General features: G+C 71.0%; 73 protein-coding genes and 1 pseudogene. 32 read left to right on the forward strand and 42 right to left on the reverse strand.

The window, feature by feature from the left end; all coding sequences use genetic code 11:
* Positions 1-164 precede the first annotated feature (164 nt).
* Entirely contained in the window at positions 165-443 is a 279-nt protein-coding gene (locus tag FXO23_RS36570; RefSeq protein WP_158890900.1) for a DUF2277 domain-containing protein, read from the reverse strand.
* A gap of 169 nt (positions 444-612) precedes the next feature.
* On the opposite strand from FXO23_RS36570, the gene FXO23_RS36575 reads away from it, so the two are divergent.
* From FXO23_RS36575 to FXO23_RS36585, 3 genes are read left to right on the forward strand one after another with little or no spacing between them, the layout of a single operon-like run.
* Positions 613-1,173, forward strand: a complete 561-nt coding sequence (locus tag FXO23_RS36575; protein WP_158890902.1) for a PadR family transcriptional regulator — start codon at positions 613-615, stop codon at positions 1,171-1,173.
* The gene (locus FXO23_RS36580; RefSeq protein WP_158890904.1) at positions 1,170-3,197 is read left to right on the forward strand and encodes an NADPH-dependent 2,4-dienoyl-CoA reductase; all 2,028 of its coding nucleotides are present in this window, start codon (positions 1,170-1,172) and stop codon (positions 3,195-3,197) included. Before FXO23_RS36575 ends, FXO23_RS36580 begins: the two co-directional genes overlap by 4 nt.
* Positions 3,198-3,206: 9 nt before the next feature.
* The gene (locus tag FXO23_RS36585; protein WP_158890906.1) at positions 3,207-3,635 is read left to right on the forward strand and encodes a nuclear transport factor 2 family protein; all 429 of its coding nucleotides are present in this window, start codon (positions 3,207-3,209) and stop codon (positions 3,633-3,635) included.
* On the opposite strand, the gene FXO23_RS36590 is transcribed toward FXO23_RS36585, so the two are convergent.
* Positions 3,632-4,603 (reverse strand): aldo/keto reductase, encoded by a 972-nt coding sequence (locus FXO23_RS36590; RefSeq protein ID WP_158890908.1) that lies wholly within the window; start codon positions 4,601-4,603, stop codon positions 3,632-3,634. The two genes, FXO23_RS36585 and FXO23_RS36590, sit on opposite strands and share 4 nt — an antisense overlap.
* Positions 4,604-4,719: 116 nt before the next feature.
* Here FXO23_RS36590 and FXO23_RS52370 point away from each other — a divergent pair, with 116 nt between their 5' ends.
* Positions 4,720-4,848, forward strand: coding sequence for a hypothetical protein (locus FXO23_RS52370; protein WP_281356683.1), 129 nt, complete (start codon positions 4,720-4,722; stop codon positions 4,846-4,848).
* On the opposite strand, the gene FXO23_RS36595 is transcribed toward FXO23_RS52370, so the two are convergent.
* The 3 genes from FXO23_RS36595 to FXO23_RS36605 form a co-directional block, all read right to left on the reverse strand.
* Complete coding sequence (locus tag FXO23_RS36595; protein ID WP_158890910.1) at positions 4,849-5,445, reverse strand: hypothetical protein; 597 nt, start codon at positions 5,443-5,445, stop codon at positions 4,849-4,851.
* A 233-nt stretch (positions 5,446-5,678) separates the two neighbouring features.
* A complete protein-coding gene (locus FXO23_RS36600; RefSeq protein ID WP_158890912.1) occupies positions 5,679-6,032 on the reverse strand; it encodes an arsenate reductase family protein in 354 nt (117 codons plus the stop codon).
* A 31-nt stretch (positions 6,033-6,063) separates the two neighbouring features.
* Entirely contained in the window at positions 6,064-8,109 is a 2,046-nt protein-coding gene (locus FXO23_RS36605) for an oxygenase MpaB family protein (protein ID WP_246258237.1), read from the reverse strand.
* Positions 8,110-8,257: 148 nt separating this feature from the next.
* Here FXO23_RS36605 and FXO23_RS52755 point away from each other — a divergent pair.
* The 4 genes and pseudogenes from FXO23_RS52755 to FXO23_RS36625 form a co-directional block, all read left to right on the forward strand.
* Positions 8,258-8,557 (forward strand): annotated as a pseudogene (locus FXO23_RS52755) (PucR family transcriptional regulator ligand-binding domain-containing protein); the annotation flags it as partial.
* A gap of 122 nt (positions 8,558-8,679) precedes the next feature.
* Positions 8,680-9,780 carry a C45 family autoproteolytic acyltransferase/hydrolase gene (locus tag FXO23_RS36615; RefSeq protein WP_158890916.1) on the forward strand — a complete coding sequence of 367 codons (1,101 nt, stop codon included), beginning with the start codon at positions 8,680-8,682 and terminating at the stop codon, positions 9,778-9,780.
* Complete coding sequence (locus FXO23_RS36620) at positions 9,777-9,995, forward strand: hypothetical protein (RefSeq protein ID WP_158890918.1); 219 nt, start codon at positions 9,777-9,779, stop codon at positions 9,993-9,995. Before FXO23_RS36615 ends, FXO23_RS36620 begins: the two co-directional genes overlap by 4 nt.
* 187 nt (positions 9,996-10,182) lie before the next feature.
* Positions 10,183-10,737 carry a GNAT family N-acetyltransferase gene (locus tag FXO23_RS36625; protein ID WP_158890920.1) on the forward strand — a complete coding sequence of 185 codons (555 nt, stop codon included), beginning with the start codon at positions 10,183-10,185 and terminating at the stop codon, positions 10,735-10,737.
* Between the two features lies 1 nt (position 10,738).
* Here the strand turns inward: FXO23_RS36625 and FXO23_RS36630 are convergent, their stop codons facing one another.
* The 14 genes from FXO23_RS36630 to FXO23_RS36690 all read right to left on the reverse strand — a co-directional run bounded on the left by FXO23_RS36630 (position 10,739) and on the right by FXO23_RS36690 (position 31,090).
* Entirely contained in the window at positions 10,739-12,250 is a 1,512-nt protein-coding gene (locus FXO23_RS36630; protein WP_158890922.1) for an FAD-dependent oxidoreductase, read from the reverse strand.
* Positions 12,243-13,607: a GH1 family beta-glucosidase gene (locus FXO23_RS36635; protein ID WP_246258238.1), complete on the reverse strand. Its 1,365-nt coding sequence runs from the start codon at positions 13,605-13,607 to the stop codon at positions 12,243-12,245. Before FXO23_RS36635 ends, FXO23_RS36630 begins: the two co-directional genes overlap by 8 nt.
* Positions 13,604-15,535 (reverse strand): YyaL domain-containing protein, encoded by a 1,932-nt coding sequence (locus FXO23_RS51905; RefSeq protein WP_246258239.1) that lies wholly within the window; start codon positions 15,533-15,535, stop codon positions 13,604-13,606. Before FXO23_RS51905 ends, FXO23_RS36635 begins: the two co-directional genes overlap by 4 nt.
* Positions 15,532-17,991 (reverse strand): alpha-mannosidase, encoded by a 2,460-nt coding sequence (locus FXO23_RS36640; RefSeq protein WP_158890926.1) that lies wholly within the window; start codon positions 17,989-17,991, stop codon positions 15,532-15,534. Before FXO23_RS36640 ends, FXO23_RS51905 begins: the two co-directional genes overlap by 4 nt.
* A 2-nt stretch (positions 17,992-17,993) precedes the next feature.
* Positions 17,994-18,815 carry a carbohydrate ABC transporter permease gene (locus tag FXO23_RS36645; protein ID WP_158890928.1) on the reverse strand — a complete coding sequence of 274 codons (822 nt, stop codon included), beginning with the start codon at positions 18,813-18,815 and terminating at the stop codon, positions 17,994-17,996.
* Between the two features lie 4 nt (positions 18,816-18,819).
* Entirely contained in the window at positions 18,820-19,743 is a 924-nt protein-coding gene (locus FXO23_RS36650; RefSeq protein WP_246258240.1) for a carbohydrate ABC transporter permease, read from the reverse strand.
* A 4-nt stretch (positions 19,744-19,747) separates the two neighbouring features.
* Positions 19,748-21,082, reverse strand: coding sequence for an ABC transporter substrate-binding protein (locus FXO23_RS36655; protein ID WP_158890930.1), 1,335 nt, complete (start codon positions 21,080-21,082; stop codon positions 19,748-19,750).
* A gap of 136 nt (positions 21,083-21,218) precedes the next feature.
* Positions 21,219-22,259: a LacI family DNA-binding transcriptional regulator gene (locus FXO23_RS36660; protein WP_158890932.1), complete on the reverse strand. Its 1,041-nt coding sequence runs from the start codon at positions 22,257-22,259 to the stop codon at positions 21,219-21,221.
* 78 nt (positions 22,260-22,337) lie between these two features.
* Positions 22,338-24,020 (reverse strand): alpha-galactosidase, encoded by a 1,683-nt coding sequence (locus tag FXO23_RS36665; RefSeq protein WP_158890934.1) that lies wholly within the window; start codon positions 24,018-24,020, stop codon positions 22,338-22,340.
* On the reverse strand, positions 24,017-25,861 hold the full coding sequence (locus FXO23_RS36670) for an MBL fold metallo-hydrolase (protein ID WP_158890936.1): 1,845 nt from the start codon (positions 25,859-25,861) through the stop codon (positions 24,017-24,019). Before FXO23_RS36670 ends, FXO23_RS36665 begins: the two co-directional genes overlap by 4 nt.
* 2 nt (positions 25,862-25,863) lie before the next feature.
* A complete protein-coding gene (locus FXO23_RS36675; protein WP_158890938.1) occupies positions 25,864-27,672 on the reverse strand; it encodes a glycoside hydrolase family 84 protein in 1,809 nt (602 codons plus the stop codon).
* Between the two features lie 59 nt (positions 27,673-27,731).
* Positions 27,732-28,967: an MFS transporter gene (locus tag FXO23_RS36680; RefSeq protein WP_158891029.1), complete on the reverse strand. Its 1,236-nt coding sequence runs from the start codon at positions 28,965-28,967 to the stop codon at positions 27,732-27,734.
* Between the two features lie 209 nt (positions 28,968-29,176).
* Positions 29,177-29,989, reverse strand: a complete 813-nt coding sequence (locus tag FXO23_RS36685) for a S1 family peptidase (RefSeq protein ID WP_158890940.1) — start codon at positions 29,987-29,989, stop codon at positions 29,177-29,179.
* Positions 29,990-30,184: 195 nt separating this feature from the next.
* The gene (locus FXO23_RS36690) at positions 30,185-31,090 is read right to left on the reverse strand and encodes a universal stress protein (protein WP_158890942.1); all 906 of its coding nucleotides are present in this window, start codon (positions 31,088-31,090) and stop codon (positions 30,185-30,187) included.
* A gap of 101 nt (positions 31,091-31,191) precedes the next feature.
* Here FXO23_RS36690 and FXO23_RS36695 point away from each other — a divergent pair, with 101 nt between their 5' ends.
* Positions 31,192-31,929 (forward strand): CPBP family intramembrane glutamic endopeptidase, encoded by a 738-nt coding sequence (locus FXO23_RS36695; RefSeq protein ID WP_158890944.1) that lies wholly within the window; start codon positions 31,192-31,194, stop codon positions 31,927-31,929.
* Here the strand turns inward: FXO23_RS36695 and FXO23_RS36700 are convergent.
* The 3 genes from FXO23_RS36700 to FXO23_RS36710 form a co-directional block, all read right to left on the reverse strand.
* Positions 31,926-33,122 (reverse strand): glycoside hydrolase family 88 protein, encoded by a 1,197-nt coding sequence (locus FXO23_RS36700; RefSeq protein ID WP_158890946.1) that lies wholly within the window; start codon positions 33,120-33,122, stop codon positions 31,926-31,928. The two genes, FXO23_RS36695 and FXO23_RS36700, sit on opposite strands and share 4 nt — an antisense overlap.
* A 77-nt stretch (positions 33,123-33,199) precedes the next feature.
* Complete coding sequence (locus tag FXO23_RS36705) at positions 33,200-33,790, reverse strand: DinB family protein (protein ID WP_158890948.1); 591 nt, start codon at positions 33,788-33,790, stop codon at positions 33,200-33,202.
* A 36-nt stretch (positions 33,791-33,826) separates the two neighbouring features.
* Positions 33,827-34,390, reverse strand: coding sequence for a hypothetical protein (locus FXO23_RS36710; RefSeq protein ID WP_158890950.1), 564 nt, complete (start codon positions 34,388-34,390; stop codon positions 33,827-33,829).
* A gap of 150 nt (positions 34,391-34,540) precedes the next feature.
* On the opposite strand from FXO23_RS36710, the gene FXO23_RS36715 reads away from it, so the two are divergent.
* Both FXO23_RS36715 and FXO23_RS36720 read left to right on the forward strand, forming a co-directional pair.
* Complete coding sequence (locus FXO23_RS36715; protein WP_158890952.1) at positions 34,541-35,272, forward strand: trypsin-like serine peptidase; 732 nt, start codon at positions 34,541-34,543, stop codon at positions 35,270-35,272.
* A 91-nt stretch (positions 35,273-35,363) separates the two neighbouring features.
* Positions 35,364-36,218, forward strand: coding sequence for an SAM-dependent methyltransferase (locus FXO23_RS36720; protein ID WP_158890954.1), 855 nt, complete (start codon positions 35,364-35,366; stop codon positions 36,216-36,218).
* Between the two features lie 7 nt (positions 36,219-36,225).
* Here FXO23_RS36720 and FXO23_RS36725 read toward each other — a convergent pair whose 3' ends face one another.
* Genes FXO23_RS36725 through FXO23_RS36735 form a run of 3 tightly spaced genes read right to left on the reverse strand, consistent with a single transcriptional unit; the run spans position 36,226 to position 38,125 of the window.
* Positions 36,226-37,326, reverse strand: coding sequence for a calcium:cation antiporter (locus FXO23_RS36725; RefSeq protein ID WP_158890956.1), 1,101 nt, complete (start codon positions 37,324-37,326; stop codon positions 36,226-36,228).
* Positions 37,327-37,380: 54 nt separating this feature from the next.
* Complete coding sequence (locus tag FXO23_RS36730) at positions 37,381-37,860, reverse strand: DUF2127 domain-containing protein (protein WP_158890958.1); 480 nt, start codon at positions 37,858-37,860, stop codon at positions 37,381-37,383.
* Positions 37,861-37,918: 58 nt separating this feature from the next.
* Positions 37,919-38,125: an RGCVC family protein gene (locus tag FXO23_RS36735; protein WP_158890960.1), complete on the reverse strand. Its 207-nt coding sequence runs from the start codon at positions 38,123-38,125 to the stop codon at positions 37,919-37,921.
* 123 nt (positions 38,126-38,248) lie between these two features.
* Between FXO23_RS36735 and FXO23_RS36740 the strand changes: the two genes are divergently transcribed.
* A complete protein-coding gene (locus FXO23_RS36740) occupies positions 38,249-38,662 on the forward strand; it encodes a DUF6292 family protein (protein ID WP_158890962.1) in 414 nt (137 codons plus the stop codon).
* Between the two features lie 5 nt (positions 38,663-38,667).
* Here the strand turns inward: FXO23_RS36740 and FXO23_RS36745 are convergent, their stop codons facing one another.
* A complete protein-coding gene (locus FXO23_RS36745; protein ID WP_158890964.1) occupies positions 38,668-40,092 on the reverse strand; it encodes an alpha-L-fucosidase in 1,425 nt (474 codons plus the stop codon).
* 144 nt (positions 40,093-40,236) lie between these two features.
* Here FXO23_RS36745 and FXO23_RS36750 point away from each other — a divergent pair, with 144 nt between their 5' ends.
* The 8 genes from FXO23_RS36750 to FXO23_RS36780 all read left to right on the forward strand — a co-directional run bounded on the left by FXO23_RS36750 (position 40,237) and on the right by FXO23_RS36780 (position 50,964).
* Positions 40,237-41,649 (forward strand): hypothetical protein, encoded by a 1,413-nt coding sequence (locus FXO23_RS36750; protein WP_218952262.1) that lies wholly within the window; start codon positions 40,237-40,239, stop codon positions 41,647-41,649.
* A 38-nt stretch (positions 41,650-41,687) separates the two neighbouring features.
* Complete coding sequence (locus FXO23_RS51160) at positions 41,688-41,984, forward strand: hypothetical protein (protein WP_218952263.1); 297 nt, start codon at positions 41,688-41,690, stop codon at positions 41,982-41,984.
* Positions 41,985-42,210: 226 nt separating this feature from the next.
* Positions 42,211-43,053: an ESX secretion-associated protein EspG gene (locus FXO23_RS36755; protein WP_158890966.1), complete on the forward strand. Its 843-nt coding sequence runs from the start codon at positions 42,211-42,213 to the stop codon at positions 43,051-43,053.
* A gap of 14 nt (positions 43,054-43,067) precedes the next feature.
* Positions 43,068-43,478 (forward strand): hypothetical protein, encoded by a 411-nt coding sequence (locus FXO23_RS36760; protein ID WP_158890968.1) that lies wholly within the window; start codon positions 43,068-43,070, stop codon positions 43,476-43,478.
* A gap of 31 nt (positions 43,479-43,509) precedes the next feature.
* Positions 43,510-45,357, forward strand: a complete 1,848-nt coding sequence (locus FXO23_RS36765; protein WP_158890970.1) for a hypothetical protein — start codon at positions 43,510-43,512, stop codon at positions 45,355-45,357.
* 11 nt (positions 45,358-45,368) lie between these two features.
* On the forward strand, positions 45,369-45,686 hold the full coding sequence (locus FXO23_RS36770) for a type VII secretion target (RefSeq protein ID WP_158890972.1): 318 nt from the start codon (positions 45,369-45,371) through the stop codon (positions 45,684-45,686).
* A complete protein-coding gene (locus FXO23_RS36775) occupies positions 45,683-46,195 on the forward strand; it encodes a YbaB/EbfC family nucleoid-associated protein (RefSeq protein WP_158890974.1) in 513 nt (170 codons plus the stop codon). The genes FXO23_RS36770 and FXO23_RS36775 overlap by 4 nt, the downstream gene beginning before the upstream one ends.
* Positions 46,189-50,964 carry a DUF6531 domain-containing protein gene (locus FXO23_RS36780; protein WP_158890975.1) on the forward strand — a complete coding sequence of 1,592 codons (4,776 nt, stop codon included), beginning with the start codon at positions 46,189-46,191 and terminating at the stop codon, positions 50,962-50,964. The genes FXO23_RS36775 and FXO23_RS36780 overlap by 7 nt, the downstream gene beginning before the upstream one ends.
* A 20-nt stretch (positions 50,965-50,984) precedes the next feature.
* Here FXO23_RS36780 and FXO23_RS36785 read toward each other — a convergent pair whose 3' ends face one another.
* Both FXO23_RS36785 and FXO23_RS36790 read right to left on the reverse strand, forming a co-directional pair.
* A complete protein-coding gene (locus tag FXO23_RS36785; protein ID WP_246258241.1) occupies positions 50,985-51,518 on the reverse strand; it encodes a DUF1062 domain-containing protein in 534 nt (177 codons plus the stop codon).
* Between the two features lie 214 nt (positions 51,519-51,732).
* On the reverse strand, positions 51,733-54,465 hold the full coding sequence (locus FXO23_RS36790; RefSeq protein WP_158890979.1) for a glycoside hydrolase family 2 protein: 2,733 nt from the start codon (positions 54,463-54,465) through the stop codon (positions 51,733-51,735).
* Positions 54,466-54,581: 116 nt separating this feature from the next.
* On the opposite strand from FXO23_RS36790, the gene FXO23_RS36795 reads away from it, so the two are divergent.
* Both FXO23_RS36795 and FXO23_RS36800 read left to right on the forward strand, forming a co-directional pair.
* Positions 54,582-55,358 carry a class I SAM-dependent methyltransferase gene (locus tag FXO23_RS36795; RefSeq protein ID WP_158890981.1) on the forward strand — a complete coding sequence of 259 codons (777 nt, stop codon included), beginning with the start codon at positions 54,582-54,584 and terminating at the stop codon, positions 55,356-55,358.
* Between the two features lie 92 nt (positions 55,359-55,450).
* On the forward strand, positions 55,451-56,638 hold the full coding sequence (locus tag FXO23_RS36800; RefSeq protein WP_425484940.1) for a glycoside hydrolase family 64 protein: 1,188 nt from the start codon (positions 55,451-55,453) through the stop codon (positions 56,636-56,638).
* Here the strand turns inward: FXO23_RS36800 and FXO23_RS36805 are convergent.
* On the reverse strand, positions 56,635-57,756 hold the full coding sequence (locus FXO23_RS36805) for a DICT sensory domain-containing protein (RefSeq protein WP_158890983.1): 1,122 nt from the start codon (positions 57,754-57,756) through the stop codon (positions 56,635-56,637). The genes FXO23_RS36800 and FXO23_RS36805 overlap by 4 nt on opposite strands.
* 325 nt (positions 57,757-58,081) lie before the next feature.
* Between FXO23_RS36805 and FXO23_RS36810 the strand changes: the two genes are divergently transcribed.
* Together FXO23_RS36810 and FXO23_RS36815 are read left to right on the forward strand one after the other, a co-directional pair.
* On the forward strand, positions 58,082-58,921 hold the full coding sequence (locus FXO23_RS36810) for an SAM-dependent methyltransferase (RefSeq protein ID WP_158890985.1): 840 nt from the start codon (positions 58,082-58,084) through the stop codon (positions 58,919-58,921).
* A gap of 109 nt (positions 58,922-59,030) precedes the next feature.
* The gene (locus FXO23_RS36815; protein ID WP_158890987.1) at positions 59,031-59,657 is read left to right on the forward strand and encodes an HNH endonuclease family protein; all 627 of its coding nucleotides are present in this window, start codon (positions 59,031-59,033) and stop codon (positions 59,655-59,657) included.
* A gap of 209 nt (positions 59,658-59,866) precedes the next feature.
* Here the strand turns inward: FXO23_RS36815 and FXO23_RS36820 are convergent, their stop codons facing one another.
* The 13 genes from FXO23_RS36820 to FXO23_RS36880 form a co-directional block, all read right to left on the reverse strand.
* Positions 59,867-60,895 (reverse strand): LuxR C-terminal-related transcriptional regulator, encoded by a 1,029-nt coding sequence (locus FXO23_RS36820; RefSeq protein WP_158890989.1) that lies wholly within the window; start codon positions 60,893-60,895, stop codon positions 59,867-59,869.
* An 80-nt stretch (positions 60,896-60,975) separates the two neighbouring features.
* Positions 60,976-61,947: an aldo/keto reductase gene (locus tag FXO23_RS36825; RefSeq protein WP_158890991.1), complete on the reverse strand. Its 972-nt coding sequence runs from the start codon at positions 61,945-61,947 to the stop codon at positions 60,976-60,978.
* Between the two features lie 11 nt (positions 61,948-61,958).
* Positions 61,959-62,918, reverse strand: a complete 960-nt coding sequence (locus FXO23_RS36830; RefSeq protein WP_158890993.1) for an alpha/beta hydrolase — start codon at positions 62,916-62,918, stop codon at positions 61,959-61,961.
* Positions 62,919-62,929: 11 nt separating this feature from the next.
* Positions 62,930-65,098, reverse strand: coding sequence for a N,N-dimethylformamidase beta subunit family domain-containing protein (locus tag FXO23_RS36835; protein WP_158890995.1), 2,169 nt, complete (start codon positions 65,096-65,098; stop codon positions 62,930-62,932).
* A complete protein-coding gene (locus FXO23_RS36840) occupies positions 65,095-65,853 on the reverse strand; it encodes an SDR family NAD(P)-dependent oxidoreductase (protein ID WP_158890997.1) in 759 nt (252 codons plus the stop codon). Before FXO23_RS36840 ends, FXO23_RS36835 begins: the two co-directional genes overlap by 4 nt.
* Complete coding sequence (locus FXO23_RS36845) at positions 65,850-66,833, reverse strand: acetylserotonin O-methyltransferase (RefSeq protein ID WP_246258242.1); 984 nt, start codon at positions 66,831-66,833, stop codon at positions 65,850-65,852. The genes FXO23_RS36840 and FXO23_RS36845 overlap by 4 nt, the downstream gene beginning before the upstream one ends.
* A complete protein-coding gene (locus FXO23_RS36850; protein WP_179956978.1) occupies positions 66,830-67,951 on the reverse strand; it encodes a zinc-binding dehydrogenase in 1,122 nt (373 codons plus the stop codon). Before FXO23_RS36850 ends, FXO23_RS36845 begins: the two co-directional genes overlap by 4 nt.
* Positions 67,948-68,691: a dienelactone hydrolase family protein gene (locus FXO23_RS36855; RefSeq protein ID WP_158890999.1), complete on the reverse strand. Its 744-nt coding sequence runs from the start codon at positions 68,689-68,691 to the stop codon at positions 67,948-67,950. The genes FXO23_RS36850 and FXO23_RS36855 overlap by 4 nt, the downstream gene beginning before the upstream one ends.
* A 24-nt stretch (positions 68,692-68,715) precedes the next feature.
* Positions 68,716-69,582 (reverse strand): branched-chain amino acid ABC transporter permease, encoded by an 867-nt coding sequence (locus FXO23_RS36860; RefSeq protein ID WP_158891001.1) that lies wholly within the window; start codon positions 69,580-69,582, stop codon positions 68,716-68,718.
* A 10-nt stretch (positions 69,583-69,592) separates the two neighbouring features.
* Positions 69,593-70,747, reverse strand: coding sequence for an ABC transporter substrate-binding protein (locus tag FXO23_RS36865; RefSeq protein WP_158891003.1), 1,155 nt, complete (start codon positions 70,745-70,747; stop codon positions 69,593-69,595).
* A gap of 10 nt (positions 70,748-70,757) precedes the next feature.
* Positions 70,758-72,521: a branched-chain amino acid ABC transporter ATP-binding protein/permease gene (locus FXO23_RS36870; RefSeq protein WP_158891005.1), complete on the reverse strand. Its 1,764-nt coding sequence runs from the start codon at positions 72,519-72,521 to the stop codon at positions 70,758-70,760.
* Positions 72,518-73,228, reverse strand: a complete 711-nt coding sequence (locus FXO23_RS36875) for an ABC transporter ATP-binding protein (protein ID WP_158891007.1) — start codon at positions 73,226-73,228, stop codon at positions 72,518-72,520. The genes FXO23_RS36870 and FXO23_RS36875 overlap by 4 nt, the downstream gene beginning before the upstream one ends.
* Positions 73,229-73,233: 5 nt before the next feature.
* Positions 73,234-74,349, reverse strand: a complete 1,116-nt coding sequence (locus FXO23_RS36880; RefSeq protein WP_158891009.1) for a class II histone deacetylase — start codon at positions 74,347-74,349, stop codon at positions 73,234-73,236.
* 219 nt (positions 74,350-74,568) lie between these two features.
* Here FXO23_RS36880 and FXO23_RS36885 point away from each other — a divergent pair, with 219 nt between their 5' ends.
* From FXO23_RS36885 to FXO23_RS36920, 8 genes are all read left to right on the forward strand, one after another.
* Complete coding sequence (locus FXO23_RS36885) at positions 74,569-76,023, forward strand: aldehyde dehydrogenase family protein (protein ID WP_158891011.1); 1,455 nt, start codon at positions 74,569-74,571, stop codon at positions 76,021-76,023.
* Positions 76,020-77,951 carry a primary-amine oxidase gene (locus tag FXO23_RS36890; RefSeq protein WP_158891013.1) on the forward strand — a complete coding sequence of 644 codons (1,932 nt, stop codon included), beginning with the start codon at positions 76,020-76,022 and terminating at the stop codon, positions 77,949-77,951. The genes FXO23_RS36885 and FXO23_RS36890 overlap by 4 nt, the downstream gene beginning before the upstream one ends.
* A complete protein-coding gene (locus FXO23_RS36895; RefSeq protein ID WP_158891015.1) occupies positions 77,951-78,739 on the forward strand; it encodes a MoaF C-terminal domain-containing protein in 789 nt (262 codons plus the stop codon). The genes FXO23_RS36890 and FXO23_RS36895 overlap by 1 nt, the downstream gene beginning before the upstream one ends.
* Positions 78,736-80,109 (forward strand): fumarylacetoacetate hydrolase family protein, encoded by a 1,374-nt coding sequence (locus FXO23_RS36900; RefSeq protein WP_158891017.1) that lies wholly within the window; start codon positions 78,736-78,738, stop codon positions 80,107-80,109. Before FXO23_RS36895 ends, FXO23_RS36900 begins: the two co-directional genes overlap by 4 nt.
* 16 nt (positions 80,110-80,125) lie before the next feature.
* Entirely contained in the window at positions 80,126-81,622 is a 1,497-nt protein-coding gene (locus tag FXO23_RS36905) for a GMC family oxidoreductase (RefSeq protein WP_158891019.1), read from the forward strand.
* Positions 81,619-82,614 carry an AraC-like ligand-binding domain-containing protein gene (locus FXO23_RS36910; protein WP_158891021.1) on the forward strand — a complete coding sequence of 332 codons (996 nt, stop codon included), beginning with the start codon at positions 81,619-81,621 and terminating at the stop codon, positions 82,612-82,614. Before FXO23_RS36905 ends, FXO23_RS36910 begins: the two co-directional genes overlap by 4 nt.
* A 372-nt stretch (positions 82,615-82,986) precedes the next feature.
* Positions 82,987-83,187, forward strand: a complete 201-nt coding sequence (locus FXO23_RS36915) for a transposase domain-containing protein (protein WP_425484941.1) — start codon at positions 82,987-82,989, stop codon at positions 83,185-83,187.
* Between the two features lie 266 nt (positions 83,188-83,453).
* Positions 83,454-83,869 (forward strand): DUF222 domain-containing protein (locus FXO23_RS36920; RefSeq protein ID WP_158891023.1); only part of this gene is annotated, 416 nt, incomplete at its 3' end.

Raw genomic sequence — 83,869 nt, forward strand, 5'->3', positions numbered from 1 at the left:
AAAACCACCAACCCCCCACGTTAAAACACCAGACCGGTTAGAACCGGCCCAAACACTCATGACACCCTCGTGCGCGGCCACCCCAGCACCAGCCCGCCCGTTTGACGGAAGCGCCACCCGGTCCCTGATCGCCTGCGACCACTGCCCAGCCGGGAATGACTCGTCTAGGACTTGGCGGCCTTCGCGGCGATCCGGGCTTGGACCTCGGGACGGCGCAGCGGCGGCACGGTGGCCGGGGGCTGGCGCCGGGCGGGCAGCTCGTCGAGCAGCCGGGTGGTGATCGCGGCGATCTCGGCGACCGCGGCCTCGAACGGTTCGCGGGTCGCGTCCGACAGGCTCTGCACCCCGCTCACCTTCCGCACGTACTGACGGGCAGCGGCTTCGATCTCCTCCGCGGTCGCCGACGGCTCCAGCCCGCGGAGAGTGGTGATGTTTCGGCACATAAATGCCAGCGTACGGGGCCACCCGGGGACACACGAGGAGCGAGGGACCTTTGCTACGGCTCAACCGGAGTAAAGGTCCCTCGCTCCCGTTGAACCGGAGCAAAGGTCCCTCCCTGCCGCGCTATGCATCTAGTTGCAATGCAACCCGTTGCATAGTAGCTTCACGATCATGGCGTTGGAGCACGCGATCCTGGTGTCGCTGGAAGAACGGTCCGGGTCCGGCTACGAGCTGGCCCGGCGGTTCGACAAGTCGATCGGGTACTTCTGGGCCGCGAGCCACCAGCAGATCTACCGCACGCTCAAGCGGATGGTCGAACTCGGCTGGGTGTCGGCCGACCATGTCACGCAGTCCGAGGCGCCGGACAAGAAGGTCTACCGGGTCAGCGCCGCGGGCCGGGACGAACTCGCCCGGTGGATCGCCGAATCCACCGAACCCGCCGCCTTCCGCAACGACCTGTCGGTCAAGGTCCGCGCCGCCTCCTACGGCGACGTCGACGACGTGCTCGCCGAACTCGTCCACCACCGGCGGCGCCACCTCGAACGGCTCGACGTCTACCGGGCCATCGAGAAGCACGACTTCCCCGATCCCGCGCGACTGTCCGGCCAGTCGCTGCACCAGTACCTGGTCCTGCGCGGCGGCATCCGCGCCGAACAGGGCCTCGCGGACTGGTGCGACGAAGTACTCGACGCCCTGCGCCGCGATCAGGGCCGCACCAAGGATCGATCATGAGCGCGTATCCGCATGTCCTCGCCCCGCTCGACCTCGGGTTCACGACCCTGCGCAACCGCGTGATCATGGGTTCGATGCACACCGGCTTGGAGGACCGGGCGAAGGACTTCCCCAAGCTGGCCGAGTATTTCGCGGAACGGGCCCGCGGTGGGGTCGGCCTGATGGTCACCGGCGGATTCGCGCCGAACCGGACCGGGTCGTTCTACCCGTTCGCGTCCAAGCTGACCACGCCCGCCGAGGCGCGCCGGCATCGCCGGATCACCGACGCGGTGCACGAAGCGGGCGGGAAGATCGCCCTGCAACTGCTGCACGCCGGGCGCTACGCCTACCACCCGCTGTCGGTGTCGGCCTCGGCGATCAAGGCGCCGATCAACCCGTTCCGGCCGCGTTCCCTGTCCGACCGCGGGGTGCGGGCCCAGATCCGGGCGTTCGCCGACGCGACCGCACTGGCCCGGGAGGCCGGTTACGACGGCGTCGAGATCATGGGCTCGGAGGGCTACTTCATCAACCAGTTCCTCGCGCCCCGGACGAACCGGCGGACCGACCGCTGGGGCGGCAGCGCGGAGAACCGGCGCCGGATCGCGGTGGAGATCGTGCGCCGGTCCCGGTTGGCGGCCGGCGAGGACTTCATCGTCATGTACCGCCTGTCCATGCTGGACCTGGTCGAGGACGGCCAGACCTGGCAGGAGGTCGTCGATCTCGCCACCGAGATCGAAGCGGCCGGGGCCACCATCATCAACACCGGGATCGGCTGGCACGAGGCCCGCGTGCCCACCATCGTCACCTCGGTCCCCCGGGCCGCGTTCACCGGCATCACCGCGAAGCTCAAACCGCATGTTGGCATCCCGGTGGTCACCTCGAACCGGATCAACATGCCCCAGGTCGCCGAGGAGATCCTCGCGCGCGGGGACGCGGACCTGATCTCCATGGCCCGCCCGTTGCTGGCCGATCCGGAATGGGTGGCCAAGGCCGAAACCGGCCGATCCGACGAGATCAACACCTGCATCGCGTGCAACCAGGCCTGCCTGGACCACACGTTCGCCAAGAAACGCGCGTCCTGCATGGTCAATCCGCGTGCCGCCCGGGAAACCGAACTCACCCTGCTGCCCGCCCGGCGGACGAAGCGGGTCGCCGTGATCGGCGCCGGTCCGGCCGGGCTGTCCGCGGCCGTCGCGCTCGCCGAACGCGGGCACCACGTGGACCTGTTCGAAGCCGAGGACGACATCGGCGGCCAGTTCGCCATCGCCCGGCGCATCCCGGGCAAGGAGGAGTTCGCCGAAACCATCCGCTACTACCGCCGCCGCCTCGAAGTCACCGGGGTGAAGCTGCACCTGAACACCCGGGCCACCGCGGCGGATCTGCTCGGCCAGGAGTTCGACGAGGTCGTCGTCGCCACCGGCGTCGCCCCGCGGGTGCCCGGGATCCCGGGCATCGACCACCCGTCCGTACTGTCCTATGTGGACGTCGTGCGGCTCGGCAAGCCGGTCGGCGACCGGGTCGCGGTGATCGGCGCGGGCGGGATCGGCGTGGACGTCAGCGAATTCCTCACCCATGACCACTCCCCCGCGCTGGATCTCGACGCGTGGCGGGCCGAATGGGGCGTCACCGATCCGGAGGTCACCCGCGGCGGGGTCACCCAGCCGCGGCCCGGACCGTCCCCGCGCCAGGTGTACCTGTTGCAGCGCAAGACATCCCGGATCGGCAAGGGACTCGGGAAGACGACCGGCTGGGTGCACCGAGCCGCATTGAAGGCCAAGAACGTCGAACAGCTCACCGGGGTCAACTACGAGCGGATCGACGACGCGGGCCTGCACATCTCCTTCGGGCCGAAACGCGAGCGGCCCCGGGTGCTCGAGGTGGACACGGTCGTGGTCTGCGCGGGTCAGGAGTCCGTGCGCGACCTCGTCGACGAACTGACCCTCGCCGGAGTGGTCACCCATGTCATCGGCGGCGCCGACGTCGCCGCCGAACTGGACGCCAAGCGCGCGATCAACCAGGGCACGCGCCTCGCCGCGACAGTGTAAGGAGAATCCATGAGCACGGCAGACAAGTTCCGCGCGGCCGTCGAGTCGGGTGATTTCACCGCCGGACTCGAACTGTTCGCTCCGGACGTCCGCTTCTTCAGCCCGGTCAAGTTCAAACCCTTCGAAGGCATCGAAACGGTGAGCGCGCTGTTCCGGGTCCTGCAACGCACCTTCGAGGACTTCCGGTACGTCGGCCAGCTGTCCGGCCGGGGCGAGGAAGGCGACGGCGGGCCGGAGACCGACACGCATCTGCTGCACTTCCGGACCGTGGTCGAGGGCAAGAAGGTCGAAGGGATCGACCTCATCCAGCTCGACCACCGCGAGCTGATCTCCACGTTCACCGTGATGATCCGCCCGATGTCCGCGCTGCAGACCGTCAGCGACGCGATCCTGAAGGGCCTCGTCGCCGACGGCGTGGTCCCCGCGCCCGCCGGTTAGGCGAAGCCGCGCACCGGATGCGGCCGGTAGGGCTCCTCGAGCGCCTTGCTCTCCTCGTCGGAAAGCTCCACGTCCAGCGCGGCGACGGCGTCGGACAGGTGGTGCGGTTTGGTCGCCCCGACGATCGGGGCGTCGACGCCCGGCTGCGCCAGCACCCAGGCCAGCGCCACCTGGGCGCGGGGGATCCCCCGGCGCTCGGCGACCTCCCCGACCCGGTCGACCGTCGTGCGGTCGCCCTCTTCGTAGAGCGTCTTGCCGAACTCGTCGGTCTCCGTCCGATCGGTCACCTCGCCCCACGGGCGCGCGAGCCGTCCCCGGGCCAGCGGGCTCCACGGGATCACGCCGATCCCCTGGTCGCGGCACAGCGGGAGCATCTCCCGCTCCTCTTCCCGGTAGATCAGGTTGTAGTGGTTCTGCATGCTGACGAACCGCGTCCAGCCGTGCAGATCGGCCAGGTAGAGCAGCTTCGCGAACTGCCACGCGTGCATCGAGGAGGCGCCGATGTACCGCGCCTTGCCCGCCTTGACCACGTCGTGCAGCGCCTCCAGCGTCTCCTCGGGCGGCGTGCGCCCGTCGAAGCGGTGGATCTGGTAGAGGTCGACGTAGTCGGTGCCGAGCCGCCGGAGGCTGTCGTCGATCTCGGACATGATGGCTTTCCGGGACAGCCCCTCGCCGTTGGGTCCGGGGCGCATCCGGCCGCGCACCTTCGTCGCGATGACCAGGTCCTCGCGCCGGGCCATCCCGAGCAGCACCCGGCCGGTGATCTCCTCGCTGCTGCCGGCCGAATAGACGTTCGCGGTGTCGAAGAAATTGATCCCGGCGTCCAGTGCCTGCCGGAAGAACGGCTTGCTGGCCTCCTCGTCCAGCGACCACTCGTGGGTTCCGCGGGCGGGGTCGCCGTAGCTCATGCACCCCAGGCAGATCCTGGAGATCTGCAGACCGGTCCCGCCCAGTGTCGTGTACTCCATCGATGTCCTCCTCGCGACGGATCCGACCCTAGGACCTGGAGCGCACTCCAGCACAACCGGGAATACCGGCGGTCCGGGCGCGGTCGGGTTCACCAGGCACCGACGAGAGGAAGCGCATGGACACAGCGGCCGACTGGGCGGAGGCACGACTCCCCGGCCTGGTGGACGAGGTCGTCACGACGATCCTCAAGGAGGTCGACTGCTACCGCGCCGAGGAACTGCTCAAGCTGCTCGCCGCGTGCTGATCAGCTCCGGCTCTCCGGGGTGCGGCGGGCCCGCGCGTCCCGGCGGTCGTGGTCGCCTGGCTCCGCGCCGTCGGCGAGCAGGTCCTCGAACACCGTGCGGTAGCGCACCATCGCGTCGCGCAGCTTTTCGGTGGAGGCCTCGGTGTGCTCGTGGTTCCGCATGGTCTCGTGGGCGCTGCGGTAATGTTCGAGCGTCCGGGCGTGCTGGACCGACAGATCCGCGAGCTGCTGGTCATAGCCCTCGGTCGGGTAGCCGCGTTCGGCCATCAGCTCGACCAGGACCCGATCCGCCTCGGCGACCGCGCGGGCGGGCCGATCGACGAACTGCTCCTGGATCAGCGCCCACCGCTGGGCGTACCGCTCGTGGGCGGACGGCGAAAGCGGCCGGATGTCCAGTTCGGCGTGGCGCTTCTCCCGGGCGGCGAGTTCCCGCTCCGCGTCCCGGCGGCTGTCCCGGTCCCGCACGGTCCGTTCGTACTCGGGACCGAACCGGTCCCGCAGGCGCTTCCGTTGCAACTCCAGGGTCACCAGCCAGGTGACCGCGCCGAGCACCGCGATCGCGATCAGGATGATGACGACGAGCAACCACGTGGGCATCGCACTCTCCTCTACGAGTTCGTGAGTTGTGCCCCCCGTGAGCGCGGAATGCCCCGCGGCCCGTGGGAAAAACCCGTGCGGGCCAAGGAGTTCTCAGCTTGCGTCAATCGGCGGCCGCGATACCGCCGATTGGTGGTCACCTCGTCTACAGCGGTTTTGTGAGCCGACGTGTTCGGGTCCCCTTCGTGGGAGACCTCAACAAAGCGGTGCCGTATAGGTCGTTATACGCCTGGCTACGGGATGATCTCGCGGAGCGAGTCTTCGTCGCGGGCCACCACGGCGCGCCGCTCGGTTCGCACGATCGGGCGCTGGATCAGCGCGGGATTGTCCACCAGCAGCTCGATCCAGCGCTCCCGGTCCTTCGGCCAGTCCGCGACGCCCAGTTCCTTGGCCACCGGCTCGTTCGTCCGGGTGATCTCCCAGGGCTCGGCGCCGAGCAGGTCCAGTACTTCGGTCAGCTCGGCAGCGGTGGGCGGCCGGTCCAGGTAACGGCGTTCGACGTACTCGACGCCCGCCTCGTCCAGGGCCTGCTTGGCCGTCCTCGACTTCGAGCAACGCGGGTTGTGCCAGATCTCCACGCCCGCCATTGTTCCAGGCGGGCGGCCCGTCCGCCCGCGGCTACCGGGTGCGCGTGCCCAGGAGGGGTTCGGATTCGACCAGGCCGATGTCGCTGGGTTCTCGGCGGTCGCTGAACACGCGCTCGCGTTGTTTGGCGCGCAGTTCCAGATGGGCCTGTGCGGGTTGGGGGAAGCCGTAGCGTTCCCGGGCTTGGGCGGGGGTGAGCGCCTCGGGGGTGGCGGGCGGGACGCCGAGCAGGATCGGGGCCGCGACGGGCGTGGTCGAGGGGGAAAGCAGGTGCAGTGCGCCGAGCTGGGCCCAGCGGCTGATCCGGATCAGGCGGAAGGAGAGCCGCATGACCGGCACGATCAGCGCATCCAGCAACCGGCTCTGGCGGATACCGGCCATGTCGCGCATCCAGCGCGGCATGGACGCGATGGTGGCGACGCGCAGGGCGGTGGTGACGACCAGGGTCGCCGGCCAGTGCACCGGGGGTATCGGGGGCAGCATCACCTCGGCGTGCAGCAGGTGGTCCATGGTGGAGCGGGCCACCTCGGAGCCGACCAGCTGGGGGCGCATTCGTTCGAAGTACGCGCGGACGCCGTCCCGGTCGCGGGGGACGTCGGCGGGGTCGCAGGTCTGCAGTTCGGCCGCGGTGGCACAGTCGGCCCAGTAGCGGGCCTCCTCCTCCGGGCTGAGCTTGCCGGGGCCGTATTTCTCGTAGGCGTACAGGATCGAGTGCCAGGCGGTCAGGTGGATCCACAACTGCGATTCGGGATCGTTGGCGTCGTAGGGCTCGCCGCTGCCCGGCTCGATGCCGATGCCCACCGAATGGACCTTGACCAGCACGTCGGCGGCTTTCATGGTCTGCCGGGTGCCGGCGAACGCCACCATCGCGAAGTACCGCAGCGTTCGGTCGTAGCGGGTGCGCGGGCGGGTGCGGATCGCCCTGGTCGCGTCGACGGAAGCCACCAGCCCGGGGTCGAGTTCCTCGACCACGACCGCGCGCTGGAAACCCACGCTGAGCGAGGTCGGGTAGCTCCAGACCTGCCAGGTCACCGAGCCAGGGCCGAAGAAGCCGTGGTCGGCGTGCGGCGTGATCTTCGAGCGGACGCCGCGCGCGAGTTCCCGCAGGCGCGCGGTCGACGGCGGGGTGTCGGGCTCGGCGCCCGTCACCGCGATCAGCACCGGCAGCACCAGCCGGAGCAGGCCGAGCAGCAGCAGACCGACCGCGCCGGTACCGAGCAGGACCGCCACAACCGCGACGAAGATCCACGCCGAGGTCGACTCCCAGCGCAGGTCGCCCGCGTAGAAAAGCACGCCGATCAGTGCGAGCACCGCGAAAGCGACCAGCGCGGCCAGGCCGACCGCGGCGCGCCGCAGATCGCCCTCCGCGGTGGCCTGCAGGATCAGCACGCCCACGGTGACCATCAACACGCTCAGCTCGCGCAGGTCCAGCACGCTCACCGGCCAGGGCCACCAGGATCCGAACTCCTCGGGACGGGCGAAGAACACCACCCCGGCCGAGAGCAGCCCGATCCCCTCGATCCCGGCGATGACGCGCGCCCACACCGGCATCGGCGCGGTGCGCGCACGGCTGTCCAGATCGTTGTCCGCCCGGCGGGTCAGCTGGGCCGGCAGCGTCAGCACCGTGAGCACCAGCGCGAGCCCGAGAACCAGCTGCCACAAGCCCGCGACCGGCACGTCGACCGAAATCCCGGCGACGTCGACGTCGCGGGACGGATTCAGGTCCCCGTCGTACAGGTTGGTGGCGAGCAGGCCCCCAGCGGCCAGCACGAGCGGGGCGAAGCCGGCGATCCGGGCGTTGGTCCAGCCCGGCTCCAGCGCGGCCAGCACGAACAACACGAAGGCGGCGCCGAAACCGGCGCCCATCGTGATGGCGGTGAGCGGGTTCGCCACGGTCCACGCGAACCAGACATCCGTGGCACCGCTGCCCAGGGACAGCACCAGGAACAAACCGCCACACACCAGCGCGAGCGGCGCGAACAAACCATCGCGCACCGCCGTGTGCAGCGCCTTGCCCGGTGGCTCCGGCACGCGCAAACGGCTGTCGAAGTTCTCCGCCGGTGCTCCCGACACGTTCATGGCACCTCCCATCGGTGCGCCGAGTGTCACACCACGACCACGCACCCGGGAAGCCGATCGGAGCAAATTCTACCTAACGGTAGGTTCGGGTCGGCGGAACCTGTCATCGTCGTGACAGGTAAGGAGACTCCCCGGCTACCGTGGCGGCATGGGAGTCTCGCCGCGCTGGCTGCTGGCCCGCCCGGAACTGGGTTTGACCGCGGTCGCCGGCCCCGACCAGGACCGGTCGCTGGAGTTCGCGCACAGCATCGATCTGGCCGATCCCGGCCGTTGGTTGTCCGGTGGGGGGCTTGTCCTGACCACCGGCGCGCGGCTCCCCGCGGAAGGCGCGGGACAGCGGAAGTACCTCACCGGTCTGCACCGCGCCGGGGTGGCGGCGCTCGGCTTCGGGATCGGCCTCTCGCACGACACGATCCCCGCGACCATCCGGCGCGCCGCGGACGAGCTGGGGCTCCCGGTGCTCGAGGGCACCAGCGCGACCGGCCTCGGCGCGCTCGCCTCCGAAGTAGCCTGGGACGCGGTGCTCAGCAGCGCGGAATGCCCGCACACTCACTCCACAAAGGACATTGCATGGCCATACCCGTCCAGCTGTCAACGGAAATCGATGCCTTCGCCCGCGGCCGAGCGGTCGGGAAAGCCTGCCGGGACACCCTGCGCACCGCCTTCGCCGGGTACGCGGAACTGTTCGCCGCGCACGGCGCTCCCCCGGACCGGATCCGCGCCTGGGGCGAACGCGCTCTGGCGGAAACCGCCTACTGGGCGCCGTACCTCGCCGAGGAGATCGCCGGGTTCGCCGACGGCGCCGGGCTGGAACGCTGGCAGCTCGGCGCGCTCAACGGCCGGACGGAGGTCCTGGCCGCCGCGGCGGCGAGCCCGGGCGAGGGCGAATGCTCGACCGCGGTCACCCTGCTCCCCGGCGCCGCGCCGCGGACCGTGCAGACCTGGGACTGGCACGACACGCTGCGCGACGGGCGGCTGATCTGGTCGCTCGAACCCCGTGCCGGGCATCGGGTGCACACGTTCACCGAGGTCGGCGTGGTCGGCAAGATCGGGGTGAACAGCGCCGGGCTCGGCGTGCACTTCAACGTGCTGCGCCACGATTCCGACCACGACGAAATCGGTGTCCCGGTGCACGTCGTCGCCCGCCGGATCCTCGACGAGGCGTCGACCGTCGAGGAAGCCATCCGGCTCGCGCGGTCGGCCCGGCTCTCGGCCTCCTCGGTGATCACCGTGGTCACCGAGGACTCGGCGCGGTGCCTCGAACTCTGCCCGGCGGGAGTGGCCGAGCTTCCGGTGTCCGACGGATTCCTGGTGCACACCAACCATTTCCTGGACCCGGAGCTGGCCGCCGGGGAACAAACCGGCGTGGACGAATCGTCGTCCAGCTACGACCGCCTGCCGCTGTTGCGGGAGCGGAACGCGGAACTGGGTGCGGCGGACCGGACCCGGCGGGCCCGGGCGCTGCACTCGCACCGCGGCGAGGGCGCGCCCCTCTGCGCGCACCCCGATCCCGCGCTCCCCGCGCACGAGCGGTGGGAAACCCTCGCGACGATCAGCCTCGAGGTGGCGCCGCCCGGGGTGATGTACGTGCACGAGGGCGGCCCGTGCACGGTGGGGCCGGAGACCTGGCAGGCGATCGGTATCGAGCAGGAAGCAAGGGAAACCGCATGACCGCGGACATCAGCTACGACCCGCGCACCGGCGAGCCCGCGGGCGAGGTTCCGGCGAGCACCCCCGACGAGGTCGACGCCCAGCAGATCGTCCCCGATCACCCGGCCCGCCTCGCGCAGCACGGGCAACGCGGTCACCGCGGATCCGCCCCGGGGCGCCTGGGAGGCGGCCCGAGCGCGGGGCCACGTCCGCGAACGTGCAACTCACATCCCTGAACGTGCAACTCGCTTGCCCGAACGTGCAACTCGCGCGACTGAAACGGGGGACTCGCGCGACCGGAACGGGGGACTCGCGATCGTCTGGCACTCGGCCGTGGCGGGGCGGCTCGAATAAGGCGTGGACTGCCGGGGCGGTTCCGGCCACGATGGCGACTGGTCATGCCTATCGAGAAAGGGCGCGCGGGTGCACGTCTTCCTGGAGACAAAGCGGCTGGTGCTGCGGCGGTTCACCGAGGCCGACGTGGACGACCTGGTGCTGCTGGACAGCGATCCGGAGGTGATGCGTTTCCTCACCGGCGAGCCCACACCGCGCGCCGAGATCGAGGGCGACGTGCTGCCCAGGATCCTGCGCGACTACGGTCGCGGACCCGCGGGCCGCTGGGCGGCGATCGAGCGGTCCACCGGGGAGTTCGTCGGCTGGCTCGCCCTCCAGCCGCCGGAAGACGGCAACGTCGCGGAGGTGGAACTCGGCTATCGGCTCAAGGCGCCGGTCTGGGGCCGGGGATACGCCACCGAGGGAGCGCGGGCGCTGATCCGGAAGGGATTCACCGAACTCGGCGTGCAGCGGGTGTGGGCCCAGACCATGGCGGTCAACACCGCCTCCCGCCGGGTGCTGGAAAAAGCCGGTCTCACCTACGTGCGGACCTTTCACCCGCACTTCGACGATCCGCTCCCGGGCACCGAGCACGGCGAGGTCGAGTACGAGCTACGGCGTGCCCGGTGGGCGGGCCACGACTAGCTCAGGCCAGGACCTGGCCTTCGGCGGCGAGCCGGTCCTGCAGTTCGGCCACGTCCACCCGCTGGACCGGCCGGCCGGTGGCCAGGGCCAGGGTCGCCGCCAGACCGGCGGCGTGCCCGAGCATCTGGTACTGCACCTCCATCCGCACCGAGCTGAACGCCACGTGCGAGGCGCTCACGCACACCGGCACCAGGAGGTTGGCGCACTGGTGGTACCGCGGCACGATCGACCGGTACGGGATCGGGTACGGCCGCACCGGCACCGAAAGGTATCCCTCGTTGAACACCGACGCGATGGGGTCCGGATGTTCGTAGACCCAGCGCCAGGTGCGCCGGACCTCGCGGATGTCCACGTGGTACGAGCCCAGAGCCACCACGTCGTATTTCGGCACCGGCGCGGGTAGCAGGTCGTGCTCGGTGAGCACGTACTCGCCGAGCATCCGGCGCGCCTCCCGCACGTAGAGCTGGTGCGGAAGGCCGCCGGTGTCGGCGAACTCGTCCGCGGGCAACCCCCATTCGGCGATCTCCCGGCGCACCAGTTCGGGAACGGCCGGGTCGTTGCCGAGGAAGTACAGGAAATCCCGCGTGTAGTCCCGGTGCCGCTGCCGGATTCGTTCCCGGGCAACGGCATCGGCCTCGGGATACGCCCAGTTCGTGCCGTCGAGCAGGTTCAGCGAAAGCGGCCCGATCGAATTCCCGTCGCATTTGCCGTGCGGCAGGTTCGGGACCAGTCCGAGCAGTTCCGCCGCGGCCACCTTGATTCCTTGCCGGTCCAGCAGCGCGAAGTACCGGCGCCCCAGCTCCCATTCCGCTTCGTCGTAACCGGCGCGGCGGGCGAACGGGATCCGGTCGGCGGCACGGCTCAGGCACACCCGGTAGCCGTAGGCCATCACGCCGCCGTCCCCTTCGCCCACGTCGACCGCGGGCCGGTCGTGGATCAGCGGCAGCAGCGACCCGTCGGCGGCGAAGGGCGACAGGTACGGCGGGAAGTTGTGCTTACCGGGTGCGGGTTCCCGCCGCCCGGCGAGCGTTTCGCCGTACGCCGCCCGGCCCTCCCGGCCGACCCGGTAGCCGACGCCCGCGGCCGCGAGCAGATCGCCCTCGTAGCTCGCGTCGACGAACACCCCGGCCCGGTAGTCCCGCCCGTCCGTGCCGCGGAGCGCGGTGATCGAACCGTCCACAGTGTCCACCGACGCGAGCGCGGTGCCGAGAACGACGCGCACCCCGGCGCGGTCCAGCCAGGCGCGGAAGATCTCCTCCGCGGCATGTGGTTCCGGTCCCGCGTAGTGCCCGGGCGCCACGCCGTAGTACTCGCCCACCGCCACGGAGAACTCCCGGGCCAGCCCGCCCAGCACCCGCGGGTCGCCCAGGTCCGTATAACCCAGCCCGCCGGAAACCATGCCGCCCACGTGCCGCCCCGGTTCGACGACGGTGACCTCGACCCCGTGCCGCGCCGCGGCCACCGCGGCGGCGACCCCGGCCGCGGTCGCCCCGTACACCACCAGTTCACTCATCGACGGCCTCCGGCAACGCGTTGGCCGCCGCGATCCGGGCGTAGTACCGGCCGCTGTCCTTCACCGTGCGCGCCTGGCTCGCGTAGTCGACGTGCACCAGCCCGAACCGCGGCGCGTACCCCATCGCCCACTCGAAATTGTCCAGCAGGGACCAGTGGAAGTACCCCCGCACGGGCGCCCCGCGTTCGATCGCCCGGTGCACCGCGGCCAGATGATCGCGCAGGAACCGGATCCGCCGGTCGTCACGAATGCGGCCGTCGGCGCCGGGCCGGTCGTCGAACGCCGCGCCGTTCTCGGTGATCAGCACCGGCACGTCCCCGTAGTCGGCACGCAGCCGCAGCAGCAGATCGGTCAGCGAATCGGGCACGATCGGCCACCCGAGTCCGGAGACCGGCGTGCCCTCGGGCGCCCCGGCCACCTTCCAGCCGAACGGCTCGTGCCCGGGAACCGCCCGCATCACCCGGTTCGTGTAGTAGTTCACCCCGACGAAATCGGCTCCCGCCCCGATCGTCTCGAGATCCCCGGGCCGCACGAAGTCCAGCGGGCCGAGGACGCTTTCGTAGCGCTGCCACATATCGGCGGGATAGCGCCCGCGCAGCACCGGATCGAGGAACCAGCGGTTGACGTAGCCGTCGGAACCTTCGGCCGCCCCGCGGTCCTCCGGCGCGTCGCTGGCCGGGTAGTGCGGGAAGAGGCTGAAGGCGACCCCGGCCTGGCCGCCGCTGCCCCCGGCGCGCAACGCCCGCACCGCACGGCCGTGGCCGAGCAGCAGGTGGTGCATGACCCGCACGGCGCCCGCCAGGTCCCGCTCCCCCGGCGCGTGCAGGCCGAGGTGGTGGCCGAGCAAGCCGACGATCCACGGCTCGTTCTGGGTCACCCAGAACCGCACCCGGTCACCGTACGCGGCGAAACACGCGTCGGCGTAGGCGGCGAACCGGTCCACCACATCCCGGTTCCGCCAACCCCCGGTCTCCTGCAGTGCCTGCGGGAGGTCCCAGTGGTACAGCGTGACGAGCGGGGTGATCCCCCGGTCCAGCAGGGCGTCGACCAACCGGTCGTAGTGGCCGAGCCCCGCGCCGCACACCGCGCCGGCGCCGTCCGGGAACAGGCGCGGCCAGGAGATCGAGAACCGGTAGGCGGACAGTCCCAGCTCGGCCATCAGGTCCACATCGGACGGCCAGCGGCGGTAGTGGTCGCACGCGATGTCCCCGGTTTCCCCGTTGGCGACGGCGCCGGGTTCGCGGGCGAACGCGTCCCAGATGGACTCGCCACGTCCGTCCACTGTGGTCGATCCCTCCACCTGGTAGGCGGAGGCGGCCGCGCCCCACAGGAAGCCGTCGGGAAAGCGCGCGGTCACGCGTCCTCCTCCAGCGTCGCCTCGCAGGCGTAGAGCAGCACCCCGACGCACCAGGCGTGCGACAGCGTCAGCAGCATCCCTTTCGGCTGGTAGCAGGCGGTCTGGTAGAAGCGCTCGCTGACCATACCGCGGTAGGCGTTGAAATCGCCGTCGTGGCGGGCGACGAACTGCCGGAAGCAGGCGAGGTTCTCCCGGGCCGCGGCGAGGTAGTACTCGTCCCCGAGGTACCGGCCCAGCCGGCGCAGTTCCGGGACGCAGATCAGGCCGTAGGAGTGCAGGTGCTGGTTGGCCGGGGACGCCTGGTCGGCGCCGCGGCTGCGAAAGCCGTACTGCGCGAGCAGAGTGTGCGGCGGGAAGTCGACGTCGTAGGTGTACCGGAAGGTGAGCGTCCAATCGGCCACGCGCCGGGCGGCGGACAGCCATTCGTCCGCGCGGTCGCGTTCGAACATCGCGACGTAGGCCAGCACGGCGAGGTAGCCGTCCTCCGAACTCGGCGCCAGATCGACGTCCTCCGGCGCGCCGTGCAGGAACTCGTCCTCGACCGCGCCCAGGTGGTAGCGGCCCGCCCGCCGCGCGGCCGCCAGGTAGCGCGGTTCCCGCCACGCCGTCGCCGCCTCCGCGAGCGCGGGAATCCAGGCGAGTCCCGCCGTCCCCGCCCAGTCGAGCACCGCGCCGGTCTTCGCGTGATAGGCCGAGCCCAGCGCGCCGTCCGCACGCTGCACGCCGCAGACGAAGTCCACATTGGACCGCACGGCGCGTTCCCAGTCCGGCCGCGGGTGGCCCGCGGCCCGTTCGCGCACCGCGGCCCGGAGCAGGAACAGCGCGGCCTCGCCCAGGGTGCGCGCGTGCAACCGGTTCGGGTCCGGGCTCCAGCCGGTCCGCCACCCCGCGTCGGCGGTCCACTGCCCCCAGAAGGTGCCCGCCGGGGCCAGATTGGCGGCGATGTGGTCGAGCACCGCGGCCCCGGCGGCCGCGTATTCGGCCCGGCCGATGCGGCGGCCGTGGCGCAGCAACGCATACGCGTAGGGCGCGCCGCTGATCCAGGACACGTGCATCGCCTGCCGGTCGCCCCGCTCCCCCAGCGCGTGCCGGTCGAACGCCGCGGTTTCCAGCAGTACGGGCGGCTCCGGCCGATAGTGCCAGCGGTACAATCCCCAGGCGGCCAGCTCGGCGGCTTCGGCCACGGACACCCAGGCCACCGCCTCCGGATCGGCGGGCGCGGTCCGCCGGTGCACGTCCCGCAGCACGCCGGTGTACTCGTGCCGGTCCGGGCCCAGCAGGTAGACGTCGAAGAACACCGCCTCGGTCTGCCCCGGCGACCACTGGAACGCGGGCAGATCCGCGGGCAACGGCAGCGGCGAGCCGTCGTAGACCACCGGCTCTTCGCGGTAGGGGAAGTGCAGCCGCAGCACCGGATGGTCCCCGGCCATGGCGAAACCGAGTCCGGCCTGGCCGAGCGCGGACCGCTCGGTGGTGACCAGCGCGGCCCCGCCCGCGCGGTCCCAGCCGAACACCGCGGGGGTCGCGGCGCGGTCCGCCCGCAGGCCCCACGCGTCGGACTCCAGCAGCGCGGGATCCGGATCGCGGACGGTGAACCGGGGAAACCGCACGGCACAGCCGTCCACCCGGTTCTCCCCGTAGAACACCCCGGGCACCAGCCAGCCCGGATCGTCGCACGCGCCGAGCCGTAGTTCCACGCGCAGCCCGGCCGCCACCGGCGTCGCCGACCGGCAGGTGACCTCCAGCCGCACGGCGAACCGGCCGTTCCCGCAGGCGGACGACTCCGTGGTGACCACAAAGGACGGTGACTGTCCGTTGGCGATCCGTTCCGCGCCGCCGCCGGCGAACAGCATCGTGACCTCGAGCGGCGGCGCCGGATCGGCTTCCGCCGTCCAGCCGCCGGACTGGACCGGATCGAGCAGCGTCATGCCCCGGCCTCCGGCGACGCCCATTCCAGCAGATCGGTTTCCACGACCGGGGCTTCGCCGTCGCGGGGCACCCGGAACGTCTTCACCTCACCCGCCCGGAACACCGCCCGCACCGCGCGGCCGAGCAACGGCAGCTCCACGGTCACCTCGGCCGGGCGGCCGGCGGTCTCGTAGGCCCGCACGACCACGTCACCGGCGCCGTCCTCGTCCAGTTTGAGCACGGTCGGCAGCACCGATTCCTCGTCCACCGACAGGAACGAGTTCCGCTGCGGCAGGTCACCGTCGTGAAAGGACTCGAGCAGCGGGAACGCCGGCTGGTTGAGCTCGGCCGCGAGCCGGACGGTCCCGGCCTCCCGCCAGTCGCCCGCATGCGGCAACAACCGGTAAGTGAACCGCTGCCGCCCCTGGTCCAGGTAGCCGTAGTCCTCGTCCGGGTCCAGCTCCCGGGGCTCGTGCCAGGCGTAGACCGGGCTCCGGGCGACGGTGATGCCGATGTCCCCGCCGCGCACGTCATGGGCGTACTTGCCGTCGTTGAGCACGGACAGCCCCGCCGGGCGGCCATCGGGCAGGACACCGGAAACGTCCACCCACGCCTGGGCGGTTTCCTCGCTCCCGTCCGCGGGCCGCCGCAGGTGGCCGTAGGGGATCTCGAACGTCGCGTCCTCGCTCCGCACCGCGGTCGGGAACCGCAGTTTGAGCATCCGCAACCGCTCCTGCCAGTCCAGGGTCACCCGCACCTCGAGGTGCCGCGCCCGCGCGCCGAGCACGAACTCCTCGACGAGGGTGGACGCGCCGTGCACGGCCCGCACCCGGATCACCGCCCGCACCGGCCCGTTCTCCACCAGCCGCACCGATTCCGCGGTGAACTCCCCGGCCACGTCCTGGTAGGCGCGCACCCGATGGCTCCAGGTGTCGGACCGGTCCTCCAGGACCATCGCATGCGGCTTCCCGCGCTCGGCGGCGAGTTCCCGATCGTGCGCCTTGTCGTAGAGCCGGCGCAGCCAGCCGGTGGCCGGATCGACCTCGATCGCGAGGAACTCGTTCTCCAGGGTCGTGTCCGAGGCCCGCACCTCGTTGGCGGACGTCCGGTCCGCGGCGGGCCGGATCCGGTAGACGCGGTAGCCCAGCGGCGGCACGTCGACCGCCAGGGCTAGTCTTCCGCGTGGCCCGTTCACGGTAGCCGCCGACTGGGTGCGCTGCACCGGAACCATTCGGTCCTCGTCGTCGGCGACTTCGGCCGCGGCGCCCGGGAACCCCGCGAACTCGAATTCCACGTCGGCCCGCAGCCGCCACGGATGCGGGTTGAACACCACCAGCGGGGTCATCCGCGGTTCGGCCGGAATGTGGATCCGGCGGCTCAGCACCTGCACCGCCCGGTTGAACGCGCGGGAGGCCACCGAGATCGCGTGCCCGAACTGGTCGCGGCTGTCGGTGTAGGCGGGTTCGATCGCCGCGCCGCCCAGCGTGTCGTGGAACTGGTTCAGCAGCACCAGCTTCCAGGCCTCGCCGAACCCCGCGAGCGGGTACCCGATCCCGCCGAGCACCGCGGCCACGGTGGCCCACTTCTCCGCGCGCAGCAAGGTGTTCTCCGCACGCCGGTTCCACCGCTTGACCCCGGCGTGCGCCGAGTAGCAGCCGACCGCGTGGTGCTGCAGTTCCCCGGCGTGCACCGGGATCTCCGCGCCGCCTTCGACGAGCCGGTCGAAGAACTCGCGCGGCGACCCGCACCGCAGCCGCGGCAACCCGTCCGCCGCGTCGAGCCGCCGGATGCTGTCCAGGTTCGCCCGGGTCGGCCCGCCCCCGTGGTTGCCGACCCCGTAGAAGACCATCAGCTCCGGAATGTCCGGCGGCAGCTGGGCCAGCGATTTGTCCACCTGGTACCCGAGGTCGTGGCCGGAGCTGCCGTACTCGTGCGGGATCCGGTAGGCGAGCACGCGGGACCCGTCCGGTGACTCCCACCAGAAGTACGGCCCGGGCAGCGCCTTCTCATGCGGGCCGGGGCGCAGGAAGACATAGGAGTCCATCCCGCTCTTGCGCAGCAGCTGCGGGATGGACGCGTTGTGCCCGAAGGAATCGACGTTGCAGCCGACCGTGGCGATGATGCCGAACTTCGCGTGCAGGTAGCGCTGCGAGTACAGCGCCTGCCGGACGAACGACTCGCCCGCGGGCAGGTTGCAGTCCGGTTCCACCCACCAGCCGCCGACCATCCGCCAGCGGCCGTCGGCGATCCGGCGGCCGATTTCGGCGAACAGTTCCGGATCGCTCTCTTCCACCCATTCGAGATAGCAGACCGAATCGCAGGTGAACACGAACTCGGGGTATTCCGCCATCCGGTCGATCGCGGAGCGGAACGTCGCACGCACCTCCTGGTAGCCCTCGGGCCACTGCCACAGCCACACCGGATCGATGTGCGCGTTTCCGATCATGTGCACCAGGCGTTCCGCCGATCCGGCCATGACTACCCCTTCCGCCCTTCGGTCGCGATGCCCCGGATGAAATGCCGCTGGGCGAGGAAGAACACGACGACCATGGGCAGCGTGGTGAGCACGCTGCCGGCCAGCACGATCTCCCACTGCTGCTCACCGCCCTGGCCGAACTGGTCGGAAATGCTCTTCAGCCCTCGGGGCAGTGTGAACAGATCCGGATCGCGCAGGTAGATCAGCGGTTTGAGCAGTTCCGACCAGCTCGCCTTGAGTTCGAAGACGAAGGTGACCACGAGCGCCGGCCGGCACAGCGGCAACGCGATGCGCCAGAACATCGTCCAGTAGTTCGCTCCGTCCACCCGCGCGGCCTCGAACATCTCCCGGGGCAGGCCGAGGAAGAACTGGCGCAGCAGGAAGATGTAGAAGGCGCTGCCGAACAGGTTGGCCGCCCACAGCGGCACCTGGGTGTTGGCGAGCCCGGCGCCGTCCCAGATCAGGTACACCGGGATCATGGTCACCGCGCCCGGCAGCATCATCGTCGCCAGCACCAGACCGAACAGCGCGTTCCGCCCGGGAAACCGGAAGTACGCGAACCCGAAGGCCACCACCGAACTGGTCAGGGTCACCGCGACGGCCGCGGCCAGGGCCACCGCCACGCTGTTGAACAGCCAGTCCAGCACCGGCGCCGCGCGCCAGATCTCGACGTAGTTCTGCCACGCCCAGCGGTGCGGCACCAGCGCGTTGTCGAACACCTGCGAACGCGGTTTGAGCGAGGCGCCGAGCAGCCAGAGGAACGGGTAGAGGAACAGCGCCGAGGCCGCGATCAGCAGCGCGCCGAAAACGAGCCTTCGCGTCATCGGCTCACCGGCCCTCGTAGTGGACGAACCGCTTGCTCAACCGCACCTGGATCGCGGTGATCGCCAGGATGACCAGGAACAGCAGCCAGGCCATCGCCGACGCGTACCCCATGTGCAGGAACTGGAACGCCTGCTGGAAGAGGTAGATGAGGTAGAACAGCGCGGCGTCGCTGCTGTAACTCGCCGAGGACGCGCTGCCGTAGAAGGCGGTGTACGCCTCGTCGAAGGTCTGCAGCGCGGCGATGGTCTGCACGATCAGGGTGAAGAACAGCGCGCCGCTGATCATCGGCACGGTGATCTTGCGGAACCGCTGCCAGGCCGAGGCGCCGTCGATCTCCGCGGCCTCGTACAACTCGCTCGGGACGTTCTTCAGCGCCGCGAGGTAGATCACCACCGTGCTGCCGACCGACCAGAGATGCATGAGCACCAGCCCGGGTTTCACCCAGAGGTCATCGGTGCTCCACTGCGGACCTTCGATTCCGATCGCGCCGAGCGCCGCGTTGACCACGCCGACCTGCCCGTTGAACAGCAACAGGAACAGCACGCCGACGGCGACCTTGGGCGTGACCTCCGGCAGGTAGAACACCGTGCGGAAGAACCCGGCCGAGCGGCGGCCGACCCGGGCGAGCAACGAGGCCAGGGCCAGCGACACGGCCATGTGCGCGGGCACCGCGAGGACCGTGTAGATCATGGTGTTCGCCATGCTCTTCGCGATCTTCGGATCGGCCAGGATCTCCTCGTAGTTGGCCCATCCGGCGAACCGGGGCGCGTTGAGCGCGTCGTAGTCGGTGAACGACAGGACCAGGCTGGCGACCATCGGGATCGCCATGAAGATCACGAACCCGATCATCCACGGGGACAGGAAGGCATACGCGGCCCAGGTCTCCCCGCGGCGGAATCGCGTCCGCCTGCGCTCCACAGTGGACACCGGACTACCTCCCGGCCGCGCGGTCGAGGGCCTGCTGCGCCTCCCGCTGCGCCTGGGCGAGCGCGTCCGCGGATTTCTGCTTGCCGGAGAGCACCCGGTTCACCGCGTCCTGCCACGCCGTCTTGAACTCCGCCCCGGCCTTCGAGGACGGCATCGCGAACGCCGACTTCTGCGCCTCCAGCGTCGCCCGCACGGCGGCGTCCAACGCCGGTCGGTCCCCGAGCTGGACCAGCTCGCCGAAGATCTTCCGGTCGGCGATCTCGTTTCCGGTGTAGATCCCGGTGAACGCCTTGCCTTCGGCCTTGCGCTTGTCGGCCCGGGCCCGCGCCGCCGCGACCCAGGTGTCCGCATCGGACATGGTCTTGATGAACGCGCACGCCTGGTCCTTGTGCTTGCTCCCGGCCGGAATCGCCCACGCGCTGCCGGTCACCCAGTCGATCGGTCGGCCCTGCTGGTCGGGGAACGGCGCGACCGTCAAGGCGGTCCCGGGTGCGACGTTGGCCAGCACGTTGAGGTACCAGTCCTCCATCGGGAAGGCGGCCAGCTGGTCCTTGCTGAACGGGTTCTGCTCCCCGAAGAAGTCGAACGAATCGCGGAACGCCTTGACCGCGCCCCAGCCGCCCTGCGCGTCGAGCAGGCTCACCGCGTAGTCCAGTGCCGCCACCAGGGCCGGATCGGTGAGCTGGGCGGCCTTCCCGTCGTCGCTGAGCATCCGCACCCCGTTGGCGCGCGCCCACAGCGGGAGGAACTCGGGGATCTTCGGGTCGAAGCCGATCCGGGTCAGCCCACCACCGGGTCCGTGCCTGGTCAGCGCGCGGGCCACCTGGGCCAGCGCGGCGCGGTCGCTGGGGTTCACGTCCCGCGGCCGCAATCCCGCGGAGTGCACGGCGGCGTCGTTGATCATCAGGATCCGGTTGTTGTAGAACTCGGGCAGGCCGTAGAGCACGCCGTCCTGGGTGATCTCGGCGAGCGCGGCCTTGCGGTACTGATCGAGATTGATCCCCTGCTTCTCGACGCAGCCCCGCAACGGTTCCAGCGTGCGGCGGGCGGCGTAGCTGCCGAGCAGCTGGCGGTCCAGGTAGATCAGGTCCGGCGGGGTGCCGGAGGCGACCGCGGAGAGGAACTGCTGCGCGTTGAACGCGCTGCCGCCCACCTGCACCCGGGCCGGGGCGATGACCTGGTTGGCGCGCTCGACCCGGGTCTTGGCGACCTCGTCGGCCAGGCCGAAGCCCATCGTGGTGAGCACCGCGGTATCGCCCGAGTCGTTCGCCCGGCGCCCCACCCCACCGCATCCGGCGAGCACGAGCACGAGCACCGCGGCGAGCACCCCGAACCGCATCGACCTGCCCTTTCCTCCGCGCCATTGAGGGGAAAAGTGAATGAAGCCCGGAGGCCCACCCAGTGTGGAATCGTTGCCACAAGTCTGGGACGGCGGTGGATTCCCGTCAAGACGCTGATCGGTTTCGCGGGGCCCGTCAGCCGGCGGCGGGGCCGGTGGAGCCCCGCACGAGGAGTTCCGGTTCCACCCGGATGGTCCTGGCTCGTTCCGGCCCGCCGCCGGAAAGCCGCTCCAGCAGCACCTCGGCGCAGCGCCGCCCGAACTCCACGGTGTGCTGGGTGACCGTGGTGATCGCCGGCCGGACCATCGACATCCACGGCACGTCGTCGTAGGCCGCGAGCGAAAGCCGCAGGGGAATCCGCATCCGCCGGTGCTGGATCTCCTCCAGCGCCCCCTGGGCGAGCACGTTGTTGGCCGCGAACACCGCGGTGACCTCGGGGTACGCGTCGAGCAGACCGCCGAGGGCGCCCCGGGCCGCGGTCACGTCGAAACTGGTGGTGTAGGCGATGAGCCGCTCGTCGACCGGCGCCCCGGCCGCCTCGTGCGCGGCGCGGTAACCCGCCAGCCGCCCCGAACCGGTCGTCCACTTCGTCTCGTCGATGAGCAACGCGATCCGCCGGTGCCCCAGGCCGAGCAGGTGCCGGGTGACCAGTTCGGCGCCGGATTCGTTCGCGCCGAGCACCGCGTCGCCGTACCGGGTGCTCACCCGCCGATCGGCCTGCACGACCCGGACCCCTTGCCGGCACAGGCTCTGGACCGCGCCGGCGGACACCGGGGTCACGATCACCCCGGGCACCCGCATGGCGACGAATGCCTGCACCGCCGACATCTCCTCCTCGGCCCGGCCGTCGTCGTTGACCAGCACCATGTGATAACCGGCGGCGCGCAGCACCTGCTCGATCCCGGCGGCCAGATCCGCGTAGAACGGGTTGCGCAGATCGGAGATCAGCACCCCGATCGATCGGCTCGACCGGCTGCGCAGGGTCCGCGCGTTCGCGTCCGGGACGTAGCCGATCCGGGCCGCGGCGGCGAGCACCCGCTCGCGCACCTCGGGCGCCGCGTAACCGCTGCCGTTGAGCGCCCGCGACACGGTGGACGGCGAAACCCCCGCCTCGCGGGCCACGTCGGCTCCGGTCGGCGGGCGATTCGCTGGACGATCCTTGGTCCCGCCGGCCACGCCCGAAGTCTAAGGCCTGCGGCTCGCGAATCGCCGTCCGGTCGCGCGAGTCCGCGGGAGTCGTGAGTGGACAGCCACTCACGACCCCGGGGTGGGGAGGTCGTGGGTGGCGCGGTAGGAGCGCCACGTGCTGGCGACCTCGGCGAGATCGGCGGGGCGCAGGGGTTCGCCGCTGTGATCGATGTGGGTGGCGTAGTAGAGCGCCGGGACGCCCAGGTCCGGCTGGACGCGCAGGTATTCGGCCCAGGTGGCCCGGTCGGGCAGGCACCAGCCGTCGGTGTCCACGGGGGTACCGGGCAGCGCCGCCCGCGCGACCGCGGCCCGGTAGGTCATCTGCGGCACCACCGGCCCGTCCGGGTCGACGGCGTCGAGCATCCGGATGTCGTTGAGCCGGACCATGTCGGTGACGTCCGCGAACGCCGGGTTCGGGGTGTGCGTGACGATCAGGGCGTCCGGCTTGCGGAGTTTCGCGCGGTCGTGGACCACGCGCAGCAGTTCGTGCAGCAGGGCGGCGCCCCAGGACGGGCCGCTGTGACGCGGCGCCACCCCGCTCGGCGTGCGCGCGAGGAAGTCGACCTTGAGCCCGTCGGCGTCCAGCCCGCCGGGGCCGAGCAGGAAACCGACCGCTTCCTCGATCAGTTCCCGCCCGCGCGGGGACTCCGGATCGAGTGCGACCGGCGTGCCGTCCGGCAGCCGCACGCAGGCTTCCGGTGGCGCGCCTTCGGGATCCCATGCCTTCCACCACAACAGGATCCGCTGGCCGCGCCGGTGCCGATCGGCGATCCAGCCGGCGAGGTCCGGCCACTTCCGCTCGTCCGGCCGGTTGGTCGCGTACCGCCGCTGCCACTTGTCGTCGATCACGATCGTGCCGGGCACCACGTCGCAGGCTTCGAGTTCGCGGAGGAAATCGTCGTAGTGCCGCTGGGTGGCGAAGTCGCGGGCCGGGCGACCGGCCGACTTCGCGAGGTGGTTCTGCGCTCCCCAGCCGCAGAACATCGGCTGCCGCCAGTGCGCGGGAACCGCACCGGCGGGCCGCGGCGCGAGCCCCCGGGCCACCAGCAGGTCCCGATGCGCGCGCAGGGCGGCCACCGGATCCCGGGCGCCGAACCGGATGACCACCGCCGGGGTCTCGAACTCCCCCGCCACCCGGGTGTGGCCCTCGTAGTCCAGCCGCAGCGCGAAGCCGTCCGTGCCGCCGGTGTAGTGCAGGGCCGTGAAGTTCTGCTCCGAGACCGGGGCGGCGAGCCCGATGCCCGCCCATGCACCGTCCGAACGGGACACCGCGAAACACCACGGCGCCGGGGCGAACAGCCACCGGCCCACCCCCGGCTCTGCCCCGTCGCCGACCACTCCGATCACCGCGGGCTCGGCGGCCGGGCGCACGATCCGGCGGGGGTGGTCGGGATTGGGCGAGTACAGCTCGCGCAGCGCCGACCCGCTGGGCAGGAAACCCCGCGGCGGCCACCATCCGCCGAGCAGGTGGCCGGTCCGGACCCGGCCCTCGCCCCGGACCGCGGTCCGCAGCTCGAGCCGATCGTCGTGGTACTCGAGCGTGGTGACCCGCGACCGCCACCGCGAACTGGCGCACCGCACCTCGATCCGGTTGCCCCGGTGGCTGACCTCGGGTTCGCCCAGGGTTTCGTCCGGCCCGTCCAGGGTGTCCACAGAGGACAGCAGCCGCAGCCGGAACCACAGCCGGTCGTCGGCGTCCCGGATCTCCGCGATCAGCCGGTGCGGATCCCACCGGAGGCGTCCGGTCACCGGACGTCGACCAGTGCCTCGGCGTGCTGCCCGAACCGGCGGGCGCCGACGGTGAGATCGGCGGCCAGCCGCGCCCGGCGGCAGGCCGTCCCGGCCGGTGGGGTGACCGCGAACTCGAACGTCGTGGTCGCCTTTCCGGCGACGGTCGCGGTCGCCTCGGCCGGTGCGCACGACCAGCCCGCCGGGGCCGCCATGCGCACGGTCACCTCCTCTTCGGTCGCGAACGGGTTGCGCGCCTCGACCTGGAACCGCACCGGCTCCCCCGGCGCGGTGCTCGCCTGGTACGGCCGGATCCACGCGCCGACCCCCTCCGCGCCGAAGTCCACTTCGGACAGGGGCAGCAGGTCCCGGTGCACCTGGGCGAGTTCCTCGGCCTTGGCCAGCAGCATGTCCAGATAGGCCTGATCCACCCAGCGCGGCGGCCAGTGCCCGCTGACGATCAGGTCCGGGTGCAACGACTGGTACAGCTTGGCGCTGGCGATGAAATCGTCGATCTCGAACCGGTTCTTGTACTGGAGGTTGAGCAGTTCGGTCCGCTCGTCGCGGATCCAGGTCGTGGTCTGCTGGTCCCCGGTGGCCAGCACCCGGTGACCGTCCACTTCGAACGCGATCGCCACCGCGTACCGGGTGTGCCCGGGCAGCGGGTACACGGTGAGCTCGTATTCGTGCCAGCGCACCGGTCGTTCGCAGTCGAGTACCCGGTCGGCCGGGATCGGGTCGTACCACAGGCACGGCAGGTCGTAACGCGACGGCTCCGCGAGGATCTCGGCGACCGAGCGCTCGCACCAGATCTCGGTGCCCTCGACCTCCCGCAGCAGGTTGAACCCGGCCACGTGGTCGTCGTGGTAGTGCGTGGCCACGGCCACCTCGACCCGCGCCACCCCGAAGTCGCGGCGCAACGCGGTCAGCGACGGCAGCCACGGCCGCCGGGACGACCGGTCGTGGCCCACGGGATGACCGACGACCATGTCGTAGCCGAAGTCGACGAACAGCGCGTTCCCGGTGCCGGACAACAACACGTAGGTGGTGCCCAGGCTGGTGCGGTTGCGCAGCAGGTGCGGGCTGACCACCTCGAACGGGCGATCGTGCCACGCCCGCAGATCCCACGGCGTGTCCCGGCGCGAATCGCCGAAGGTCCGCAGGCGCGTCTCCAATAGTTCGAACGCCGCGGGCGGGTCCTCGATCGGCTTGCCGTGCGACGGCAGCACCACCTCGGGTTCCCGTGCAGACAGTTCGTAGAGGGACAGCACGCTGGCCTGCACGCCCTCCACCGCGCTGTAGGACCACTGGGTGGCCGCGAGCGACCACACCTGGCCGGGCCCGTAGATCAGGTCCCCGGTGAACGCGACCCGGCGGCCGCCGACGTCGACCAGATAGGAAACCGATCCGATCGTGTGACCGGGGGTCGGCAGGGTCAGCACGTCGAAGCCGCCGAACCGGCGGGTCCGGTACTCCGGCACGGTCCCGCTCACCGCCACCGGTTCCAGCAACGAGAACCGGTCCTGCCGCAGGTCGTAGTAGTTGTAGAGGGCGCGCTGCTGCCAGTGTTCGTCCACTGTGGAGAAAAGGTCCCGTTCGACCGGCGGGACCCAGATCCGGATCCCGGCCTCGACCGCGCGCGGCAGCCCCTGGGCCTGGTCCCGGTGGTGGTGGGTGAGCAGCACGTCGGTCACCCGGTCCACGCCGAACTCGGCGAGGTGATCGAGCACCGCGCCACTCCCGAAGTCGATCAGAACCGCTGCCCGGTCCCGGACCAGGAGGTAGACATTGCAGGTGTCCTCGAACAGGAAAACCCCGTCCGGAAGCGGGTTGTCGGCCGCCGGTCCAGCTTGGACAGCCATGGTCACCGACTTTCGGTAGGCAGCTGTGGCAACGTTGCCACATTGTGCGGTCCGTCCCCCGCCGAGGACAAGATCTCCAGCAGCTCGGTCAGGAAACGATCCAATACCCCGTCGGCAACCTTGACCGGAACGTCCCGGTGTGGCAGGCGGGTGTCCCGGGGAGTCCGCGCCCGCTCCGCCAGTTCGGCCACCAGCACCCCGGCCCGGCGCGCGGCGGGACGATCACCCGCGACCAGCTCGCCGAGCATCGTGGCCGCCGCGGCCAGCGCCCGGCCCCACAGTTCGGTCGCGTCCAGCCAGGCCGCGGCCTCCGCGGCGAACCGGGGATCGGCGACCCCGGCCCGGATCGTCCCCGGCGCCGCGGCGAGCCGGCTCGCGAGTCCCCGCAGCCGCGCCAGGGCCGCCCCGGTGTCACCCGCCGCCCATTCGGCCCGGAACGCGGCACAGGCCTCCGCGTGCTCCGGAGCCTGCACCAGGTGCAGCCGCTCGTCGAGGGTGTTGACGTCGGCGAAAGCCTCGAGCGCGGCGAGCACGTCGGCCCGGCCACCGGCGAGTTCGGCGAGGGCGGAGCGCCACGCACGGCGGGCGTCGAAACCGGTGTCGTCCCAGCCGTAGGCGGCCACCGACGACAGCGCGACCGAACTCATCGCGGGCTGGTTCATCGGATTGGCCAGCACGCCCACCACGTGCGCGGACAATCCGTTCTCCCGGCCCGAATAGTCGCCCAGCGGCACCCGGCCGGGGAGGTAGTCGTTGACCGGATAGTTGTCCCACAACAGGATCTCGTGCCCGAACAGTGCCGCGGCCCGGGCGGCCTCCGCCCGCTCGATCGTGCGCGGAACGACGTCGTGCCCGGTCCACCACACCAGCACCCCGGGGTCGAGCCGCTCGCGCAGCGCGCGTTTGTACGGCGTGTCGGCGAGGCCGTGGTATTCGGTGGGCACCAGCTGCACCGGTTCGACGTCCCCGTGCGAACGGGCCCAGCGCACCACCTCGCCGACCAGCCAGGCATGCGCGCGCCCCGCGCTGGCACCGGGCGAATCGCCGCCGAACCGTTCCCGGTCCGCGGCGCAGTGCCAGGTCCGGTAGTCGATGTCGTCGAGCGCCACCGCGAAGGCCCGGCAGCCGGCGGCGTGCAGGGCGTCGAATTTCGCCAGCAGCGCGGCGAGGTCGCCGGTCACCGAGTACCGCATCGACAAACCGGGCGACACCGCGAAGACGAACGTGACGTGGTTGTCGCGGGCGCGCCGCACCAGTTCGGCGAGTTCGGCCAGGGTTTCCGGCGGATACGGGTCCCGCCACTTTTCCCGGTGGTAGCCGTCGTCCTTCGGCGCGTAGACGTAGGCGTTCATCCGGTGCGCGCCCAGGAAGTCCAGATGCGCCAGGCGATCGGCGTGCGACCAGGGCGTGCCGTAGAAACCCTCGATCGAGCCCCGGTAACGCACCGCGGGCCGGTCCCGGAGCTCGACGCCCGGCAGTTCGGCGCTCCGCTCGGCGAGCCGCCGGAACTCCCGTGCCGCGTACCAGGTCCCGGCGGGATCCGAACCGTCCAGGACGATCCGGCCACGGCCGTCGCTCCCCCGGCCGATGCTCAGGCGGTAGGCGCCGGGCATCCGGTCCCCGATCGGTTCCTCGCCGATCCGCACCACGAGGTCCGGTGTCCCGGCCCCTTCGGCGATCCCGCGCGCGGCCAGCGCGTCGCGGACGATCCGTTCCGCGGCGGGATCGGCGCCCGGTCCGCGAACCAGGGCGAGGGAGGCACCGGCGACGAGCGCGAAACCGTCCGGGCGGTCGATCAGGTGAGTCGGCATCTCCGGAAGGGTATTCAGCGCGAACCGGCGTGACGAGGCCCGATCCGGTGGAACGAGGTTCAGCCGACCGTGGCAGGAACCTCCTCCCCGGCCGCGGTTCGCGCGGGCCGCGGGGCGGGCCGCTGCCGGAGTGCGGCGGCCGCGAGCAGCGTTGCCGCCAGGGAGACCGAGCCGGCGACGAGCAGCGCGGATTCGGGGCCCAGGCGTTCGCACAGCCAGCCGAGCAGCGGTGCGCCCGTCGCGCCCGCCGCCGCGGATACCGCGCCCTGGACCGCGAGCATCCGGCCGCGCATCTCCTCGGCCGAATCCAGTTGCAGCCGGGTGCTCTTCGCCGTGTCGATCAGGACCGCGCCGGCCGCGATGGGCAGGATCATCGCGGCGAAACCGAGGGTGCCGGGGGCGAAACCGCTGGCCGCCTGCAACGCACTGGTCACCGCGGCCGCTCCCAGCAGCAGGGGGAACGTGAGTTCCCGCGCCCGTGCCGCGAGCAGGCCGCCGAGCACCGTGCCGACCGCGAACACCGACGACAGCAGGCCGTAACCGGCAGCACCGGCGCCGAGGGGTCCCTGGCTCATCGCGGCCATGGTCACCTGGTAGTTGCGGCCGAGTCCGGAGAGCACGAAGCCCAGGACGAACAGGATCAGCAGCACCCGGCTGCGCCGCAGGTAGACCAGTCCCGCCCGCACCCCCGCCCGCTCCGGCGGGCTGACCGCGAGCGGGTGCAGTTCACCCGTGCGCATCAGCACGATCGTCCCGATCACCGCGAAGAAACTGACCGCGTTGATGAGGAACAGCGCCGATTCGCCGACCGCCGCGACGAGCACTCCGGCCGCGCTCATGCCCAGCACACGACCGGCCGAGTTGACGATCGAACTCAGGGCCAGCGCGTTGCCGAGGTGCTCCCGCGGCACGACCTGCCCCGCGAACCGGCCGAGGGCCGGCCCTTCGAAGGAGCCGATCAGCCCCGACAACGCGGTGAGCGCGTAGATCGGCGCCAAGGGCGCCTCGGCGCCCACCAGCACCGCCAAGGCGACCGCGATCAGCACGTGCAGTGTCTGCGAGCACAGCAGCAACCGCCGGGGCGGGAACCGGTCGGCGAGCGCACCCGCCCAGGGGCCGAGCAGCAGCGCCGGAAGCGTGCTCAACAGAACCGAGAATCCGACCGAGGTCGCCGATCCGGTGCGAGCGAGCACCACCCAGTTCAGGGCGAGCACCTGCATCCAGGTGCCGGTCACCGAGACCAGGTCGGCAGTGGCCCAGAGCCGATAATTGTGATTCGCGAGCGCGCGGAACATCGGCGGCAGATTTCGCCGCAAGATTTGCTTTCCTTTCCAGCACGGGCGCGCTCACGCGGAGCCGGCGACCCGGGTACATCAATGTCGAACGCCCGGCTCCATTACCGAGCGCCACAAACGCTACCCACTGATCACTACGGTCCCGCTGTGTTCTTGATCATAAGAAGTGGTGGCCACCGCACCAGGGCGATGGCCACCACGGGCATCGGTCAGGAATTGATCTGCTGGGTGAGGACGGTGTGGTAGCTCATCACACGGGCGTACACCCCGGGGTATCCGGCCTGCGCACAACCACGGCCCCACGAGGTGGCGCCGATGAGCTTCCCGCCGGCGACCATCGGGCCGCCCGAGTCACCCTGGCAGGTGTCCACGCCGCCCTGCGGGTAGCCCGCGCACACCATCGCCGAGCTGATGTACGACGAGCCGTACGCCTTGCCGCACGTGGCGTCGGAGGTCACCGGGACGGTGGCCTTGAGCAGGTAGCGGGACGCCGAACCACCCGAACTGGTGGTCCCCCAGCCGAGGATCGTGGCCTGGGTGCCGGCCGCGTAGAGCGCGCCGTCCGAGGGACCGGCCAGCGGCAGGGTGCTCGCCGTGAGGTTCCGGTCCAGGGTCAGCACCGCCACGTCGTAACCGCGGGTCGCCGTGGAGTAGCTGGGATGCACCCAGATCTTGGTCACATTGGCCACGACGCCGGCCGAGCTCTGCTTGTCCTCCCGGCCCTGCACCACCCGCGTGCTGGACGGCGAGCGTCCCGACACGCAGTGCGCGGCGGTCACGACCTTGTTCGCCTTCACCAGCGTGCCACCGCAGAACTGGAAATTGCTCGAGTTGGCGAGGAAAACGGTCCAGGGATACTCGTTGACATTCGCCCGGGTGCCGCCGACGATCATCGGCGACGCGTCGCCGGACGGTTCCGGTGGTGGGGCCGCTCCGGCCGCGGACAGGTTGGACAGTCCGAGCAGTGCGGCCGCGAGGGCCACGAACACCACTCGGATCAGGCGGCGCAGGGTTTCCGCCATGATCATCTCCATTCTGTTGTGCCCCGAAAATGGGGATACAGCTATTTAGACACGGGGAGAGCGCGAACACATCGGTCTGTCGCTCGAATCGACGCCGACGAAAGGAGTACTGGCCACGATTTCGTGGTGGCGCAAAACCGCCAACGGCGGAATTGTGTCAGGATTTCGAGAAAATCCGCCGCACCGCGGCGAGGTTCAGTCCGGGCGGGTGTGCGCCCGGGCGACGACGACCGGGCACAGCGCGTACGACATCACGGCCTGGCTGGTGGATCCCAGCAGCATCCCGGCCAGCCCGCCGCGCCCCCGGCTGCCCACCACCAGCAATTGCGCCCGATCCGCCACGCGGAGCAGTTCCTCGGCCGGGCGGCCGCGCGGTACCCGGTATTCCACGGAGACATCCGGATACCGCTCCGCCCACTCGTCGAGCCGCTCGGCGAGCACTTCCCGCGCGTGCTCTTCCATCGCGTCGCGGTCCACGCCCCACCGGGCGTCGTCGAGGACCGTGGTCAGGAACGCGTGGTCCCAGCTGTGCAGGGCGATCAGCTCGCCACCCCGCCAGGACGCCTCCTCGAAGGCGATCGGGATGGCGGACGCGCAGGCCGGGGAATCGTCGACGCCCAGCACCACCGGCCCCTCGGTCGGCGGTGCGTCCTCGGCCACGTGCGGCCGGACGAAGGCCACCGGGCACCGCGCGTGGGCGGCCAGCGCGACCGAGGTGGAACCCGCCAGTGCCCGGCCGAGCGGGCGCAGCCCCCAGGTGCCCAGCACGAGCAGTCGCGCCGATTCGGCTTCGGCGAGCAGCGCGGGCGTCACGCTGTCCGCGCGCAGCTGGAGCTCGACCTCCAGCCCGGGGACCGCGGCCTCGGCCGTCTCGCGCGCGGTGTCCAGCAGCCGCTGCCCGCGCGTCCGCAGGGTTTCCTGCAGTTCCTCGCGGATGGGCATCATGCGCGGGTAGGTCAGCGCGAGGTCGTCGACCACGTGCACCAGGCGCAGCCGGCAGCGCCGGTGCCGCGCCTCGTCCGCCGCCCAGGCGACCGCGCGCACCGCCGAATCGGAACCGTCGACCCCGGCGACGATCGGAGCATCGAGGCTGCCGGACATCGAGATCACACTCCCGTCGTGACCGCTCCCGTTCCGACCATCCCGCGATCGCGCGGCCTCGGCAACACGACCGGCCCGGCATCACGCACACTGGATCCACGATGACCACCACGTTCGCCCCGGTCCGCGCGCCTCGACCCACCTCGCGCCGGCGCGCCGCCGCCGTCCTCGTCGCCGTGTTCCTGCTCGCCGCGGCGACCTTCCTGGCCAATCGCGTGCTGCCCGGCTGGGCGTATCCGGTGTGCGGCGCGGGCACCGCGGTCCTGCTGGTCGCGGTGGCCCGCGGGTCCGGGCTGCGCCCGCGGGACGTCGGCCTGGACCGGCGGCACGTGCGCCGGTCCGCGTCGACCGGGCTGGCCGCGGCCGGGGTCGTCGCGCTCGGATTCGCCCTCGCGCTGGCCGTGCCCGCGCTGCGCCCGGTGTTCCACGACGGCCGGGTCGGTGATCCGGGCATCGGCGAGGTGCTGTGGCAGGTCCTCATCCGCATTCCGCTGGGCACGGTCCTGGTGGAGGAGATCGCCTTCCGGGGCGTGCTGCCCGCGCTCCTCGGCGGGGACGAGCGCTGGCGCTGGGGCCCGGTGCTCGGCGCCTCGGGCCTCTTCGGCCTCTGGCACCTGCTCCCGTCCCTGGCACTCGTGCGGAACGCCGCGGTGCAGTCGCTTTTCGGCGGGCTGCCGCTCGCGGTGATCTCCGCGCTGGCCATGCTGGCGGCGGCCGTCGCCGGGGTCGGCCTGTGCTGGCTGCGGCACGCCGGGCGCGGGGTCCTCGCCCCGGTGCTGTTCCACCTGGCGACGAACTGCGGCGGACTGCTCATCGCCTGGTGGGTGCGGTTCGGCTAGAGCGCCAGCGCGCGGGCGATCTCCTTCGGCCGCAGGATGCGCAGCAGCCCTTCCAGCAGGTAGTAATCGGCGTACGGAAGGGAAATCTCCACCCCGTCCTCGCTCGGGCGGTTGCGGGTGCACCGGGCGACGATCGCCTCGGCGCGGGTCGATCGCGTGGTCAGGCAGGTGCGGGTCAGCGCCCGCAGGATGCGCACCGCGCTGTCCCGGTACCGCGCCTTCCCGGCTGCCGCGGCGAGATCGAGCAGGCCGCACGCCATGACCGCACCGGCCGAGGCGTCCTTGATGTCGTTCGGCGCCTGCGGGGCGAGGTAGTCCCACACCGGCACGTGGTCCGGGGTGAGGGCGCGCAACGCGAAATCGGCGAGTTCGGTCGCGGTCTCGAGGAACCGCTTGTCGCGGGTGCGCCGGTACATGGTGGTGAAGCCGTAGATTCCCCAGGCCTGACCGCGCGACCAGCACGAGGTCGGGCTGTAGCCCTGCACGGTGCCGGGTCCGCGGGCCGCCCCGGTTTCCGGGTCGAAGTCGAACACGTGCGGCGTGGATCCGTCCGGGCGCACGAACACCCGCCGCGTGGTCAGGGCGTGCTCGGTCGCGATGGTCAGGTACTTCGGGTCCGCGGTCTGCTCGGTGGCGAACGCGAGCAGATCCAGGTTCATCATCGTGTCGATGATGACCCGGCCCGCGTTCCGCGGATCGCCGAGCGCGCCCCAGGCCCGGATGAAACGCCCTTTTTCGTTGTACCGCTTGATCAGCGACGAAGCCGCCCGCACCGCCCCGTCCCGCCACCGCGGGTCACCGGTCAGCCGCCACGCGGTGACCCAGGACGGTGTGAAGAGGAAACCGAGGTCGTGGGTCCCGGTGTCGTCCTGGCGCGGCGCGAGCTTCCGCGCCCAGTCCAGCGCGTGCTCCCGGAACCAGGTGTCCTCGCTGTACACCCAGGCCAGCAGCAGGGCGCCCGGCCAGAAGCCGCCGACCCAGTCCCCGTTCTGCGAATAGGTCCACTTCTCGAACCTGGTCCCCACCGGGAACCCGCCCGCGTTCGGCGCGGTCACGCGCAGTTTCGCGAGCGCGTAGTCGACGGCGTCGGCGAAATCGGGACCCGGTTCGGCCGCGAGGGCGGGGGCGGGAACCGCCGCGGCGCCCACCGCGACCGCGGTCGAACTCAACAACGCACGTCTGGAGAGGGTCACGGCAGCCGCCCTTCGTTCGGGTGCATCGACCGCCTATTCATACACCAATGTGATTGTTATTCACGTATATGAACACATCACCTCCCTTCGGCTTCCCGGGCCACCCGTTCCAGCCGGTGCCGGTAGTCCGCCCACCATTCCCGGTCGCCCGGTGGCAGATTGTCGCTGTCCTGCCGCAGCCCGGCGGCCCCGTCGATGAGTTCGCGGACGATGTCGGCGTGCCCGGCGTGCCGGTGGGTCTCGGCGATCATGTGGATCAGGATCCGGTGCAGGGTCACCTCGTTCCGGTCGGCCGGCCAGTGCGGCACCCGGCCGGGGGAATCCAGTGCCAGCGCCTCGATCGTGGCGTCCGAATGCGCCCACGCGCGGTGGTACAGCCCGACGATCTCCGCGCGTGACTCGTCCGCGGTCGCCCACATGTCCGCGTTGGGTTCCGCGTCATCGGCGAACCACGGCAGCGACTCGCCGGACGGCCGCCCGAAGGTGTCCCCGAAGTACCCCAGCTCGCAGCTGGCCACGTGCTTGATCAGCCCCAGGAGATTGGTGCCGGTCGGCGTCAGCGGGCGGCGGATGTCGTACTCCGAGAGCCCGTCGAGCTTCCACAGCAGGGCATCGCGGGCGATCTGGAGGTAACGGTGCAGAGCCGACTTCGGGTCCGATGCGGTCATACCCGGCAGCCTGCCACCCGGCACCGACAAAACCGGTCAGATGCCCAGGGCGTGCACCGGCCGCAACAACTGCTGCAGGAATTCGAGGTAGAGCCGCACGACGCTGAACGGGCCCCCGCCCACGATCGCCCACCCCGCGACCACCGCGATGACGGCCAGGACGAACGCGGCCGCGTTGACCCGCCGGGGGCGCTGCAGCATGGCGGCGATCAGCGCGAACGGCAGGCCGCCGCCGAAATACGCCAGCGCGATCTGCACACCCGGGGGGAAGAAGGCGCCGAAGGTCACCGTCGCGGCATATCCCCAGCCGGCGAACCCGAGCCCGCCCACCAGCAGGACCCACACCACCTTGCCCCGCGGGTCGTCGGCCACCCAGGACAGTTCCCCGGTGCGGGCCACGAGCACCGCCAGCCCCGCGACGAGCAGAACCAGCAACAGGAACAGCAGCGACAGCGCCCCGTTGGACAACTCGGCCAGCGAACGGAACCCGTAGTCCGGGTGCACCCCGCCGACGAGCAACAAGGCGACCGTGCCCAGGGTCAGCGAGGCGATCAGCCAGACGAACACCAGTTGCACCGCGTACCGCGCCGGAGAGATCACGGTGGTATTCAGGCAGAAGCCCGTCCGGGTTGTCCAGCGCGACCCGGCCTGTGAGGGTGCTGTGGGGTTGCTGTGGGTTCGCCGCGGAACGCCGCGTTTCCCGCATCCCTATGCTGTTCTTGTTCCCGGACGACCGGAAGGGGAGGCTGGATGCGCGGGCTGCTGGTGGTGTGCCTGCTGGTCCTCGCCACCCTGGTGGCCACGGCCGACGTACCCGCCGTTTCCGGCGCCGCCGCCCCGGAAACGGCCCGGTTCGAGGTGACCCCGGTGGGCGCCCTGTTCGACTGGGACGACGGGGAACTCGGGGAGCACTACTGCACCGGCAGCGTGGTGGACAGTCCCGCGGGGAACCTGATCGTGACCGCCGCGCACTGCCTGGACTCCTCGGCCGCCGAGGACATCGCCTTCGTGCCCGGGTACCACAACGGCATGGCGCCGTACGGAATCTGGACCGCGAGCCAGGTGATCGTGGACCCCCGGTGGTCGGCAGCCGCGGATCCCGATTTCGACATCGGGTTCGTCGTCGTGGGCCAGGCGGGAAATCCGCGGCCGATCGAGGCGGTCACCGGCGCGAACCGGCTCGCCACCGGCCGCGGGTTCGTCAACGACGTGACGCTCACCGGCTATCCGGACGACACCGACACCCCGCTGATCGCCCACGGCCGCACCACCGCGGCGGACGACCACCAGATCAAGGTGGACAGCCCGGGGTTCGAGGACGGCACGAGCGGCAGCCCGTGGGTGCTGCCCGGCGAACCCGGCACCGTCATCGGCGTGGTCGGCGGTTACCAGCTCGGCGGGGACGAACCCGACATTTCCTACAGCACCTATTTCGACGACGAGATCGCGAACCTCTACCGGCTCGCCACGTCAACGAGCTGACCGCCCGCCACACCGGACGTGTCAACACACGTCGACACGATCCGCGATACGCTTCCGTCGAGAACACGCACGACCGCATCGGGGACGGTGAATGACTCACACGACCGGCTCCGCGCCGGATGCGCCGGAAGGCGTCGACACGGAGAAGCCGTCGGCGGCCCGCATGTACGACTGGTACCTGGGCGGCGACCAGAACTGGGCCGTGGACCGCGAGTTCGGCAGAAGGGTCGAGGCGATCTTTCCGCTGATCAAGGAGGTCGCCCGGCAGAACCGGCAGTTCCTGGGGAGAGTCGTGCGGGCCGCGCTGGACGCCGGGTTCCGGCAGTTCCTGGACATCGGCTCCGGCGTGCCGACCGTCGGCAACGTGCACGAGGTCGTGGCCGAGAACCTGCCCGAGGGCGAGGAAGCCACCGTCGTCTACGTGGACTACGAGCCGGTCGCCGCGGCGCACGCGACGCTGCTCCTGGAACGGCACGGCGCGACGGGCTGGGCCGCGATGGTGCAGGAAGACCTGCGGAATCCCGAAAACATCTTCCGCGACCCGACGACCCGCCGGTTGATCGACTTCCGGAAGCCGGTGTGCCTGCTCATGGTCGCGGTGTTCCAGTTCGTCGGCGACGACGACCACCCGGTGGACCTGGTCGAGCGCTACCGCCGCGAACTCGCCCCGGGCAGCTGGCTGGCCCTTTCGCATCTCGCCTGCGACGAGGCCTCCCCCGCCGATCAGGCGGCGATCCGCGAATTCGTCGACGCCTACGTGCACACCTCCAACCCGGCGTGGCTGCGGGACCGGTCCGAAGTGGAACCGCTCTTCGGCGACTGGCCGTTGATCGAGCCGGGGCTGACCCACCTGCCGGACTGGCGACCGGACCGCGCGCCGAATCCGCTCGAGGCCAAGGCTCGTCCGTTCTGGTGGTGCGGGGTGGCGGAGAAACCCGGCCGCTGACCGGAGTTCACGGGCTGACGGCGAGGAACACGAAACCGGCGAACAGGGCCAGGTGCACCCCGCTCTGCAGCAGGGTGGCCCGGCCCGGGACGACGGTCAGCACGCTGACCACCATGGTGAGCGCCAGCAGGACCATCTCCGTGGCGCCGAGACCGAGCACCAGCGGGCCGTCCAGCCACACCGTGGCGACCGCGATCGCCGGAATGGTCAGCCCGATGCTCGCCATCGCCGAGCCGAGCGCGAGGTTCAGGCTGGTCTGGATCCGGTCCCGCCGCGCCGCGCGCACCGCGGCGAGGGTCTCCGGCAGCAGCACCAGCATCGCGATCACGACGCCGACCACCGACAGCGGCAACCCGGCCGCCGCGACCCCGGCCTCGATCGCGGGCGAAACCGCCTTGGCGTCGCCGACGACGGCGACGAGCGCCACGATCAGCAGCACCAGGCTCACCAAGGTTTCCGCCGTGCTCGGCGGCGCGGCGTGGTCTTCGCCGTCGATGACGCCGCCGTCCTTGGCGACCGGCAGGAAGTAGTCCCGATGGCGGAACGTCTGCATGGCCACGAACAACCCGTACAACGCGAGCGAGGCCACCGCGGCGAAGGCCAGTTGCGCGGCGGAGAACTCCGGGCCCGGGCGGGTGGTGGTGAACGTGGGCAGCACCAGGCTGAGCGTGGCCAGGGTCGCCACGGTCGCGAGCGCTCCGCCGGTGCCCTCGGCGTTGAACACCGCGACGCGGTGCCGCAACGCGCCCACCAGTAGCGAAAGCCCCACGATTCCGTTGCAGGTGATCATCACCGCGGCGAAGACCGTGTCCCGGGCCAGCGATGCCGCGCCCGGCTTTCCGTCGGCCATCAACGTGACGATCAGCGCGACCTCGATCACCGTCACCGCGACCGCCAGCACCAGCGAACCGAACGGCTCGCCGACCCGGTGCGCGACCACCTCGGCGTGGTGCACCGCCGCGAGCACGGCCCCGGCCAGGCAGAGCGCGACCACGGCCACCAGGACCGGAGGCAGTGTCCGCCCCCAGCTGAGCATCAGCGCCACCACGGCGATCACCGGCACGACCACGGTCCACCGGGTGGTCAGGGAGCGGAGCGGCACGGCCATGATCACACGCTGCCAGACCGGACGCCGATCCGCCGAGCGAACCGCCCGCGCGGGTCAGCCTGCCCGGCGCAGCTGCCGGTATTCGCGCAGCACCAGCACGATGATGACCAGATCGAGGGCGGCGAAGAACGGCAACGCGATCGAGTGGGTGTGCACCGCCCGCACGATCTCGAACACCACGAAGGCCGCGAGGACGACCGCGGCGACCGGGTAGGCGGGCCGGAACTCGCGGGCCAGTGCGACCACCAGGCCGAGTTTGATCACCCCGTGCGCGAGCAGGTAGGCCACGGCGAACGTCTTCGTGCCGCCGTCGGCGAAGTTCTCGGCGGCGGTCCGCAGGTGCCGGGCCAGCGTGCCCGCCGGATCGCCGAGCAGGTCGCGGGTCACCACCGCGTGCGCGAATCCGGTGATCGCCGAGGCCGGGAGCAGGGCGAGCAGCAGGCCGCCGAGGAGCTGGAGGCCGCCGTCGAGTCCCTTGATCGCGATCGCGACCCGGAACCACCGCTCGGTCGCGTTCGCGGATGACCTGGACATCTGCCTCACCCTGCCGGATCGTGCGGCGATCGGCAGCGTGAGCTTCGTCAACGCCCGGTCAGCCCGGTTCCTTGCTCGACTTGTTGTAGGCCATCCCGCCGCTGACCCCCGAACACACGCAGCCGCGGTCGTGCCCGCCGGCCATCGTCGCGGCGCAGTACCGGGCCGCGACCACGTCGTGCGCGCTCCACGGGTGGGCGCATACGGCACAAACCGCTTCGGTTCGGCCTTCGGCTTCTGGTGAGGTTTCCGGGCCCGACGTCATGTCGGCGCTCCCATCCCCGGTCGGCCAGCCGACCGGCGTGGTGGGCCGGGAACGACGCGAGCTTGACCGCCCGGGTACGAGTTGCTCCCGACAATTCCACCCTACCCGCCTACTGTGACCGGTATGGATCGCGGAGCGGACGCCACCCACCTGCTGTCCCGAGGTCTGGCAGGCTATCTGCGCGAAATCGCTCGTGCCCTGGACCTCCCCGCGGAGGGCACGAGCTTCGAGATCAGCGATACCGCCACGGCCTACCTCGCCCTGGCCAGGCGGACGGCGGCCCGCCCGGACCAGGACCTCATGCTGGTGTGGAGCGAACAGAGCGGGTGGGCGGTCGCGGCGGAAACCAAACCCGGCGACGAATCCGCGGTGATCGCCTACTTCGGTGGAGACGACCCGGTACCGGAGCCCCGGCGCGTCGCCGCGTTCGTGGCCGAGGTCGTCGCCGGGCGGCAGCCGCGCGGACGGCGTCCGGCGTTCAGCACCAGGGACAACCGGCGTGCGCTCGCCGAGCGGTTGGCGCTTTACGCGGGCTAGCGCAATCAACCGTCCACTCCGGACACCGCGAACGCGGTCGGGAAACCCCGCTCGGTCAGCGGCGGGCGGCGCACCGGCAGCGTGATCGCGATGTGGTCACCGCGCCGCCGCCAGGGCAATGGCCCGCCGGGGCCGCCGAGCAACTCGATCCGCGACCGGCCGGTGATCGGCAGATCGCCGGGGACCACCAGTTCGCCGTCCTGCCAGGTTCTGCTGAGGATGTGGAACGCGTCCGCGGACCGCGTGTAGCGCAGCTCGCCGTCCTCGGCGCGCCGCCACGGGCCGGTGCCGAAGATGGCCTTTCCGTTGACGCGCAACCAGCGGCCGATCTCCAGCAGCCGGGAACTCTCCCGTCCGGCGATCGTGCCGTCGGCCTTCGGCCCGACGTTGAGCAGCAGGTTGCCGTTCTTGCTGACCACGTCGGCCAGCAGCCACACCAGGGTGGCCGGGGATTTCAGCCCGGCGGGGTCCTGGTTCTCGTCCCAGCCCCACGACCGGCCGATCGTCACGCACGCCTCCCACGGATCCGGGCGCAACCGGTAGGTCTTGTCCCCCTCGACGGTCGCGAAATCGGCGTGCGAGGCGTCGAACCGGTCGTTGACGACCACACCGTCCGGATTGGACCAGCGTGCCCGGTCGTAGTAGTAGGCGAGGATCTCGTCGCTGCGCCAGTTCCATTGCGGCGGCCGGAAGATCGGACCGCCGCCGAAGTCCCGGTGGACGTTGCCGTCGGCCCAGAGCACATCCGGGTGGTAGGTGTCGATCAGGTGCCGCAGTTGCGGCTGCTCGTAGTCCGTCACGTAATCGGCCACCGGGCGGAAACCCGTGTACGGCACCGGTTCTCCGGTGTACGGGTTCCGCGGCGGGGTGCCGAGCGCGGGGCTGTAGAACTCGCCGAGCGAGTAGTACAGCCCGCGTTTCAGGCGGCTGTGCCGGGCGGCGCGGAACAGTGCGCCGACGAGATCGCGACGTGGTCCGAGCGCCACCGAATGCCGATCGGAGAACCGGTTTCCGAAGAGCTGGAAGCCGTCGTGGTGCTTGCTGGTGAGCACGAAGTACCGCGCGCCCGCCGCCTCGAACAACCGGACCCAGGCCCGCGGATCGAAGCGCTCGGCGGTGAACCGCGGGATGAAGTCGTCGTAGGCGAATCCGGCGCCGTAGGTGGCCAGGTGGTGCTCGCGGGTGCCGGTCTTGCCCGGCCTGGTCACCCGCATCGCGTAGCAGTACCACTCGGCGCTGTGCTCGCCGCCCCAGGCGGGCACCGAATACGGCCCCCAGTGGATGAAGATCCCGAACTTCGCCCGCGGGTACCAGGCGGGCATCGGGTGCCCCGCCAAGGATTCCGCGGCCGACGCCCGCGCCGGGGCGAGCATGGCTCCGCCGACGGCGAGCGCGGCGCCCGCGAGCACGCTTCTCCTGGACACGCCCATGACACGACTCCAGACATCCGACCTAACTCGGTCTACGGCGTGGCGGCGCGGAACCGAAAGTACTGGAGTTTTTCAGCATTGACCAGACCCTGGCTCGGCGGTATGCATGATAGGTCCGATGTATGTGGCGATCGAAGGTGCGCGATGGTGCGTCCACTGGACAGACGAGGATTCCTGATCGCGGGTGGGCTCTCGGTCGCCGGTGCGGCGCTGCCCGTTCGCACGGCCGAGGCCGCGGGCGGGCGGCGGCTGGACTGGTTGCTGGACATGGTCCACTCCAATCCGGGCGAACCGCCCACCCGGACCCGGTACAACGATCCCCGGACACTCGCGCGTTCCGGGCACAACGCCCAGGTCGTCAACGAGTTCCGGCCGCCCCACACCGCGATCACGTTCGACGGGTTCGACACCCGCGTCTTCCCGGCCGGTTCGGACGCGCGCGCCTGGGTGGAGCGGAACGCCGCGTCGATCGAGGCGCGGATCCGGTCGATCCACTCGGCAGGCCTGCGCGCGCTGTACTTCACCGACCTCATCGTGCTGCCCAAACGGCTGGTGGAGCTGTACGGCGGCGAACTCCTCGACGATCAGGGCCGGATCAGCCTCGACCGCCCGCTGACCCAGCGGATCCACCGGTTGCTGCTGGCCGAGGTGTTCGACCGGTTTCCCGGCCTGGACGGGCTGGTGGTCCGGACCGGCGAGACCTACCTGTCCAACGCGCCGTTCCACACCGGCAACAACCCGATCACGCGCGGCGCGGACAGCCACCTGATCCTGCTGGACCTGCTGCGCGACGAGGTGTGCGTCCGGCACGGGAAGCTGCTGTTCTACCGCACCTGGTCGTTCGACGGGTTCCACACCGATCCGGCCTACTACCGAAGGGTCACCGACCGGATCGAACCGCATCCGAACCTGATCTTCTCGATCAAGCACACCCAGGGCGACTACTGGCGCACCAAGCCGTTCAATCCCACGCTGGCGATCGGCCGCCATCCGCAGATCGTCGAGGTGCAGTGCCAGCGCGAATACGAGGGCAAGGGCGCGTTCCCCAACTACGTCGGCGACGGCGTGCTGACCGGCTTCGAGGAGTTCGCCGCGGCGCCCGGCCCGCGGGGGCTCGCCGACATCCGGGACCAGCCGAACCTGCGCGGCGTGTGGACCTGGTCCCGGGGCGGGGGCTGGCGCGGGCCCTATCCCGGCAACGAACTCTGGTGCGATCTCAACTTCGCCGTGCTGAGCGGGTGGGCGCGGGACACCCGGCGCGACGAGCGCTCCCTGTTCGACGAGTTCGGCCACCGGCTCGGTTTGTCCACCCCGGACAGAGCACGGTTCCGGGAACTCGCGCTGGCCTCCGCCGCCGGGGTGTTGCGGGGCCACTACAGCACCGTGTTCGAGCTGCGGAGGCTCACCTGGACGCGGGACCAGTTCCTCGGCGGCTCGGACCGGGATCTCGCCGACGACTTCCGCCGCGTGCACGAATCCGGGCTGGTGGCGAACGTGCTCGCGGAGAAGGCGGGCGCGGTGGCGATCTGGGAGCGGATCGACGGCTCGCCGGGCTGATCCGGCCGCGGGACCGGGAGATCCGCGACTACCTGCGGGTGTCCAGCCGGTACGGGCTGCTCCTGCACCGGATCATCCACCACGGCTGGGTGGTGATGCTGACCGGCTTCGCGGGTGACCGCACCGGCGGCTACGACACCGCGACGATCCGGGCGCATCTCGCCGGGTACGACCGGGCTTGGGCGGACTACCGGCGGCTGGCCGAACGGAATCCGTCGTGCGCCACCCTCTACGTTCCGCAGGCGTTCGGCCCGCGCAACCCGGACGGCACCTACGACACCGATCCGGACCACGGGATGCGGCAGTCGGTCGATCGGTATCGAGCGCTCATATGAGCGACCCTTCCCACTTGAGTGGTCGAGCCACACGCGACTGTTTTCCCGCCAGATCCGGAGTTACGTGCGAAAACCGACATTCCGGGGACATGAGCGCTCAAACGAGCGAAACGGATTTGTGAGGTTCTTTCGGGATCGGGGCATCCGCCCGGCGAACGCCTGCTACAGTTCGCGGCCGAACAGGCTCTTGTGTTGCACGACCCCGGAAAGGCAGGCCCACCGCGGCATGGCGGATCGGTTCGAGTTCACGTTGGGGAGCGTGGAAACGAGCATCCTCGGTCAGGCGTTCGGGGTTGACGTGCGGCGATTCCCGTTGCGGGTCCGCAACACGACGACCGATCCGGTGCGGCTGGCGAAGCTCGCCTCGCTCGTCCTGGAAGACCTGCGGCAGCGCGGTCTCGGCACGACCGAGCGGTTGCATCCCTCGCTGGAGACCGCGTTCGGCCTCTTCGACGGCCACCGGGTGGCGGTGGCCGTCACCGGGATCGACGGGCTCGGCGAAGACATCGCGGTACTGGTCTACACCGATGGCGCGCAGGCACTGGGCATCACGCAGGGCGCGGGGCAGGACGATCTGCTGTTCGCGCTGTTCTCCGACGACGACCTGATCGAGGTCCTCGCCGGGGTGCCGCCCGCGGCGAAGGCGGCACCCGGCGGCCCGCTGTCCGTGCGGGAACGGCCCGAGCAGCGGCAATCGGCGATGGCGGCGCGGCGCGCGGCCGAAGCCGAGCACGACTTCGAAGAGACCGACGCGTTCGGCAACATCGAGGTCGCCGGGGTCGTGCAGGCCGGTGACGTGCCCGCCTACTCCGACCACACCGACGCCGAGCGGCTCGCCGAGATCCTCTCCGGCCGCCGCCTCGGGGGCGGGCAGATCTTCGTGTCCGGGCGGGGACGCCACGGGGAACGCCGCGACGCGCCGCCGCTGAGCTGGCTCGACACCGAGCGCGGTCGCTACCTGGTCCAGACCGGCACCGACGAGGCGGGCGCGTTCGTCGCGACCTACTCCCCCGCCGGGCGCGACGAGGTCGCCCGGGCGATGCGCGAAGCGGTTTCCAGCGTCTACTGAGCGGGAGGAAGCAGATGACCGAGGAGCCCAGCGTCGAACCCGCCGAACGGGTTCGCATGGTCAGCGGGCGCCAGTTGCAGCGGCTCGCGGTGGCCGGCGGATTCCGGGTCGACGAGAGCACCGGCGACCGGATGATCCAGGCCCTGGAAGGCATGGTGGACAGCCTGAACGCCCGGTGGGCGGCGCTGCAGAAGGTCCAGCAGTCCCCGCCGATGAGCACCACGGCCACGGCGAACTGGGTCTCCGGCCACATGGTCGCCACCGCCGCGGACGAGCGCGGCCTGCTCACCCAGCTGCAGCAGGCGCGCGCCGAACTGCCGCGGTACGTCGAAGCCATCCGGCAAGCGAAGCGGAACTACCGGCAGCACGAGGAGGGCACGCGGGCCCACCTCAAGGCCATCGCCCCCGACTCCGCACAGTCCTGACCACCTCCGCCAGCGAAGGAGCGCGGCCACCGTGGCGACGCCCGACCAGACCAAAGACGTGTCCAATCCGGACAGTCCGGACTACGACCCGCACAACCCGTACTACGACGTCACCGCCGATCCGTCGTCGAAGTTCTACGTGGGCCCGTTCCAGTCGGACACCAAGTCCGGGGACCAGATCCGCGACGAGGTCACCTCGCAGGTCGACCACGTGATCGACAACACCGGCAACCCGCTGCTCAAGTTCATCCTGGGCCTGTTCCGCGACCCGCTGATCCAGAACAACTACTCCAGCGCGATCGACAAGGCCCGGCAGGGTCTCGGCGACGGGCTGGACCTGCGGTCGACCGGCGGCGCGCCGAAAACCGTGTGGACCAACGCTTCGCACGAGCAGATGAACACGGCGATCAGCAGCAACGCGAACTCGGCCACGGTCGCCGAGTCCTCGGAGGAATGGGTGCGCCTCGGCGATGAGCTGACCACGCACCAGCGGGCGCTCGCCGACGCGATCAACGACAGCATGGGCAACTGGCAGGGCTCCGGGGGCGACGCCGCGCGCGAGCACCTCGCCGCCATCGGCAAGTGGGTGGGCACCACCGCGCGGGGCGCCACGCTCACCGGCCGCCAGCAGCAGATCCACTCGCAGACGTTGAACGAGACCCAGAAGCAGATGGCGGCGAACCCGCCGGTGCGGTTCTCCGCGACCGAGGCCAACGCGCGGCTGCAGCAGATCACCGATCCGGTGCAGTACGCGAAACAGGCCGCGCAGGAGATGCAGACCTACCAGGCCCAGCAGGCGGCCCGCGAACAGGCCGCGCGGATCATGACCCAGTTCGACGACACGATCGGCGGCGCGGTCACCACCCCGGCGTTCGCCGCCCCGCCGACCCTGGACGAGCGCGTCGTGCAGCGGGCCGAGAACGGGGGCGGGGCTCCCGGCGGGGGCGGGGCTCCGGGAACCGGTGGCGGGGTCGGGACCACCAGCGCGCCCGGCGGACCCGGAACACCGGGTGTCCCCGGCGGTAGTGCTGGGGCGCCCGGCGGTGGCGCCGGAATTCCCGGTGGTGGCTCGGGAATTCCCGGCGGCGGGTCCGGAGTGCCCGGTGGTTCCGGGCTTCCGGGCCACGGGGCCGGTGTGCCGAACCTGCCCGGCTCCGGCGGCGGCTCCGGTGCGCCCCTGTCCCCCGCCGCCTCGGCGGGTGGCCACGTGCCGAACCTCGGCGACACCAACCTGCCCGGTGGCGCCCCGCTCTTCGACGAGAAGACCAAGTCCGCCGGGTTCAGCCCCGAGGATCCGCGAACGCACGGCGGCAAGGCGCCGAACATCCCGAACCTGCCGCCGATCCCCGAGAGCACGAACACCGGCGGCCCGCCCACCCGGGGCATCAACATCCCGCCGATTCCCGGGGTGCCCAACCCGGCCACCGGGGGTGACCCCACGCGCGGCAACGGCCGCATCCCCACGATCGGCCGCACCGGGGGGATCAACGGCGAAAGCATCAGCAGCAGGCTCGGCGGTCTGAACGGACCGACCGGCTCCGCGGAAGGCCGCCTCTCCGGCCCGGGCGCGGGAACCGGTGGCGGCGCGGGCGGCGGGCTCGGCAAGGGGGCCTCCTCCCCCGGCGGCAGCACGGCCGGTCGGATGCCGGGCGAACCGGCGCCGGGTGGGCCGCGGGCCGCGGGCGCGGTGGACGGCAGGGGCGGTCCGGGCGGTATGCCGATGGGCGCCGCCGGAGCGGGCGCCAAGAAGGGCGAGGACGACAAGGAGCACAAGGTCGCCGGCTTCGTCCAGGCCGAGGAGGGCATCTTCGCGCCGGAACAGGTGGTCGCCCCACCGGTGATCGGCGACTGGAAGAGCAAGAAGAAGGACTGGAAGTAGGGAGCCGAACCATGTCCGCCGACGCGTACGAGGTCACGCCGGAGGAGCTGCGGGCGCACGGCAGCCATCTCGACGGCCTGGTCGACCGGTTGCACACCGCGGCGTCCGCGGCCAAGACGGTGAGCATGGCCGACGACGCCTACGGGCTGCTCTGCGCCTTCCTGCCGCCGATCATCAACCCGATGGAGCAGAAGGCGCGGGAAGCGCTCGACGCGGCGGCGGAAGGCGTGTCCACCAACGCGGACGCGATCCGCTCGGCGGCGACCAGTTACGACAACGAGGAAAACACGAACAAGGCGCCCTTCGCGGCGGCAGAGGGACGGGTATGACGACGGCAGGCGGATTCGGCGACCTGATGCGCGATCCGGATCAGGCGGAAGCGCGCATCGACGCGTGGGCACAGCAGTTCGCCGACAAGGCCCAGCGCTACCAGGCCGTCCAGCAACGCACCGCGGAAATCCGGCTGACCTCGACCAGCCCGGACGGCGCGGTGCGGGTGACCGTGCGTTCCGACGGCAGTGTCACGGATCTGTCCTTCGGCGACCGCGCGCGCACCATTCCGCTCGAAGAACTCTCCGGCAAGATCCTGGACACCATGCGCCGCGCGCAGGCGGGCATCGCCGACCAGGTCGCCGAGGTGCTGGCCGAGCAGCTCGGCGACGAGGACCAGCAGACCCGGTCGCTGATGCTCGGCGAGCTGCGCTCGCGGTTCCCCGATCCGGACGCCGAGGAGGAACCGCCGGCCGAACCCGAGACCCCGGCCGCCGATCCGGGCACGCCTTCCGGCGCCACCCGGCCCCCCGCCGCCGAGGACGACGAGGAGAACAACCCGTGGTGAACCCGCTCGTCGCGGAGACCAAGGATTCCACCCAGTCGTATTCGGGTGTTTCGCTCCTGGAGTCGGCGAACGACCTCAAGTCCGCGATCGAAAGCGGCGACTGGGCCTCGGTCGCGCTCGGCGCGGTCGGCACCGCGCTCGACGCCCTGGGCGCCGCGATGGATCCCTTCGGAGCGATCCTCGCCGCGGGTGTCGGCTGGCTGATGGAGCACGTCGGCCCGTTGAAGGAGGCGCTCGACGGCCTGGCCGGTGATCCCGACCAGATCAAGGCGCACGCCGAGACGTGGAAGAACGTCGCCAAGGAGCTCGGCGAGGTCGGCACCGACCTCACGTCGATGACCAAGGCGGACACCGCGAACTGGACGGGCGCCGCGGGGGATGCCTACCGGGAGCGCTCGGCCGACACGGCGAACCTGATCACCGCGGCGCAGCAGGGCGCCGACGGCGCCTCCAGCGGGGTGCAGACCGCGGGCGAGGTCGTGGCCGCGGTGCGGACGCTGGTGCGCGACATCATCGCCGAGCTGGTCGGGCACCTGATCAGCTGGGCGCTGCAGGTGATCGCCACCCTCGGCATCGGCCTCGCCTGGGTCGTCCCGCAGGTGATCAGCGCGGTGGTCAAGACCGCGAGCCAGATCGCCAACATCACCAAGAAGCTGGTCAAGGCGCTCAAGGCCCTGGTGCCGCTGCTCAAACGAGCGGGTGACCTGTTCGCCGACGCCGGGAAGGCGCTGAAGAACCTCAAATCGGGCGCCCCCAAGCCGAACGGCAAGGTCAACGACCTGCCCAAGGGCCCGAAGGACGTCGACGTCCCCAAGGAAGGCAAGGGCGATTCGACCAAGGCGTCGTCGGCCGACCAGGGGCCGGAGGTCGGCCCGCCGCCCAGGATCGGCGACGGCAACGGGTCCCCGGGATCGCACGGCTCCCCCGACGCCACCCCGGGCGGTCCGCCCATTCCCAAGAGCCCGGGCGGCGGCGGCAAGCCCTCCGGGAACTCGAAGACGCCGCCGCCGAACGAGCGAAGCGGTCCCCGCGGCGACTCGACCCGCAAGGAAAACCGGTGGTGCGAGTCGGACCCGGTCGACGTGCTGACCGGCGAGGTCGTGGCGACCGAGACCGACCTGTCGCTGGCCGGGCGGCTCGGGCTGGTGCTGGAACGCACGCACGTGTCGTCGTACCGGGCGGGGCGCTGGTTCGGCGCGAACTGGTCGTCCACTGTGGACCAGCGGCTCGAGGTGGACGAGGAGAACGTGCGGTACTTCTCGGCCGACGGCATGACCCTGGTGTATCCCCTGGCCGCCGGGACGGCGCTGCCGCTGGAAGGCCCCCGGCTGTCCCTGACGCCGGTCGGGCCGGGTTACCGCCTCGACGATCCGCAGTTCGGGCAGAGCCTGTTCTTCGACCGGGTGGCGGGGTCGCGCCGGGGCGTCCTCCCCCTGGTCGCGGTGGAGAACGTCGAGGCCGACCGGATCGAGGTCGAGTACGACCGCTCGGGGGCCCCGTCCGCGCTGCGGCACGGTGACGGCCGGGTCGTCCGGCTGACCACCGACCGGGACCGGATCGTCGGGGTCGAGGTCGTCGGCGCGGGCGAAACCGTTCCGGTGGCGAAGTTCGGCTACGACGAGCGGGGACGCCTGGTCGAGGTCGTCAACTCCTCGGGGCAGGCCGCGCACTACGACTACGACGACGACGGCCGGATGACCGGCTGGCGCGACCGGACCGGCACCTGGTACCGGTACACGTACGACAACCACGGGCGCTGCGTCCGCACCCTCGGCCCCGACGGGTTCTTCAGCGGTTCCTTCGCCTACGACCGCGAACGCCTGATCACCGTCTACACCGATTCGCTCGGCGCCACCACCGAGTACCACTTCACCGAAGCGAAGCAGCTGACCCGCCGGGTCGATGCGCTCGGCAACGTCACGGCCTACGCCTGGGACCGCTACGACCGGCTGCTGGCCCGCACCGACGCGCTCGGGTCGACCACCTCGTTCGGCTACGACGAGCGGGGCGTGCTCGAGTCGGTGGTCCGGCCGGACGGTTCGGTGCTGCGCGTCACCGACGGCCCCGACGGCCTCACCGTCGAGGCGGACGCGGGCGACGGCACCGTGCTGACCCGGTTCTACCCGCGGGACGAGGCGCCGGACCCGTTCGAGGAACCGCTGGGGATCTCGGCGCCGTTCCGGTCCGACCGGATGACCGGGCAAGGCGGGCAGCCCGAAGAGCCGCGGGACCGGGACCTGTTCGGGCGGGCCCGGTCGGTGCTGAACCGGTCGCGGCAGCCGGTGGGGCTCGCCTGGACCGTCGAGGGGCGGGAACGGCAGCGCGTCCAGCCGTCCGGCGTGCGCGAGACCCGCCGGTACGACCCGGAGGGCAACGAGCTCGAGCACGTCAACGGCGCGGGTTTCGCGACGAAGCGCGAGTACGGGCCGTTCGGGCTGCTCACCGCGACGATCGACGAGTCGGGCGCGCGGACCGAGTACGCCTACGACACCGAACTGCGGCTGGTGGCGGTGACCAATCCGCTCGGGCTGCGGTGGACCTACCGCTACGACGCCGCCGGGCGGCTGGTCCAGGAGACGGACTTCGACGGCCGCACGCTGCGCTTCGCCTACGACCGCGCGGGGCGGCTCGTCTGGTCGTCGAACGGGGCCGGTGAGGAGACCGAGTACCGCCACGACGTGCTCGGCAACGTGATCGAGCGGCGCGGCGCCACCGGCACCACGCGCTACACCTACGACCCGCTCGGCCGCCTGTCGACCGCCTCCCTCGCCGATGTCGAACTCAGCATCGGCTACGACGCCGCCGGCGCCACCCTCAGCGAGTCCGTCGACGGCCGGACGCTGAGCTACACCCGCGACGCGGACGGCACCATCCGGCGGCGGACACCGTCCGGAGTGGACAGTGTGTGGACCCTCGACCCGGCGGGGGTGCCCGTTTCGCTCACCATCGCCGGGCACACCCTGCGCTTCGGGCACGACACCGGCGGGCGGGAGACCACCCGCACCGTCGACGGCCGCTTCACGATTTCCCACGAGTTCGACGCCGACGACAATCTGGTGGGCCAGTCCGTGCGCGGCACGGCACAGCCGTGGCAGCGCCGGTTCACCTACCGCCACGACGGCCTGCTCACCGGCATCGACGACCAGGCGGGGCCGACCCGGCTCGTGCTGGACGCCGTCGGCCGCGTCGTCGAACTGCACGCCCCGCGCGGGAGCGAGCACTACCGCTACGACCCCGCCGGCAACGTGGTGGACGCCCACGAGCCCGGGGCGGTGCCGAGCGCGGGTGCGCGCCGGTACGCGAACAACCGGCTGCTCGCGGCCGGCGCCGTCACCTTCGAGTACGACCAGCAGGGGCGCGTGACCGCCCGCCACGACCGCGGCCGGGTGTGGCGGTACGTGTGGGACGGGCACGACCGGCTGATCGCGCTCGCCACCCCCGAGGGCGACCAGTGGCACTACCGGTACGACCCGCTGGGCCGCCGCATCGCCAAGCAGCGCATGACCTCGTCGCCGTCGGGGGCGCGCGTGGTCGCCGAAACCCACGAGTTCACCTGGAGCGGCGCGGTGCTGGCCGAACAGGTGCGCACCGACGAGCACGGCACCCGCCACGTCACCACGTGGGAGTACGTTCCCGGGGACGACCGCCCGGTCGTCCAGGTGGAGCGCTCGTCCACTGTGGACGAACGGTTCTTCGTCATCGTCACCGACCTGCTCGGCAGGCCCACCGACCTGCTCGATCCCGCGGGATCGCTCGTCTGGCGCCAGAACGCGGGACTGTGGGGACGGGAAACCGGTCCGGCGGCCACCCCGCTGCGGTTCCCCGGTCAGTACGCCGACGCCGAATCGGGGCTGCACTACAACGTCTACCGCTACTACGATCCGGCCACCGGTCGTTACTTCAGCCAGGATCCCCTCGGGCTGGGCCCCGCGCCGAACCCGGTCGCCTACGTCGACAACCCGTTCGCCATGAGCGACCCGCTCGGCCTCGTCTGCGACAAGAAGAAAGGCAAGGGCAAGGCCACGCAGGACACCCCGGGCGGCGGCGGTGACGCCGGGAAGGTCCCCGGCGGCAGCAAGGGCGAGACGTCGGCGAGTTCGCACACCCATTCCCTCGGCACGCACGACGGGGTCGACGTGCAGGTGGACTCCCACCAGGGCAAGCACCAGCAGGGCAACTCGATCTTCGGCCTGCCCAAGTACACCGGCGGTTCCGGCACCAAGTTCCCGTCCTATGTCAACGGCGAGTGGCACGAGAAGTACTTCGCGCCGCAGGTGGCGAAGCAGACCAAGGAGGGCACGCCCGGCCGGATCGACGCCGACATCGCCCACAAGAAGTCCACTCTCGACGAACACGCCGAACGGCGTCAGGAACTCCAGTACGAGGGCCAGGCCAAGCAGCAAGAGCTCGTGGACGCCAAGAAGGAGCTCAAGAACGCGTCGCCCGAGAACAAGCAGGCCGCGCAGGAGCGGGTGGATGCCGTCACCCGGGAACGCGACGACCTCGCCAACCAGTACCAGGAAGCCAAGCGGGCGGAGCAGCAGGCGGCGCAGGAGCTGAAGGCGGCGGAAGACGCGCGCGCGAACCAAATCGTCAACGACTACAAGAAGGTTCCGCAGGAAGACGGCATCACCTACGACATCACCACCCAGTGGGACAGCGACAAGGGCCGCTGGCAATCGACTTACCACGCGAACCCGGCGGACGGCAACTGGGACAAGGAGTACGGCGCGAAACTCGGCAAGAAGCACGGACTGCCCACCAAGTGACCCCCCGGTCCGGGGAAGCCTCAACGCTTGAGCGTGAAGGTGAAGTCGCCGGAGAGCTTGCCGCTCAGCCGGACCGCCGACACGAGTTTCCCCTCCGTGAGCAGTCTCTCGACCTCGGCCCGCGGAAGGGCGCAACCTTCAGCGATCAGTCGCACCGGCCGGACCGGGATCCGCGCCGCGAAGCGGACCGAGACGTCGATCACCTCGCGGTCCAGGTGATCCGTTCCGCCGGTGTCGAGGCGCCAGGCGTCGTCCCAGTCGAGGGCGATGCGATTGCGGCGCCGCACGACCGGATCCTGGAGCAGCTCGGCTGCCAGGCCGGGATCGTTGTCATGCAGCCGGTCCAGCAGTTCGGGTCGTACGGAGCGCACGTTCACCCGCTCCAGGACCGTGAGCTTCGTGGTTTCCCCGCAAGCGGTACAGAGCGCGAGGAGCCAGGCGTCGATGAGCTTGTGGTTCGCGTTGACGCGGAATTTGCCGCTTGCCCGGAAGCGCTCGGAGGCGCACACGTGGCAGCGGCGGCGAACGAGCGGCAGGCAGGTGGGCACGACCACCCAGTTGTTGAGCACAGAAGTACACCGGTTTCCGTGAGAAGTCCGCAGCAAAAAGGAGCGCGGCGCAGAGGCGCGACGCGCGACAAATCAGCGCTCGGGAGATCTCACCGGATGTACAACGGCACGTCCTTGCCTGGGCGACTTGGTCCGGCAGCATGGTATTGGCGCACAGCGGCGCTGCTCCACCGGTTTTCGAGCGCCGGCCGGACCGGCCCTAGCGGACCGGCGCCGCGACCTCGCGTTGCGCGGCGTTCCAGCCGCTGATCTGGATGTGCGGCGTCGCGCCGCCGAGGTCGGCGAGGCGGTAGTCGGCGGTCAGCGTGATCTGCTCCCCCGGCCACAGCGTGACGTAGTTGTCGCTCCACAACGCGGGTGTGAGCTGCTCGCCGCCGGGTCCCTTGCGCAGGCTCGCGCGCAGGAAGAATCCCGCGGCCGAGGTGGCCGAGGTGTTCCGCAGCGTCACCTCGGTCCGCACCCGGTCGCCGCGGACCGTCGACCGGACGTCCGAAGTAGACACTTCGGCGGGCGGAAGATCCTGCAGGTTCCGCATGTCCGCGTAGGCCACGGCCGGGGAATGCCACCAGGTGGCCGCGTTGTGGTCCACCACGTCGTCCGTCGCGGACAGCGCGTAGACGTTGCGGTCGAGCACGGACCCGGTCGCGTCGCGCAGCACCAGCCGCAGGAAGTAGGCGCCGCTCACCCCGGCGGGCCGGGGCGTGGTGAACGCCCGGGCCGCCGCGTTGCCCGGCACCTTCGCCGGTCCGGTCGCCGTCGTGAGCACCCGCCCGGCCACGTCGAACTGGGTGGCCTCGACCGTGAGCCCGGCCCGCTCGGCGAGCCCGGTGTTGACCACCGCGACCGAATGGTCGTCGTAGGAGTACTGCACGTGGATCGGCCGCAGCGCGGTCTTGGTGCCGAAGTAGGAACCGCCGGTGCCCAGGGTGTGGTCGAACAGGTGCCAGTACAGGGTCGGCCACGCGTTGTTCAGCATCCAGTAGATGACCCCGGTCGACGGGTTCGCCGGATCGGTGAAGTCCCGGCCGTACGCCTCGAACTGCGCGCGGTTGGCCTCGTAGTTGGCGAGCTGGGCCTTGCGCAGGAAGTCCGCCCGGTCCCGCACCGGCCCGTACCGGTTCTCGATGGCGCGGCTGAAGTCGGTCAGCTTCGAGAAGACCTCCTTCTTCGCCAGGTGGTAGTGCGGCTGGTCCGGTTTACGCCAGAGGTCGTCGATCTCGGCGTCGGTGAGGAACTTCCGCAGGCTGTCGAGTTCCGGGATCGCCGGTCCCGGGCCGACCTCGGAGGCGAACCCGTAGTTCCCGCCGAGCCGCTTGTCGTACCAGTAGCTCGGCGGCTCCCACCAGTAGGGACCGTCCATCTTCATCCCGGCCTCGCCGAGCACCGGCGGTGGCGGCGTGCTCGCGGGGCGCCGCGCGGCCGAGGGCAGCACCGGCACCCGGAAGTCGGCCCGGGCGAACGCGTCCAGGTAGAGCTTCTCGATCTCGGCGGTCGCGTAGTTGTCGCTGCCGATGAAGAAACCCAGCACGCTCGGGCTGTTCACCAGCCGCCGCGCTTCGGCGAGCCCGGACGCGGCCGCGACGCGGGAGTCCTCCTCGGTCCACGGATGCGGTGCGTTCTTCTTCGCCCAGGCCTCCCATTTCGTGCAGCACTCCCAGCCGGGCAGCAGCATGATGCCGAGCCGGTCGGCCAGCTCGAGCAGTTCGCGGTCCTCCGCCTTTCCCTCCATGCGGATCGTGTTCAGCCCGAGGTCCCGGACGTAGGCCAGTTCATCGGCGAGACGGCCGGGCCGCGTCCGCAGGAACAGATCCGAAGCCCAGCCCCCGCCGCGCACCCCGAACGGTTTGCCGTTGACCAGGAAGCGGCGATATCCCTGCGGGGTGAGTTCGCTGCGCACATCGCGAATCCCGAACTTCCGGACGGCCCGATCGCTGATCCGCGTGCCCACGGTCGCGTCCAGCGACAGCTCGTACCGCGGCTGCCCGCCGAACTGCGCGGGCCACCACACCTTCGGCCGGTGCACCGTGAGCTGCGGGTATTCCGCCGGGGCGAACACCGCGGTCGCGGTCTGCCGGGGCGCCAGCGAAACCCGGCGCTGGAAGGAGATGCGGTCGATCCGGCCGCGCACGGTCGCGGTGACCGGCCGATCGGTGTTGTTGCGGAGTTCGGCCTTGACGGTCAGCGCGGCCCGGCCGAGCCCGGGGAGTTCGAGTTCGGGCAGCACGCGGGGATCGAGCACGGAAACCTCGTTCGCCGCGGCGAGTTCGACGTCCCGCCAGATGCCCATGTTGTTGTCCGGGGCGGGCGGGCTCCAGTCCAGGAAGCTCACCGTGAGGTCGCGGAACGGGTCCGCGGGACTCGCCTGGACGGCGAGCGCGTTGCGGCCGGGCCGCACCAGCGCGGTGACGTCGAACTCCTGCCGCGGGTACGCCCCGGCGACCTGGTCCGCACCGGCGAGTTTCGTGCCGTTGAACCAGATCTCGCCGCGGGCGATGACCCCGCCGTCGAAGCGCAGGAACAGGTGCCGGCCGGGGACCGGCGCGGCGACCACCTCCCGGCGGTACCACCACGGGACGGCGAAGTCCGCGGGGTCGACCGCGTCGCGCAGGTTCGTCGAGTAGTTCAGGTCCGGATACCGGCCCGCGGCGATCAGCCCGGCCATCACCGTGGACCGGGCCGGTACGCGCGGCCAGTCGCGGTCGGCGAACCCCGGCGTCGAGATCGCGTCTCCACCGGCGTTCAGTCCGGCCGACGACCGCAGCCGCCAGTCCGGCACGGCCGCGGCCTGCCCCGGCACCACGGGAGCCGCGAACGCGGGCTCCGGGCCACCGTTCGCCACCGCGGGCGGCGCCGGTGTGACGACCGCGAGACCGATCAGGACCACCAGCCACCGAACCCAGCGCCGCACCATGTCGACACTCTGCTCAGGCAAGATATTTTCCACAAGTGGCCGAATGGAGGAAACGATTGACGCCCACGGGGCGGTTGACCGACCCGCCATCCTGTAGCGATGAGCGAGTTCGATCGCCGGACAGAGCACTGATCGCCATGGCGGACGAAGCGGACGCGGGCAGGTACGGGCAGGCCTGGGCGGACATCTACGACGACTGGTTCGGCGATCTGGACGACACCGGACCGGCCGTCGAGGTCCTCGCCGAACTCGCCGCGGGCGGACCGGCGCTGGAGATCGGACCGGGCACCGGGCGGTTGACGATTCCCTTGGCGGAGCGCGGAATCGAGGTCACGGCCGTCGAATCCTCGGCGCGGATGGCCGAACGGCTGACCGGCAAGCTCACCGGCCAGCGGATCAGCGTGGTCGTCGCGGACGCGGCCACGATCGATCTCGGCCCGCATGCCCCGCCCGGCGGTTTCGCCCTCGCCTACCTCAGCTGCAACACGCTGTTCCAGCTGACCGAGCAGGAGGCGCAGCTGAACTGCGTCCGCGCGATCGGGCGCGTCCTCGCCCCGTCGGGCAGCCTGGTCGTGGAGGCTTCGGCACCCCACTGCGCCCTGCTCGCCGCCGGGAACAAGAACGACGTCCGCACGTACGAGGACGGGAGCGTCGCCATCACCACCACGCGTGCGGACGTCGCGACCCAGCGACTCGACACCACCGTCGTCCTGCTCGCCCGGGGACACCGGCGAGTGCTGCCCGTTCCCGAACGCTTCATCTGGCCCGCCGAACTCGACCTGATGGCTCGGCTGGCCGGATTGTCCCGGGCGCACCGCTGGTCGGGCTGGGAACGGGGGCCGTTCGGCGCGACGAGCACCGGCCACGTCTCGGTGTACGCCCGGGACCGGCGCGGCGACTGGGAACGGGAATGACAAAACACGTCAGGATCCACCGAATTTGTTGACGCCCTCGACAAACCCTCACTAACTTGCCCGAGCGTCAGCACCGGACGACCTCGGGAGGAATGGCAGTGATTTCCCGGCGATCCTTTCTCGGAGCTTCCGCGGTGGCGTTGACCAGCCCGTTCTGGGCCCGCGGACTGACCCCGGCGGCGGCCGCGGCCACGCCGGAAACCTTCAGACTGAGCTTCGACGACAAGTCCGGCGCGGAGACCGCGTTCGCCTACGTCACCGGCACCACCCCGGACGGCAAGCTGGTGCTGCTCAAGGCCGACGGAACGCCGTACCACCCCGCCTCGCCCGCGAAGGAAATGACTCCGCTGCCCGAGGATTGCGCCATTCCGTTGAGTTCCGGAAAGCAGTTCCCGGTGCCCAGGATGGCCGGCGCGCGGATCTACGTCAGCACCGGGGAAAAGCTCGACCTGTTCCTCAACCCGGGCCCGTCTCTGGTGCATCCGAGTTTCCTCAACTCCGGCGACGCGAACTACCGGAAGAACTGGACGTTCTGCGAGTTCACGTTCAACGACGCGCAACTGTTCGCGAACATCAGTTACGTCGATTTCGTCGCCACGCCGCTCGGCCTGCGCCTGACCACCACCTCGTCCGGCGAGCAGTCCGTACCGGGCCTGCCCGCGGGGTCCCTCGATCCGATCTGCGCCGAACTGAAGGCGCAGGGCGGGAGCTGGGGCGAGCTGATCCAGGCCGACGGCGGCCGCAACCTCCGGGCGGTGAGCCCGCACCACCGGGCCGACCGGTTCCAGGGCTACCTCGACGGCTACATCGACCAGGTGTGGAAGAAGTACGCCGGGCAGGACCTCATCGTCGATTCGCAGAACCCGGGCCTCGGGAAGTTCACCGGCCGCGTCGGCGGGGACGGCAAGCTGACCTTCGGCAACGGGGAGAGCTTCGGGAAACCGGTGACCGCGGACGTGTGGAGCTGCGACAGCGGCCCCTTCGCGATCCGCGACGGCGACTCGGACGCCCGCAAGAGCATCATTCCCCGGCTGGCCGCCGCGCTGAACCGGACCACGCTGCTGGACAACCCGAACCAGCCGACCGGCGAGGATCCGGCGAAGTTCTACCGCAACGACGTCACCAACCACTACGCCCGGATCGTGCACGCGAAACTGCCGGACAACCGGGGCTACGCGTTCCCGTACGACGACGTGTCGCCCGGCCCGGATTTCAGCGGCGCCGTGCAGGCGGGTGATCCGGAGGTCCTGACCGTCACCGTGAACGCGCTGCGCGCCTAGCGATCGGCCCCGAGGGTCAGTTCGCCGGAGATCTTCCCGGCGAACTGGTTCGCGTGCTGCGCGATCGCGGCCCGCAGCCGGTGCAGCGGCAGCGGCCGTTCGCGGGTGACCAGCCGGCTGATCCGGCCGGACAGGCCGACGAACGGCGGGCGATCGCGCATCGCGCGCAACCCCTTGACCACGCGGTCCCCGGTTTCGGCCAGGGTCGTCTCGGACACCGCGGGCTGCACCATGAGGAATTCGTTCTTCGTCAGCCGCACCGCCCGGTCCACCGGCCGCAGATCGGCGCGCAGGAGCCCGGCGACGTTGTGCTCGACGTGCAGGCCGATCCGCTGGCCGTGCTCCTCGGCCACCCGGCTCAGCTCCTCGATCCGGACCAGCGTCAGCCCGACCGGCAGGGTGCCGGGCGCCGTGCGGCCCAGCCAGGTCCGCAGCGAATCCAGCGTGTAGAGGCCGGTCGAGGGATCGCGCCGCTCACCGCGCTCGTGCTCGGTTCGTTCGTGCAGCCGGGCCGAATCCAGCTGGTGGCGAACGAGATTCTCGGCGAGATCGCGCATCGCGGCTTCGGCCCGCAGTTCGACCTCGACCGCGGGCGCGCCGTGCGCCCCGCCGAGCACCGCGTCGACGGCCGCGCGGACCGGCGGGGGCATCCGCTCGCCGAACGCGTCGCGCAGTCGCGCCGCCTCGGCGTAGGCCTCCTCCCGGCGGAATCCCCACCGGCCGTGGAACACGCGGCCGGGTTCCGGGGCGAGTTCCTGGCCCTCGACCTGGTCGAGATCCTGCGCGACCACGAATGCCCCGAACGCCCGCGTCAGCACGACCACCGACCATTCCCGGGCGAGTTCCTCGTCGGGGCGCAGCAGGATCGGGGTGACGCCCGGCGGCAGGTCCGGCCGCGTGCGTTCCACCACGCCCACCAGGGTCGCCTGGGCCCGCTGCGCGATCTCGGCGTAGACCTCGCGTTCCTTTTCGAAGTAGGGCAGCCGCTGGAAGAGCGCCATGACGACCGCCGGTTCGCCGGACCGCGTCATCGCGGCCCGCTCGACGGCATGCGATACCACCACGAGGAGCCGTTTGGTGAGCAATCCGGCACGGGCGGATGAATCCACGATGGTCATGCGGACTTCTCCCGGAAATAAGCATTGATCGCGGGCACAGGTAACCACACGGCATACATTTCCCAATCGGGTGACTCGAGTTTCGCCAATGTACGCATGATCAATTTCGGGACGCGCGAGCTTCCTCCCCCACGCGGGCGAGCGGACGCCCCTCCGGCGCCCCTGGCAGCGGCGAGCCACGACCACAATCACTCTTTCGGTGAATTCTTCCAGCGCCGCACTCCCCTATGCTTTGCGCACTCAGTGACGAAAACCGCGTGCGCCCACCGCTCGCTCAGCCATCCGGCTGGCGATCGATCCGCCACCCGACCCCGTGGAGCCCGGCTTGCCGAACAGTTTCATCGCTCCGCCCGAACGCCAGGTCGTCGAGATCGACACGGACAAGGCGAGCTTCGTCCGTCTCTACGACGCCTTCCTCGGCGGCAAGGACAACTACGCGGTGGACCGGGCGCTCTGCCGGCAGGTGACCGAACTGGCGGCGGAGGCTCCCGCGGCCATCCGGCAGTTGCACAACTGGCTGCTGCGCGCCCTGCGCTTCCTGGCCCGCGACGTCGGCCTCGACCAGTACCTGCACCTCGGCATCGGGCTCCCGCACCGGGAGAACACCCACCACATCGCCCAGCGCCTGCGGCCGGGCACCTCCGTCGTCTACGTGGACAGCGACCCGATGATCCTGGCGCAGGCCCGGGCGCTGCTCGCCGAGAACTACGGCGTGTACGTGGCCGAGGGAGACATCGCCGATCCGGTCGGGGTGCTCAGCGATCCTTCGGTCACCGATCACCTCGACTTCACCCGGCCGATCGGGGTGATCCTGCACAGCAGCATGCATTACATCCCGGACGCGGCCGGACCGCACGAGGCCGTGGCCCGGTACGTCGACGCGCTCGCGCCGGGTTCCTGCATCGCGTTGTCGCACCTGCACGACCCCGGCGACGGCGGCACGGCCGAGGAACTGGCCACCGAACTCGAGCGGCGGCTGTACCTGGCCACCGAACACGGCTGCCGGTTCCGCCGCCGCGAGGCCATCGAACGGTTCTTCGACGGCCTCGAGCTGTTCGACCCGGGTGTCGTCCCGGTGCGGGACTGGTGGCCGGAGGGCCCCCGCCTCGAGCCGCTGGCCGACGCCGACCGGATCATGGTCGGCGGGGTCGCCCGCAAGCCCTGACGGGCGTGATCGGAGAACTCCACCGACCCCTCGGTGTCGTTGCCGTTTTCCGTGCCGCTCGCGTGAGAGACTCCCCGCTGCCGGTCCGTCGCGAGCGAAACGAGGTTCGATGCCTTCTTGGGGGATCAGGGCGGCGCTGCTGAGCTGCGCGATCGTGGTGTCCGGGTGCGCGGTCTCGGGAGCCGAGGGGCCGCCCGCGGCACCGGGTTCCGGGGACGCCCAGCACCAGCTCGCCGAGCTGACCGTGGCGCCACGGGGATCCATGGCCGGCTACTCGCGGGAGAAGTACCCGCACTGGAGCGAACAGGGCCAGCACTGCAACACCCGCGAGACGGTGCTCAAACGCGATGGCAAGGATGTGCGCGCGGGTTCCGACTGCTCTCCCACGTCCGGCACGTGGACCAGCCCGTACGACGGGGAAACCTGGACCAAACCGTCCGATGTGGACATTGATCATATGGTCCCGCTCGCGCAGAGCTGGGTCAGCGGCGCGAGTTCGTGGCGCCAGGAACGCCGCCAGGAGTTCGCGAACGATCTGGTCCGGCCGCAGTTGCACGTGGTGACCGACAACGTGAACCAGGAGAAGTCGGACAAGGCGCCGGACCAGTGGAAACCCCCGCTGGTGTCGTACTGGTGCCGCTACGCGACCGACTGGATCCAGGTCAAGCACTACTACCGGCTGTCGATCACCGACGCCGAGAAGAAGGCGCTCACCGACATGCTCCGGCGCTGCTGAACCGAGCCGCTCCATTCCAGCCCCGCCGCCGCGAGTCGCACACTCAGGCACGCGAGTTACACGTTCGGGCACGCGAGTTGCACACTCAGGGACGCGAGTTGTCCGTGTGGGACCCCGCGAGGTGGTCCCGAGTGTGTAATTCGCTTGCCTGAGTGTGTATTTCACTTGCCCGAGCGTGAAACTCGGCGACGGGGATGCGGGGTGGGTGGTTATGGGGGCCAGGTGGTGTGGGCGCCTCGGGTCAGGCGGGGGAGGTCGCCCACGCCGCCACCGGGGCTCGGGCGGACCAGACCGGCGCGGACGGCGACGCCGGCGGCTTCGCCTCGAGAAGAACAGTCCAGTTTGGACAGCAGGCGTTCCACGTAGGTTTCCACGGTCCGGCGGCTGACCACGAGTTCGTCGGCGATCGCCTGGTTGCTCAGGCCGGCGACGATGCCGGTGGCGACTTCGACTTCGCGGCCGGTGAGGCCCAGTTCGTTGGCGAACGGGGTGCTGGCCACCACCACCCCGGTCCGGTTGGTGTCCACGATGTGCAGCAGCATCGCTCGATGCCACCCGATATCACCCGGCCACAGGAAAGCCAGCGAGCCCACCGAAAGCCGCCGGAAGGCCACCGCCAGTTCGACGATCCGGGGATCATCGGCGAGCGGGCTGGGGTGGCGGCCGGTGAGCGCGAGCGGTTCCCCGCCGGGCACGATCCGGCTCGCCGTCCATTCGGGGCCGAACCACGCGTCCAGCGGCGGGCAGCGCAACGGGTCCACCCGGCGGGCGAGCGCGGGGCCCACCTGGGCGACGAACTCCCGCGCCTCTTCGTCGAACGCCCGCCGCACCGGGGCGTTCAGGTGCAGCATGCCGACCCGGCGGCCGTCCGCTCGTAGCGTCGCCGACAACCCGTCCTCGAACCCCGCGGGCCGCAACATTTCCCGGTAATGCGGCGACGCCCGGAAATGTTGCGGCATATCGTCCATCAGCAACGGTTTTCGCGACGCGAACAGCTGCACGCCCCACCGGGTCCGCGGCAGCCCCTCGGCCAGGTCCTGCGAGATCGACCTCCGGTAGCCGCGTTCGGCGACCACCACGAACCGGCGCGCGATCGGGTCCCAGCCGGTCACCTGCACCGCGCAGATCTCCGGGATCGCGTCGGCCAGTGCCGCGAACATCTCCTCCCATTCGACCTCGGCGGCGGTGCCCATGGCGTAACCGATCCGCACAGCGGCGGCCACGCTCGAAGGCTCCATCGCCGCTCCTCAGGGCATCCGCTGACACCGAGCAATTAATGGACTCGTGAACCTACCTCCCTACTAGAAAGTGGTCAAGGTCACCGGACACCGCTGGGATCCACCACCTCGCGGTCCAGCCACAAATCCGCCACGGCAGCACGGATTTCCTCGCCACTACGCTCGAGTAGGTTCAGCGCGCCAATGTTTTCCTCCACCTGGGCCAACCGGCTGGCGCCGAACAGCACCGTCGTCGTGGTCGGATGACCGAGGCAGAACGCGATCGCCAGCTGCGCGGGCGTGGCGTCGAACGACTTCGCGATCTCGCCGAGTTTCCTTGCCGCATCAGCGATTCCGCCCCGGATACCGCCCGGGTCCTTGCCGATCATCCGGTCCGGCCGGAGGTTTCCGGCGAGCATGCCGCCCTCCAGGACATCCGATGCCTCCAGCGTGATCCCGGTTTCGGCGACCAGTTTCCGGAACGGCTCACCGTCCGCAATGGACCGGCGGACCACGCTGTACTTGAGCTGGGCCAACTGCGGCCCGGGCACCCCCGCCGCCTCCGCCGCGAGGTACGCCGCGCGAATGTCGGCGCACGACCAGTTGTTCACGCCCCACCCGCCCAGCCTGCCCTCGTCGATCAGCGCGGCGAGGTCGCGGACCAGGCGCGGGAAATCTGGTCGCGAATCCACGATGTCACCGAGAATCGCGAAATCGGCGCGGTCGACACCCACTCGGAGGAACAACTCGTCCAATTGTTCGCCGAAGGATTGGTCCGGATAGTTGTTCACCCACAACTTCGCCGAGAGCAGGAAGTCCGCACGGGCGAGCCCGGCCGCCTGCACGATCCGGCCGAAGAGCACATCGGTGAACGACTCCGGCACCGGTGTGCCGTCGATCGAGAACCCGCCGTAGTACCCGACGTCGAAGAAGTTGATCCCGTGGTCGACCGCGTACCGGATCATCGCCACGGCGTCGGCGAACCGCATGCGGTCGTAGGTGTGCCAGGACCCCAGGGACAGCACGGACACGTCCGGGCCCCGGGTGCCGATCCTGCGGTGCGGAACCTGCATGTTCCTTCCCTTCACGTGGTTTGCGGGACGTGCCGCACGCCGAACGCCCGGCACAGCGCGGCGGCCGCGCGGTCGTGCGCGACCGTCGCGATGCTGAGCTGATCGGTGAGCAGCGCGAAGAAACCGTGGATCTGCCCGTCGTAGCGCACGAGTTCGCAGGGCACCCCGGCCGACAGCAGCCGGTGCGCGTACTCCTCGCCCTCGTCGCGCAACGGGTCGTACTCGGCGGTCAGCACGAGTGCGGGTGGCAGCCCGGTGAGATCGGGCGCCAGCAGCGGCGCGAGGTACGGGTCCCGCAAGTCGGCGGGTTCGCGCGGGTACTGCTGGAAGAACCAGTCCATACTGGCTCGGCTCAGGAAGTAGCCCTCGCCGAAGTCCCGATAGGACGGTCGTTCGTCGCTCGGCGGCGCGGTCACCGGCGAGGCCAGCAACTGCAACGCGAGCGCGGGCCCGTTCTGGTCGCGCGCCATCAGCGCCGCCACGGTCGCGAGGTTGCCCCCCGCGCTCTCCCCGCCCACCGCGATCCGGCGCGGGTCCACGCCGAGTTCGCTGCCGTGCGCGGCGACCCAGCACACCGCGGCATAGGCGTCCTCGGCGGCCGCCGGGAACCGGTGTTCGGGAGCCAGCCGGTAGTCCACCGAGACCACGACCGCGCCCGCCCGGCGGCACAGCGCCCGGCAGGTGGCCTCGTTCTCGTCCAGCGAGCCGATCACCCAGCCACCGCCGTGGAACCACACCAGCGCGGGAAACGGTCCCGCGCCCGCGGGCTGGTAGACCCGGATCCACAGTTCCCCGCCCGGTCCCGGAATCGCCTGCTCGAACCGGTTCCCGACCGGCTCGGCATTGTCCGGCAGCCGCCAGGTCCGCGCGAACTGCTCGCGCATTTCCGCCGGGGTCAACTCGCCCGGTTCCATCGCCCCGGCCGCCGCACTGGCGGCGATCACCGCCTGCGCTTCAGGATGCAGCACCATCGAAGCCCCTCTCATTCGCAGAACCAGCGCAGGACGTTCGCGGTCACCCGCGACACGTCGTTGTCGTCCCCGTTGTGCGACAAGGCCCCGCACCAGCCGATCGAACCGGTGGCGAACACCGTGCCCCCGCCCGCGGTCTCCAGCAGGGTCAGATCGGCGCGGCGGTGGTCGACCGGATCGGCGTGCGGATGCGGGAACGCCGGACCGGTGTGGGCGGACATGTACTGCTCGCCGAGCATCGCCCGCCCGAGCAGCCGGACGTCCGGTGGCGACCCCAGCAGCGGATCGACCCCGTCGGTCTCGAAGGACGCGGCGCCGTCCAGCACCGAGCCGAAGGGACCGAGCGGGGAGGCGACGTCCACCCCGGCGAAGATCCGTTCGGACACCCCGTCCCCGGCGCCGATCAGGAGCGTGTAGGACGTGCCGGTGGTCATCCCGGCGGCGGTCGAACCGATCCCGAACAACCGGTGCGCCGACCGGCCCCGTTCGGCCCACAGCCCGCCCGGTTCCCCGGTGCACGCCAGGTGCCCCTCCCCCGGTTCGCTTTCCCAGGTCCGCACGCCCGAGTACCCGCGACGCAGTTCGGCCGCGTGGCGGCGCGCCGGATCGATCGCGGTGACCCAGTACGCGCCGTTGCCCCCGAGGTAACCGAACTTCCCGCCCCTGTCGAGATGCGTGGCGACCGCGTCCAGCATCGCACCGGTCCAGTACTCCGGATGGCTCCCGGTGATCACCGCGTGGTACCCGGCCAGCGCCTCGGCGCCCTCGGCGTCGAGATCGTGATCGGTGAGCACGTCGAACGCGAATCCCCGCCGCTCCAGCCAGCCGATCAGCGCCACGTCCTCGCTGTACTGGTGCGGTCCGCTGACGTACCGGAAGAGGTGGTCGTCGCGCATGCCCAGCAGCGGGCGCAGCGCGGACACCGCGCACACCCCGCTGCCGTCGGCGTGCCGGTCGTACAGGCTGTGCAAGTTGTTGTCCCGGGCGAACTTCGCCGCCACCTCCCGGGGATCCTCCGGCCGGACCGGCTGCCGCAGGTGGTCGAGCGCGTAGGCGAGGTAGCTCAGCGTCGGCACGAGCAGCAGCAGCGGCGCCCGGGCGGCGTCCGGCCGGGGCCGCACGAAGAACGGCACCCGGTCCACACCGTCCTCAGTGGACAGTTCGACCGCGTAGCATCCGGGGTCCAGGCGCGGCGGCAGATCGAGTTCGAGCACCGGCGCCCAGCCCGCGTCCCCCAGGTCGTCGGCGTGGAAGTGGACGGCGCCGTAGCCCCGGTCGGCGTACCGCCAGTCCAGCACGTCCCCGGTCCAGTCGTGCCCGGTGACCGCGCGTGTCGGCAGGTTGTGCAACCACCCGTGGTGCCCGTCGGCCACGTCCACCAGGCGATCCCCGCCGATGTCGTGCGCGAGATCCCACCACGCGCGGGCGCCGAGCCCGGCCGGGGACACCTGCCCGGTGGCCAGTTCCCGGAGTTCCCCGGTGGTCAGCGGCCGGTCGAAGACGACCGGGCCGTCCAGCTTCCCGTCCAGGTTGCCGGTGATCTCGCCGGCAGCGTCCCGGAAGGCGGCGAGCAGCAGCGGCGGGCCGCCCGGCCGGAGGTCCCCGCCGGGCGGGATCAGGTACTCGCGCGGCCCGCCTTCGGAGGCGAGCGGATCCCGCGGCCGGATCGTCAGCCGGGCGCCCTCGCCCGGGTCGTAGCAGCCCGCCAGGAAGTACCAGCGGCGCGGATGCGGGGCGAAGTCGGACCGCACCGACACCACCCGCTCGGCGGTGCGCACCTCGAACGCGATCCGCCCGTCGGCGAGCACGGACAGTCCCGCGAACGGGCCGTTCGCGGGGTCGCCCTGGGTCAGGATCCCGGCGCGGTCGGCGGGACGTGCCGTCGGCCAGAACCACACCGCGAAGGTGACCGCACCGGTCAGTTCCGGTGGCCTGGCCACCAGGCCGTACGAACCGAGGTCCAGGGACTGCCGGGGAACCTCGACCCGCGCCGGGGCCCCGATGTCGACCGGCGTGCGGACCGGTTCGGTTCCGTCGTGGGAGATCCGCAGGATCCGCACGGCGGCGTCGGGCGTGGTGGCGCTGGCCGAAACCGCGATCCGCTCCCCCGGCCGCGCGGAGAACCGGTCGGTGTAGCCGGCGACCGGCGCGGTGCGGTGGTCCACCGGGCGCCGGGTCATCGCGCACCGCCCAGCGACTGCCCGCCGTCCACCGGGATCACCGCACCGGTGAGGTGGCGGGCCTGGTCCGAGGCGAGCAGCAGCACCAGGGCCACCAGGTCGGCGGGGGACGCGATCCGGGCGAGCGGGATCTTCGCGAGCCATTCCGCCCGCGCCACCGGATCGGCGAGCGCCTGCCGGGTGAACGGGGTGTCGACCGGCCCCGGCGCGATCGCGTTCACCCGGATCCCGAACTCGGCCAGTTCCAGCGCCGCGGACCGGGTCAGCGCGTTCACCGCGGCCTTCGTGGCCTCGTAGTGCCCGAGCCCGACGGTCGGCTGGAGCGCGCCCACCGAACTGATGTTCACGATCGCGCCCCCGGACCCGTGGTCGATCATCGCGTTGGCCACGGCCTGGGTCACCAGGAACGTGCCCGCCACGTTGACCTGCCACACGGCGGTGAACGCGGCCAGCGGCAGCGACCGCAGCGGCCCCGCGCCACCGACCACCCCGGCGCTGTTCACCAGCACCCGGATCGGCCCGAGCCCGGCCGCCGCCGCGACCGCGGCCGCCACCGAGTCCGGTTCGCGCACGTCGAGTTCGACGCCGAGCCCGCCGATCCGGTCGGCCGTCGCGCGCGCCCCGGCGCCGTTCAGATCGGCGACCACGACCCGTGCCCCGGCCCCGGCCAGCACGGTGGCCACCGCCTCGCCGATACCGCCGGCCCCACCGGTCACCAGCGCGACCTGCCCGTCGTACTCCGTCAGGACACTCATGCTGCCTCGGCGATGACCACGCGCGGGCTGCCCGGCAGCGCGCGGGTTTCCAGCCAGCGCCAGCCGGTTTCCGCCAGCCAGTCCCGCACCTCGGACTCCGGGTACACCACGGTCCCGTCCACCACCAGGTACTCCCCCGCGAACAACGCGTCCAGGCGGCGGCCCTCGGCCGGTTCGAGCAGGAAATCCAGTACCAGCAACCGAGCGCCCGCCTCGGCGACCTCGCGGGCCTTGCCGAGGATGACGCGGTTCTCCCCGGCGTGGTAGCGGTGGACGACGTGCTCGAGCAGCACCACGTCGTAGCGTCCGGGCACCGGATCGGTGAGCACGTCGAGGTCGTGGAACTCGATGCGGTCGCGGAGTTCCGGCGAAGCCGCGTTCCGGGCGGCGTCGAGCAGATCCCCGGTCGCCGCGAACACGCCACCGAGCCCGGGGTGACGCGCGACGGCCTCGGTGAGGAACGCGGGCGTCAGCCCGGCCAGGTCGAGCATCCGCCGGTGCCGACCGAAGTCGTAGTGCTCGGCGAGCAGCAACGCGTGCAGCGAGTTGTAGGTCTGCACGCCACCGAGGAACACGTCCATCCGGTCGCCGTCGAGCGCGAACGGGGCGGGCCCGGCGCTGCGCGCGGAGTCCGCATAGGACTCCCAGTGCGGGTAGCTCAGCTGGTCCCAGAAGGTCAGGAACCGCCGCAGATCCGGGCCTTCGCCCCGCCCGCTCAGGTACGCGGCGGCCGCCTCCGAGTTCCGGTATCGGCCGTCCGCCCAGGTGAGCAGGCGCAGCCCGACCATCGCGTCGGCCAGGATGCGGGCGGACCGCTCGGGCAGCCCGGTCCGTTCGGCGAGTTCACCGGCGGTGACCGGCTCGTCCTCGATCGCGGCGAACAAGCCGACCTCGGCGGCGGTGAACAACTGCTTCGCGGCCATGAATCCGGTCGCCGCGTGCAGGATCGGCGCGGGGTTGGCGGCAGCACTCTCGTTCAACAAAGCTCCTCGGTTCCGAAGGCGATGACCGGTTTGATCGCGGTCATCGCGGCCATGCCCGCCAAAGCGCTGGTCGCGGCGGCCAGCTCGATCGGCGGGGCGAACATCGCGTTCCAGTCGAAGCGGTCGCGGTTCCCCGCGAGGAACCGCAACGCGCGGTCCAAATCGGACACGTCCCCGTTCAGCGAGCCGAGCACGCGCAGCTCGCGCCCCATCACCACGCCCGGCGGGACGGCGACGGCGTCCGGACCGGCCAGGCCGACCACCACATGCGTGCCGCGCTGACCGCACATCAGCACGCCCTCGTAGTTGGTCGTCGGCGAACCGGCGAAGTCGAACACCAGATCGGCGCCGCGCGCACCGGTCAGCTCGGCGACCCGGGCCACCCGGTCGTCCGGATCGGGCACCTCCTCGACCGAGACCACTTCGTCCGCGCCCCACCGGCGGGCGAGCGCGAGCCGGTCGTCCGGGGCGCCGAGCGTGATGACCAGCCCGGCGCCGGAAGCCCGGGCCAGCGCGGTGCCGAACAGGCCGAGCGGACCCGCGCCCTGCACGACCACGGTCGCCCCGGGCGGCACACCACCGGCCCGGTCGAACGCGCGCACCACGGTCTTGCCCGCGCAGCCCGCCGCGGCGGCCCAGGTGGCCGGAACGTCGTCGGGCACCACCAGCCGCGCCGACCCCGGCGAGACCCAGCAGTACTCGGTGAGGCCGCCGGTGACGTACGGCGCCCGGTCCGCGCGCTGGCGGAACCCGTAGCCGCGGTCGGCGCACAACACCGGTTCCCGCAGCACCGCGCAGCCGTGGCAGCGCCCGCAGGCCGATTCCGACCAGACCAGCCGGGTGCCGAGCTCGACCGGGCGGCCGAGGGCGTCGGTGTCCGCACCCGCGCCGAGCGCCACGACCCGGCCGGTCATCTCGTGCCCGAGCACGATCGGCAGCTCCACGAACGGCATCCCGCCCTGCCACAGGTGCGCGTCGGTGCCGCACAGCGTGGTCCGCTCCAGCCGGACCAGGGCCGCACCGGGGTCCGGCCGGGGCGGCAGGGGAAGGTCCTCCAGCACCAGCGGTTTCCGGTACGCGCGCAGCACCGCCGCGCGGGTGGTCTCCGGGATCATGCGCGGGCCCCGGAATGGGCGGCGATGAAGTCGAGCACCTGTTTCCAGGCGTGGGCGCAGGTCTCGGCGTGTTCGGCGAACTCGCCGTCGAAGAACGAATGCGGGGCGCGGTCGTAGAGCACGAACCGGTGCTGGACACCGGCCGCGGTCAGCTCGGTGTGGAACCGTTGCGCGTCCTCGGCCGGGGTGAGCGCGTCCGCGCCCGCGGCCAGCACGAGCAGCGGGGCCCGCATCTCCGGGATGAAGTCCCGGCATTCGTCCGGGCGGCCGTAGCAGCCGATCACCCCGGCCAGCCGATCGTCCACAGCGGACTGCGCCCAGGACATCGCGCCGCCCAGGCAGAACCCGACGGTGAACACCGAGCCACCGGCCGCGCACAGGTGGCTGACCGCCGCACGGATGTCAGCGGCCGAGTGTTCCGGCCGCAACCGCTGAACGTGGGCGAACCCGTCGAAATCCGGCCCGCGCTCGTCGTCGAGTGCCGTGCGGCCGTAGTAGTCGATCGCCAGCGCGGTGACCCCCGCTTCGGCGAACCGGCGGGCCAGATCCCGGTAGAACTCGTGCAGTCCCCGGACATCGGGCAGCAACACCACCGCCGCGCCGGACGGCTCCGCCGGAACCGCGCGGTAGGCGAGCACGCGGTTGCCGTCCGCGGCACGCAGTTCGAGTTCGCCGGACTCGGCCACCGCACCCGGGGTCCCCGGTGGCGCGGGCGGCCGGGATTCCTCACCATGACACATGTCTGTCCTTTCCGGACTCTCGGCTCAGGCCAGTTCGTCCCAGCGGTCCCGGCGGCGGCTCCACACCAGCACGATCAGGATCGCCAGGAAGGGCAGGACACCGCGGTACTCCTGGATCTGGGCCCAGGTGCTCGCCACGCTCTGCAGGATGCCGAGCACCATCCCGCCCAGCAGGGTCAACGGGAAACTGCGGAACCCGCCGACCAGGGCGGCCGCCAGCGCCGGCGTGATCAGCAGGGCCTGGGACCCGAAATCGCTGGCGAACTGACCCGCGATGATCATGATCGCCAGGGCGCTCGCCGCGCCGGTCGTCGCCCAGACCACCATGGACAGCCGGGGCACCGGGATGCCGATGAGTTCGGCGGTGGTCGGGCGTTCGGCCAGCGCCCGCAGCAGCAGTCCGGCGCGGGTGCGCCGCAGCAGCACCACCGGCAGGACCGCGAACAGCACCGCGAGCAGCGTGGTGATCACCGCCATCCAGGTGACCACCACCCCGCCGAGGGTGAACGCGGGCGTGTCGAAGGGCGTCGGGAACCGGTGCGGGTGCTGGGCGCCGAACAGCCGCAACCCGAGCGCGATGAACGAGGTGTACACCGCGACCGTGACCGCCGCCTTGATCCCCTCGCTCGCCTCGGCGAACCAGCGCACCATGACCAGGCCGACGAGCGCGTGCACGGCGGCCCCGGCGACCAGCCCGGCGAGCACCGCGAGGAACAGCGGCAGGCCGCGCTCGTAGAGCAGGACCATGGTGAACGCGCCGAACGCGCCCACCGCCGCCTGGGCGAAGTTGACCACCGCGACCAGCCGGTGGGTAAGCAGGATCGACAGGCCCATCAGCGCGTACGCGCCCCCGGTGACCAGTCCCGCGATCGCCGCGGACAGGGTGAGCACGAACGGCCTCCTAGGTTTGCGGGAGCGTGAGGAAGTCGGGCGTGGCGACGGTCCACTGGCCGTTCTCCAGCTTGACGATCTTGGACGCCTGGTTCGGCGAATGCGCGTCCGCGCCGCCGAACACGAACGGGGTGCCGAGCATGGGATCGGCGATCGGCGCCATGTCGTGCAGCGCCTTGTTCACCGAGTCCTTGGTGATCTCGCCCTGGATGCCCTGCAACACGTTCACCATGAACTTCGCGGCGAGGTAGCCGCCCTGCGAGAACGCGGTCGCCGGCGCGCCCGCGCGCTGGACCGTCTCCCGCCATTCCTTGTTCGCCGCGCTGTCCGCGGTGTAGGGCTCGAACTCGCTGCCCGCGTAGATCTTCAGGCCCAGCCCGCCGACCGCCCTGGCCACACTGTCCGTATAGGACGGTGCCAGCAGCAGGAAGTTGACGTCGGTCATGCCCTGCGTCTTCGCCGCCTGCAGCCACGGCACCACGAGCTGCTCGGTCGGGTTGAACAGCACCGCGTCGCACCCCGCCTGCTTGGCGCGCAACAGGTACGGGGTCAGATCGCCGCTCTGCTGCACGGTCAGATCGTTGACCACGAGCTGCTGACCGGTCAGCGCCGACCACCGGCCCAGCGCCTGCCGCACCGCCTCCTCGCTGCCCGGCAGCACCACGGTGAAGTTGCACACCCGCTTCGCGCCCAGTGCCTCCGAGGCGTACTTCAGCACCGCGGTCATCAGCGTGAACGGGCCGACGTTGACCGGCGCGATGTTCGGGCTGCCGAAGCACTTCGGGCTCGCGCCCACGGCCATCACGGAACTGATCGACTGCTGCTTGTAGAAGCCGCCGTTGACGTCGCAGTCGGTGAAACTGGCCGAACCGGCCATCGCCACCACGTCCGCGTCGAGCAGTTCCCGGGCCACCTGCGCGGTCCGCTGCGGGTTGCCCGCGTCGTCCTTGACGACGTACTCGATCTTCTTCCCGTTGATCCCGCCCCGGTTGTTGACATCGGTGAACACCTGGGTCGCGGTCTGGACCACGTCCGTGGTGACGAAGTTCCCGGTGAGCCCGGCCACCGCCCCGATCTTGATCGTGTCACCGCCGCCGGAATCGCAGGCGGTCAGCCCGGCGGCCAGCACGACGGCGGACGCGAGCAGGCGAGTTCTTCCTCGCATCGCAGTTCTCCTATCCGGATTGGGCCTTCGTGGCGGGCTCGCCGCCGATGTAGGCCGCGATCACCGCCGGTTCGCGCAGCACCTTCTCCGGCGGCCCCTGGGCGATCACCCGGCCGAAGTCGAGGACCACGACCTCGTCGCAGACCGCGCGGACGAGTTCGATGTCGTGCTCGATCAGCAGCACCGCGGTGTCGGACCGTTCGGGGATCTCGGCCAGCCGGGACGCGAGCAGGCGGGTCTCCCCGCTGGAATGCCCGGCCGCCGGTTCGTCCAGCAGCAGCACCGGTGGCTGCCCGGCCGCGAGCCCGGCCACCTCCAGCAGCCGCCGGGTCGCCACGTCGACCGACTCCATCGGCACGTCCGCGCCCGGGCAGGCGAACCAGGCCAGCTGCTCGTCGATCTCCGCCCGGGACAGGCGCCGCCCGGCGGCCACCTGGAGGAACATGCCGACGGTCAGCGCGTCCGGCACGCGCAGCTGCTGGAAACTGCGCCGGACCCCGGCCCGGGCCCGGCGGTGCGCCGCGAGGCCGTCCACCCGGTTCCCGTTGAGCAGCACCGAACCGCCGTACTCGCCGACGAATCCGGTGACCGCGTTGACCAGGGTCGACTTGCCCGCGCCGTTCGGCCCGACCAGCCCGACCGTCGCCCGGGCGGGCACGGTGAGCGTGACCCCGTCCACCGCGACCAGATTGCCGAACCGCACGCGCAGGTCCTGGATCTCGAGCACCGGTTCGCTGTCCTGAACGGACTCCCGCGCGGGTGGCCATGCGGTGGGCAGCGAGCGGGGCGCGGCCAGGATCTCCTGGTCCTCCTCGGCTCGCCGCCTCGCCTTGGCCGCCTTCTTCCCGCGGCGGCGGGCGCGCAGTTCGTCGGTCTGGCTCATCCCGTGGCGCAGCACCAGGATCGCGGCGACCCCGAAGAACATCGCGGACAGGTCCTGCGGGATGCCGATCTTGTCGAGCAGCACCGGGAAGACCGCGCCGAGCAGGCCGCCCGCGATCGCGCCCTCGGCGTTGTGCGTGCCGGTGAACAGCGCGATCGCGAAGAACGCGACCGAGGTGGCCGAGGTGAAGTTCGTCGCGGACACCACACCGAGCTGCCCGGCCATCAGCCCGCCGCCGATTCCGGCGAGGAAGGCGCTGAGCGCGAACGCGGCGAGCTTGCCGCGCACCACGCTGATCCCGTGTGCCGCCGCCGCGCGCTCGGAGTGGCGGATCTCCACCCAGGCGCCGCCGATCCGGCTGCGGTCGAGTTTCCACAATCCGGCGAACAGCAGCGCCACCACCAGCGCGGTGAACACGAAGTACTCGCTGTCGCCGGTGAATCCGGCCGGCCGGGTGACGAACTGGAACTCGTCCTGGCCCGGGAAGTTGATCGCGCCGAACACCACGTCCAGCGAGGTGGCGAAGGCGAAGGTGGCCACGGCCAGGCTCATCCCGCGCAGCCGCAGCGCCGGAATGCCGATCGCGACCCCGGCGACCACCGCGGCCAGGCCGCCGAGCAGCAACCACACTCCGAATCCACCGGGCAGGTCCGCGACATTGGCCCAGCCGACCGTCCACGCGCCGATCGCGGCGAAGGACAGCTGGCACAGCGAGATCACCCCGGCCCGGCCGGTGATCACCCCGTAGCTCTGCATGATCACCACGGACACCGCGGCACCGGTGAGCAGGAAGGTCAGGTACGACGAGGCCGCGAAGTAGACCGCGAGCACGACGGCCGCGCCGATCAGCAGCGCCAGCACCAGCGGGCGGGCCTGACCGAGCCGCCTCACGCCGGGCTCCGGACCGCGTCGCCGAGATACAGCTCGCACAGCAGTTCCTCGTCGTCGAGCAGTTCCTCGCGCTCGCCGTCGAACACGATCCGCCCCTTGGTCAGCACGTAGGCGCGGTCGGCGACGGACAGCGCGAGCGACGCGAACTGCTCGACCAGCAGCACCCCGACCCCGGAGCCGGCGAGCGCGTCGACCGCGCGGGCCAGCCGTTCGACCACGATCGGCGCGAGCCCGAGCGACATCTCGTCGATGAGCAGCACCTTCGGCTTGCCGACCAGCGCGCGGCCGAGCACCAGCATCTGCTGCTCGCCGCCGGAGAGCAGCCCGGCGGCGACCTTGCGCTGCTTGCGCAGTTCGGGGAACAGTTCGAACGCCTCGTCCACCGCACCGCCGTCCCGGCACGCGGCGCGCAGGTTGTCCTCAGTGGACAGTTCGCGGAACACCGTGCGGTTCTGCTCGACGTGGGCCAGCCCGGCCCGCGCCCGGCGCCACGGCCGGATCCCTTCGACCCGGCGGCCGCCCAGCCGGATCTGGCCCGAAGCCACCCGGATCGCGCCGGAAATCCCTTCCAGCAGCGTGGTTTTCCCGGCCCCGTTCGCGCCGAGCAGGACGGTGACCGCGCCCGCTTCCACGGCCACGCTCGCCTCCCGGACGATCGGCAGGCCACCGCGTTCGATCGTGACGGCATCCACTTCGAGCACGGTCACCCGGCTCACCTGGTCTCGATGTCGGCCAGGGCCTGCGCGGCGCGGTCGATCGCCTCGCGCTGGGCGGGTTGCAGCTCCTGCCCCGCCATCGCGGCGACCAGCGGCAGGAACGGATCGTCCACGGTTTTCGCGCCGCACAGGGTTTCCAGCACGGCGAGCCCGCAGAACGGGACGAACGCCGGGTTGTAGCCGCCCTCGTGCGCGAGCACCACCCGCCCGTCGCAGACCTCGGCCGCGGCCTGCAGGGTCAGCGCGGTCAGTTCGCGGAAGCCGTCCGAGGTGACCATCTGGCGGCCCAGCGGGTCCATGGCCCCGGCGTCGAACCCGCACGCCACCAGGATCAGTTCGGGGCGGAATCGGCGGATCGCCGGAAGGCACACGGTTTCCATCGCGTACCGGTAGCCGCCGTCCCCGGTACCCGGCGGCAGCGGCACGTTCAACGCGTACCCGAGGCCCGGTCCGGCGCCGCGTTCGTCCAGGCCACCGGAATCCACCGGGAACACGTTGTCCTGGTGGATCGAGATGGTCAGCACGTCCGGATCGGAGTAGAAGACCGCCTGCGTGCCGTTGCCGTGGTGGACGTCCCAGTCGAGCACCGCGACCCGGCGGACGCCGAGCACCTTCTGCGCGTGCCGGACGGCGATCGCGACGTTGTTGAACAGGCAGAACCCCATGCCGTTGGCGGGCAGCGCGTGGTGCCCGGGCGGGCGGACCAGCGCGTAGGCGTTGTCCACCCGGCCGTCGCAGACCGCCTCGACCGCGGCCAGCACCGCCCCCGCGGCCAGCGCGGCGATCTCGAAGCCCCCGCTGCCGAACGGGGATATCCCGTCCCCCGCGTCCCCGCCGGACGGGCGCTCGCTCTCCGCCCGGATCCGGGCCACGTGCTCGCGGTGGTGCACCCGGCGGATCTCCTCCTGGGTCGCGGGCCGGGCCGGGATCCGGACCAGTTCGTCGATCAGCCCGGACACCACCACCAGTTCGTGGATCCGGCGCTTGGTGTCCGCGTTCTCGAAATGCCGGAGCGGCTGCACCCCGCGCCGAGGATCGGGCGGGAACAGCCCCGCCTGGTTGCCGGGATCGTGCCAGCCGAACAACTCGTGGTAGAGGTAACCAGTCGTCATGCACACCTCCGTTGGCGATGACGACAAAGCATTCGCCGGAAGGCCCCACTGACCGGTCCGTGAAAATACCGAAATCGGTAATCAGTTCGCCGCGAAGCCGGGTCCCGGAGAGTCAACAGTCGTACCGTCACACGCAAGACCGGGCAGCACCGCGCCGCACATACTCGGTCGCGTTCCGCGGCTCACGCCGCCGTTCCACCGGTGCACAAAGGAGCGCACATGGCCCCCTCGCTCTACATCGACGGCGACTGGGTGAAGCCGGAAAGCGGCGCCACGTTCCCCACCTTCGACCCGGCCACCGAGGAGCAGATCGCCGAGGTGTCGGTGGCGGGCGCCCCCGAGGTCGACGCCGCGGTCGCGGCCGCCCGGCGGGCCGTGCGAGCGCCCGAATGGACTCGGCTGGCCCCGGCGGCGCGGGCCGGGCTGCTGTTCCGGCTCGCCGCGCTGATCGACGAGCACGCCGAGGAACTCGCCGCCCTGGAGACCCGCGATCAGGGCCAGCCGCTGGGCATCTCGCGCGAGGTCAGCGTCGCCGGTGCCGCCGAGCACTTCCGCTACTACGCGGGCTGGGTGACCAAACTGGAGGGTGCGGTCACGCCGATCGGTTACCCGGACACCCTGCACTACACCCGCCGCGAACCGGTCGGGGTCTGCGCGCTGATCACCCCGTGGAACTTCCCGCTGATGATCGCCGCCTGGAAGCTCGCCCCGGCGCTGGCCACCGGGAACGCGGTCATCCTCAAGCCCGCCGAGCAGACCCCGCTCACCGCGATCCGGCTGATCGAACTCGCCGAACGGGCCGGGTTCCCGGCGGGCGTGGTCAACCTGCTGACCGGGGACGGGGTGGTCGGCCAGGCGCTGGTCGACCACCCCGGTGTCGACAAGGTCTCGTTCACCGGGTCCACCGAGGTGGGCCGGAAGATCGTGGCCGGGAGCGCGGGCAACCTCAAACGCGTGACCCTGGAACTGGGCGGCAAGGCGCCGAGCATCATCGCGGCCGACGCGGATCTGGACGCGGCGGTGGCCGGGAACCTGGCCGGATCGCTGCTCAACAGCGGCCAGGTGTGCGCCGCGTATTCCCGGTTCTACGTCGACCGCGCCCGGGCGGACGAGTTCGTGACCAAACTGGCCGAGGGCGGGCGGAACCTGCGCGTCGGGCCCGGCGCCGACGAGCGGACGCAGGTCGGCCCGCTGGTCTCCGCCGCACATCTGTCCAAAGTGGAGCAGATGGTGACGGTGGGGAAGGTCGAGGGCGCCGAACTGGTCACCGGCGGGGAACGGGCGGCGAACCCGGGGTACTTCTTCCAGCCGACGGTGTTCGCCGGCGTCACCGACGCGATGACCATCGCCCGGCAGGAGATCTTCGGTCCGGTGCTGCCGGTGCTCACCTACGACGGCGACGACGAACTGCACGCCCTCATCGACCGGGCCAACGACACCGAATACGGCCTGGCGGCCGCGGTGTGGACCCGCGAACTCGCCACCGCGCACCGGCTCGCCGCCGAGTTGCGCGCGGGTGCGGTGTTCGTGAACATGCCGCCGATCCCGGACGCGGCCGCGCCGTGGGGCGGGTTCAAGGCCAGCGGCTGGGGACGCGAAATGGGCCGGTACGCACTCGACGCCTACACCGAAACCAAGGGAGTCTGGATCCACCACGGTGGAGGTGGCGTGTGAGTGTCGAAGAACTACCCGCTCAGCTCGGGCATCCGCTCGAACCGCTGACCGCGGCGGAGATCGACCGGGTGCGGACCGTACTGGCCGAATCAGGCCGAACCACGGACACGACGCGGTACGCCTCGGTGCTGCCGCTCGACCCCTCACGGGCCGAACTGCGCACGTACCGCGAGGGCGACCCGTTCTCCCGCCGCGCCGAGGCGGTGCTGGTGGACATCGCGACCGGCGCGGTCACCGAGGCCGTGGTCGATCCGCACGCCGGGGAACTGCTGTCCTGGCGGGACCTGGACGTCACGCGGCCGCCCTACGGCCAGCCCGCGGTCCTGTTCGAGGAGTACGAACGCAGTGCCGCGCTGGTCAAGGCCGATCCGCGCTGGCAGCGGGCGATGGCGCGGCGCGGGGTCGCCGATCCGTCGCTCGCGTTCGTCGCCCCGCTCGCGCCCGGATTCTTCGACGATCCGGACGAACGCGGGAAGCGGCTCCTGCGCGCCCTGACCTTCGTCCGCACGCACGACGGCGACAGCCCGTGGGCGCATCCGGTGGAGGGCCTGCTCGCGACCGTCGATCTGATCGCGGGCGAGGTGATCCGGTTCGACGACGTGGGCGACACCCCGATCCCGGCCGAGCCCGGCAACTACGACGCCGCCGCGGTCGGGCCCGCCCGGACCAGCCTGAAACCGCTGGCGATCAGCCAGCCCGAGGGCCCGAGCTTCCGGATCTCCGGGAACCAGGTGACCTGGGAGAACTGGCGGTTCCGGATCGGGTTCAACGCCCGCGAGGGCCTCACCCTGCACCAGATCGGCTTCACCGAAAGCGGGGTCGAACGCCCGGTGCTGCACCGCGCGTCGATCCCCGAGATGGTCGTGCCCTACGGCGACCCGTCGCCGTGGCGGCGCTGGATCAGCTACTTCGACGCCGGTGAGTACCTGCTCGGCAGGAACGCCAACGCGCTGCGGCTGGGGTGCGACTGCCTCGGCGAGATCCACTACTTCGACGCGGTGGTGGCCGACGACACCGGGCACCCGGTGCGGATCCCGCGGGCCGTGTGCCTGCACGAGGAGGACGACGGGATCCTCTGGAAGCACACCGATCTGGCCGGGCGCCCCGAGGTCCGCCGGGCGCGTCGGCTGGTCGTCTCGTTCTTCACCACGGTCGGCAACTACGACTACGGCTTCTACTGGTACTTCGGCCTGGACGGGACGATCGAACTGGAGGCCAAGGCGACCGGGATCGTGTTCTGCGGGGGCGCGGAACCCGGTACGGATTCGCCGTACGCCAGCGAAATCGCGCCCGGGTTGCTCGCGCCGGTGCACCAGCACCTGTTCTGCGCGCGGCTGGACCTCGCGGTCGCCGGGGACCGCAACAGCGTCGAGGAGATCGACGTGGTCGGCGTCGAGACCGGGCCGGACAACCCGTACGGCAACGCGTTCACCACGCGCACCACCCCGCTCGACCGCGAATCGCGGGCGGCCCGGGTGGCCGATCCCGCGCGCAACCGGGTCTGGCGGATCTTCAACCCGGACAGCCGCAACCGGCTGGGCAGGCCGCGCGGTTACGTGCTCGTCCCGCGTCCGGGGCCGACCCTGCTGGCGCAGCCGGGTTCGAGCGTGCACGCGCGGGCCGCGTTCGCCACCCGGCACGTCTGGGTGACCCGGTACGCCGAGGACGAGCGGTACCCGGCGGGGAACCGGCCCAACCAGCACGCGGGCGGGGCCGGGCTGCCGGCCTGGACGGCCGCCGACCGGGACCTCACCGGCACCGAACTCGTGCTGTGGCACGTCTTCGGGCCGACCCATGTGCCGCGGCCCGAGGACTGGCCGGTGATGCCGGTGGACCGGTCCGGGTTCGCGCTGCGCCCCACCGGGTTCTGCGACCGGAACCCGGCCCTCGATCTGCCTGCGAACGCGCACTGCGAAAGGGAGACCTGATGACGTCGCTCGAGGACACCGAGAACTGGCTTCCGCTGGACGGTCTCGAACCGGGTTTCGACGCGAACCGGGCCCCGCTCAGCCGGGCGCTGGCCGGACGCGAGTTCGAGCTGGTGCTCGACGCGGGCGTCCGCATCCGGCACGGGTTCACCGAGGACCGGACGACCTGGGAGCTGGACACCGACGCCCTCGGCGCGCGGCGCGGGGAGGATGCCTACCAGGCGTTCGAGGTCGACGACGAGCTGTTCTACGTGCAGTTCCAGCACGAGCACGACCCGCGCGAAGCCGTGTCGCTCATCCTCGACCTCCGGCACGGCCGGACGCTTTCGGTGCTCAGCCGGATCGGCCCGCGCGATCAGCGGCCGACCGTGGTGACCCAGGAGTTCCACCCGGGCGTCATCGACGGCATCGAGCCGACCGGCGCCCCGCCCGAGCCCACCACGGATCTCCTCGGCCGCCGCGTGCTCTGGTCCTACAGCCGGGCGCACCACTACGAGCACGTGTACCTCACCGAGCAGTGGTACACGTTCGTCTGCCATTCCGGCCCGGAACGCGGCCTCGCCGACACCGACGCGTGCGCCTACTACCGCCTCCGCCCGGGCATCTACCTGTTCGCGTGGCGGGAAAAGGTCGTGCCGTGCGCGGCGGTGACCGTCGCCGACCACCGGCTCTTCCGCTCCCACGGCGCCTTGTTCGGGCTCAGCGGGGACGGGCAGGACACGACCCATTTCACCTTCGGCGCCCACGGCCGGTTGCTGAGCCAGACCATCCTCCCGGAGCTGCCGTGATCGACCCGGTGTCCGCTCAGCTCGGCCTGCGGCCGGGCAAGGTCATCGCGGTCCACTCCGCCGAATGCGGCTCGTACTTCCTCAAGGCCAGTTCCACGCTCGCCGCGGACAGCGGTGTGGTCACCCGGCCGGACGGGCCCGAACCGCTCACCTTCGAAGGCGAGATCGCCCTGGTGATCGGCGAGCGCGGCCGGCGCGTGGCCCCGGCGTGGTCGCTGGTCGGCTGGGTGACCGCGGCCAACGACCTCAGCCTGTGCGATCCGCGCTACGCCGACCGGGGTTCGAACCTGCGCGCGACCGGTGGCGACGGCTTCACCCCGATCGGGCCGAACTTCCTGCCCGCCGGCGAACTCGACCCGGCCGCGCTGCGCGTGCGCGCCTGGGTCAACGGCGAGCTCGTGCAGTCCGACACCACCGGCTGTCTGCCGTTCTCGTTCGCCGAACTGGTCGCCGACCTGTCCCGCTTGTCCACATTGGAGCCCGGGGACGTGATTCTCACCGGCACCCCTGCCGGGGCCTCGGTGGTCGAACCGGGGGACGTGGTCGAGGTCGAGGTGGACAGCATCGACCCCGCCCGCCCCAGGCGCACCGGGCGGCTGCGGACCAGGATCGTCGGCGGCCCGCCGCTGGACGGCCCACCGCCTGGCGACGACCCCGCTCCCCGCACTCCCGAGTCCACTGTGGACTATCTGGCGGACCGGCTGACCGGGGTCGCGGTGGCCAAGTTGTCCGCCCAGCTGCGCAAGCAGGGCCTCAACCACGTGTCGATCGACGGCGTCCGCCCGGCCCGTCCGGGAGCCAAGTTCGCCGGACGCGCCCGCACGCTGCGGTGCGTTCCGCTGCGGGAAGACCTGTTCGCCGAACGCGGCGGCGGGTTCACCGCGCGGGAACGGGCGATCGAATCGATGGAGCCGGGCGAGGTGCTGGTGCTGGAGGCCCGCGGGGAGCACGGCAGCGGCGCGCTGGACGACATCCTCGCGCTGCGGGCGCAGGCGCGCGGGGCCGCGGCGATCGTCACCGACGGCGGCCTGCGCGATTCCGCGGTGGTCGCGGGGCTGGGCATCCCGGTGTTCCACGGCGGCGCCCATCCGGCCGTGCTGGGCCGCAGGCACGTGCCGTGGGACACCGATGTCGCGATCGGATGCGGCGGGACCACCGTGCGCCCCGGCGATCTCGTGGTCGGCGACGACGACGGGGTGGTGGTGATCCCGCCGAAGCTGGCCGAGCAGGTGCTCGCCGCCGCGATCGAGCAGGAACGCCAGGAGGCGTTCATCGCCGAACAGGTCCGGGCGGGCCACGGGATCGAGGGGCTGTACCCGCTGAGCGGCGCCTGGCTGGAGTCCTATCTGGACTGGGTGCGGCGCGCCTGATCCTTGGAGGTCGCAAGTGGACGGACACGCGGACTATGTGGTGGTGGGCGCCGGATCGGCGGGCTCGGTCGTGGCTCGGCGGCTGGTCGACGCCGGGGCGAGCGTGCTGCTGCTCGAGGCCGGCGGCCCGGCGGTCAATCCGGCGATCGACGATCCGGCGCGCATGCACGAGCTGTGGCACGCCGCCGAGGACTGGGACTACTTCACCGTCCCCCAGCGGTACGCCCGCGGGCGGCGCCTGCACCTGCCCCGGGGCCGGGTGGTCGGCGGTTCGCACGCCCTGAACGCGACCATCTACGTCCGCGGCAATCCGGCCGACTACGACCACTGGGCCGCGCTCGGCAACCCCGGCTGGGCCTGGCGGGACGTGCGGCCGTTGTTCGAGCGGATCGAACGCGGACCGCTGCCCGTGCACACCGGGTTCGAACCCGATCCGGTGCAGTCGGCGATCCTGGAAGCCGCCCAGCAGTGCGGGATTCCGCTCAACGAGAACTACAACTCCGGGGTCCAGGACGGGGTCAGCACGCTCGCGTTCACCCTCGACGGCGGGCGCCGGGTGACCACGGCGTCGGCCTACCTCGCCCCGGTCCTCGGCCACCCGGAGTTCACCCTGCTCGCGGGCGCGCAGGTGCGGCGGCTGCTGGTCGAAGGCGACCGGGCCCGCGGGGTGGAGTTCGTCCGGGCGGGCCGGGTCGCACGGGCGACCGCCGGCGCGGAGGTGGTGGTGTGCGCGGGAGCGCTCGGTTCACCCCTGCTGCTGCAGCGCTCCGGGATCGGCCCGGCCGAATGGCTGCGCCTGGCCGGGGTCGAGGTGCTCGCCGACCTGCCCGGGGTGGGCCGCAACCTGCAGGACCACTGGCTGGTGCCGGTGATCTTCTCCGCGGAACGGGAGATCACGCACCGCCCGGGACTGCCGCACTGCCAGACGCAGTTCTTCGCCCGCAGCCGCCCCGGACTGCCCGTACCGGACCTGCAGCCGCTGCATTTCAGCGTGCCGCTGTACGAATCGTGGATGTCCGGGCCGCCGAACGGGTTCTCGCTGATGGCCGGGCTGATCCGCCCGGAGAGCGCGGGCGAGGTGCGGATCAGCGGCCCGGAACCCGGCGACCAGCCGCGGATCGACCCGAGCGTGCTGTCCGCGGCCGCCGATCTGACCGCGTTGCGGACCGCCGTGGAGCTGTGCCGGGAGATCGGCCGCGCGCCCGCCCTGCGCGACTGGGCCGCGGCCGAGCGCTACCCGGGGCCCGCCGATCTCGAAGAATACGTCCGGCGGACCGTGCTGACCTACCACCACCAGGCGGGGACGTGCCGGATGGGCGCGGTCGTCGATGCCGAGTTGCGCGTGCACGGGATCGCGGGGCTGCGGATCGCCGACGCCTCGATCATGCCGACCGTGACCACCGGCAACACGAACGCCCCGGCGATCGTCATCGCCGAGAAGGCCGCGGAGCTGCTCGGCGGCGGAAAAGTTGCCACAATGCGGCAGGACGACGTTGTCCAGGAGGTGCCATGACGGTTCTCGTCAACACCAGTGACGTTCCGGCGAAGGAGCGCACCGAGCTGTGGCGCGCGGCGGCATCGGAGGCGTATGTGCCCCTGGAGATGAGCCTGGACGACGCCGACGCGTTCCGCGGGCGGATCCTCGGGCAGGTGTTCGGTGAGCTGCGCATCGGCGAGGTGACCGCGGACGCGCACCAGGCCCACCGCCCCGGCCGGCTCGCCGGGCGCGACGACCTCCTGCCGCACTACAAGCTGAGCATGCCGGTGCGGGGTTACGTGCTGGTCCAGCAGGACGGCCGGGAGGCGTCGCTGACCCCGGGCGACCTGGCCATCTACGACACGTCCCGGCCCTACACCGTGGTGTTCGAGGAAACCTGCCAGATGCTGACGCTGATGTTCCCGCGGCGGAACCTGCACCTGCCCGCCGAACGCCTGGCGCGGATCACCGCGAGCCGGGTTTCCGGACGGCACAGCGTGGGCGCCCTGCTGTCCCCGCTGCTGTTCAACCTGGTGTCCAGAATGGACGAAATCGACGCGGCGCAGTCGCTGCGGCTGGCCGACAACGTGGTCGACCTGGTCGCGACCGTGTTCGCCGGGGAACTCGGCGAGGATCCCGCGAAGACCCCGGTCGGCCACCGCGCGCTCATCCTGCGCGCGAAGGCGTTCATCGAGGCGCACCTCGACGACGCCGATCTGACGCCGGGCACCATCGCGGCGGCGATGCACATCTCGACCGGGTACCTGCACAAGCTGTTCCGCCGCGAGAACACCACGGTCTCCCGGTGGATCCGGGAACGCCGGCTGGAACACTGCCGCCGCGACCTGCGCGACCCCGGGCAGTCGGAACTCGCGGTGAGCAGCGTCGCCGCGCACTGGGGCTTCATCGACGCGGCGCATTTCAGCCGGCTCTTCAAGGCCGCCTACGGGCTGCCGCCCCGGGAATACCGCCTGGTCAGCGAGGGCGGCACCGACCTCCGCCTATCCGTGTCCGACCCCACCTCCTGACCCAGCGCGCCGCGCTCGCGAGTTGCACGTTCGGGCACGCGAGTTGCACGTTCAGGCACGCGAGTTGCACGTTCAGGCACGCGAGTTGCACGTTCAGGTAAGCGAATTGCACGTTCAGGGCGGTGAGTTGCACGTTCGGGGTGGGGTGCCGTTTCTTGGAGTTGGGTTGGGTTTCAGGCACGCCTTCGGCGCGCCGTGGGAAACTGTCGCTCCTCGGGTCGGTTCGCGTCGTTGGTCACCAGCGACAGTTCCCCACGGAATGGGCATGTTTGGTCGCGCTGGCAGCCGTGCCCAATGCCGCTAAGTTAGGCGGTTTGATCTTCGGTGTGGCGGTGTCATAGCCTGCGAAGGGAAAATGGGTAGGTTTGTCGCGTGGCTGGTGGCGATTCAGGAAAGCAACTGGCGGGTATTCCGTCGAGTGTTCGGTTGACGGGCCGACCGGTGCGACGGACGCGGTTGTTGCCGGCGCATCTGATGGTTTGGTTCTGTCAGGCGATGTGCTTGTTCGTCGACGATGACTACGAGGAGGTGATGCGGAAGCTGGTTGGTGCGCTGCAGAGCATGGACTCGTGATCGGATTCCGGACATGTGCCGCTCACCCGGCGATCACCGATAGCCGAATATGACACGAAAGGCGCGTTAAGATACCGCAACAATAACTACACAGTCAGAAAATGCCCTCGCGGCCGCGTCACCCACGACGCGCCACCCACCATCCGCCTCCGCACCCCACAGTCACAAAACCAAGATCAACAGCTTAAGTTAGCGGTATCGCAGCCATGCCCGATTCACTCATTCGAGAAAGATGTTGATCTTCCGTTGTCGATAAAATGGGAGGCGTGGAGCCAAATACCAGACTTGCGGACCTGAAAGACATTATCCAGTCGGAGGGGGAGGTGATCGCGCGGGCGCAGGCTCGGCAGTTGAGAGCCATTGCGGAACTGGACAACCTGCAAGGAAGATCCCGGGGTGTGCCCGTCGAAGTGGCTTGGATGTTGAAGCTGACGGAGCATAAGGCGGCGAGGAAGGTGGTGCTTGCGCGGACGCTCACCACGCGGCTGCCCGGGACCTTGAAGGCCATGGAGGGTGGGGTGATCGACGAGGAGAAAGCCGCCAAGATCGCCGAACCCACGGCCTATTTGAGCGATGAGAAGGCTCGTGAGGTTGATGCGATCGTGGCGACCCGGTTGCAGGGGAAGAATCCGTCCTCGCTGCGGAAGATGGTGAACTACTGGATCGCCAAAGTCGACAAGGC

This window comes from Amycolatopsis anabasis (genome assembly GCF_009765355.1).
Lineage (GTDB): Bacteria > Actinomycetota > Actinomycetes > Mycobacteriales > Pseudonocardiaceae > Amycolatopsis > Amycolatopsis anabasis.

Bases quoted from the DNA above. Each gene is read 5' to 3' on its own strand.
- FXO23_RS36570 (WP_158890900.1), bottom strand. From the start codon at position 443: ATGTGCCGAAACATCACCACTCTCCGCGGGCTGGAGCCGTCGGCGACC.
- FXO23_RS36575 (WP_158890902.1), top strand. From the start codon at position 613: ATGGCGTTGGAGCACGCGATCCTGGTGTCGCTGGAAGAACGGTCCGGG.
- FXO23_RS36580 (WP_158890904.1), top strand. From the start codon at position 1,170: ATGAGCGCGTATCCGCATGTCCTCGCCCCGCTCGACCTCGGGTTCACG.
- FXO23_RS36585 (WP_158890906.1), top strand. From the start codon at position 3,207: ATGAGCACGGCAGACAAGTTCCGCGCGGCCGTCGAGTCGGGTGATTTC.
- FXO23_RS36590 (WP_158890908.1), bottom strand. From the start codon at position 4,603: ATGGAGTACACGACACTGGGCGGGACCGGTCTGCAGATCTCCAGGATC.
- FXO23_RS52370 (WP_281356683.1), top strand. From the start codon at position 4,720: ATGGACACAGCGGCCGACTGGGCGGAGGCACGACTCCCCGGCCTGGTG.
- FXO23_RS36595 (WP_158890910.1), bottom strand. From the start codon at position 5,445: ATGCCCACGTGGTTGCTCGTCGTCATCATCCTGATCGCGATCGCGGTG.
- FXO23_RS36600 (WP_158890912.1), bottom strand. From the start codon at position 6,032: ATGGCGGGCGTGGAGATCTGGCACAACCCGCGTTGCTCGAAGTCGAGG.
- FXO23_RS36605 (WP_246258237.1), bottom strand. From the start codon at position 8,109: ATGAACGTGTCGGGAGCACCGGCGGAGAACTTCGACAGCCGTTTGCGC.
- FXO23_RS36615 (WP_158890916.1), top strand. From the start codon at position 8,680: ATGGCCATACCCGTCCAGCTGTCAACGGAAATCGATGCCTTCGCCCGC.
- FXO23_RS36620 (WP_158890918.1), top strand. From the start codon at position 9,777: ATGACCGCGGACATCAGCTACGACCCGCGCACCGGCGAGCCCGCGGGC.
- FXO23_RS36630 (WP_158890922.1), bottom strand. From the start codon at position 12,250: ATGAGTGAACTGGTGGTGTACGGGGCGACCGCGGCCGGGGTCGCCGCC.
- FXO23_RS51905 (WP_246258239.1), bottom strand. From the start codon at position 15,535: ATGACGCTGCTCGATCCGGTCCAGTCCGGCGGCTGGACGGCGGAAGCC.
- FXO23_RS36640 (WP_158890926.1), bottom strand. From the start codon at position 17,991: ATGGCCGGATCGGCGGAACGCCTGGTGCACATGATCGGAAACGCGCAC.
- FXO23_RS36645 (WP_158890928.1), bottom strand. From the start codon at position 18,815: ATGACGCGAAGGCTCGTTTTCGGCGCGCTGCTGATCGCGGCCTCGGCG.
- FXO23_RS36655 (WP_158890930.1), bottom strand. From the start codon at position 21,082: ATGCGGTTCGGGGTGCTCGCCGCGGTGCTCGTGCTCGTGCTCGCCGGA.
- FXO23_RS36670 (WP_158890936.1), bottom strand. From the start codon at position 25,861: ATGGCTGTCCAAGCTGGACCGGCGGCCGACAACCCGCTTCCGGACGGG.
- FXO23_RS36675 (WP_158890938.1), bottom strand. From the start codon at position 27,672: ATGCCGACTCACCTGATCGACCGCCCGGACGGTTTCGCGCTCGTCGCC.
- FXO23_RS36680 (WP_158891029.1), bottom strand. From the start codon at position 28,967: ATGTTCCGCGCGCTCGCGAATCACAATTATCGGCTCTGGGCCACTGCC.
- FXO23_RS36685 (WP_158890940.1), bottom strand. From the start codon at position 29,989: ATGGCGGAAACCCTGCGCCGCCTGATCCGAGTGGTGTTCGTGGCCCTC.
- FXO23_RS36690 (WP_158890942.1), bottom strand. From the start codon at position 31,090: ATGTCCGGCAGCCTCGATGCTCCGATCGTCGCCGGGGTCGACGGTTCC.
- FXO23_RS36695 (WP_158890944.1), top strand. From the start codon at position 31,192: ATGACCACCACGTTCGCCCCGGTCCGCGCGCCTCGACCCACCTCGCGC.
- FXO23_RS36705 (WP_158890948.1), bottom strand. From the start codon at position 33,790: ATGACCGCATCGGACCCGAAGTCGGCTCTGCACCGTTACCTCCAGATC.
- FXO23_RS36715 (WP_158890952.1), top strand. From the start codon at position 34,541: ATGCGCGGGCTGCTGGTGGTGTGCCTGCTGGTCCTCGCCACCCTGGTG.
- FXO23_RS36720 (WP_158890954.1), top strand. From the start codon at position 35,364: ATGACTCACACGACCGGCTCCGCGCCGGATGCGCCGGAAGGCGTCGAC.
- FXO23_RS36725 (WP_158890956.1), bottom strand. From the start codon at position 37,326: ATGGCCGTGCCGCTCCGCTCCCTGACCACCCGGTGGACCGTGGTCGTG.
- FXO23_RS36730 (WP_158890958.1), bottom strand. From the start codon at position 37,860: ATGTCCAGGTCATCCGCGAACGCGACCGAGCGGTGGTTCCGGGTCGCG.
- FXO23_RS36735 (WP_158890960.1), bottom strand. From the start codon at position 38,125: ATGACGTCGGGCCCGGAAACCTCACCAGAAGCCGAAGGCCGAACCGAA.
- FXO23_RS36740 (WP_158890962.1), top strand. From the start codon at position 38,249: ATGGATCGCGGAGCGGACGCCACCCACCTGCTGTCCCGAGGTCTGGCA.
- FXO23_RS36745 (WP_158890964.1), bottom strand. From the start codon at position 40,092: ATGGGCGTGTCCAGGAGAAGCGTGCTCGCGGGCGCCGCGCTCGCCGTC.
- FXO23_RS36750 (WP_218952262.1), top strand. From the start codon at position 40,237: ATGGTGCGTCCACTGGACAGACGAGGATTCCTGATCGCGGGTGGGCTC.
- FXO23_RS36755 (WP_158890966.1), top strand. From the start codon at position 42,211: ATGGCGGATCGGTTCGAGTTCACGTTGGGGAGCGTGGAAACGAGCATC.
- FXO23_RS36760 (WP_158890968.1), top strand. From the start codon at position 43,068: ATGACCGAGGAGCCCAGCGTCGAACCCGCCGAACGGGTTCGCATGGTC.
- FXO23_RS36770 (WP_158890972.1), top strand. From the start codon at position 45,369: ATGTCCGCCGACGCGTACGAGGTCACGCCGGAGGAGCTGCGGGCGCAC.
- FXO23_RS36775 (WP_158890974.1), top strand. From the start codon at position 45,683: ATGACGACGGCAGGCGGATTCGGCGACCTGATGCGCGATCCGGATCAG.
- FXO23_RS36795 (WP_158890981.1), top strand. From the start codon at position 54,582: ATGGCGGACGAAGCGGACGCGGGCAGGTACGGGCAGGCCTGGGCGGAC.
- FXO23_RS36800 (WP_425484940.1), top strand. From the start codon at position 55,451: ATGGCAGTGATTTCCCGGCGATCCTTTCTCGGAGCTTCCGCGGTGGCG.
- FXO23_RS36805 (WP_158890983.1), bottom strand. From the start codon at position 57,756: ATGACCATCGTGGATTCATCCGCCCGTGCCGGATTGCTCACCAAACGG.
- FXO23_RS36815 (WP_158890987.1), top strand. From the start codon at position 59,031: ATGCCTTCTTGGGGGATCAGGGCGGCGCTGCTGAGCTGCGCGATCGTG.
- FXO23_RS36820 (WP_158890989.1), bottom strand. From the start codon at position 60,895: ATGGAGCCTTCGAGCGTGGCCGCCGCTGTGCGGATCGGTTACGCCATG.
- FXO23_RS36825 (WP_158890991.1), bottom strand. From the start codon at position 61,947: ATGCAGGTTCCGCACCGCAGGATCGGCACCCGGGGCCCGGACGTGTCC.
- FXO23_RS36830 (WP_158890993.1), bottom strand. From the start codon at position 62,918: ATGGTGCTGCATCCTGAAGCGCAGGCGGTGATCGCCGCCAGTGCGGCG.
- FXO23_RS36835 (WP_158890995.1), bottom strand. From the start codon at position 65,098: ATGACCCGGCGCCCGGTGGACCACCGCACCGCGCCGGTCGCCGGCTAC.
- FXO23_RS36840 (WP_158890997.1), bottom strand. From the start codon at position 65,853: ATGAGTGTCCTGACGGAGTACGACGGGCAGGTCGCGCTGGTGACCGGT.
- FXO23_RS36850 (WP_179956978.1), bottom strand. From the start codon at position 67,951: ATGATCCCGGAGACCACCCGCGCGGCGGTGCTGCGCGCGTACCGGAAA.
- FXO23_RS36855 (WP_158890999.1), bottom strand. From the start codon at position 68,691: ATGTGTCATGGTGAGGAATCCCGGCCGCCCGCGCCACCGGGGACCCCG.
- FXO23_RS36865 (WP_158891003.1), bottom strand. From the start codon at position 70,747: ATGCGAGGAAGAACTCGCCTGCTCGCGTCCGCCGTCGTGCTGGCCGCC.
- FXO23_RS36880 (WP_158891009.1), bottom strand. From the start codon at position 74,349: ATGACGACTGGTTACCTCTACCACGAGTTGTTCGGCTGGCACGATCCC.
- FXO23_RS36885 (WP_158891011.1), top strand. From the start codon at position 74,569: ATGGCCCCCTCGCTCTACATCGACGGCGACTGGGTGAAGCCGGAAAGC.
- FXO23_RS36895 (WP_158891015.1), top strand. From the start codon at position 77,951: ATGACGTCGCTCGAGGACACCGAGAACTGGCTTCCGCTGGACGGTCTC.
- FXO23_RS36910 (WP_158891021.1), top strand. From the start codon at position 81,619: ATGACGGTTCTCGTCAACACCAGTGACGTTCCGGCGAAGGAGCGCACC.